We start from the raw sequence: 110,038 nt of genomic DNA, 5'->3' as shown, positions 1-110,038 counted from the left end.
GACGGCAACGCGTGCAGCTACTACGTCGCCAAGGGCGAGGACGTCATCACCTGGTCGATCCAGACCATCAACCCGGCCTCGCTGCCCGACCTGTGCGCGATCACCGAACAACTCGCGGAACTCAGCCAGGAGCGCGTCAACTGAGTCCCGGGAACTAGAGGTGTTAGTTTTTCTCCGGGACACATTTGCATCGATGACACGGCAGGGGGGCGCGCGCATGGCTCAGCCGTCGACCCCCCGCAAGGCCCCCCGGCTCAGCCGCGACTCGATCGTCAACGCGGCGCTGACGTTCCTGGACCGCGACGGCTGGGACGCGCTGACCATCAACGCCCTGGCCACCCAGCTCGGCACCAAGGGGCCGTCGCTGTACAACCACGTCCACAGCCTCGATGACCTGCGCCGCACCGTGCGGATGCGGGTCGTCGGCGACATCATCGGGATGCTCACCAACGTGGCCGAGGGCCGCACCCGAGACGACGCGGTGACCGCGATGGCCAGTGCCTACCGCAGCTACGCCCACCACCACCCGGGCCGGTACTCGGCGTTCACCCGGATGCCGCTGGGCGGCGACGATCCCGACTTCACCGAGGCCACCCGGGCGGCCGCCGAACCGGTGATCGCGGTGCTGGCGTCCTACGGGCTCGAAGGTGAGAACGCGTTCTATGCGGCGCTGGAGTTCTGGTCGGCGATGCACGGCTTCGTGCTGCTCGAGATGACCGGCGCGATGGAGGGTATCGACAGCGATGCGGTCTACAGCGATATGGTGATGCGACTGGCATCAGGAATGGAACGTCGGTAGAACGTTCGTTGACCTGCGGTTAGAGCGCGTACGACGGGTTTGGAGCGCTGCCCCGGTGCTGGTATTGTGGACGATCGTGCCTGGCAGATAAGGCGCTGGCGGCTGTTTCGGAGCGCAAGCGTGCCTGCACGCCGGGTTATTCGCATGTCGCCATGCCCTTGAGAACTTGAGGCAATGCCGAGTTGTCTCGGGCGGACGCGTGCGACACACCCGATCGCGGGGTACGTGACCGGGACAAAACAGCAGTACAGAGACTTTGAACGACGAACGACTTAGCAACAACGCAGGAACGCAACACAGGAAGCCGGTAGATGCCAACCATCCAGCAGCTGGTCCGCAAGGGTCGCCACGACAAGCCCGCCAAGGCGAAGACCGCGGCCCTCAAGGGCAGCCCGCAGCGCCGCGGAGTGTGCACACGCGTGTACACCACCACCCCGAAGAAGCCGAACTCGGCGCTTCGTAAGGTCGCTCGCGTCAAGCTGACCAGCGCCGTCGAGGTCACCGCCTACATCCCGGGCGAGGGCCACAACCTGCAGGAGCACTCGATGGTGCTCGTGCGCGGCGGCCGTGTGAAGGACCTGCCGGGTGTGCGCTACAAGATCATCCGCGGTTCGCTCGACACCCAGGGCGTCAAGAACCGCAAGCAGGCCCGGAGCCGCTACGGCGCGAAGAAGGAGAAGAGCTGATGCCGCGCAAGGGACCCGCGCCCAAGCGTCCGTTGGTCAACGACCCGGTCTACGGGTCGCAGCTGGTCACCCAGCTGGTCAACAAGGTTCTGCTGGACGGGAAGAAATCTCTGGCCGAGCGCATTGTTTATGGAGCGCTCGAACAGGCTCGTGAGAAGACCGGCACCGATCCGGTGGTCACCCTCAAGCGCGCTCTGGACAACGTCAAGCCGGCCCTCGAGGTCCGCAGCCGCCGCGTCGGTGGTGCGACCTACCAGGTTCCCGTCGAGGTGCGTCCGGATCGTTCGGTCACCCTGGCGCTGCGCTGGTTGGTCAGCTTCTCCAAGGCCCGCCGCGAAAAGACCATGATCGAGCGCCTGGCGAACGAGATCCTCGACGCCAGCAACGGCCTGGGTGCCGCCGTGAAGCGGCGTGAGGACACCCACAAGATGGCCGAGGCGAACCGCGCGTTCGCGCACTACCGCTGGTGAGCGTCGAAGCTCGCTTCGGCGCGTGAGCGTAGCGAGCTCGGCGATCCAGACCAGCCTTTAGACCGTTTACTTCCCGAAGGGAATGCTGTGGCACAGAAGGACGTGCTTACCGACCTGAACAAGGTCCGCAACATCGGCATCATGGCGCACATCGATGCCGGTAAGACCACGACGACCGAACGCATCCTGTACTACACCGGCGTCAACTACAAGATCGGTGAGACGCACGACGGCGCTTCGACCACCGACTGGATGGAACAGGAGCAGGAGCGGGGGATCACCATCACCTCCGCGGCCGTGACGTGCTTCTGGAACGACAACCAGATCAACATCATCGACACCCCGGGCCACGTCGACTTCACCGTCGAGGTGGAGCGCAGCCTGCGCGTGCTCGACGGTGCGGTGGCCGTCTTCGACGGCAAGGAAGGTGTCGAGCCGCAGTCCGAGCAGGTGTGGCGCCAGGCCGACAAGTACGACGTGCCGCGCATCTGCTTCGTCAACAAGATGGACAAGCTCGGCGCGGACTTCTACTTCACCGTGCGCACCATCGAGGAGCGCCTGGGCGCCACCCCGCTGGTGATCCAGCTGCCGATCGGCGCGGAGAACGACTTCATCGGCGTCGTCGACCTGGTCGAGATGCGCGCCAAGGTGTGGCGCGGCGAGACCGCCCTCGGCGAGAAGTACGAGGTCGAGGAGATCCCCGCCGACCTGGCCGAGAAGGCCGAGGAGTACCGCACCAAGCTGATCGAGGCGGTCGCCGAGACCGACGAGGATCTGCTGGACAAGTACGCGGGCGGCGAGGAGATCTCGGTCGACGAGATCAAGGCCGCGATCCGCAAGCTGACCGTCAACTCGGAGCTGTACCCGGTGCTGTGCGGCAGCGCGTTCAAGAACAAGGGCGTGCAGCCCATGCTCGACGCGGTCATCGACTACCTGCCGTCGCCGCTGGACGTGGAGTCCGTGCAGGGTCACGTGCCCGGCAAGGAGGACGAGGCGATCAGCCGCAAGCCGTCGGTCGACGAGCCGTTCTCGGCGCTGGCGTTCAAGATCGCGGTGCACCCGTTCTTCGGCAAGCTGACCTACGTCCGCGTGTACTCCGGCACCGTCGAGTCCGGTTCGCAGGTCATCAACTCCACCAAGGGCAAGAAGGAGCGGCTGGGCAAGCTGTTCCAGATGCACGCCAACAAGGAGAACCCGGTTGAGCGGGCGTCGGCGGGGCACATCTACGCGGTGATCGGCCTCAAGGACACCACCACCGGTGACACGCTGTCCGACGCCAACGAGCAGATCGTGCTCGAGTCGATGACGTTCCCGGACCCGGTGATCGAGGTGGCCATCGAGCCCAAGACCAAGAGCGACCAGGAGAAGCTCGGCACGGCGATCCAGAAGCTGGCCGAAGAGGATCCGACGTTCAAGGTTCACCTCGACCAGGAGACCGGCCAGACCGTCATCGGCGGTATGGGCGAGCTTCACCTCGACATCCTCGTCGACCGCATGAAGCGCGAGTTCAAGGTCGAGGCCAATGTCGGCAAGCCGCAGGTGGCTTACCGCGAGACCATCAAGCGCAAGGTCGAGAAGGTCGAGTTCACCCACAAGAAGCAGACGGGTGGGTCCGGTCAGTTCGCGAAGGTGCTCATCGACCTCGAGCCGTTCACCGGCGAGGACGGAGCGACCTACGAGTTCGAGAACAAGGTCACCGGCGGTCGTATCCCGCGCGAGTACATCCCGTCGGTCGATGCCGGCGCCCAGGACGCCATGCAGTACGGCGTGCTGGCCGGCTACCCGCTGGTCAACCTCAAGGTGACGCTGCTCGACGGCGCCTACCACGAGGTGGACTCGTCGGAAATGGCCTTCAAAGTCGCGGGTTCACAGGTGCTGAAGAAGGCCGCGCAAGCGGCTCAGCCGGTGATCCTCGAGCCGATCATGGCGGTCGAAGTGACCACGCCCGAGGACTACATGGGTGAAGTGATCGGTGACCTGAACTCCCGCCGTGGTCAGATCCAGGCCATGGAGGAGCGGGCCGGTGCCCGCGTCGTCAAGGCGCTGGTGCCGCTGTCGGAGATGTTCGGCTACGTCGGCGACCTGCGGTCGAAGACCCAGGGCCGGGCGAACTACTCCATGGTGTTCGACTCGTACGCCGAGGTTCCGGCGACGGTGTCGAAGGAGATCATCGCGAAGGCGACGGGTCAGTAAACTGGCCCGCCGGTTTGGCGGGACCGCACAACTGCAAAGATCAACACTGCTTTTAGAAGAAGCACCAACACAGTCCAGGAGGACCACACAGTGGCGAAGGCGAAGTTCGAGCGGACGAAGCCGCACGTCAACATCGGGACCATTGGTCACGTTGACCACGGCAAGACGACGCTGACCGCAGCAATCACCAAGGTGCTGCACGACAAGTTCCCCGAGTTGAACGAGTCGCGCGCATTCGACCAGATCGACAATGCGCCTGAGGAGCGTCAGCGCGGCATCACGATCAACATCTCCCACGTGGAGTACCAGACCGACAAGCGCCACTACGCGCACGTCGACGCCCCCGGTCACGCGGACTACATCAAGAACATGATCACCGGTGCCGCCCAGATGGACGGCGCGATCCTGGTGGTCGCCGCGACCGACGGCCCGATGCCGCAGACGCGTGAGCACGTTCTGCTGGCCCGTCAGGTGGGCGTGCCCTACATCCTGGTGGCGCTGAACAAGTCCGACGCCGTCGACGACGAGGAGCTCATCGAGCTCGTCGAGATGGAGGTCCGCGAACTGCTGGCCGCCCAGGAGTTCGACGAGGACGCCCCGGTCATCCGTGTCTCGGCGCTGCGGGCGCTCGAGGGTGACGAGAAGTGGGTCAAGAGCATCGAAGAGCTCATGGAGGCCGTCGACGAGTCCATCCCGGACCCCGTCCGCGAGACCGACAAGCCGTTCCTGATGCCCGTCGAGGACGTCTTCACGATCACCGGCCGCGGCACCGTGGTCACCGGTCGTGTGGAGCGCGGCGTGGTCAACGTGAACGAGGAAGTCGAGATCGTCGGCATCCGCGAGGGCACCACCAAGACCACCGTCACCGGTGTCGAGATGTTCCGCAAGCTGCTCGACCAGGGCCAGGCCGGCGACAACGTCGGTCTGCTGCTGCGCGGCATCAAGCGTGAGGACGTCGAGCGCGGCCAGGTCGTCGTGAAGCCCGGCACCACCACGCCGCACACCGAGTTCGACGGCCAGGTCTACATCCTGTCCAAGGACGAGGGCGGCCGCCACACGCCGTTCTTCAACAATTACCGTCCGCAGTTCTACTTCCGGACCACGGACGTGACCGGCGTGGTGACTCTGCCCGAGGGCACCGAGATGGTGATGCCCGGTGACAACACCGACATCTCCGTCAAGCTGATCCAGCCCGTCGCCATGGACGAGGGCCTGCGGTTCGCCATCCGCGAGGGTGGCCGCACCGTCGGCGCCGGCCGGGTGACCAAGATCCACAAGTAAGACCAGTACGCGATTGCGGCGCTCACCTTCGGGTGGGCGCCGCTTTCGTGTGTTTGGCGCGGCTGTTCTTGTGCGCCGATTTCTGCGTGAGGGTCGCGATTGTCGACGAGTAACGACCCTGGCGTCGAAGTCGGCGGCTCGAGGGCAAGCGGGCGCCTCAGCTGTAACGCCGACACCTGCGCGACCGATGTACTTCGCGTATGCCCTGGTCGGGCCAGGAAGGTAAGGGTTTCATGTTCGGTCGTCTCACTGCGTTCGCCAGCGCCGCAGCGGTCGCGGGTGCCGCGTTCGCAGGAATGTCGGGCATGTCCCTGGCTTCGGCCGACCCGGGCTGCCCCGACGTGCACTGGTTCGGCGCGGCCGGCTCCGGCCAGCGCGACGGCAACCTGACCGCCAACGCGGGCATGGGCGACGACGTCTACCAGTCGTTCCTCGATCTGCAGCAACTGGTCGCCGCCGACGGGCGCACGATGACCGCCGAAGCCGTCGAGTATCCCGCGGTCGCGGTTCCCGACGACGACGGCGGAGTCGGCGACTGGCTCGGTTTCATGGGCAGCGTCGACACCGGTGCGACCGCGCTCAACGCCCAGTATGCGGCGTTCTCGGCGAAGTGCCCGGCATCGAAGGTCATCTTCGCGGGTTACTCGCAGGGCGCGATGGTCGTGCACCGCAACCTGCACGCGCTCGGGGCCAACCCGAACGTCGCGGGTGCGCTGCTGATCGCCGATGGTGACCGGCTGCCGACCGACACGACGTTCAACATCGGCTCGGTCACCGCGGTCCCCGGCGCCGGCAAGGGCGTCGCGCAGGACTGGCCGATCCTGGCCCGCGCCCCGCAGGGCCTTCCGCCGGAGATCGGCGCCCGCACGATCAGCGTGTGCGAACTCGGCGACGCCGTCTGCGACTACGACCCCGAAGCCGAAGAGGTGTCGAAGGTCGCCACCATGATCCACACCAGCTACACCACCGCCAGCGGCGGCTACCGCTGGACGCAGCCGCTGTATCAGCTCCTCGGCGGCGCGCCCGTCGCACCCGAAGCCCAGCCGGTCACGCCGCTGGGCGCGACGGTACCGGCCGAGTAGTCCACAACACCGCGGCACCCGCGGCGAGCAACAGCGCGGCCAGCACCGTCAGCACGGTTTGTGAGGCGTCGGCCGCCGGAAAACCGTTGCTCTGCAACACTTCCAGCGCGGTGCCCGCGACGGCCACCCCCACGCCGGCCACCGACACCAGTACCGTCAGCGTGATTCCCGCCGCCTCCCCGGCGCGCTCGGGCCGGACGACGGCCTGCGTCGCGACCGTGGTGAACGCGTACACCAAACCCAGCGTCGCGCCGCCGGCCGTCAGTGCCGCCAGATAGGCGATCCACCCACCCGAGAGCGCCAACGCGGCCACGCTGAACGCGGCCAGCACGATCGTCGTGCCCATCACCAGCGCCGGTGAACGACGCGCCGCGAGCCGCCCGGCCAACCATCCGCCCGCCGCGGCGCCGACCGACGGGCCCAGGAACGCCAACCCCGCGGCCAACGGGTCGAGCCCCAGGACCTGCTGCATGAACAACGTGGACACGAAGATCGTGACGACGTAAGCGACGTTGGCGACGGTGCCGGCGACGACGAGCAGCGTGAACCGCGGGTTGCCCAGCAGCGCGAGGTCGACCAGCGGCCACCGTGCCCGCCGCTCCACGACGACGAAAGCTGCCAGCGTCGCCACCGAGACCGCGAACGCGCCCAACGTCCAGCCCGACACCCAACCCCATTCCGGAGCCCGGTCGAAAGTCAGTGTGAACAGGCCGATTCCGGTGCTGATCAACGCCAGCCCAGTCACGTCGAGGTGACGCGGCGCCGTCTCGTCGAACGACTCGGTGACCGTCCGTGCCGCGATCGCCAGAGACACCAGCGTGAGCGGGACGTTCAACCAGAAGATCCACCGCCAGCCGACGGAGTCGGTGAGCAGACCCCCGACCAGCGGGCCGGCGGCGTTGCCCAAAGCGGCTATGCCGTAGGCGGTTCCGATCGACTTGCCTGCGCGTGCGGAACCGTAGGCGTTGGTCAGCACGCTGACCGACACCGGGAAGATGAACGCCGCGCCGATACCCTGCAGCACCCGAAACGCGATGAGCAGCAGCGCCGACGGCGCCAGCGCACACGCCACCGACGCCACACCGAACAGCGCGATCCCGCACAGCAGCGCGCGGCGGCGCCCGAAGATGTCACCGATGCGGCCCGCGGGGACCATGAATGCGCCCAACGCCAGCATGTACGCGCTGACCAGCCACTGCAGATCCGTCGCGCTGCGGTCGAACTCCGCGGCAATCCGCGGCAGCGCCAGGTTCATCGCGAAGTAGTCGATCTGTACGCAGAACAAGGCCAGCGCCACGGCCGCGAGAATCCACCGCGACCTGGTGTCCGCCTCCGACGTCATCGGGTGACGATACGGCTCGCAGGCCACCGTTTGGCGGTAATCTGACGCGGGAAAAACGCGACCGACAGGAGCCGGGGCCAGTGTCGACATTCTGGCGTTACCTCAAAATCCAGGCGTTCATGCTGCTGTGCGGCATCGTCGGCCCGATCTTCCTGGTCATCTACTTCTCCGCCGGTGACCCGTCGCTGCAGTGGATGTTCTGGACAGGTCTGCTGGTCACCGCGCTCGATGTGCTGATCGCGCTGGCGATCACCGCTGTGGGCGTGCGCAAGTCGGCCAGGACCGCCGCGCTCGAACATACCGGGGTGCTGGCGCTGGCCCTGGTCACGCGCATCAACGAGACCAACACCCGGATCAACGAGCAGCCGCTGGTCAAACTCGACCTGCAGATCAGCGGCCCGGGCATCGCCCCGTTCGCCAGCCAGGACAAGGTGATCGCGTCGATCTCCCGGCTGCCGATGATCACCAACCGCAAGCTGGTGGCGCTCGTCGACCCCACCACCCTGGAGTATCAGATCGACTGGGAGCGAAGCGCTCTGATCGGCGGGATGATGCCGGCCAGCTTCACGATCGCCGAGGACAACCGCACCTACGACCTGACCGGGCAGACCGAGTCGCTGATGGAGATCCTGCAGATCCTCAAGGCACACAACATCCGCTTCGACAGCATGATCGACCTGCGATCCAATCCTGCTGCCCGCCAACAGGTTCAGGCCGTCGTACAACGGGCCGCGCAGCAGACGGCGACGCCGGCGCCGCAACCGGCGGCATCGGCACCGGGAGTTCCCTATCCGGCGCCGCCGGAACCGTCGACCGCCCAGCGACTGCAGGAACTCGAGACGCTGCGTGCCACCGGGGCGATCTCCGATGACGAGTACACCGCCAAACGGCAGCAGATCATCGCTGAACTGTAGTTTTTCCGGCATGCGATCCGCCGCGGGCTGATACGGTCGGTCCGTGCCGCGTAGCGGGACCCGGGGGGTGCTGCGATGACGGACTCGCTGGAGCATCAGGCGATTCGGAGTCCGTCGCTGGCTGACGCGGTTGTTCCGCTAATTGCGCTCGCACTTCTGATCGGTAGCTCGATCACGTTGTTCGGGCTCGACGCCCTCGACGGTCCCATCCAGGTCGCGCTGGTGATGTGTTGCGCGGTCGCGGCATTGATCGCCCTGAAGAACGGGCACCGCTGGACCGCCGTGCAGGAGGCCGGCCAGGGTGCGATGTCGTCGATCACCAGCGCGTTGTTCATCCTGCTCGCCGTCGGCGCGTTGATCGGCACCTGGAACCTGTCCGGCACCATCCCGACGTTGGTGTACTACGGGATTCAGGTGCTCTCGCCGGGTTACTTCTACGTTGCTACCGCCATCATCTGCGGCATCGTGGCAATGTCGATCGGTAGTTCCTGGACGACCGCGGGCACCGTCGGTGTCGGACTTGTCGGGATTGCCACCATGCTCGGGGTGTCGTCGGCCATCACCGCCGGAGCGGTGATCTCCGGGGCCTATCTGGGTGACAAGCTCTCACCGTTGTCGGAGACGACGATCCTCACCGCGCAGATGGTCAAGGTCGACATCTACACCCATATCCGCAGCCAGGCGTGGACCTCGGTGCCGGCGTTCGTCATCGCGGCGGTGTTCTTCACCCTCCTTGGCATCGTCGGTCCGCCGGTCCGCGACACCGTCGGCGAAGACGTCGAGCTGGCCAAGCTCGGCGAGATCTTCGCGATCACCCCGGTCAATCTGTTGCCGATGGCTGTTCTGGTGATTTTGTCGATCCGGAAGGCGCCGGCCTCGCTGGCGCTGTTGGCGGCCTCGCTGTGGGCCGGGGTGCAGGCGGTGTTCCTGCAACGCGACGTGGTGGCGGGCTTCGTCGCCGAAATCCACGGCAGCACCGACACGATCGCCGGACCGGTACAGGCCGTCTGGCGCGCGATGGCCAACGGCTTCACGATGAACTCCGGGATCGCCGACATCGACCGTCTGCTCTCGCGCGGCGGTATGGACAGCATGCTGCTCACCATCTGGCTGATCATCGGTGCAGTCACGTTCGGCGCGTTGCTCGAGCAGTTCGGGTTGATCGACCGCCTTGTGCGACCGCTGATTGCCTCCGCGAAAACAACAGGGCAGCTTTATCTTTCGGTGTTCGCCAGTGGCATCGGCCTCAATATCGTCGCAGGAGACCAGTACATCGCGCTCGTGCTGCCGAGCCGCGTCTTCCGGATGGAGTTCGAGAAGCGTGGCCTCGCGGCGCAGAACCTGTCGCGGCTGGCGGCTGACAGCGGAACGGTGACCTCGGCGCTTGTGCCGTGGAACTCGTGCGGTGCATTCATGAGCGCGGTGCTCGGCGTCTCGACACTTTCCTACCTGCCGTTCGCGATGTTCAACATCGCCAGCCCTCTGCTCAGCGTGGTATACGGGTTCACCGGCTTCCGGGTCGTCAGGACCACACCGACGGAGGGGGAGATCACATGACGACGACGGAGACCGCGCACGAACAGAAGGTGAGCCTGCCGACCCTGACCGCGATGGTCGTCGGGTCGATGATCGGCTCCGGGGTCTTCCTGCTCCCGCGACGATTCGGCACCGAAACCGGCGTTGCGGGCGCGCTGATCGCCTGGACCATCGCGGGCTCCGGAATGCTGATGCTGGCGTTCGTCTTTCAACGGCTCGCGATCCGCAAACCCGATCTCAACGCGGGCATCTTCACCTACGCCAAGGCCGGTTTCGGCGATTACATCGGCTTCAACTCGGCGATCGGTTACTGGGCGTCCGCGTGTGCGGGCAATGTGTCGTACTGGGTGCTGATCACCACGACGCTGAGCGCGGTGGTACCGGCGTTCGGGGCGGGTGACACCGTGCTGGCGGTCGTCGTGTCGGCGATCGGGGTGTGGCTGTTCGTGTCGCTGGTGCTGCGCGGTGTCCGGGACGCGGCGGTCATCAACTACATCGTCACGGTCGCCAAGGTGTTGCCGATCCTGATGTTCATCGTGATCGCGATCATCGCGTTCGAAGCCGGCGTGTTCGCCGACAACTTCTGGGGCGACGGCGGCGGGTACTCTCTCGCGTCGCTGTGGGAGCAGGCCACCGGCACGATGCTGATCACCGTGTTCGTCTTCCTGGGCATCGAAGGCGCCGCCGTGTACTCCCGGATGGCGCGCAGGCGCGAAGACGTCGGCCGCGCCACGGTCTTCGGATTCCTCAGCGTGCTGAGCGTTTTCGCGCTCGTCACCCTGGTGTCCTACGGTGTGATGCCGCAGAGTGAACTCGCCGAAGTCAGCCAGCCGTCGATGGCCGCGGTCCTCGAGTCGATCGTCGGCCCCTGGGGGTCGGTCTTCATCCGGGTCGGGGTCATCGTGTCGGTACTCGGGGCGTACCTGGCGTGGACACTGATGGCCGCCGAGGTGCTGTTCATCCCCGCGAAGTCCGACGACATGCCGCGCTTCCTGAGCCGCACCAACCGGCACGACGCACCGGTCGCCGCGTTGGTGATGGCCGCCGGGTTGACGACGCTGCTGCTGGTCGCGTTGCTGTTCGCCGCGGACGCACTCGATTTCATGCTCGATCTCACCGCGGCGCTGTCGTTGATCCCCTATCTGCTGGCCGCGGCGTACGCGCTCAAGCTGACGCTCACCCGCGAAACCTACGAGGACCGGCGGGCGCTGGGCGCCGACATGGCGATATCGGCGGTCGCCACGCTGTACACCCTGTTCCTGGTCTACGCCGCCGGCATGGACAAGCTGCTGCTGTCGTGCATTCTCTACGCACCGGCGGCGGCACTGTATTTCAAGGCGCGGCGTGAACGCGGACTGCGGGTGTTCCGGCCCGCCGAGGCCGTCCTGTTCGGCGTGATCGTGCTGGGCGCCGTCGTCGCCGTGTTCTCGCTGGCCACCGGCGCGATCGAAATCTGAGGTAGGGGAGAGGAACTGACATGTCTACTGGTTTCGGGGTGCACTCGGAGGTGGGCAAGCTGCGCAAGGTGCTGGTGTGCTCGCCGGGTCTCGCGCACGAGCGGCTGACCCCCACCAACTGCGACAGCCTGCTCTTCGACGACGTGCTGTGGGTGCAGAACGCGCGTCGCGACCACTTCGACTTCGTCGACAAGATGCGCGACCACGACGTCGACGTCGTGGAACTGCACGAACTCCTGGCGCAGACGATGAGCGACCCGGACGCCAAGACGTGGCTGCTGGACCGCAAGATCGTGCCCAACGAGGTGGGCCTCGGCCTGGTCGACGACACCCGCGGGTTCCTGGATTCGCTGCCGCCGCAACGACTCGCCGAACTGCTCATCGGCGGTATGTCGATCCGGGATCTGCCCAAGGACACACAGTCGGGCTACCGCGGGCTGGCGCGCGAGAACAGCGGCGTCACCGAATATCTGATGCCGCCGCTGCCCAACACGCTCTACACCCGCGACACCACCTGCTGGATCTACGGGGGCGTGACGCTCAACCCGCTGTTCTGGCCGGCGCGCCACGACGAAACCCTGCTGATGAAGGCCATCTACCAGTTCCATCCCGACTTCGCCGGTTCGCGGGTGTGGTGGGGGGATCCCGAACTGTCCTGGGGGCTGGCGTCATTCGAGGGCGGCGACGTGCTGATCCCGGGCCAGGGTGTGGTGATCATCGGGATGAGCGAACGCACGTCGCGCCAGGCCATCACACAGGTCGCCGCGACGCTGTTCGCCGAGGGGGCCGCCACGCAGGTGATCGTCGCCGGCATGCCGAAGCTGCGCTCGGCGATGCACCTCGACACGATCTTCACGTTCGCCGACCGCGACGTCGTGACGATCTATCCCGAGATCGTCGACGCCATACAGACGTTCGTGCTGCACCCCAGCGACACCGACCCGGGGGTGGAGGTCGAAGAGGCGACGAAACCGTTCATCGAAGTGGTGGCGTCGGCGCTGGGCCTGGGCGAGCTGCGGGTCGTCGAGACCGGCGGCAACGCCTACGACGCCGAACGCCAGCAGTGGGACAGCGGCAACAACCTCGTCGCCGTCGCACCCGGTGTGGTGTTCGCCTACGACCGCAACACCCACACCAACACGCTGCTGCGCCGGGCCGGGGTAGAGGTGATCACGATCGTCGGCGCCGAACTGGGCCGCGGCCGCGGCGGCGGGCACTGCATGACCTGCCCGATCATCCGCGACCCGCTCGACTGAAGCCTCTACTAGAACACGTTCCAGTTCGGCTGTTAGCCTGTCCGCAGCATCCCCGGAAGGAGCAGCGGTGACGGCGACGAAACCCCTGGAAGGCCGCGTGGCGCTGATCACCGGCGCCGCGCGCGGGCAGGGCCGCTCGCACGCGGTCCGGCTGGCCGAGGAGGGCGCCGACATCATCGCGATCGACGTCTGCGCGCCGATCTCGGAGACCATCACCTACCCGATGGCCACCTCCGACGAACTCGCCGAGACCGTGCGCGCGGTGGAGGCGACGGGACGCAAGGTGCTGTCCCGCGAGATCGACATCCGTGATCTGCCCGCGCTGCAGCAGGTGGTCGCCGACGGCGTCGAGCAGTTCGGCCGACTCGACATCCTCGTCGCGAACGCCGGTGTGCTGAGCTGGGGCCGCATCTGGGAGATGTCCGAGGAGCAGTGGGACACGGTCGTCGACGTCAACCTCAACGGGACCTGGCGCACCGTGCGCGCGGCGGTGCCCGCGATGATCGAGGCGGGCAACGGCGGGTCGATCATCATCGTCAGCTCGTCGGCCGGCCTGAAGGCCACCCCGGGCAACGCGCATTACGCCGCGTCCAAGCACGGGCTGACCGCGCTGACCAACTCGCTGGCGATCGAGGCGGGCGAATTCGGTATCCGCGTCAACTCGATTCACCCGTACTCGATCGAGACGCCGATGGTCGAGAAGGACGCCATGATCCAGCTGTTCGGCAAGCACCCCAACTTCATCCACAGCTTCTCGCCGATGCCGTACCACCCGGTCGACTCCGACGGCAACAAGGGTCTGCAGGAGTTCATGACGGCCGAAGAGGTGTCCGATGTCGTCGCGTGGCTGGCCGGTGACGGGTCGCGAACGATCTCCGGCAGCCAGATCGCCGTCGACCGCGGCACGATGAAGTACTGATTTTTCTCGCCGAGCAGACGCAAAGTGCCCTACTTCGGCGGGTTTTCAGGGCAGTTTGCGTCTGCTCGCGGGGATCGCGGCCTCGAACTGGTCGACGGCCCAGTCGATCTCGTCGGCGGTGATCACCAGCGGCGGTGCGAATCGCAGCGTGGCGCCGTGAGTGTCCTTGACCAGCACCCCGCGGCGCGCGAGCCGGTGGCACATGTCCTTCCCGCTGCCCAGCGACGGGTCGAGGTCGACGCCGGCCCACAGTCCCTTCCCGCGGACCGCGACGACGCCGTGACCGATCAGCGCGCGCAGCCGCCGGTGCAGGTGCTCGCCGAGTTCGGTTGAGCGGCGTTGGTATTCACCGCGGTTGAGGATCTCGACGACGGTCGTGCCGATCGCGGCGGCCAGCGGATTACCGCCGAACGTCGACCCGTGTTCGCCGGGATGCAGCACGCCGAGAACGTCGCGGTCGGCCACCACCGCCGACACCGGCAGCACACCTCCGCCGAGCGCCTTGCCGAGCAGGTAGACGTCGGGGACGACGCCCCAGTGCTCACAGGCGAACGTGCGCCCGGTGCGGGCCAGGCCGGACTGGATCTCGTCGGCGATCAGCAGCACGTTGCGCTCGGTGCACAGCGCCCGCAGTCGGGGCAGGAAGTCGTCGGGCGGGACGATGACGCCGGCCTCGCCCTGGATCGGTTCCACCAGTACCGCGACGGTGTGTTCGTCGATCGCGTCGGCGAACGCGTCGGCGTCACCGAACGGCGCCATGCGGAATCCCGGCGTGTAGGGCCCGAAGCCGCGGCGCGCGGTCTCGTCGTCGGAGAAGCTGATGATCGTCGTAGTGCGCCCGTGGAAGTTGTTGTGTGCCACCACGATGTTGGCCTCACCGGCCGGCACGCCCTTGACGTCGACGCCCCACTTGCGGGCCACCTTGAGCCCGCTTTCGACGGCCTCGGCGCCGCTGTTCATCGGCAGCACCATGTCCTTGCCGCAGAGGTCGGCCAGCGCGGCGCAGAACGGGCCCAGCCGGTCGGAGTGGAACGCCCGGCTGACCAGGGTGACGGCGTCGAGTTGGGCGTGCGCGACTGCGATGATCTCCGGATTGCGGTGACCGAAGTTGACCGCGGAATAGGCGGCCAGGCAGTCGAGGTAGCGGCGCCCGTCGACGTCGGTGATCCACACGCCTTCAGCGGCGGCCGCCACCACCGGCAGCGGCGAGTAGTTGTGCGCGGTGTGGCGCGCATCCAGCGCGATCGCCGTTTCGGTCCGGCTCGACTCGAGGGTGGTCATGGATGTACCTCCAGCGTGCAGCACTTGACGGAACCGCCGCCCTTGAGCAGCTCGGACAGGTCGACGCCGACCGGCCGGAAGCCTCCGGCGCGCAGTTGCTCGGCGAAACCCGTTGCCGCGGCCGGGAGTACGACGTGGTAGCCGTCGGAGACCGCGTTGAGGCCCAGGACGTAGGCGTCGGCGCTGGCGACCTCGATCGCGTCGGGGAACAGAGTCGACAGCGTGGTGCGCGACGCGTCGCTGAACGCGGGCGGGTAGTAGGCGATCGTCGTGTCGTCGAGCACGGCGAGCGCGGTGTCGAGGTGGTAGAACCGCGGGTCGACCAGTTCGAGGCTGACGATGGGGCAGTCGAGGCGCGCAGCGATCTCGTCGTGTGCGCGTCGATCCGTGCGGAAACCGTATCCCGCCAACACCGTTGCGCCGACGACCAGCAGGTCCCCCTGCCCCTCGTTGACGTGGCGGGTCTCGACGGGGCGCAGGCCGCGGGCGGTCATCCACGCGGCGTAGGCGTGGGCCTCGGCGGCGCGCTGCGGATAGGCGAACCGCGCGACGACCGCGGTGTCGCCGACGATGAGGCCGCCGTTGGCGGCGTAGACCATGTCGGGCAGGCCGGGGACCGGGTCGATCACGTCGACGGTGTGCCCGAGGTCGGTGTAGGTGCGGCGCAGCGTCTCCCACTGAGCCAGCGCCAGTGCGGTGTCGACGACGGTCGTCGGGTCCATCCACGGGTTGATCGCGTACTCGACAGTGAAGAAGGTCGGTGGGGTCATCGCGTAGTGCCGGGTGCGGCGGCGAGACGCTCGGTCGGGGCGGTGGTCATATCGGGGGGCGGCCACAGTCATAGATCAACGGTAGGCCGGGCCGATTTTGCAATCAATCGTCTTTCATTGCGTATATAGCCGTGTTCCGTTGTGTCAAACTGGTCCAGACGACAATTCATTGCGTGGAGGTGTGTGTGGACCGGTTGGACGAGACCGACGAGCAGATCCTGGCGGCGCTGGCCAACGACGCGCGGGCCACCTACGCCGAGATCGGCGAGCGGGTCAATTTGTCCGCGCCCGCGGTGAAGCGGCGCGTCGACCGGTTACTCGACAACGGCGTCATCCGCGGATTCACCACAGTCGTCGACCGCAGCGCCCTCGGCTGGACCACCGAGGCCTACGTCCAGGTGTTCCGGCACGGCACGATCGCACCAGAACGGTTGCGGCAGGCCTGGATCGACATACCGGAGGTGATCAGCGCGGCCACCGTCACCGGCACCGCCGATGCGATGCTGCACGTGGTGGCCCGCGACATGCGTCATCTCGAGGAGGCGCTCGAGCGGATCCGCTCGGCGGCCGACGTCGAGCGCAGCGAGAGCATCGTGGTGCTGACCAACATCATCGACCGCGACCGCGCCGGCCCGCCGGCCAACTGAGCACGTGAGGCCGGGGTGGCGGACAGATGCCCGCGCGCATCGTGTAAGAAACTGCCCATGACCTCTACAGGCGGCATTGTCATCGTCGGCGGCGGACTGGCGGCGGCCCGCACCGCCGAACAGCTGCGACGCTCCGAATACGCCGGCCCGGTCACCATCGTCAGCGACGAGGACCACCTGCCGTACGACCGGCCGCCGCTGTCGAAGGAAGTGCTGCGCGCCGAAGTCGACGACGTGACGCTCAAGCCCGCGGAGTTCTACGAGGAGAACGACATCACCGTGCGGCTCGGCAGCGGCGCGCAGTCGCTGGACACCGCGGCGAAGACGATCACGCTGCGCGACGGCTCCGAACTCGGCTACGACGAGCTGATCATCGCGACCGGTCTGGTGCCCAAGCGGATTCCGTCGTTTCCGGACCTGGCCGGCATCCACGTGCTGCGCAACCTTGACGAGGCGGTGGCGCTGCGCAAGGAGGCCGGATCGGCGCGGCGGGCCGTCGTGGTCGGGGCCGGCTTCATCGGCTGCGAGGTGGCCGCGAGCCTGCGCAAGCTCGGCGCCGAGGTGGCACTGGTGGAGCCGCAGCCCGCGCCGCTGGCCTCGGTGCTCGGCGAGCAGATCGGCGAACTCGTCGCGCGGCTGCACCGCGCCGAAGGGGTCGACGTCCGCTGCGGTGTCGGCGTCGCCGAGGTGCGCGGTACGGACCGGGTGGAGACGGTGGTGCTCGGCGACGGCAGCGAGCTGGCCGCCGACATCGTCGTGGTGGGCATCGGGTCGCGGCCGGGCACCGACTGGCTGGAGGGCAGCGGGCTCGAACTCGACAACGGCGTGGTGTGCGACGGCCGCGGGCGCTCCAGCGCGCCGCACGTGTGGGCGATCGGCGACGTCGCGTCGTGGCGGCACACCCTGGGACACCAAGTGCGCGTTGAACATTGGAGCAACGTCGCCGACCAGGCCCGGGTGCTGGTGCCCGCGATGCTCGGGCAGGAGCCGCCGTCGGCGGTCTCGGTGCCGTACTTCTGGAGCGATCAGTACGACGTCAAGATCCAGTGCCTCGGCGAGCCCGAGCCCGGCGACACCGTGCACGTCGTCGAGGACGACGGCCGCAAGTTCCTGGCCTACTACGAACGCGACGGCGTGGTCGCCGGCGTGGTCGGCGGCGGCATGCCGGGCAAGGTGATGAAGGCCCGCGGCAAGATCGCCGCGGGCGCTCCGATCGCCGACGTCCTCGGCTGAGCGGTTTCGGCGTAGTTAGCGGCGCTCAGCCCGACCAACTACGCCGAAATCACTAGAACTCGCCGAGGTAGAAGCGGGTGTTCTGGTCGTCGGTGCACAGCGCCGACCGGCCGTACGACTGCTGCGACGGCTCCTCGATCACGGTCCCGCCGGCCTCGCGCACCCGCGCCACCGCGGCGTCGATGTCGGCGACGGTCCACATCGGCACGACCGCCGCGTCGGTGTTGCCGCCGGCGATACCCGTCATCGGCTGGGCCTCGCGCACTCCCCAGCCGTCGTCGATGCGCCCGGGCTCGAACGTCCAGAACAGCACCCTGCTGTAGAACGCCTTGAACACCGCGGAGTCCGGCACAAACTGCGTGATGTACGAAAGTTCACCCGGCCCAGTGCCGTTGAGCGCCGGCCGCGAGGTGCCCGGCTTCGGGCGGAACACCGCGAACGCCATCCCGTTCGGGTCGGTCGCGTCCAGCACGGTGCCGAAGTCGAACTCGGTGACCTCGCCGACGGTGCCGCCGGCATCGACGATCGACTGCCGGGCGCCGTCGAGGTCGGTGACCGCGTAGCAGCACAGCATGCCCTGGGCGTTGTCGACGCTGTAGATGTTGATGGGCTGGTCGGTGTTGGTCACCCGGCGGGTCGCCGGGTCGTAGGCCCACCCGAGCACGTGGCCGTAGAACGTCGCGGCCCGGTCCGCGTCGGGCACCCACACCGAGACGTAGCCGACGTCGCCGTGCTGGATCTGCACCTGCGTGCCGGTCACCGGGCCGCTGAGCATCCACCGGTGGCCGAACGGGTCGACGATCGCGGCGCTGCGGGACCCGTAGTTCTCGTACGGTTCACGCTGCACCTCGGCACCGCGTTCGCGGGCCCGCTGCAACGTGGCGTCGGTGTCGTCGACGTGCAGCATCAGGCTCACCGAAACCGACTGCGGTGACGGTGCTTTCAGACCGATCTCCGGATACTCGTCGGCCAGGTACAGGACACCGGCGCCGATGGCCAGCTCAGCGTGGCCGATGCGGCCGTCGTCCATCTCGACGGGTTCGCCGACGACGGTCGCGCCGAATGCGGCGGTGTACCACGCGATCGCCTCGCGTGCATCGGCGACGGTCAGGTACGGCACCGCGGCGGGACGCGGCGGCGTGTGAACCTCGGGCGTGCTCTCGGACAGTTCGGCGATCGCGGTATCGGTACCACTCATGACAACCTCCTCGGTTCGATTGGGCAGAGATAACGCCGATTCCAGCCGGGCGCGCAGCCGGGCGGCGAACGCCGGGTCCGGTTGCACCGGAAGGTCGTCACCGCGCAGCACTGACAGCGGGTCGTTCATGACTTACCTCCTTCCGGTCCCGGGTAGTTGGCGCGGAAAGCGCGGCGGGCCCGCACCAGCAGCGCCTCGGTGGCGTGCACGGTGCGCCCGATCAGCTCGGCGCACTCGGGCACCGAGCAGTCGTCCATGTAGCGCAGCGTCAACACCGTGCGGTGCTGCTCGGAGAGCTTGGCCAGCACGCTCTCGGCCACGATGCGGTCCAGTTCGGCGTCCCAGTCGTCGGACACGTCGAGCGGTTCGGGCATCTCGTCGACCGGAACGCTGAACCGGTCGTGGCGTCGGCGGTAGTGGTCGGCCAGTTTGTGGCGGGCCACCCCGATCAGCCACGGCACCGTGATCGGCGGTGGAGCGTCCTTCCTGGCAGCGTCCATCGCCGCCAGGAAGGTTTCCGACGTCAGGTCTTCGGCCGTCCCGCGGTCACCGCAGCGCCGGACGAAGTACCCGTACACGCGCGGTAGCGCGTCGTCGTACAACTCCAGCAGTGCCCGCGGAGCGTCGGGGCCGTTCGGTTCGGCGCTCACACCCATATCGTCGCCGCGGGGCCCCGAACTCCGACGGGTCAATGCGAAATTTTTTGGCGCAAGGATTCAGAGGCGGTAGGCCGGCGTCCAGCGGACCTCGTCGATGCGCTGGCGCAACTGGTCGGGGTTGCGGTCGGGGGCGACGCCGTCGGCGACGGCCTGCACCGCGACGGCGTGGGCGATCCGCAGCGCGACGCCGGGCACGTCGGACCACGCCGGCAGCAGCGCGGCATCCGGGTCGGCGAGCGCGGGGGAGGCCTCGCCGAGGGCGGCGGCCGCGGCGCGCATCATCTCGTCGGTCACGCGGGTGGCCTGCGCGGCGGTCACGGCCAGGCCCATCGCGGGGAAAATGTAGACGTTGTTGCACTGGGCGATCGGGTGCTCGCGGCCGTTGCGCTGCAGCGGCGCGAACGGCGAACCGGTTGCGATCAATGCCCGCCCGTCGGTCCACTCGTCGAGTTCGGCGGGGTGCGCCTCGGCGCGGCTGGTCGGATTGGACAGCGGGAAGATGATCGGCCGCTCCACCTTGGCCGCCATCTCCCGGACGATCTCCTCGGTGAAAGCACCTGCAGCGGTGGACAACCCGAGCAGAACGCCGACCTCGACATGGTGTACGACGTCCGCCAGGTGGGCGGGCCCGGTCACCCCCCAGCCGGCGACCCGGTCGGCGGGTTGGGCGAACTTGCGCTGGCTGGGGGACAGGTCGGCGCGGTCGTCGGTGAGCAGTCCGTTGATGTCGACGACCCAGATCTGCGAGGTCGCCTGCTGCTCGCTGAGCCCCTCGCTGACCATCTGGCGGTGCACCATGTCGAGCACGCCGATACCCGCCGAACCGGCGCCCAGCATCACCACCTGCTGGTCCGACAGCGGCCGGGCGGCCACCCGGGCGGCACCGTGCAGCGCGCCGAGCGTCACCGCGGCCGTGCCCTGGATGTCGTCGTTGAACGTCAACAGCTTGTCGCGGTAGCGCTGCAGGATCGGCAGCGCGTGCGCGGTCGCGAAATCCTCCCACTGCAGCAGCACATCGGGCAGTTCCTCGTGCACGACGGTGACGAAATCGTCGATGAACGCGTAATACTCGTCGTCGCCGATGCGTCGGTGTCGCCAGCCGAGGTACTGCGGATCCTCGAGCAGTTCGACGTTGTCGGTGCCGACGTCGAGCACGATCGGCAGCGTGCGCGCCGGGTCGATGCCGCCGATGAGCGTGTACAGCGACAGCTTGCCGATCGGGATGCCCATCCCGCCGATGCCCTGGTCGCCGAGGCCGAGGATGCGCTGGCCGTCGGTGACGACGATGACGTCGACCTCGCGCTGCGGCCGGTTGCGCAGCACCTCGCGCAGCGAGTCGCGGTCGGGATAGGACACGAACAGCCCGCGCGGGCGCTGGTAGATCTCGCTGAACCGCTGGCACGCCTCGCCGACGGTGGGGGTGTAGACGATCGGCATGGTCTCGGCGATGTGATCGCGCAGCAGCCGGTAGAACAGCGTCTCGTTGCGGTCCTGCAGGTTGCGCAGATAGATGTGCTTGTCCAGCGGTTCGCGGTAACGGCTGAACTCCAGCCAGGAGTGCTCGGTTTGCTGCTCGAGCGTCTTGACCGCCGTGGGAAGCAAACCGAGCAAACGGAATTCGTGGCGTTCCTCGTCGGTGAACGCGGTGCCCTTGGTCCACAGCCCGTCGAACAGCAGGGTCTGGCCCGTCTTCTTCTAAGACATCGGGCCAAGCTATCGCGGCACCGCGACCGTGGCCGGACGAATCAGCGATCCAGCGCGCGCAGGCCGTCGGCGACGGTGCCGAACGCCGCGTCCAGCGCCTCGGCCAGCGGCACCGCTTCGTCGGCCAGCCAGTACTCGTAGGCCGACAGCGCCACCCCGAGCATTGTCCAGGCCACCGTCTGCGGCGCCAGGTCGCCGGGGGTGACGCCGAGGCGCTTGGCGACGAAGTCCGCGATCACCGCGCGCCAGCCGGCGTACATTGTCATCGAATATGCCTGCAGCGCAGCGGTTTCAAGGATGAGACGCATGCGTTGCCGGTGCCGCGCCGTCTCGGTGTCGTCGAACGTGTTGAACGTCAGCAGGGCCTCGCGCAAGGCCTCGCCGATCGGCACCTCGGCGCCGACGTCGCCCAGCAGGTCGCGCAGATGGTCCAGGTGCGCGTCGAAGTCGCCCCACGGCAGCGCGTTCTTCGACGGGTAGTAGCGGAACAGCGTGCGCCGGGCGATGCCGGCCGCCTCCGCGACGTCGTCGACGCTGACGTCGTCGAAGCCACGGGCGGTGAACAGGTCGATCGCCACGTTGCTGATGTGGTCCCACGTCGTCGAGCGCCGCCGACCCACCCGGTGCTGGTCCGGCCCCATCGGGGGTCCCCTTTCCATTTAGGCACTCGATGCCATATTATTGCGATCTCGGTCACAGATGTCGAGAACCGGTCAACTGAAAGGCGGCGCCCGATGGATGCGAATCAGCAGGTGAACGACGACGAGCTGGTCACCGAGATCCTCGTCGAAGAGGTCTCGATCGACGGGATGTGCGGGGTCTACTGACCGTGACCCCGACGTCGACGGGGGAACAAGACACTGTCTTCGACCCCGAGCGCGGCTGGCGGCTGCACCACCAGGTGGCGGTGCGGCCCGAGCCGTTCGGTGCGCTGCTCTACCACTTCGGTACGCGCAAACTGTCGTTCCTGAAGAACCGCACCATCGTCGACGTCGTCAACGCGCTCTCCGATCACCCCGACGTCCGATCCGCCTGCCGGGCCGCCGGTGTCGCCGACGGCCAGCAGGCTCCTTATCTGCATGCACTCGGTGTGCTTGCTCAATCGAAAATGCTGGTACCGCAATGACAACCATGCTGCCCCCACCACCTGCGCCGGTACCCCGGCTGGTCGACCAGTTCGAGCGGGGCCTCGACGCGCCGATCTGTCTGACCTGGGAGCTGACCTACGCGTGCAACCTCGCGTGCGTGCACTGCCTGTCCTCGTCGGGCAAACGCGACCCGCGCGAGCTGAGCACCCAGCAGTGCAAGGACATCATCGACGAGCTCGAGCGGATGCAGGTGTTCTACGTCAACATCGGCGGCGGTGAGCCGACGGTGCGCTCGGACTTCTGGGAACTCGTCGACTACGCCACCGCCCACCACGTCGGCGTGAAGTTCTCCACCAACGGCGTGCGCATCACCCCCGAGGTGGCGGCACGGCTGGCGGCCAGCGACTACGTCGACGTGCAGATCTCGCTCGACGGCGCGACCGCCGAGGTCAACGACGCCGTGCGGGGCGCCGGTTCGTTCGACATGGCCACCAGGGCGCTGCAGAACCTGGCCGACGCCGGGTTCAAGGACGCCAAGATCTCGGTCGTGGTGACCCGCCACAATGTCGGTCAGCTCGACGAATTCGTCGCGCTGGCAGACCGTTTCGGCGCCACGCTGCGGATCACCCGGCTGCGCCCGTCGGGCCGCGGCGCCGACGTCTGGGACGACCTGCACCCGACCGCCGAACAGCAGGTGCAGCTGTACAACTGGCTGGTCGCCAAGGGTGAGCGGGTGCTGACCGGCGACTCGTTCTTCCACCTGTCCGGCCTCGGCGCCCCCGGCGCGCTGGCCGGACTGAACCTGTGCGGCGCCGGCCGCGTGGTCTGCCTGATCGACCCGGTCGGCGACGTGTACGCCTGCCCGTTCGCGATCCACGACCGCTTCCTGGCCGGAAACGTGGTGTCCGACGGCGGTTTCGACAACGTGTGGAAGAACGCGCCGCTGTTCCGTGAACTGCGCGAGCCGCAGTCGGCGGGCGCCTGCAGCAGCTGTGACCACTACGACAGCTGCCGCGGCGGTTGCATGGCCGCCAAGTTCTTCACCGGGCTGCCGATGGACGGCCCGGACCCCGAGTGCGTGGAGGGCTACGGCGCTCCCGCGCTGGCCCGCGAGCGGGTCAAGCCCAAGTCCAGCGTCGACCACTCGCGTTCCGGGCCGGTGATGCTCAAGCTGCTCACCACCCCGCGCCGCTCTGATGTCGGCGCCGGGGCGCCTCCGAAACGTCTCTGCAACGAAAGTCCGGTTTAACCGATGGCAGACACCTGGTTCGAGACCGTCGCCGCCGCCCAGGAGCGGGCCAAGCGACGGCTGCCCAAGCCGGTGTACTCGGCGCTGCTGGCCGCCAGCGAAAAAGGCGTCACGGTCTCCGACAACGTCGACGCGTTCGCCGAGTTGGGCTTCGCGCCCCACGTCATCGGCGCCACCGAGAAGCGTGATCTGGCAACCACCGTGATGGGGCAGGAGATTTCGCTGCCCGTGCTGATCTCGCCGACCGGTGTGCAGGCCGTGCACCCCGAAGGCGAGACCGCGGTCGCGCGCGCAGCCGCCGCCCGGGGCACCGCGATGGGTCTGTCATCGTTCGCCAGCAAGCCGATCGAAGAGGTCATCGCGGCGAACCCCAAGCTGTTCTTCCAGGTGTACTGGCTGGGCGGCCGCGACGCGATCGCGGCCCGCGTCGAGCGCGCCCGCGCGGCCGGCGCCGTCGGGCTGATCGTGACCACCGACTGGAGCTTCTCGCACGGCCGCGACTGGGGCAGCCCGAAGATCCCCGAGCAGATGGATCTGCGCACCACCGTGCGCATGCTGCCCACCGGTCTGACCCGTCCGAGCTGGATGTGGCAGTGGGGCAAGACATTCCGTCCGCCGAACCTGCGGGTGCCGAACCAGGCCGCCCGCGGCGAAGCGGGTCCGCCGTTCTTCCACGCCTACGGCGAGTGGATGGGCACCCCGCCTCCGACCTGGGAAGACATCGCATGGCTGCGCGAACTGTGGGGCGGCCCGTTCATGCTCAAGGGCGTGATGCGTGTCGACGACGCCAAACGCGCTGTGGACGCGGGTGTTTCGGCGATCTCGGTGTCCAACCATGGCGGCAACAACCTGGACGGGACCCCGGCGTCGATCCGGGCGCTGCCCGCGATCGCCGACGCTGTCGGCGACCAGATCGAGGTGCTGCTCGACGGCGGCATCCGGCGCGGCAGCGACGTCGTCAAGGCCGTTGCCCTCGGCGCCCGCGCGGTCATGATCGGCCGGGCGTACCTGTGGGGTCTGGCCGCCAACGGACAGGCCGGTGTGGAGAACGTGCTCGACGTGTTGCGCGGCGGCATCGACTCTGCGTTGATGGGCCTGGGTCGCGCTTCGGTGCACGACCTCGGTGCCGACGACATCCTCGTGCCCCCCGGCTTCGCGCGCCCACTCGGGGTGCCCGCCGGATCGGACGCCTGAGCGACCGACGCTCCCGTCGAATTTGCGAAGTCCGTGGTACAGGCGTGGCGCAGGGGGCTGACGAGACGGCGCCGGGGCGGTGGCTCTAATTTTCGGCGAATCAATTGCTGCGCATGCGCGAACAATTGGCGCACACAAGGTGAATTCGGCTTACCATCGGCGGGTGCCTTCCGTCAGCGAGCTCGCGAGCGCGACTTCGAAGCAGCTGCAAGGCACACGCTCGGCGCTGCTCGTGCCGGTCGGCTCGACCGAACAGCACGGTCCGCACCTGCCGCTGGACACCGACACCAGGATCGCGTCCGCGGTGACGCGCGCGGTTGCTGACCGACTGGCCGGGACAGATGAATCGATCTGGCGCATCGCGCCGTCGATCGGATACGGCGCGAGCGGTGAGCACGAGGCCTTCGACGGGACCGTCTCGGTCGGGACCTCGGCGCTGAGATCGTTGCTGGTGGAGTTCGGGCGGTCAGCGTCGCGGTGGGCGTCGCGGCTGGTCTTCGTCAATGGGCATGGGGGGAACGTGGAGGCGTTGGCCGCCGCGACGGCTTTGCTTCGGTTCGAGGGGCGGGACGCGGCGTGGTGCTCGTGCACGGTCGCCGGGGCCGACGCGCACGCCGGCCATACCGAAACGTCTGTATTGCTACATATTTCGCCGCGCGATGTCATGATCGACGAACGCGTGCCCGGCAACTGCGCGCCGCTTCGGGAACTGATGCCCGAGCTGCGCCGCGGTGGCGTCGCCGCCGTCAGCGAGATCGGCGTGCTCGGCGACCCGACCACGGCCACCGCGGACGAGGGCGAGCGGATCTTCGGCGATATGGTCGAGTCGTGTTTGCGGCGGATCGAGCGTTGGGTACCCGACCGCGACGGGATGTTGACATGACGGGTCCAAGGCTTCCGGACGGCTTCGCCGTCCAGGTTGATCGTCGGGTCAAAGTGCTCGGCGAGGGCTCGGCGCTGCTCGGCGGATCGCCCACCCGGCTGCTGCGTCTGGCACCCGCCGCGCAGACCATGCTCAGTGGCGGCCGGCTCGAGGTCCACGACGCGGTCAGCGCGCAACTGGCACGCACGCTGCTCGACGCCACCGTCGCCCATCCGCGCCCGGCGAGCGGTCCGTCGCACCGCGACGTCACGCTCGTGATTCCGGTGCGCGACAACCTCTCTGGGGTTCGCCGTCTGCTCACCGCGACGCGCGGGCTGCGCGTCGTCGTCGTCGACGACGGCTCACAGACCCCCATCGAGCAGGCCGACCTGGCCGACGTCCACACCGATGTGCAGGTGCTGCGGCACGCACACTGCCGGGGACCGGCGGCCGCTCGCAACACCGGCATGGCCGCCTGCAACACCGACTACGTGGCGTTCCTCGACAGCGATGTGGTGCCGCGCCGAGGATGGCTCGAAGCCCTGCTCGGCCACTTCTGCGATCCCGCGGTGGCCCTGGTGGCCCCCCGTATCGTCGGCTTGCGCGAACCCGACAGCCTGGTCGGCCGATACGAGGCGGTGCGCTCGTCGCTGGACCTGGGCGTGCGCGAGGCCCCTGTGGTGCCCTACGGAACCGTCTCCTATGTCCCGAGCGCCGCGATCATCGGGCGTCGTTCGGTGCTCAAGGAGATCGGCGGCTTCGACGAGACGCTGCGCTCCGGCGAAGACGTCGACCTGTGCTGGCGGCTCATCGAGTCGGGCGCGCGGTTGCGCTACGAGCCGATCGCGCTGGTGGCCCACGACCACCGCACGCAGATGCGGGAATGGTTTGCGCGCAAGGCATTCTACGGCAGCTCGGCAGCGCCGCTGTCGGTCAGGCATCCCGGTAAGACGGCACCTCTGGTCATCTCGGGTTGGACGCTGGTCGCGTGGGTCCTGCTGGCGATGGGGTCGACGATCGGACGCCTGGCGTCACTGGTCGTGGCTGCCATGACCGGCCGGCGCATCGCCAGGTCGCTGTCGAGCGTGGAGACCGAACCCAAGGACGTGGCCGTGGTCGCCGCGCACGGCCTGTGGTCGGCGGCGCTGCAGCTGGCGTCGGCGATCTGTCGGCATTACTGGCCGGTGGCGCTGATCGCGGCGCTGCTTTCGCAGCGATGCCGAAGGGTTGTGCTGGTGGCCGCCGTGGTCGACGGCGTGGTCGACTGGCTGGCCCGCAACGGCCACGCCGAGGACGACACCAAACGCGTCGGACTGCTGACCTACGTCCTGCTCAAACGGCTCGACGACCTGGCCTACGGCGTCGGCCTGTGGACGGGCGTGGTCCGCGAGCGCCACGTCGGCGCACTGAAACCCCAGATCCGGACGTGAAACGACCACGATCACGTGGCTGACGTCCTGATTGTCGGCGCCGGCAGCGCCGGTTCCGTTCTCGCCGAACGACTCTCCGCCGATCCGTCATGCCAGGTCACGCTCGTCGAGGCCGGTCCGGCACCGTCGGACCCGCGGGTGCACGATCAGATCAGCAACGGGCTGCGGCTGCCGATCGGCGAGGCCAGTTCGGTGGTGCACCGGTACCCGACGACGCTGACCGTCGACCCGCCCCGCCCGGCGCAGATCATGCGCGGCGCCGTCGTCGGCGGGTCCGGCGCGGTCAACGGCGGGTACTTCTGCCGCGGGCTGCCCGCCGACTTCGACGGCTGGGCGCTGCCCGGCTGGACCTGGGACGACGTTCTGCCGCACTTCCGCGCCATCGAGACCGACCTGGACTTCACCAGCCCACTGCACGGCTCGAACGGGCCCATCACTGTCCGACGGGTATCCGAATTCGACGGGTGCACAGCCTCATTCGTCCATGCCGCGACCGCGGCGGGGCATCGGTGGATTCCGGACCTGAACGGCTCGACCCCCGAGCATCCGCTCGGTCCCGGGGTGGGGGCGGTGCCGCTCAACATCGCCGCTGGCACCCGGGTCGGACCCGGCGGGGCGTACCTGCAGCCGGCCATGGACCGCCCGAACCTCACCCTGGTACCCGACACCCGGGTCGTGCAGATCCTGTTCGCCGACGGTCGTGCGGTCGGTGCCCGGACGGCTCACGGTGAACTGCACGCAGATCGAATCGTTCTGTGCGCCGGGGCGATCGGGTCCGCACACCTGCTCATGCTGTCGGGGATCGGGCCCGCGCCGGTGCTGGAGCCGGCCGGAATCCCGGTGGCGGCAGACCTGCCCGTGGGCGTGACACTCTCGGATCATCCGGAGTGGGTGCTGCCGGTGCACTGGCCCGAGACCCACGGCGTGCCGCCGCTGGAGGCCGTGCTGACCACCGCGGAGGGGCTGGAGATCCGGCCCTACACGGCGGGCTTCGGCGCGATGGTCAGCGGCCGACGCGACGATCCGGGGGACCATCCCCACATCGGGGTGACGCTGATGCGGCCGAGCTCCCGCGGCCGGCTGACGGTGCGCACCGCCGACCCGGACACGCCGCCGATCATCGAACACCGCTACGACACCGCCGCCGGCGATGTCGACCTGCTGCGTTCCGGCGTCGCCATGGTGCGCGAGTTGATCGGCGCGACAACGGGGTTCGGACCGGTGTCCTGGTCAACCTCCCAGCACCTGTCGGGAACCGCGCCGATGGGCCGCGACGGCGACGCGGTCGTGGACCCGCAGTGCCGGGTGCGCGGGGTCGACGGGCTGTGGGTGGTCGACGGGTCAGTGCTCCCGACGATCACCAGCCGCGGCCCGCACGCCACCATCTGCATGCTCGGGCACCGCGCCGCCGAGTTCATCGCCTGAGCGCCTGCGCAGGAAACCGAACTGCTTGCCATCACGGCCCGGCGCCCACAGCGCGACGAACGCCGCGGCGACCACCAGCACCACCGCGAGCACCACCAGCGACAGGCTCATGGCTTCGGCGAACGCCGCCGTGGCCGCTTCCGCCAGGCCGGCGCCCGCGGGGCCGATCCGCTGCGCCACCTCCAACGCGTTGGCCAGCGAATCCGAAGCGGCTGTGCGGAGCTGCTCGGGGACCGCGGACAACGCCGGACCCAACGCCGAACTATATTGTGCCGCAAGGACGGAACCGGCGACCGCGATACCGACCGCGGCGCCGACCTCCCGGGTGGTGTCGTTGACGGCCGATGCGACACCCTGCTTGTCCGTCGGCACCGCGTTCATGATCGCCGAGGTCGTCGGCGCGACACACAGGCCGATACCGACCGCGGCGACCAGAAGCGGGCCGACCAGGTCGAGATAGACCGCGTCGGCGCCGAGCCGGCTCATCCAGAACAGCCCGGCCGCCAACAACAGCAGTCCCGCGGCGACCGTGGTGCGCAGCCCTACCCTCGGCAGGTACAGGTGCATGGTGGCGCCGAGCACCATGATCGGAAGCGCCAGCGGGGACAGCGCGAACGCGGTCTGCAGCGCGCTATAGCCGAGCAGCAACTGCAGGTACTGCATCTCGACGAAAAAGAACCCGAAGTTGGCGAAGAACAGGAACGTGATCCCGATCGAGCCGGTGGCGAAGTCAGGCCGGGCGAACAACCGCACATCGAGCAGCGGGTGGCGCTTGCGCAGTTCCACCGCGGTGAACACGCCCGCGAGCACCACCCCGGCGGCCATGCACCCCCAGACCATCGGGTGGCTCCAGCCGCGAATCGGCGCCTCGATGACGCCGTAGACGAAGACCGCGACGGCACCGCCGATCGTGACCGCGCCGACCCAGTCCAGCGGGGCGGCCGTCTCGTCGCGCGAGGACCGGATTGTGAATGTGCACAACAACAACGCGAGAGAGGAACCGGCGAATGCCCAGAAGATCGACTGCCACGAGAAGAAGTGCAGCAGGACCCCGGTGCCCAGAAAGCCCACGATCGCGCCCGAACTCGCGACGCCCGCCCAGATCCCGACGGCCTTGTTGCGTTCGCTCTTCGGGAACGCCGCGGTCAGCAACGACAACGTCGCGGGCATGACGAACGCGGCGCCGACACCCGCGACGGCCCGCGCCACGATGATCTGCGTCGGGCTGTCGAAGAACACCGGCGCCAACGACGCCGCCCCGAAGACGGCCAACCCGAGCAGCAGCGCGCCGCGCCGGCCGTACCGGTCGCCCAATGCGCCCGCCGGCAACAGCAGGCACGCCAGCACCAGCGTGTACCCGTCGACGATCCAGGTCAGCTGGGTCTGGCTGGCCGAGGTCTCCACCGCGAGATCGGGCATTGCGGCGTTCAGAGCGACCATCGACGAAATCACCAGCAGGACATCCAGGGAGGCGATCGTCAGCAACCAGACGCGGCGGGACTTGGTCAGGGTGCCCATGTTCGCGTCGATATCCTGATCAGACCGTTCGAGGGTGTTGACCATGAACTGTCGCTCTCTTTCGGCAAAAGGAGACTTTTGAGACTAACAGTCTCGTAGCAAGACCGATAGTCTTGTTCCCGGTCTGGAGGTGAGGTAAACGATGAGCGGCGGTACCGATCCGCGGCCCGCCCGGTCCCGGGCCCGCCTGCTTGAGGCGGCCACCACGCTGCTGCGGACCGGTGGGCCGAACGCGGTGACCATCGACGCCGTCACCCGCACCGCCAACGTCGCGCGCGCCACGCTCTACCGGCACTTCTCCAGCGCCAACGACCTGATGGCCGCGGCATTCATGGGTCTGCTCAGCCCCGCGCCGATGCCGCCGGCCGAGGGCAGCCTGCGAGACCGGCTGATCGCGGTGGTGGAGGGCTGGGCGGAGTCGATCGCCGAGGTGCCCGCGATGCTCACCGCGATGACGTGGATGGCATCAGGCCCCGACGTCGGCTCCTATCCTGAAGTACGCGAAGAGGATTCGGATGCGGTCGGCACGCTGCGGTCGCGGATCGTGCAGCTCTACTCGGTGCCGTTCGACGCGATCCTCGACAGCCCGCAGGCGGCCGAGGAGCTCGACGAGGTCGACCGCATCCAGACCATCGCGCTGCTCATCGGACCGCTGATCCTCGGCAGGCTCTCCACCGTCGCCGACTTCGACTACCGAGCCTGCGCGGTAGCCGCCGTCGACGGCTTCCTTGCCACCCACGCCCGCAAGTCGGGCGAAATCACTTCAGCGAGTAGCGAATCGGCAGGTGCTTGAGGCCGCCGACGAATGTGGTGGCGGTCAGCTCCGGGGTGCCGGCCAGTTCGATCGATTCCAGCCGCGGGATCAGTTCGGTGAAGAAGCTGTTCATCTCCATGCGGGCCAGTGCGGCCCCGAGGCAGAAGTGCACGCCGTATCCGAACGACACGTGCCGGTTGGGATCGCGGCCGACGTCGAAGCGGAACGGCTCGTCGAAGACCTCCTCGTCACGGTTGCCGGACACGTAAGCCAGGTAGACGGATTCGCCCTTGGCGATCGGCACACCGCGCACCGAGGTGTCCTCGGCCGCGGTGCGCATGAACTCCTTGACCGGCGTCGACCAGCGGATCATCTCCTCGACGGCCAGCGGCATCAGGCCGGGGTCGGTGCGCAACCGGTCCAGTTCCCCGGGGTTCTCGATCAGTGCGTGCAGTCCGCCGGAGATGGCGTCCTTGGTGGTGTCGTGGCCGGCGCTGGCGACGATGACGTAGTACGACGCGGTGTCCATGTCCGACAGGGGCTCACCGTCGATGCGGCCGTTGGCGATCGCCGAGGCCAGGTCGTCGGTCGGATTGGCCCGCCGTGAGGCGGTCAGCGTGGCGAAGTAGTTGAAGAAGTCCGCCAGCACCGCGAGCATGTCCTCGGGCGTCTTCCCGCGTTGGAACTCCTCGTCGTTGCCCCCGAACATCTCCTGGGTGAGCATGTGCATGCGCGGAAAGTCCTCCTCCGGCAAGCCCAGCAGCGACATGATCACGTACAGCGGGAAGTTCACCGCGATCTCGGTGACGAAGTCGCATTCGGGCCCCACCTCTCGCATCCGATCGACATAACGCTTGGCCAGCTCGTCGACGCGAACCTTCAAGTCGCGCATGGCCTTCGGGCGGAACCAGTCGGCACCGATGGCACGCACCTTGCGGTGGTGCGGGTCGTCCATGTGGATGAGGGTGCGCAGCCCGATGCCTGCCTCGAGTTGAGCCTTGAGGACGTCGTCGACCTCGGCTGCGGCGAGCAGTGGCCGCGGTTCGGACAGCCACAGGTTGTTGTCCCGTTCGATGGCCATGATGTCGGCGTGCTTGGTGATCGCCCAGAACGGCCGGTAGGGCGGGTTGTCGACGTAGGCCACCGGATTGTTCGCCCGAAGATGGGTCAGTGCCGCGTGCAGGCGTGCGTCGTCTGCGTAGCCCTCCGGATCGGCGAGGACCTTGGCGGCGTCATCCATCGTCGGCGTGCTCATGCGGGCTCCTTCACTTTCGGGAAACGTTTACATCCGGTATTACGAACTTGACGGGTGTCAAGCACAGTGTATGTGACTGCCGCCACTCGCCGCGGTGAGGATGCGCTGAGTCACGTCCGGGTCAGCGCAGCGGGTACCGATCAGCAGGTTCCGTAGCCCGCCGACGAAGATCGTCGCGATGAATTCGGGGTCGGCGGTCAGCTCGACAGCGTCCCGTCGCGGCACGAGTTCGTCGACTGTGGGCGATGGCGGGACCGCGGGCCCGGTGGACGTCAGTAGGCTCGCGGAGTGCTGACGGGAACGGTTGGCCGGCGCTGCCGCAAGGTGGCCGCGGCGCTGACGGCCAGCGCGATGTTGATCGCCGGTTGCGGGCACGGTGAGACCGCCGCGATCAAGGTCCCCGTCGATCCGGCCGTTGCCCACGTCACCGGCGGCGCCGTGCGCGGGACGGTCTCCATCGACCACCGCTACTTCGCCGGAATCCCTTACGCCGCACCGCCGCTCGGCCCACTGCGATGGCAGCCGCCCGCGCCGGTCGCGGAGTGGGCCGGGTTCCGCGACGCGACGCAGCCGGGGCGGCGCTGCACGCAGGACACAAGCACCGACCTCGACCCGAGCCCGACCGGCGAGGACTGCCTGACGCTCAACGTCTGGACTCCGCCGCCGTCGAACGAGCCCAAACCGGTGCTGGTGTGGTTCCACGGCGGCAGCTTCCTCAACGGCAGCGGCGACATCTACGACTCGCGCCGCCTGACCACCCGCGGCGTCGTCGTGCTCACCGTCAACTACCGCCTCGGCGCGCTCGGGTTCCTCGCGCATCCGGGGCTGGGACCCGAGTCGGGCAACTTCGGGCTCGCCGATCAGCAGTTCGCGCTGCGCTGGGTGCGCGACAACATCGCCGCGTTCGGCGGCGACCCCGAACGGGTCACCATCGCCGGGGAGTCCGCGGGCGGGATGGCGGTGTGCGACCACCTCGTCGCGCCCGGCTCGGCGGGGCTGTTCAGCGGCGCGATCATCCAGAGCGGGCCGTGCCACGCCCAGCCCGACCTGCCCGCCGCGCAGCGGGCCAGCCGGGAGTACGCGGCCGAACTCGGCTGCGCCGCCGCCGTCGTGCAGTGCCTGCGTTCACTGCCCGCGGACCGGTTTCGAAAGCCGTTGCTGTACGGCCACTTCGGCACCGAGCGGCTCAGCGGGCCGGTCACCGGCACCGCGGTGCTGCCGCAGAACCCGGTCACCGCGATGCTCGAAGGACGCGCCGCGCGGGTGCCGGTGATGATCAACACCACCGCCGATGAGTTCAACCTGTTCGCGGCGCTGCAGTTCCTGCGGGGACGCGCGCTGGACGCCGCGGCGTACCCGGAACTGCTGGCCGAGGCGTTCGGGCCCAACGCCGCTGCGGTGGCCGCGCAGTACCCGCCGCAGCGCTACGGCGGCAACGTCGCGCTGGCGTACTCGGCGGCGGTCACCGCCGCCGACTTCGCATGCGTGGCCGACCGGATGGCCGACGCGCTCGACGATCAGCCCGTCTACGCGTCGGAGTTCGGCGACCGCGACGCCCCCGCGCCGGAGCCGCTGCGGGCAGCGCCGTTCCCGATCGGGGCCGCGCACTCGCTGGAACTGCGGTACCTCTTCGACGTGGGCGGCGCACCGCCGCCGAATCCGGCCCAACAGCGGTTGGCCGACGAGATGATCGGCCACTGGGTGCGGTTCGCCGAGACCGGCTCACCCGGCGCGGGATGGCCGCGGCGAGGCGAGCAGGGGGAGTGGCTGTGGCTGGCACCCGGCGACAACCACGTCATCACCGACTTCGCGCAGAAACATCAGTGCGCGTTCTGGGCCGGGCTACCGCGCTGACGGGGTCACCCAGCAGGTGATGTCGGCGTGCACCACCTCGGTGCCCGCCCGGTCGACCACGCTGACCGGCACTGTGACCTCGGCGCCCTCGGTGATCACCGTGAAGTCCGGCGGGGTCAGCCGCGCCTGGGCCCGCAGCGAGGTGGTGGCCTTGTCCAGGTACTCGACACTCATGGCCTTGGGGATCCACCGGTGGCTTGCCGGCACGGTGGCCTCCATCAGCATGCCCATCGCCATCTCGGCGGCGTTGCACGACGCGATCGCGTGCACGGTGTGCAGATGGTTGTGCACGAAGAACCACTTCGGCACCGTGACTTCGGCGAATCCGGGCTTCATGGACACCACGTGCGGGGTGATCGAGGCGAAGTAGGGCACCCGCGCGATCGCCGCGGCCGAAAAGGCCCAGGTGCCGCCGGGGATGCCGGCGAGGCGCTTCCACGCGCGATAGGTGGAGGTCGGAGCGGACATGGCGAGTCACCTTACTGGCCGGTAAGATGGGCCGTCCGCGCAGCTGCCCGGGCGGCCCGGTTTCGCTCCGGTTTGCGATGGCCAGGGATTTGGAGCGTGCCGTTTTCTAGGGCATACTGTTCGGGTTGCCTTGAGCCGGGCCGGTGCCAGTTCGGACCGCGTGGCCGGGGCATCCGACCGACGCCCACCCGGGCGCATCCGGTGCCAATCTCGATCGTGACGAATTTTCGCCGCGAATGAGTGTGCGTGCGGGCGACACACCCGACCGCGGGGACCGGTGGACCACAGACAGAAGAACAGCGGCGGCTAGCAGCGCGAGCTGCGCCGGTGAGAGCGGCCCCGAAACGGGCCCAGTATGAGTGAGGTAGGAGAAGCGTGGCGGGACAGAAGATCCGCATCAGGCTCAAGGCCTACGACCACGAGGCGATCGACGCCTCGGCGCGCAAGATCGTGGAAACGGTCACCAGAACCGGCGCCAGCGTGGTCGGCCCTGTGCCGCTGCCGACCGAGAAGAACGTGTACTGCGTCATCCGGTCCCCGCACAAGTACAAGGACTCGAGGGAGCACTTCGAGATGCGTACTCACAAGCGGCTGATCGACATCCTCGACCCGACGCCGAAGACCGTTGACGCTCTCATGCGCATCGATCTGCCGGCCAGCGTCGACGTCAACATTCAATAGGCATCCCAGTAGGAGACTTCCAGAACCATGGCTAGAAAAGGCATTCTGGGCACCAAGCTGGGCATGACGCAGGTGTTCGACGAGAACAACCGGGTCGTGCCGGTGACGGTCGTCAAGGCCGGCCCCAACGTGGTGACGCGGATCCGCACGCCGGAACGCGACGGCTACAGCGCTGTGCAGCTGGCCTACGGCGAGATCAGCCCGCGCAAGGTCAACAAGCCTGTCACAGGCCAGTTCTCGGCCGCCGGGGTCAACCCGCGCCGTCACCTGGCCGAGTTCCGGCTCGATGACGAGACGGCCGCCGCCGAATACGAGGTCGGCCAGGAGCTGACCGCCGAGATCTTCGCCGACGGCACCTACGTCGACGTGACCGGCACCAGCAAGGGCAAGGGATTCGCCGGCACCATGAAGCGGCACGGTTTCCGCGGCCAGGGCGCCAGCCACGGCGCGCAGGCCGTGCACCGTCGGCCCGGTTCCATCGGAGGCTGCGCCACCCCGGGCCGGGTGTTCAAGGGCACGCGGATGTCGGGCCGGATGGGCAACGACCGCGTGACGACGCAGAACCTGGTGGTGCACAAGGTCGACGCCGAGAACGGCGTGCTGTTGATCAAGGGCGCCATCCCCGGCCGCAACGGCGGGCTCGTGATGGTCCGCAGCGCAATCAAGCGAGGCGAAAAGTAATGGCTCTCAAAGTTGATGTCCACACCCCGGCGGGAACCAAAGACGGCTCCGTGGAGCTGCCCGCCGAGCTGTTCGACGTCGAGACGAACATCGCGCTCATGCACCAGGTGGTGACGGCGCAGCTGGCCGCGGCGCGGCAGGGCACGCACTCGACCAAGACGCGTGGCGAGGTCCGTGGCGGCGGCAAGAAGCCGTACCGGCAGAAGGGCACCGGCCGCGCCCGTCAGGGTTCGACGCGGGCGCCGCAGTTCACCGGCGGCGGCACCGTGCACGGCCCGAAGCCGCGCGACTACAGCGAGCGCACCCCGAAGAAGATGATCCGCGCCGCGCTGCGCAGCGCGCTGTCGGACCGGGCACGCAACGACCGGATCCACGCGATCACCGAGATCGTCGAGGGGCAGACCCCGTCGACCAAGAGCGCCAAGGCGTTCCTGGGCACGCTGACCGACCGCACCAAGGTGCTGCTGGTCATCGGCCGCACCGACGAGGTCAGCCTCAAGAGCGTGCGCAACCTGCCTGGCGTGCACGTGATCTCGCCCGACCAGCTCAACACCTACGACGTGCTCAACGCCGACGACGTGGTGTTCAGCGTGGAGGCGTTGAACGCCTACATCGCGGCCAACACAGCGGGCGCGAACGACGAAAAAGAAGGAGCGTCGGTCTGATGGCAACAATTGCAGACCCCCGCGACATCATCCTGGCTCCGGTCATCTCGGAGAAGTCGTACGGGTTGATCGAGGACAACGTGTACACGTTCGTCGTGCACCCGGACTCGAACAAGACGCAGATCAAGATCGCGATCGAGAAGATCTTCAACGTGAAGGTCGACTCGGTGAACACCGCTAATCGGCAGGGCAAGCGCAAGCGCACCCGTACCGGGTACGGACAGCGCAAGAGCACCAAGCGCGCGATCGTCACGCTGGCCGCGGGCAGCAAGCCCATCGACCTGTTCGGAGCGCCGGCCTAGCCGGCAGGGAGAACCTGAAGAATCATGGCAATTCGCAAGTACAAGCCGACGACCCCCGGTCGTCGCGGTGCCAGCGTCTCCGATTTCGCTGAGATCACCCGCGACCACCCGGAGAAGTCGCTGGTTCGTCCGCTGCACGGTAAGGGTGGGCGAAACGCTCACGGCCGCATCACGACTCGGCACAAGGGCGGCGGGCACAAGCGCGCCTATCGGGTGATCGACTTCCGGCGACACGACAAAGACGGCGTGAACGCCAAGGTCGCGCACATCGAGTACGACCCGAACCGCACCGCGAACATCGCGCTGCTGCACTACCTGGACGGCGAGAAGCGCTACATCATCGCGCCGCAGGGCATCAAGCAGGGCGACGTGATCGAATCGGGCGCCAACGCCGACATCAAGCCCGGTAACAACCTGCCGCTGCGCAACATCCCCGCGGGCACGCTGATCCACGCCGTGGAGCTGCGACCCGGTGGTGGCGCCAAGCTGGCCCGCTCGGCCGGTTCGAGCATCCAGCTGCTCGGCAAGGAAGGCACCTACGCCTCGCTGCGTATGCCCTCCGGTGAGATCCGCCGCGTCGACGTGCGCTGCCGCGCCACCGTCGGCGAGGTCGGCAACGCCGAGCAGGCCAACATCAACTGGGGCAAAGCCGGCCGGATGCGGTGGAAGGGCAAGCGTCCCACCGTTCGTGGTGTCGTGATGAACCCGGTCGACCACCCGCACGGTGGTGGTGAGGGTAAGACCTCCGGCGGTCGTCACCCGGTCAGCCCGTGGGGTAAGCCCGAGGGCCGCACCCGCAAACCCAACAAAGCGAGCAACAAGCTCATCGTCCGTCGCCGGCGCACCGGCAAGAAGCGCTGAGAGTAGGCAGGGACAAGGAATATGCCACGCAGCCTGAAAAAAGGTCCGTTCGTCGACGACCATCTTCTCAAGAAGGTCGACACGCAGAACGAGAAGAACACCAAGCAGGTCATCAAGACCTGGTCACGTCGGTCGACCATCATCCCCGACTTCATCGGACACACCTTCGCGGTGCACGACGGGCGCAAGCACGTCCCGGTGTTCGTCACCGAGTCGATGGTCGGGCACAAGCTCGGCGAGTTCGCGCCGACGCGCACCTTCAAGGGTCACATCAAGGACGACCGGAAGGCGAAGAGGCGCTAATGACTACAGCGATTGAATATCCGTCCGCGACCGCCAAGGCGCGCTTCGTGCGGGTGTCGCCGACCAAGGCGCGCCGGGTCATCGACCTGGTGCGCGGCAAGTCGGTCACCGAGGCGCTCGACATCCTGCGGTGGGCGCCACAGGCCGCCAGCGAGCCGGTCGCCAAGGTGATCGCCAGCGCTGCGGCCAACGCGCAGAACAACGAGGGACTCGATCCCTCGACGCTGGTTGTCGCGACCATCCACGCCGACGAGGGCCCGACCGCCAAGCGCATCCGGCCGCGGGCCCAGGGCCGCGCGTTCCGGATCCGCAAGCGCACCAGCCACATCACGGTGATCGTCGAGAGCAGGGCAACCAAGGCAGAGCGCGGGAGCCGTTCGCCGTCGGCCGACACCGCCCGCGCCCGTCGCGCGCAGGGCAGCAAGGCCGCCGCCGCGAAGAAGGCGCCTGCGAAGAAGGCAGCTGCCGCCGACACCAAGGCCGCCGACACCAAGGCCGCTGAAACGAAGAGCAAGGCTTCTGAAGAGGCGAAGGAGGGCTCGGAGTAGTGGGCCAGAAAATTAATCCCCACGGCTTCCGGCTCGGTATCACCACCGACTGGAAGTCCCGGTGGTACGCCGACAAGCAGTACAAGGACTACGTCAAGGAAGACGTGGCGATCCGCCGGCTGCTGGCCACCGGTCTCGAGCGCGCCGGCATCGCCGACGTCGAGATCGAGCGCACCCGTGACCGCGTCCGGGTGGACATCCACACCGCGCGCCCCGGCATCGTGATCGGCCGCCGCGGCACCGAGGCCGACCGCATCCGGGCCGACCTGGAGAAGCTGACCAAGAAGCAGGTGCAGCTCAACATCCTCGAGGTCAAGAACCCCGAGTCGGTGGCCCAGCTGGTGGCCCAGGGCGTGGCCGAGCAGCTCTCCAATCGTGTGGCGTTCCGTCGCGCGATGCGCAAGGCCATCCAGTCGGCGATGCGCCAGCCCAACGTCAAGGGCATCCGGGTGCAGTGCTCGGGTCGCCTGGGCGGCGCCGAGATGAGCCGCTCGGAGTTCTACCGCGAAGGTCGGGTCCCGCTGCACACGCTGCGCGCCGACATCGACTACGGCCTCTACGAGGCCAAGACCACCTTCGGTCGGATCGGCGTGAAGGTGTGGATCTACAAGGGCGACATCGTCGGTGGCAAGCGTGAGCTGGCCGCCGCGGCGCCCGCGGCGGACCGTCCGCGCCGGGAGCGGCCGTCGGGCACCCGCCCGCGTCGCAGCGGCGCGTCGGGTACCACCGCGACGAGCACCGATGCGGGTCGCGCCGCGACCGGTACCGAAGAGGCACCCGCCGTCGCCGAGGCGACGGGCGGAACCGAGGCTGCTGCCGGGCAGGCCCCGGAGAACACGGAGAGCTGATCATGCTGATTCCTCGAAAGGTCAAGCACCGCAAGCAGCACCACCCCCAGCAGCGCGGCATTGCCAGCGGCGGGACGTCGGTGAGCTTCGGTGACTACGGTATCCAGGCACTCGAGCACGCCTACATCACCAACAGGCAGATCGAGTCGGCGCGTATCGCGATCAACCGCCACATCAAGCGTGGCGGCAAGGTCTGGATCAACATCTTCCCGGACCGCCCGCTGACCAAGAAGCCCGCCGAAACCCGCATGGGTTCCGGTAAGGGTTCGCCGGAGTGGTGGGTGGCCAACGTCAAGCCGGGTCGGGTGCTGTTCGAGCTGAGCTACCCCGACGAGGCGACCGCGCGGGCCGCGCTGACCCGTGCCATTCACAAGCTGCCGATCAAGGCACGCATCGTTACCCGAGAGGAGCACTTCTGATGGCAGTGGGAGTGACGCCGGGCGAACTGCGCGAGCTGACCGACGACGAATTGACCGATCGGCTGCGCGAGTCCAAGGAAGAGCTGTTCAACCTGCGCTTCCAAATGGCCACCGGCCAGTTGTCCAATAACCGCCGGCTTCGCACGGTGCGTCAGGAAATCGCGCGGGTGTACACCGTGCTGCGCGAACGTGAGTTGGGTCTGGCCTCCGGACCCGTGGGTGAGGGATCGTAATGGCAGAGGGTAAAGGCCCCAAGTACACGCCGCGCAAGGAAGAGCAGCGCGGCCGCCGCAAGACGGCGATCGGATACGTGGTGTCCGACAAGATGCAGAAGACCATCGTGGTCGAGCTGGAAGATCGTAAGAGCCATCCGCTCTACGGCAAGATCATCCGCACCACCAAGAAGGTCAAGGCGCACGACGAGAACGACACCGCCGGTGTCGGCGACCGTGTCTCGCTGATGGAGACCCGTCCGCTGTCGGCCACCAAGCGCTGGCGGCTCGTCGAGATCCTCGAGAAGGCCAAGTAGCCCGCACGAGTTTCGGGCACACAAAAAGGCCCCCGTACGCGCACGTACGGGGGCCTTTTTGTGCTCAGCTCGGCGCGGCATATCCGCAAAAGCGTTTGCTTTGGCACACTTTGGGCTAATCTCGCCGGATGGGGGACCTGCAACGACGCACAGCCGCCCTGGTTGCACTCGTATTCTTCTTTGCCGCAACGACGTTGGTCGACGCGCCGGTTTCGTCGGCTGCTCCCGGTGACGGGGGAGCGGTCGCGGACGCACCCACGCTGGGGCTTCCGACGCTCGGTGTCGTCGCCGACCTTGCGCTCTACGGGCTGCAGGGTACGCAGACGCTGTCGTTCCCGGTACCGGCCGGGCTCACGCCGGCCGCGCTGAACGCGACCGTCGAGCTGCCGCCGAACGTCACGGCCGGCAGCATCGCGGTCACCCAGGACAACCGCACGGTCTCCCGCGTCGACCTGCCGCCGGACCGCGCCCCGATCTCGATCCCGCTCGAGGGGGTCGAGGTGGTGGACAACGCGGTCACCGTGCTGCTGCGCAGCCAGCTGCTGCCACCGGCAGGATACTGCCTCTACGACACCGCGATTCCGCTGCGGTTGGCCGGCGCGGCCGTCGCCTACACCGGCCGCGAGCTGCCGCCCGACGTCGTTGCCGACTTCCTGCCGCCGGTACTGGAGCGTTTGACGATCTTCGTGCCCGACACCCCCTCGCGCGCGGAATCGGATGCTGCGGTGCGGCTGACCACCGCCGTCGTCGCCCGCTACGGTGACCAGCGCACCGACGTCGACGTCGAACCGCTCACCAGCGACGCGGCCGAAGCGCCCTCGGGGCCGTTCGAACGCCACATCGTGGTCCGCGAGGGCCCGACCGCGGCGGTCGAACTGCAGGGCCGTGACGGGGTGCCTGCGCTGCTGATCACCGGACCCGCCAACGAACTGCTCAACCAGGCCCGGTTGCTCAGCAGCAACCTGTCGCAACTCGCGCTCGCCTCGAAAGCTGTAGCGGGACCGATAAAATCGGTGCCGCAACTGCCCGGCGACACGACCACCATCCGCGACCTCGGCCAGCCCGGCGTCAACGCCACCGCGCTCAAACCGCAGGTCACCGTCGGCCTGGACCAGACGCGGCTGGGCAGGCCGGTCAAAAACGTGCGGGTACACCTGAAGGGGTCCTACACCCCGCTGCCCGCAAGCGTCGGAGGTCAGATAGTGGCATCGGTCAACGGCCAAGCCGTGGACCGGTGGCCGATCGATGCCGGCGGCGCCATCGACCGATGGGTCGACATCCCCGACGAACTGCTGCAGCGCTACACCAATCTCGGTGTGGCCGTGGACCTCAGCGGCAACACCGGAGAGTGCGGCGAGTTCCAGCCGGTCACGCTGACCATCGACGGTGCGACGACCGTCGAGACCACCCGGGCCGATCCACCGGTGCCCGCCGGGTTCCAGTCGCTGCCGCAGGCGCTGATGCCGCGGGTGCTGGTCGGCGTCGGCACCGGTTTCGACGACGTCCGCCGCGCAGTGACCATCACCGAAGGCCTGCAACGGCTCAGCGCGCTGCCCATCGACACCGAGGTGGTTTCGGTCGACGACGCGCTGGCCGCGCAGACGCCCGCGGTGGTCATCGCCGCCGACGGTTGGGCCGGTGACCGCCCGGAGCTGCCCGTCAGCAGCGCCGCCGACGGTGAACTCGACGTGGACCGCCTCGACGGCGAGCGCACCACCTTGCGGCTGGATCCGGGACTGCGGTTCGGCTCGCTGCAGACCGTGTACGACGGCCGCACCGTCCTGGTGGCCACGTCGAACGGCGATGCAGCCGAACTCGATTCGCTGCTGGCCTGGTTGGACGACAGCTCACGGCGCTGGTCGCGGCTCAGCGGCGTGGCCGTGATCGCACCGCCCGGCGGGGAACCGGTGACCGTTGCCGGCGAGGCGCCCGCCGCCGACGAACCGGCTGAAGAGTCCACACCGGTTGCCACGCTGTTGTTGGCGGCCGGCGCCACGGCCGCCGCTGCGATCGCGCTGCTGGGCTGGCTGGTGCTGCGGCGCCGACGGCGCGCGTAGGCGGGAGTGACGATGGCGGTGCCCACCCAGGCCGAGCCCGAGCCCCCCGCCGCGGCCGCACCCGAGCGGGACCGCACCTACACCGTCGCGCGCATCGTGTTCCGGTGGATGTTCATCGGTGTCCTGACGGTGTTCGCGTTCTGGGACAGCTTCGCCAGCCTGGTCGAGACCACCAGGGGCAGCGGACTCAACGGCTACATCTGGATCATCCCGACCGCCGCGATCCTGGCCGCGCAGGGTGTCGCGCGCCGGCCGCGCAACGAGTTACCGATCCACGACCGCCAGACCGACATCATCCTCGGCACGATGGGGCTGGTGTTCGCGCTGCTGCTGCACGGGGTGCTGCTGCAGCGCTACGGGATGTACTTCCATCTGCTGCGGCTCGACTTCCTGGCGCTGTGGGTGTTCGTGCTCAGCTCGGCGATCATCCTGTTCGGGCTGCGCCCGGTCAGCAGGTTCGTGCTGGTGTGGATGCTGGCGGGGATGATCTTCGCCCTGCCGTACCACATCATGGTGATCCTGTTGGGCGGCAACCGGATCGCGGCCGGCGCCGCGACGCTGCTGATCGCCGCGACCGCCACGGGCATCGCCGTGAGCCGCACCCACCGCCGCGGCTGGACCGGCTACTTCTCGGCCTATGCGGTCGGCGGTGTGCTGCTGGCGATCATGGCGTGGTGGACACCGCAGGCGCCCGTGTGGGTGTACCAGGCCGCGCCCGCACTGCTTGCCACCGCGATCGTCGGGTTCGTGATGTTCCTGCTCGCGCGCCGCGGAGAACCCAAGCGGCCGATGAACCGCAAGGTCGAACCGCTGGCGGCCGGGCAGGTCGCCCGGTCACTGCCGCTGGTGCTCGGTGTGGCCGTGCTGCTTTCGCTCGTCGACCTGCCCGCCCCGCAGAGTCCGCCGGTGCGACAGTTCGACGCGATGCCGATCACCGGACCGCTGAAGCCGCCCGCCGGTTTCCACATCGCCGAGACCGAGGACTATCCCTGGGTGACGCGCCTGCACGGCCGGGTGGCCCACCTGACCCGGCAGCGGATGGTCGCCGACGTCGGAAACCCGGACTGGGACAAGGAAGCCAAGCCCAGGACCGTGATGGTCGACAACGTGATGACCGACCGGCCGTTCTCGTTCAACGTCTACCCCGCCAAGGTGCTCTACGACGCGGCCGCCACCCGGTTGAGCGCCCCGCGCCGGATCGACCTCGGCTACGGCGTCACCGGTGAACTGGTGTCCGTCGTCGACGACCACCTGATGGTCACCTGGAACATGCTGCAGTTCACGTGGCGCAACGACGACCGAGCCCAACGCGTGCTGATGATCACCGTGGACAACCACGACGACAACGCCCCATTCCCGCACCCGAACGGTGCGCTGCTGCCCACGCTGAACACCCTGCTCACCGTGCTGTTCCGCGGAAACTCCGCCGTCGACGACACCAACCCGAAGTTCAAGGACATCGATCTGCTGACCACATTCGGGCGCGGCCTGGTCGCCGCCCAACTGCAACCGCTGGGCCTGCGGCCGTGACCTACACCATCGACACCCTGACCGACGCGCAGCGCGACCACGCGCTGGACCGCTCGATCAACGGCCTGCGCGACGACGATCCGCTGCGGTCGGCGGCCATTCCCGTAATGGGTTGGCAGAAGGTCGTTCTGGCGATCGCGCTGGTCGCGCTGGTCGGGTTCGGGATCTGGCGCCCGATGCAGACCGGTGTCGCGCTGATCGGGATGTGCACGTTCGGCTACGTGCTCACCATGACCGACCGCGTGTTGATCTTCCGGCGCGGCCTGGCGGCGCGGCCGATCACTGTCACCGACGAGCAGGCCCGCGCCATCCCCGACGACCAGCTGCCGCCCTACACGATCCTGGTGCCCGCCTACAACGAACCGGAGGTGGTGGACGACCTGATCGGCGCCATGGCGCGCCTCGAGTACCCGAAAGACAAGCTGCAGGTGCTGCTGCTGCTCGAGGCCGACGACGACGTGACGATCGAAGCTGCCCGCCGCTGCAAGGAATCCGAGGCCATCACCATCCTGCTCGTCCCGCCCGCCGAACCGCGCACCAAACCCAAGGCGTGCAACTACGGGCTGCACTTCGCCACCGGCGACATCGTGACGATCTACGACGCCGAGGACCTGCCCGAGCCGCTGCAACTGCGCCGGGTGGTCGTCGCGTTCGCGCGGCTACCCGACGACATCGCCTGTGTGCAGGCCAAACTCGCCTACCACAACGGCAGGCAGAACATGCTCACCGGATGGTTCACCGCCGAATACGGGCTGTGGTTCGGCTATCTGCTGCCCGGCATGATGCGCACCGGCACACCGATCCCGCTGGGCGGCACGTCCAACCACCTCAAGCGTTCGGTGCTCGACCGCATCGGCTCGTGGGATCCGCACAACGTCACCGAGGACGCCGATCTGGGCCTGCGCATCGCGGCCTCGGGCTATCACACCGCGGTGCTCGATTCGCAGACCCTCGAGGAGGCCAACAGCGACCCGATCAACTGGATCCGGCAACGCTCACGTTGGTACAAGGGTTATCTGCAGACCTGGCTGGTGCACATCCGCCGCCCGATGAGGCTGCTGCGCACCATCGGGTTCCGCAGCTTCGTGCGGTTCAACCTGGTGCTGGCCGGCACCCCGATCATCGCGGTGCTCAACCTGCTGTTCTGGTTGATCACGATCCTGTGGTTCCTCGGTCAGCCCGCCGCGATCGGCGCGGTGTTCCCGTGGTACATCTACTTCCCGGCGCTGATCGCGCTGGTGCTCGGGAACTTCGCGACGCTGTACATGAACCTGATCGCGCTGCGCGAGGACGACCGCCCCGACCTGTTGGTGCCCGCGCTGACGGTGCCGTTGTTCTGGCTGATGATGAGCGTCGCGGCGGCCAAGGGCACTTATCAGTTGATCCGTAATCCGTCGTACTGGGAGAAGACGTTTCACGGCCTGGCGAGCCAACCCGACACCGACCTGGACGAGACGGTATGACGCGGATCTCCGACCACCGCCTGAAGTGGGTGGCGTTCGCGTCGTCGATGCTGGTCTACATCGTGGTCGGCTACTGGCTGCAGGTCGACAACGGGTTCATCCTCGGTGACGCGCTGTCGCGGGTGTCGGCCGCGCAGAGCGTGTTGTTCAGCCGCGACCCGCACCTGGCGGCGATCGGGTTCATCTTCACCCCGCTAACCGCGATGCTGCAGATCCCCGCCGTGCTGCTCAGCCCGCTGTGGCCGGATCTGACCGCGCGCGCGTTCGCCGGTTCGGTGATGTCGGCGGTGTTCATGGCCGGGTGCGTGGTGCAGGTGCTGAGCATGGGCACCGATCGAAAACTGCCGCGCGCCTACATCATTGCGATCACCGTGCTGTTCGCGCTGAACCCGATGATCGTGTTCTACGGGTCCAACGGGATGAGCGAGGCGCCGTTCCTGTTCTTCATCACCTGGGCGGTGCGACGGCTGACCATGTGGATGATCGACGACGACGTGCACCATCTGATCGCCGCGGGCGGGGTGGCGATGGCGTTGTCCTATCTGACCCGGTACGACGCCGTGGCCTGCATCGCCGCGGCCGGGGTGATCGTCGGCGTCACCACCTACCGGCGGGCCCGCAAGGGGCCGCGACTGCGCCGTGCGCTGCTGGACCTTCTGCTGGTCAGCGGGCCGGGCCTGGCGTCGTTTTTCGGCTGGGCGGTGGCGAGTTGGCTGATCACCGGTGAACCGTTCGCGCAGTTCACCTCCCAGTACGGCAACGCGGCGATCCTGCAGCAGTCGGGCACGCCCACAGTCGATTTCGGAGGTGGGGTGCTGTTCGGTCTCACGTGCGTGATGCTGCTGGCGCCCACGCTGATCCCGCTGGCGGTGTGGGCCGGGGTGCTTCGGCTGCGCCGGCCCTACTGGCCGACGCTGATCGTCCCGCTGGCGCTCTACGGTGGTGTGCTGGCGTTCCAGGTGTACAGCTACGCGTCGGGGTCGACGTTCCCGTTCCTGCGGTTCTACATCGCGGCGATCCCGTTCGCCGCGTGCCTGGCGATGATGGCGGTGCCCGAACGGGGGTTCGCCCGCTTCAAACGGCCGGGTCGGTACGCGCCGCCGATGCCGGCGCAGCCGCCGAAGCACCGCGGATGGGTGGCTTATGCGCCGGTCGCGCTGGTGTTCGCGGTCACGGTTCCGGTCTCGGCGTGGGGGATGAGCCTGCCGAAGTACGCGCCGCAGGAGTACGCGCTGGCCGCGGTGCTGGCGCCCGATCCCGGCGATGTCACCGAACGCGGGGCCGTCGAACGGCGGGTCGCGGCAACGTTTTCCACCGAACGCGACATCGCGCGCTACCTCGACGGCCTGGACCTGCCGGAGAGTTCGGTGATCACCGACACGGTGTACGGCTTCGCGGTGGTGGCGGCCTCGAAGCGGCCGAAGACGTTCGTGGTGCCGTCGGACCCGGACTTCACCGAGCTGCTCAACGACCCGGTCAGCCTGGGTGTGGAGTATCTGCTCGCCGTGCCGCCGACCGGGCGCGGGGTGTCCGACGCGCTCAACGTGCGGTACCCGACCCTGTACGACACCGGCGCCGACATCGCGACGCTGGAACTCGAGATCCCCAACGACGGTGACAGCCAACCGACCTGGCGGCTGTACCGGGTCAATGAGCCCGCCCCGGAGAGCTAGTGTCCTGAGTCATTAAATCGGGTGCAGTACATCGTCATGGGTCATTTCGGCCGCGAGATCTGCATGAGGGTCGTTACCAGCGCGGTTTCACAGCCCTCGTGCAGATCTCGAAGAACGTCGACACCATGTGGCCGGTCCGAAGCCCGCGCACTGCTGTGTCTGAACTTTCGACTCAGGACACTAGACCCGCGCGGCGATACCGTCGAGCAGTTGGTTCAGCCCCGACCGGAAGTCGGCTCGCGGATCGGCCTTGGCGGCGTCGAACACGCCGCCGTCGAGTGCGGCGGCGACCGCGGGAAACCGGTCGCGGTCGATGAGCGTCCGCAGCAGCGCCGGGTACTCAGGCCAGTCCGTGTTGGCGGCCTCGATGTCGAGGGCGGCCGCTCCGCGGGTGAAGTGCAGGATCGCCATCACCGCGGCGAACTTGTCGCGTTCGGACAGCCCGGTGGTCGCCAGGGTGCTCAACCCGGCGTCCAGCCACGCCAACTGCCCCGGATCCGCCGGAGGGCCCACCGCTGTGGCCCGCAGGATCCACGGGTGGCGGTGATAGACCTCCCACAGCCCGAACGCCCAATCGGTCAACGCCGCAGTCCAATCCGCGGGCTTGCCCGGTGGTGGCGAACCCACCGCCGCGGACAGCATGAACGTGAGCAGCTCGTCCTTGTTGGCGACGTGCCGATACAGCGACATGGTGCCGCAGCCGAGGCGTTCGGCCAGCCTGGCCATCGACAGCGCGGACAGGCCGGCGTCGTCGGCCAACGCGATCGCGGCCTCGACGATGCTCTGCCGCGTCAGCCCGGCGCGCCGGCCGGGCGGCGGCGTTTCGCGCCAGAGAATCTCCAGCGGGCGGGGCAGCGGTTCGGTCATCGCCGCCGAGCCTAACCCACTGCGCAGAGCGGTGCGTATGCCGTACGCTCTGTGCGTATGACATACGCACAACTGTCTCGATGGTGGCCCCCGGCGCTCGCGGTCCTGGTCGTCGCTTTCCTGACCTACTCGCTGCCCCCCTATTTCGTCGGCAGCACCCGGGTGCCCGCGACGTTCCCGCTGTACTACCCGCTGCTCGTCGGACACGTGCTGCTCGGCGGGGTCGCGATGGCCGCCGTCGTCGTCCAGCTCTGGCCCCGGCTGCGCGCGCGCCGGCCCACGCTGCACCGGCACGCGGGGCGCATCTACGTCGCGACGACGATTCCGGCTGCACTTTCGGCGCTGGTCATCGGTGCGGCGACGCCGTTCGGTCCCGCGCTCGCGGTCAGCAATGTTCTCCTTGCGGCATTGTGGCTCTGGTTCACCGCGGCGGGTTTCTGTGCCGGCCGACAGGGCCGGGTGGCCGACCACCGTCGGCACATGCTGCGCAGCGCGACGCTGGCGTTGTCGATCATCACCAACCGGATCTGGGGGCCGGTGCTGTTTAGGGTGGGTGACCCGTTGTACCACAACCTATTTGACGGCAACGGCCAGCACTATCTGTGGTTCGTTGCGGGGCTGGGCGGCTGGCTGGGATGGACCGTGCCGCTGGCACTTGTGCAGTGGTGGCTCTACCGCAGGGCGTTTACTACGTCGTCGTCAATTCGTCAACTCACCGAGACCCGACCGGGTAGATTGCGGACCAGGATTGGTCAGCGACGACGAGGACGGTATGACAACGGAATTCAACGGCAGAATCGAACTGGACATCCGTGACTCGGAACCGGACTGGGGGCCGTACGCCGCACCGACCGCGCCCGAAGGCGCCCCGAACGTGCTGTACGTGGTGTGGGACGACGTGGGCATCGCCACCTGGGACTGCTTCGGCGGGCTGGTCGAGATGCCGACGATGAGCCGGATCGCCGACCGGGGTGTGCGCCTGTCGCAGTTCCACACCACCGCGCTGTGCTCGCCGACGCGCGCGTCGCTGCTGACCGGACGCAACCCGACGACGGTGGGGATGGCGACCATCGAGGAGTTCACCGACGGCTTCCCCGGCTTCAACGGCCGCATCCCGTTCGACACCGCGCTGCTCTCGGAGGTGCTGGCCGAAAGCGGCTACAACACCTACTGCGTCGGCAAGTGGCACCTGACGCCGATCGAAGAGTCCAATCTCGCGTCAACCAAACGACATTGGCCGCTCTCCCGCGGGTTCGAGCGGTTCTACGGGTTCATGGGCGGCGAGACCGACCAGTGGTATCCCGAACTGGTCTACGACAACCATCCCGTCGCCCCGCCGGCGTCACCGGAAGACGGCTACCACCTGTCGCACGACCTGGCCGACAAGACCATCGAGTTCATCCGCGACGCCAAGGTGATCGCGCCGGACAAGCCGTGGTTCTCCTACGTCTGCCCGGGTGCCGGACACGCCCCGCACCACGTCTTCAAGGAGTGGGCCGACCGCTACGCCGGCAAGTTCGACATGGGCTACGAGCGGTACCGCGAGATCGTGCTCGAGAACCAGAAGAAGCTCGGCATCGTTCCGCCCGACACCGAGCTCTCACCCGTCAACCCGTATCAGGACATCAAGGGGCCCAACGGCGAACCGTGGCCCGAGCAGGACACGGTGCGGCCGTGGGATTCGCTGAGCGACGAGGAGAAGCGGCTGTTCACCCGGATGGCCGAGGTGTTCGCCGGGTTCCTGAGCTACACCGACGCCGAACTCGGGCGCATCATTGACTACCTCGATGAGTCGGGCCAACTCGACAACACGATCATCGTGGTGATCTCCGACAACGGCGCCAGCGGTGAGGGCGGGCCGAACGGTTCGGTCAACGAGGTGAAGTTCTTCAACGGATACATCGACACCGTCGAGGACGGACTCAAGCTGATCGACAACCTCGGCGGGCCGGAAACCTACAACCACTATCCGATCGGCTGGGCGATGGCGTTCAACACGCCCTACAAGCTCTACAAGCGCTACGCCTCCCACGAGGGTGGCATCGCCGATCCCGCGATCATCAGCTGGCCCAACGGAATCGCCGCGCACGGCGAAGTCCGCGACACCTACGTCAACGTCTGCGACATCACGCCGACGGTGTACGACCTGCTGGGCATCGCCCCGCCCGAGACCGTCCGCGGCGTCGCGCAGAAACCGCTCGACGGGGTGAGTTTCAAAGCGGCCCTCGATGATCCGTCGGCGCAGACCGACAAGCACACGCAGTTCTACACGATGCTGGGCACACGCGGGATCTGGCACGACGGGTGGTTCGCCAGCGCCGTGCACGCCGCATCGCCGGCCGGGTGGTCGCATTTCGACAAGGACCGCTGGGAGCTGTTCCGCATCGAGGCCGACCGCAGCCAGTGCCACGACTTGGCGGCCGAAAACCCGGAGAAACTCGACGAACTCGTCAAGCTGTGGTTCGCCGAGGCCGAACGCTACAACGGGCTGCCGCTCGGCGACCTGAACATCCTCGAGACGCTGGGCCGGTGGCGTCCGCACCTGGCGGGTGCGCGGACGTCGTACTCGTACTACCCGGGCACCGCCGACGTCGGTGCGGGCGCCTCGGTGGAACTGCAGGGCCGCTCGTTCGCGCTGATCGCCGACGTGACCGTCGACGACCCCGGCGTCGAGGGCGTGGTGATCAAACACGGCGGCGCGCACGGCGGCCATGTGCTTTTCTGTCAGGACGGTCGACTGCACTACGTGTACAACTTCCTCGGTGAAGAGGAGCAGACGCTGTCGTCGCCCGACCCAGTTACGTTGGGCCGCCACACCTTCGGCGTCGCGTTCACGCGCACCGGGACCGCCGAGGGCAGTCACACGCCCATCGGCGACACCGCGCTCTACATCGACGACCGGCAGGTCGCGGCGCTGTCGGGGATGCGGGTGCATCCCGGCACGTTCGGGCTGGCGTCGGCGGCGCTCAGCGTGGGGCGCAACACCGGATCCCCGGTCTCTCGCGCATACGCCCCACCGTTCCCGTTCACCGGTGGCACGATCGCACAGGTGAACGTCGACGTCTCCGGCAAACCGTTCGTGGACCTGGAGAAGGAGTTCGCGCGGGCGTTCGCGAGGGACTGAGCACCGGAGGGCAGACCGATTGCCGGGATGAAGCGGGCGGTGATCGCTTCGGCGGGCCTGCTGCTGTGCGCGTGCGCGAGCACCGTGACCGGATCGCCCGTCGTCGATCAGCCCGGTGCCGCGCCGTCGTCGAGCGGGCGCCCCATCCCGGGCCCGCCGCCCGGCGCCCCCGCCGATGAGCAGCCCGGCGTCGTCCCCACCACCGGCGCCACCCCGGCCGCGTGCGAGGTCGAAGACCCGCCGCCGGTCGGCGTCACCGCGTCGGTCGACGACCCCGAGGCGCCGACGGTCACCGTCGCGCTGCCGAATGGATGGTCGACCAGCGCGGGCGACGACGACGTCGGCGCCCGGCTGGCCGGACCCGACGGCGAGTCGGCCACCGTGACGATCGAGCGGACGTCGCTGGACCCGGGCGAGGCGTTCCAGCGGTACGCAGACGACGCGCTCGAGGCGTCGGCGGTCAGCAGCATCAGCGTGCTGCCGGGCGCGCTGTGCGGGTTCAGCGGACAGAAACTGCTCGGCTCGTGGGCGGAGCCACCGCAGCAGGCGGTCACGTTCGGCGACCGGATCGCGCACATCCCGGCGCGGGCGTCCAACTATCTGGTGGCGGTGCACGTCGAGGCGCCGGCGCGCGGGGCGTTCGACCCGCTGACCTCGCCACTGCTGGCCGACTTCGCCATCGTCATCCCCTGACCAGTGCTTATCGTGGCGAGCGGGCGCGTTTGCCTCTCGACACGCCGCGAATTGGGCAGCCGTTGCGCACGCTCACCGCGCCGCGAGCGTGCACAGATGAAGGAAAATGGGCGGCGTGTCGTGTGCAGGCGCGCACGCTCGCCGCAACGAGGGGCGCCTGATCAGCGGCGATTTGGTTTCCTGCAGGTCCTCCCATAGAATCAGGCGGTTGCCTTGGGCAGACCTCGGCCAGTCGCGTGCGGCAGGCCCCGCGTGCTCTTCGGCAACAGCAAGACCGCGTACGACCAGGTCGGTATCTGGCGTGCATACGAAAATCCAGGTCAGGAGATCGAGTGATTCAGCAGGAATCGCGGGTGAAGGTCGCCGATAACACGGGCGCCAGGGAGATCCTGTGCATCCGCGTGCTCGGCGGATCGTCGCGGCGCTATGCCGGCATCGGCGACGTCATCGTGGCGACCGTCAAGGAAGCCATCCCCGGCGGCAACGTCAAGCGTGGCGAGATCGTCAAGGCCGTCATCGTGCGCACCGTCAAGGAGCGCCGCCGCGCCGACGGCAGCTACATCAAGTTCGACGAGAACGCCGCCGTCATCATCAAGGCCGACAACGACCCGCGCGGCACGCGCATCTTCGGGCCGGTCGGTCGCGAACTGCGCGAGAAGCGCTTCATGAAGATCGTCTCGCTGGCTCCGGAGGTGTTGTAGATGAAGGTTCACAAGGGCGACACGGTTCTGGTCATCTCCGGTAAGGACAAGGGCGCCAAGGGCAAGGTGCTGGTCGCCTACCCGACCCGCAACAAGGTCCTCGTCGAGGGCGTGAACCGGATCAAGAAGCACACCGCGGTGTCGAGCAACGAGCGCGGCGCACAGTCCGGCGGCATCGTCACCCAGGAGGCGCCGATCGACGCCTCCAACGTGATGGTCGTGGACTCCGACGGCAAGCCCACCCGCATCGGCTTCCGTATCGACGACGAGACGGGCAAGAAGGTCCGCATCGCCAAGACCAACGGCAAGGACATCTAGAGTGACTTCGGCAACCAGCACGGAAAAGACGCTGCCCCGGTTGAAGCAGCGCTACCGCGAAGAGATCCGCGAGACCCTGCTCAAAGAGTTCGGCTACGCCAACGTCATGCAGATCCCCGGCGTGGTCAAGGTCGTCGTCAACATGGGCGTCGGCGACGCCGCGCGCGACGCCAAGCTGATCAACGGCGCGGTCAACGACCTCGCGCTGATCACCGGCCAGAAGCCCGAGATCCGCCGGGCCCGTAAGTCCATCGCGCAGTTCAAGCTTCGCGAGGGCATGCCGATCGGCGCCCGGGTGACCCTGCGCGGCGACCGCATGTGGGAGTTCCTCGACCGGCTGATCTCGATCGCACTGCCGCGTATCCGCGACTTCCGCGGCCTGTCGCCCAAGCAGTTCGACGGCACCGGCAACTACACCTTCGGGCTGACCGAGCAGTCGGTGTTCCACGAGATCGACGTGGACTCCATCGACCGCCCCCGTGGCATGGACATCACCGTCGTCACCACGGCGACGACCGACGACGAAGGACGAGCGCTGCTGCGGGCGCTGGGCTTTCCGTTCAAGGAGAACTGAGTAATGGCAAAGAAGGCACTGGTCAACAAGGCCAACAAGAAGCCGAAGTTCAAGGTGCGCGCCTACACCCGCTGCCAGCGCTGCGGGCGTCCGCACGCGGTTTTCCGCAAGTTCGGCCTGTGCCGGATCTGCCTGCGCGAGATGGCGCACGCCGGCGAACTGCCCGGCGTGCAGAAGAGCAGCTGGTAACCCAGCCCTACCCGACCAGACCAACCAAACAGGTTGCGGCAGGCCCACTCCAGGCTTTGGAGCTGGGTACCACCGCGAGAAAGGTGAGCCGGCTGTCATGACCATGACGGACCCGATCGCAGACTTCTTGACACGTCTGCGCAACGCCAATTCGGCGTACCACGATGAGGTGACCCTGCCCCACTCCAAGATCAAGGCCAACATCGCCGAGATCCTGAAGAAAGAGGGCTACATCGCCGACTACCGCACCGAGGACGCGCGGGTCGGCAAGTCGCTGATCGTGCAACTGAAGTACGGCCCCAGCCGGGAGCGAAGCATCGCCGGCCTGCGTCGCGTGTCCAAGCCCGGTCTGCGGGTGTACGCGAAGTCCACCAATCTGCCGCGGGTTCTCGGCGGCCTCGGCGTGGCGATCATCTCCACGTCGTCGGGCCTCCGGACCGACCGCCAGGCAGCCCAAGAGGGCGTGGGCGGCGAAGTCCTCGCGTACGTGTGGTAGGCGAGAGGGAGTAGAGCTGAAATGTCGCGTATTGGAAAGCAGCCGGTCCCGGTTCCCAGCGGGGTCGACGTCTCGATCAACGGTCAGAACGTCTCGGTCAAGGGGCCCAAGGGCGCCCTGGAACTGGCGGTGGCCGAGCCGATCCGGGTCGCGCGTGACGACGACGGCGCCATCGTGGTGACACGTCCCAACGACGAGCGGCGCAGCCGTTCGCTGCACGGGCTGTCGCGCACGCTGGTGGCCAACCTCATCACCGGCGTCACCGAGGGCTACACCACCAAGATGGAGATCTTCGGCGTGGGTTACCGCGTGCAGCTCAAGGGTTCGAACCTCGAGTTCGCGCTGGGCTTCAGCCACCCCGTCGTCATCACCGCGCCCGAGGGCGTGACCTTCGCGGTGGAGACGCCGACGAAGTTCTCGATCTCCGGCATCGACAAGCAGAAGGTCGGCCAGGTCGCGGCGAACATCCGCCGCCTGCGTAAGAGCGATCCCTACAAGGGCAAGGGAATTCGCTACGAGGGCGAGCAGATCCGCCGCAAGGTCGGAAAGACAGGTAAGTAGTAATGGCTGCAACCACAAAGAACACCGAAGCCCCAGCCCGGAAGGCCGTGGGCCAGAACATCTCCGAGACCCGTCGGGTTTCGCGGTTGCGCAGGCACGCCCGGCTCCGCAAGAAGGTCTCCGGCACGGCCGAGGTGCCGCGCCTGGTGGTCAACCGCTCGTCGCGGCACATCCACGTGCAGTTGGTCAACGACCTCAACGGAACGACGCTGGCCGCTGCCTCCTCGATCGAGGCCGACGTGCGGGCCGTCGACGGCGACAAGAAAGCCCACAGCGTGCGGGTCGGTCAGCTGATCGCCGAGCGCGCCAAGGCCGCAGGCATCGACACCGTCGTGTTCGACCGCGGTGGGTACACCTACGGCGGACGGATCGCGGCGCTGGCCGACGCGGCGCGCGAAGGCGGGTTGAAGTTCTGATGACTAGCACGAACAACGGAAGGACTGCATGATGGCCGAACAGGCAACTGCCGGCGGCCCCTCGGACGGCCGTGGCTCGCGGGATGACCGTGGCGGCCGTGGCCGGCGCGACGACCGTGGCGGCCGTGGCCGCGACGGCGGCGACAAGAGCAACTACCTCGAGCGCGTCGTCTCGATCAACCGCGTCTCCAAGGTGGTCAAGGGTGGCCGCCGGTTCAGCTTCACCGCGCTGGTGATCGTCGGCGACGGCAACGGCATGGTCGGCGTCGGTTACGGCAAGGCCAAGGAAGTTCCGGCCGCCATCGCCAAGGGCGTCGAGGAAGCACGCAAGAACTTCTTCCGGGTCCCGCTGATCGGCGGCACCATCACCCACCCGGTGCAGGGCGAAGCCGCCGCCGGTGTCGTGATGCTGCGTCCGGCCAGCCCCGGTACCGGTGTGATCGCCGGTGGCGCGGCCCGCGCGGTGCTGGAATGCGCCGGCGTGCACGACATCCTGGCCAAGTCGCTGGGCAGTGACAACGCGATCAACGTGGTGCACGCCACCGTCGCCGCGCTGAAGCTGCTGCAGCGTCCCGAAGAGGTCGCGGCCCGGCGTGGGCTGCCCATCGAGGACGTCGCCCCCGCGGGCATGCTGCGGGCGCGGCGTGAGGCCGAGGCGCTCGCCGCGTCGGCCGCGCGTGAAGGGTCGTCGTAATGGCAGAGCTGAAGATCACCCAGGTCCGCAGCACCATCGGTGCGCGCTGGAAGCAGCGTGAGAGCCTGCGGTCGCTGGGACTGCGCAAGATCCGCCAGTCCGTCGTCCGCGAGGACAATGCGCAGACGCGCGGGCTGATCAAGACCGTGCATCACCTCGTAGAGGTGGAGGAAGTCAAATGAGCGTCATCAAACTGCACGACCTGAAGCCGGCCCCCGGCTCGAAGACCGCCAAGACCCGCGTCGGCCGCGGTGAGGGGTCCAAGGGTAAGACCGCGGGTCGCGGCACGAAGGGCACCAAGGCCCGCAAGAACGTCCCGGTGACGTTCGAGGGCGGCCAGATGCCGATCCACATGCGCCTGCCGAAGCTCAAGGGCTTCCGTAACCGGTTCCGTACCGAGTACGAGGTGGTCAACGTCGGCGACATCAACAAGCTGTTCCCCAACGGCGGCGACGTCGGTGTCGACGAACTGGTGGCCGCCGGCGCGGTGCGTAAGAACGCGCTGGTGAAGGTTCTCGGCGACGGCAAGATCGCCGTCAAGGTGAACGTCACCGCGCACAAGTTCAGCGGCAGCGCCCGCGACAAGATCACCGCTGCGGGCGGTTCGGCGACCGAGCTGTAACCTCCGTGCACCGGAAGCCCCTGCCGTGACGGCGGGGGCTTTCCTGTTCGGCGGCGGTAACGCCAGCCGTCGCGCACCCGATTCACGGTGCGCAGGGGCAAAACTTCAGGAGCAGACATGACCTTCCTCCGCCGGCTCACCGTCGCCGCCGCGGCCGCCGCCCTGGCCGTGTCCGTCGCGGCGCCCGCGAATGCGCAGGACGACGACGCGAAGTTCGCCGATCAGGTCGCCGCCATGCAGATCCCCGTCGGCGATGTCGACCTGCCCGCGCTGGGCCACGGCATCTGCGACATGCTCAGCACCGGCCTGGCCGGCAGCGTCAACCCGGTGCCGGTCGTGCGCGGTGTCGTCAACCGCCTCGCCGGCAGCGGGATCAGCCGCGGCGAGGCCGCCGGACTGATGCGCGCCGCGGTCGCGGTGTACTGCCCGCAGCACGCCCGCTTCATGGGCCGCTGACCGGGCTACGGCCTCGATCGGGTCAGCCGACCTCCGCCAGGGCGAGCAGCGCCGCCACGATCGTGGCGACAGCCAACACGCCGTGCGCCACCACCACGGGCACGGGGAACGAGTGCTCAGGTGGAGCGGCCTCGGACCGCGGTGTGGTTCCGGTGCGCTCCCGGCGGCCTGCCAGCCAGCGGGCGAGCATGATGAATCCCAGGATCGCCACCGGTACGAGCAGTGCCAGTCCGATCCAGCCGACCGGATGGTTGTCGGTGACCACGTAGACGATCCACAGCACCAAGCCGACGGCGGCCAGCACGAAGTGTCCGAACACCACCGGGGGCGGCAACTGCGACGTCGTTGACCCGCGGTGGCCGCCGCCGCTGACCCATTTTGCGAGCATGAATGCACCCCCACCAGCGGTGAGGATCCACAGAATCAGGGATGCGATGGCCATAGCTGTCCTCCTGTCATCGGTCCTTCCGATACCCCTCCGCCTGCACTGACTCGTTGGCGACCCGAACCCCGTAGCGGTACGCCAGCATGCCGCCGAGATAGCCGGAAAGTCCCAGCGTCGCCACCGAAATCAACGACAGCACAAGCGGTCCGGGGCTCACGGCGGTGTCATCGCCGGCAGTGTTGTGCCGCCAGACGAAACCGGCCACATAAGCCGCGGTCACCGCGAGATTGAGCGTCATGTGCAGAAGCCCGACCCGGAAAGCGCGGGTGCCCGAAGGTATGGCGACCAGGTCCAGCAGGCCGATCACCGCAGCCGCACCGGCGCCGATCACCCCGATGCCGATCAGCCATTGCGAACCCTGTGTGAGAAAGCCCGGACGGTCGACGACAAGAGAGGCGAGGTCGAAGACAAGGCTGCACACCCACGCGCCGATCGGAACGGTGACGAGGATCGGATGGAACGGATGCCCGTAGGGCCCCGCGAGCAGTCGACTGACCGGTTCCTTGGCTTGTTCGAGTTGCTCGCTCATCGTGACCCCCTGGGTCGTTTTAGATAATCTATATTGGTCTTAATACCCGGTTGCAGTCAAGGGTCCATATCAACCAATGTTCATTGGCGATATCGTGGTGAGGTGACAGAAGGGTTGTCCTCGTCCACGGATGCGATCAACGCGATAGCGACGCTCAGCGACGGCACCAGGCGCCGACTGTACGAAGTCGTGCGAGCGGCGCGGCGGCCCGTCAGCCGCGATGACGCGGCGTCTGCGGTCGGCATTTCACGCAAGCTCGCGGCTTTCCATCTGGATAAGCTCGTCGACGCGGGGCTGCTCGATTTCGGGTTCGATGGACAGGCGGTTCGGGGCCGTCCACCGAAGGTCTACCTACCCACCCGGTGTGGCGTCGCGGTCAGCGTGCCGCCCCGTCGCTACGAACTCCTGGCCGAGATCCTGGCTCGTGCGATGGAAGAGGGGGATCACGATTCGGCGCTGGCGGCGGCCACGCAGGCCGCATACGAGCGCGGCCAGGCGTTGGCGCTGCAGATGCCGACCGCGGTGAAGCGTGGTCGGATGGGCGCCGAACGGGCCTTGGCGGCGGCCGAACGGGCGCTCGAGGAGCTCGGATTCGAGCCATACCGGAACACGCCCCGCTGTGTGCGGCTGAGCAACTGCCCGTTCCATGAACTCGCGGCCACGATGCCGGCGTTGGTCTGTCAGCTCAACCACGCACTCACCTCGGGTGTTCTCGCCGGTTTGCACGCCGAGGCAGTCGAGGCGGTGCTGGCGCCGACGGCCGGCGAATGTTGTGTGGAGCTACGGGCCCGACCGTCGGGCGCATAGGTTCACCGTGGCGCGCACCCCGGGAGGGGTGCGGCGGCGTCGGTAGGCTCGCTTCATGTTCGCATTCCTGCCCGACATCCCCGGTCCCGACGACCTGCGCGCGCTGGCCCGGCGCATCGACACCGCCCGGCACCACGGGATTCCGGACGGGTGTGTGCTCGAACTCGACCTGCAGGCGGTGCCCAACGAGACCGGCGGCTTCGACCCCTTCGCGCTGCTGACCGGAACGGGCCGGCCGATGCTGCTGCGCGAAGCGGTCGCAGCCATTCACCGCGCGGCCGAGGACCCCAGGGTCGCCGGGATGATCGCGCGGGTGCAGATCCCCGCCGCGGCAGCCGGACCGGTCCAGGAACTGCGCGAGGCGATCGCGGCGTTCAGCGACGCCAAACCGTCGCTGGCGTGGGCCGAGACCTACCCGGGCACGCTGTCCTACTACCTGGCCTCGGCGTTCCGCGAGGTGTGGATGCAGCCGTCGGGCACCGTCGGGCTGGTCGGGTTCGCCACCAGCGCGCTGTTCCTGCGCGACGCGCTCGACAAGGCCGGTATCGAGGCGCAGTTCATCGCGCGCGGTGAATACAAGTCGGCGGCAAACCTTTTCACCCAGGACCGCTACACCGACGCGCACCGCGAAGCCGACGAACGGTTGATCTCGAGCCTGCACGCGCAGGTACTCGAGGCGGTCGCCGAGGCCCGCCACATCGCGCCCGAGGAGATCGACGCGCTCGCCGACCGGGCGCCGCTGCTGCGCGGCGCCGCCCTCGCCGGGCGCCTGATCGACCGGGTCGGGTTCCGCGACGAGGCGTACGCGCGGATCGCCGAACTCGCCGGCGCCGCCGACGCGGTGGACGCGGACGCCGAGGACGCGCCGCCGCGGCTGTACCTGTCGCGCTACGCGAAAGCCTCCGCCGAACGGCAGGCGCCGTCGATGCCCGCGCTGCCCGGGCGCAAGGGCAAGCCGACGATCGCGGTGGTGACGCTGCACGGGCCGATCGTCAGCGGGCGGGGCGGGCCGGCGCCGCTGCCGATGGGCAGTTCGAGCGCGGGTGGAGACACGATCGCCGCTGCGCTGCGCGAGGCCGCCGCCGACGACGACGTCGCCGCGATCGTGCTGCGCGTCGACAGCCCCGGCGGGTCGGTCACCGGGTCGGAGACCGTCTGGCGCGAGGTCGACCGGATCCGCGGCAAGGGCAAGCCGGTGATCGCGTCGATGGGTGCGGTCGCCGCCTCCGGTGGCTACTACGTGTCGATGGCCGCCGACGAGATCGTCGCCAACCCCGGCACCATCACCGGGTCGATCGGCGTGGTGACCGGCAAGCTGGTCGCCCGCGAACTCAAGGACCGCCTCGGCGTCGGCTCGGATTCGGTGCGCACCAACGCCAATGCCGACGCCTGGTCGGTCAACGCGCCGTTCACCGAGGAGCAGCACGCGCACGTCGAGGCCGAAGCGGACCTGTTCTACACCGATTTCATCGAGCGGGTGGCCGAGGGCCGCAAGATGAGCGTCGCCGACGTCGACGCGATCGCCCGCGGCCGGGTGTGGACGGGCGCCGACGCCCGCGAGCGCGGGCTCGTCGACCATCTCGGCGGTCTGCGCACCGCGGTGGAACGGGCGAAGGTGCGGGCCGGTCTGGCGCCCGACGCCGAGGTCCGTATCGCGAACCTCCCGGGGTCGTCGCTGATGGACCGGCTGCGGCCCAAACCGTCGTCGCAGCCGGCGGCCGCGTCGCTGCCGGAGGCGGTCGGTGCGCTGTTCGGCCGGTCGGTGGCGCAGATGCTCGGGCACGCCGAGCGGTCACTGACCGGAGTGAGCGCGCTGTGGCTGGGGGACTACCGCTTCTGACGTTTGGTCGCGTTCGTCAGGGTGCGGGCGTGCGCAAAGTGCTGAAATTGCGCGGCGTGTCGGGTGCAAACACGCGCGCTCGCCGAAATCAGGGCTTGACGGCCGACAGGTAGGCCATGTCGGTGAAGAAGCCGATCGTGGATTCCTCGTCGAACGTGAAACCGTTGGCCTCGTAGGCATCCCGCATCCGCTGAGTCGTGACGTCCCAGCCGCGATCGGACAGATAGTCGACGACGTCGTTGCGGTCACCGTGGTAGATCAGTTCACCCATCTCGATGGAGTGGCCGTAGGCCTTCAGCCGCTCGGCGATCTCCAACGCCCGCTCGTCGGCGAACATGCTGACGTCGGGAATGTGCTCGCAAGCCAGCCGGCTGCCCGGCGCGCTGAGCTCGTCGATCCGGTCGAACAGCAGATCCTGCGCCTCGGGCGGCAGATAGATCAGCAGCCCTTCGGCGATCCAGGCGGTCGGCTGCGACGGGTTGAACCCGTTGTCGGACAGCGCTTTCGGCCAGTCGTCGCGCAGATCGACCGCCAGTGCCCGCCGCTCCGCGGTCGGCTCGACGCCCAGCTCGGCCAGCGTCCGGCCCTTGAACGCGATGACCTCGGGCTGGTCCAGCTCGAACACCGTCGTGCCGGTCGGCCACGGCAGCCGGTAGGCCCGCGCGTCCAGCCCCGCGGCCAGGATCACCGCCTGGCGCACCCCGGCCCGCGCGGCGTCGGTGAACAGCCCGTCGAAGTGCCGCGTGCGCACCGCCATTCCCTCGGCGGCGCGGCGCGTATTGAACCGCGGGTCGATCTCGTCGAGGTTGATCTCGCCGTCGAGCGCCCGGACGAAGAAGTCCAGGCCGACCGCGCGCACCAGCGGCTCGGCGTAGGGGTCGTCGATCAGCCCCTCGCGCGTGCTGAGCACCCGCTGCGCGGCGACCATCGTCGCCGTCGAGCCGACGCTGGAGGCCAGATCCCAGGTGTCGTTGTCAGTGCGGGCCATCCTGATCCTTCTGTCGGGTCGCGATGATCGCGAGCGAATCACGCATCGGGGCAAGCAGTTCGGTGTCGGGGAACTCGCGGCCGTAGTCGGCGTGCACCTGCGGGCGGGTCTTGGAACAGACCTGCCAGCCGCGTTCGGCCAGGTAGCCCACCACATGCCGGCGTTCGCCCGGGTAGAACAGGTCGCTGATGTCGAGGTGCGCGCCGTCCTCGCCGAACTGCTCGCTGATCGCCTTGGTGCGCGACCCGATGGTGGCCGCCGCGTCCGGGTGGAACTCGGTGGCCACCCGACTGGCCGCGGCGCTGAGCGCGGTGATGTCGTCGAACAGCCGGTCCTGCGCGTCGGGCGGCAGATAACCGAGCAGACCCTCCACACTCCACGCCGTCGGCTGGGTCGGGTCGAACCCGCTGTCGCGCAACGCCTTCGGCCAGTCCCGGCGCAGGTCGATGCCGACGGTGCGCAGTTCGGCCCTGGGCGTGGCGCCCAGCGACGACATCGTCGTGGTCTTGAAGTCGATGACCTGCGGCTGGTCGATCTCGTAGACGACGGTTCCGTCCGGCCACGGCAGCCGGTAGGAGCGTGAGTCCAGACCCGACGCCAGGATCACCGCCTGCCGGATGCCACTTCCGGTGGCGTCGCGGAAGAAGTCGTCGAAGAACCGCGTGCGCACCGCGATGTGCTGGGCCATGAAATCCCGGGCGGCGCCGTCGATGTTCTTCACGTCGACGTCACCGTCGACCAGTCGGGTGAAGAAGTCGACGCCGACCGCACGCACCAGTGGGGCGGCGAACGGGTCGTCGAACAACGGGTCGTCGTCGCGGCTGGCCAGGGCGCGGGCCGCAGCGACCATCGTCGCCGTCGAGCCCACGCTGCTGGCGGGGTCCCAACTGTCAGAGTCGGTACGGGTCATGTCCCGAGTATCCCGGTGATGTACTGCATCTCGGCGAAGTTGCCGATCTCGTCGTCCTCGGGCAGTTTCGGGCGGCCGTTGGCGACCAGCAGTTCCTGCACGGTGCGCCGGGTCAGCGACCATCCGCGCTGCTCGAGGTAGGCGCCCGCCTCGTTGCGCTCACCGAGATACACCAGCTCGCCGAAGTCCAGTTCGAAGCCGTGGTCGCGCCAGCGCGCGGCGGCCTCCTGCATCCGCGCCAGCGCCTTCTCGCGGTCGGCCTCGTCGACCGACGGCCCGCTCTCCACGGCGACCCGGCTGCCGGGGGCACTCAGCTCGGTGATGGTGTCGAGAAGTTTGTCCTGCGCATCGGGCGGCAGGTAGCCCAGCAGGCCCTCGGCGCTCCACGCCGTCGGCTGGGCCGGGTCGAACCCGGCGGCCGTCAACGCGGCCGGCCAGTCGTGGCGCAGGTCGATCGCGACGGTGCGCAGTTCCGCGGTCGGCTCGGCGGCCAGCCCGGCCAGCGTCGTGGCCTTGAACGCGAGAACCTCGGGCTGGTCGATCTCGTAGACGGTGGTGCCGTCCGGCCAGCCCAGCCGGTAGGAGCGCGAGTCCAGACCCGATGCCAGGATCACCGCCTGCCGGATGCCGTCACGCACCGCGTTGAGGAAGAAGTCGTCGAAGAACCGTGTCCGTACCGCCATGTTGTCGGTCATCCGGCCCATGCCGGTCGCGGAGTCGGGCCCGTCGAGTTCCTCGATCGTGAGCTCACCGGAGGCCAGCCGGGTGAAGAAGTCCACCCCGACCGCGCGGACCAACGGTTCGGCGAACGGATCGGAGATCAGCGCGTCCTCGCCGCTGCTCGCCACCGCCCTGGCCGCCGCGACCATCGTCGCGGTGGCCCCCACACTGGTCGCGAGATCCCAGGTGTCGTTGTCCGTGCGTGTCATCCGAGCTCCTGTCGACTATTACTTAGGGCATATAACGAGACGGGTGCCACGGTATGTTCCCGGGCTGAGAAGGCCCTGTGAATGCAGTTCCGTTCGGCGGGATGCGGGGCAACGGGGCCCCAACTGTTACTCTCGTAGACTGTTTGGCGGGTAACTCTGCAGGCTGCGCGCTTGACGGGGGTCCGCACACGACTTAACCACGACGCTGGTCGAATCCAGCCCCATTCGCACGCCGATCGACACCCCGGCTGCGCAGGAGGAAGAGTGCTCTCGGCTTTCATCTCTTCACTCAGGACTGTCGACCTGAGAAAGAAGATCCTGTTCACGTTGGGGATCGTGATCCTCTATCGGCTCGGGGCCTCGATCCCGTCGCCGGGCGTCAACTACCCGAACGTGCAGGAATGCATCGCCGAGGTCACCGGCGGCGAATCAGGACAGCTCTATTCACTGATCAACCTGTTCTCCGGCGGAGCGCTGCTGCAGCTGTCGGTGTTCGCGGTGGGCGTGATGCCCTACATCACCGCGAGCATCATCGTGCAGCTGCTGACCGTGGTGATCCCGCGCTTCGAACAGCTGCGGAAGGAGGGCCAGGCCGGTCAGGCGAAGATGACGCAGTACACGCGTTATCTGGCGATCGCGCTGGCCATCCTGCAGAGCACCAGCATCGTGGCGCTGGCCGCCAACGGCGGGCTGTTGCAGGGCTGCTCGCTGGAGATCATCCAGGGCCAGGACGCCGGGCTGAACATCTTCACGCTCGTCGTCATGGTGCTGGTGATGACCGCGGGCGCGGCGCTGGTGATGTGGATGGGCGAGCTGGTCACCGAGCGCGGCATCGGCAACGGTATGTCGCTGATCATCTTCGCCAGCATCGCCTCGGCGATGCCCGGTGAGGGTCAGGCCATCCTGGAGAGCCGCGGCGGCCTGGTGTTCGCGCTGGTCTGCGCGGGCGCGCTGGCCATCATCATCGGCGTGGTCTTCGTCGAACAGGGGCAGCGCCGCATCCCGGTGCAGTACGCCAAGCGGATGGTGGGCCGCAAGATGTACGGCGGCACGTCGACGTACCTGCCGCTGAAGGTCAACCAGGCCGGCGTCATCCCGGTGATCTTCGCGTCGTCGCTGATCTACATCCCGCACCTGATCACCCAGCTGATCCAGAGCGGCAGCTCCAACCCCACCGAGACGAACTGGTGGACCAGGTTCGTCGCGGAATACCTGACCGACCCCAGCAGCCCGGTCTACATCGGCGTGTACTTCGCCCTGATCGTGTTCTTCACCTACTTCTATGTGTCGATCACGTTCAACCCCGACGAGCGCGCCGACGAGATGAAGAAGTTCGGCGGCTTCATCCCGGGCATCCGGCCGGGTAAGCCGACCGCCGACTATCTGCGTTACGTGTTGAGCCGCATCACCCTGCCGGGCTCCATCTACCTGGGTGTGATCGCGGTGCTGCCCAACCTGTTCCTGACGGTCGGCAGCGGCGGCCCGGTGCAGAACCTGCCGTTCGGCGGCGTCGGCGTGCTGATCATGGTCGGCGTGGGCTTGGATACGGTCAAGCAGATCGAGAGCCAGCTGATGCAACGCAACTACGAAGGATTCCTGAAGTGAGACTCGTTCTGCTCGGACCGCCTGGAGCCGGAAAAGGTACGCAGGCCCAGAGGCTCTCCGAGAAGCTCGGGATCCCGCAGATCTCCACCGGCGACCTGTTCAGGCAGAACATCGGCGACGGCACCCCGCTGGGGGTGGAGGCCAAGCGTTACCTCGACGCCGGCGATCTGGTGCCGTCGGATCTCACCAACAAGCTCGTCGAGGACCGCATCGCCCAGGCCGACGCCGTCGGCGGGTTCATCCTCGACGGCTACCCGCGTTCGGTGGAGCAGGCCAAGGCGCTCGACGAGATGCTCAAGGGCCACTCCACCAAGCTCGACGCAGTGCTGGAGTTCAAGGTCTCCGAGGACGAACTGTTCAAGCGGCTGCAGGCACGCGGCCGCGAAGACGACACCGAAGACGTGATCCGCAACCGGATGCAGGTCTACCGCGACGAGACCTATCCGCTGCTCGAGTACTACAGCCACAACAACCTGCAGCAGGTTGACGCCGTCGGCACCATGGACGAGGTGTTCGCGCGCGCGCTGCAGGCGCTCGGCAAGTAATTCATGATCGGGCTGCCCGGTCTGCGGGGCCGCAAGGTGGTGCCGCAGCGCACCGCCGGTGAACTCGACGCGATGGCGGTGGCGGGCGCGCTGGTGGCCAGGGCGCTGGCCGCGGTGCGCAGCGCGGCGGCTCCCGGCGTCTCCACGCAGGAACTCGACGAGATCGCCGAGTCGGTGATCCGCGACGGCGGCGGTGTGCCGTCGTTCCTCGGCTATCACGGATATCCCGCCAGCATCTGCTCGTCGGTCAATGACCGTGTGGTGCACGGCATTCCGTCGTCGACGGAGGTGCTGGCCCCCGGCGATCTGGTGTCGATCGACTGCGGCGCGATCGTCGACGGCTGGCACGGTGATTCGGCGATCACGTTCGGGGTGGGGGAGTTGATCCCCGTCGACGAGGCGCTGTCGACGGCGACCAGGCAGGCGATGGAGGCCGGCGCGGCCGCGATGGTGCCCGGTAACCGGCTCACCGACGTCTCGCATGCCATCGAGACCGCGACGCGGGACGCCGAACGGCAGTTCGACCGCAAGTTCGGCATCGTCGACGGCTACGGCGGGCACGGCATCGGCAGGCAGATGCACATGGACCCGTTCCTGCCCAACGAGGGCTCACCGGGCCGCGGGCCCTACCTCGAGGTCGGGTCGGTGCTGGCGATCGAGCCGATGCTGACGCTGGGCACCACCAAGACCGTGGTGCTCGAGGACGAGTGGACCGTCGTGACCGCAGACGGATCGCGGGCGGCCCACTGGGAGCACACCGTGGCCGTCACCGAAGACGGGCCGCGGATCCTCACTCAGTAGACCGCCCGCGTTCAATCCGGGGGTCACCCGGGGCGGTTAGCCCTGACCCATTCCCTGCGCCGGTTCGGGCGCGGTGTCCTGGCGGACCGCCTTCTCGATCCGGGCGCCCAGATCGTCGTCGACGTTGCGCCAGTACTCCAGCGACCGGTCGAGCACCTCACCGGTCACCCCGTCGAGGCTGCCGGCGATCGTCTCGACCGCCGCGGCGCGCTGTTCGTCGTTCCACACCTTGCGCACCATCGTGCCGGGCTGGCCGAAGTCGTCGTCCTCGGAGTGCAGCGCATAGGCCGAGCGCACCAGTTCGGCGTCCGCCTCCCAGCCGTCCTCGGCCGGGCCGGTGGTGTCCGCCCACGGGCGGCCGCCGCTGTTGGGGGCGTAGACCGGCGCGGCACCGGAATGGTGGTAGGTCATCTGGCCGTCGAACATGTAGGTGTTGCTCTGCACCCCGTCGAGCGGCTGGTTGACCGGCAGCTGGTGGAAGTTGGTGCCGATGCGGTTGCGCTGCGCGTCGTTGTAGGCGAACGCGCGGCCGAGCAGCATCTTGTCCGGCGACAGGCCGATGCCCGGCACCGTGTTGCCCGGGGAGAACGCCGCCTGTTCGATCTGGGCGAAGAAGTTCTCCGGGTTGCGGTTGAGGGTGAAGCTGCCGACCGGGATCAGCGGGTAGTCCTCGTGCGGCCAGACCTTGGTCAGGTCGAACGGGTTGAACCGGTAGTCGGCCGCCTCGGCGTACGGCATCACCTGCACGGACAGCTTCCAGCTGGGATGCTCGCCGCGCTTGATCGCCTCGAACAGGTCCTTGCGGTGGAAGTCGGCGTCCTCGCCGGCCAGCGCGGCGGCCTCGTCGTTGGTGAGGAACTCCATGCCCTGGTCGGTGTGGAAGTGGTACTTCACCCAGAACTTCTCGCCCGCGGCGTTGACCCACATGTAGGTGTGGGAGCCGTAGCCGTTCATGTGACGCCAGGTCCGCGGCAGACCGCGCTCACCCATCAGGTAGGTCACCTGGTGGGCCGACTCGGGGTTCAAACTCCAGAAATCCCACTGCATCTGCGAGGACCGCAGGCCGGAGTCCGGCATGCGCTTCTGGCTGCGGATGAAGTGCGGGAACTTCATCGGGTCGCGGACGAAGAAGACCGGGGTGTTGTTGCCGACCAGGTCGTAGTTGCCCTCGGTGGTGTAGAACTTCATCGAGAAACCGCGCACGTCGCGCCAGGTGTCCGGGCTGCCCTGCTCACCGGCAACGGTCGAAAACCGGATCAGCAGATCGGTTTTCGCGCCCTTCTGGAACAGCGCGGCCTTGGTGAACTGCGAGACGTCCTCGGTGGTGGTGAACACCCCGAACGCGCCGGAGCCCTTGGCGTGCGGGTTGCGCTCCGGTACGCGTTCACGGTTGAAGTGCGCCATCTGCTCGAGGAAGTGCACGTCGTGCAGGACCAGCGGCCCGTTGGAGCCGACGCTGAGCGTGTTGCGGTCGCTGGCGGCCGGCGCGCCGGTGCCCGTCGTCGACCCGAATTTCGATGTGGTCATGGGAATCTCCGTTTCACTTGAGTTGTGTACTGCCTTGGCAGCCGGGGCAGACACCCCAGAACGTCACTTCGGCTTCGTCGATTGCGTAACCGGTGTCACCACTGGTGTGCAGGCAAGGCGCCCGGCCGATTTCGCAGTCGACGTCGTCGAGGGCGCCGCATATCCGGCACACCACGTGGTGGTGGTTGTCGCCGGTCTGCAGCTCGAAGCGGGCGCGCGAGCCGGCGGGTTCGACGCGCCGCAGCAGTCCGGCGTCGGTCAGCGCGTAGAGGACGTCGTAAACCGCCTGTGTCGACAGGGATCCGATGCGGCGGCGCGCTCCGGCGGCGATCTGCTCGACGTCGGCGTGCGGATTGGCCTGCACTTCGGTGAGGACTGCGAGGCGGGGTCTGGTGACGCGTAACCCGGCAGCCCGCAGATCGTCGTCCCAACGATGCACGGCCATACGCGTCCTTCCAAAACTTGATCAAGTCCAGATTCCAGTCTGGACCATTCTCTTGCAAAAAGCAAGGGTTGCGTGGTGCAAAAGATATGTGCCTGCGCCGCTGCGGCAGTGAGGTGGCGTGCGATACTCTCCGGCATGTCCGCATCCGGAGACGCGACGTGAGCAAGACGCCCGTAGACGAGCTGACGGCATTCGAGGTCGCGGCCCGCGACCTCGTCGGGCTGGCGCTGCGCAGCGTGGACGAGGTCGACGTGTCGCTGCCCCAGTTCCGGCTGCTGTCGGTGCTGCAGCAGCGGGGCTGCTCGACGTCGACCGAGTGCGCCAAAGCGCTCGGGGTGGTGGGGTCGACGGTGACCCGGCTGGCCGACCGCCTGCACGCGTCCGGGCACCTGGTCCGCGGCTCGGACCCGTCGAACCGCAGCGTCGTCACCCTCGAGCTGACCGCGCAGGGCCGCAAAGTGGTGAAGCGGGTGACCGCACACCGTCGTCGCGAACTGGGCCGGGTGCTCGACCAGATCGATCCGGCCGAGCGGGCCGCATGCGCGGCGGTGCTGCGCACCCTGCACGAGCGCTTCACCGGCGCCCAGGCCGCTACCCGCAACTCCGTCCCGCTCTGAAGGTGCAGCGCGCAGACTGAACCGGAGGACCGGCAACCTCGTATTCATAACGGAGGTTGGATTTGGACGACCCGGAGGCGACCGTGATGCGGGTGCTCTATGCCGAGCACGCCGCCGCCATCTGGCGCTATGCGGTGCGGCTGACGGGTGATCGAGCGAGGGCGGAGGATGTGGTGCAGGAGACGCTGCTGCGTGCATGGCGCCATCCCGAGGTGACGGCGGACAGCTCGCGCTCGGCACGGGCGTGGCTGTTCACCGTCGCCCGCAACCTCATCATCGACGAGCGGCGCAGCGCCCGGTTCCGTAGCGAATCGGGCACGCCGGACATGGAGGCCGTCGCGGACCGTGCCGGCCCCGACGAGGTGGAGTCTGCCTTGGACAGAATGCTGCTCGCCGAAGCCGTCCGGGAACTGTCCGACGAGCACCGCGCGGTCATCAGCCGGGCCTACTACCGGGGGTGGACGACCGCACAGATCGCCGCCGACCTGCACATCGCCGAGGGGACGGTGAAGTCGCGTCTGCACTACGGGGTGCGCGCACTCAAGCTCAAGCTCGACGAGATGGGGGTGACACGGTGACCGGACCCGCTCCCTCCCAAACCGACGGCGACCGCTACGTCACCTGGGACGCGGCCTACGTGCTGGGTGCGCTGCCCGGCGACGAGCGTCGCGACTACGAAAAGCACCTGAAGACCTGCCCGGCCTGTCAGGCCCGGGTCGCCGAGCTGAGCGGAATTCCGCCGCTGCTGAGCAGGATCGGGCCTGACGAGTTAGCCGAACCGGACCCCGAGCACGACGGACCGCCCGCCGAACTTCTCGACACCCTGCTGGCGGCGGTCAGCGCGCGGCGGCGACGCCGCTTCATCGCCGCGGCCGCGATGAGCATGGCCGCCGCGGTGCTCGCCTTCGGCTTGGCGATCGCGCTGCGCCCGGACGCCTTCGGTCTGGGTTCCGATGCGCCGGCACAGGCCTCCGGTCAGCAACTGGAGATGAACAAGGTGGCCGAGACGCCGATCAACGCAACCGTCGCCATGACCGGCTACGGGTGGGGCACCCGCATCGACATGACCTGCTCCTACGGGGATTGGGGTCAAAGCGGCGGTGAGCCGCAGAACCTGGCCATGGTTGTCGTCGGCCACGACGGCAGCCGCAGCCAGGTCGCGACGTGGCTCGGGCTGTCCGGTGCGACCGCGCTGCCCAGCGCCAACACACCGCTGCAGACGCACGAAATCGCCGCGGTGCAACTGGTTTCGCCCGAGTCGGGCACCGTGCTGCTGGAGCGCCCGCTGTAATTCACCCGCCCCGGTTGAACCGGAGCGTGCTGTGCGCCGTGTCACTGCTGAAGCGCGCGAAGGCAGGTGGACACATGCGGGTGGTCGATCACATCGTCGAGTTCCTCTCGGCGATCGGCGTCAGCCACATCTTCGGCGTCGACGGCGCCAACATCGAGGACCTCTACGACGCCGCGCACTTCCACGCCGACATGACCGCCGTGCTGGCCAAGCACGAGTTCTCCGCAGCCACCATGGCCGACGGGTACAGCCGCGGCGGCGGCGGGCTCGGAGTGCTCGCCGCGACGTCCGGCGGCGGCGCGTTGAACACCGTGCCCGGGCTGGCCGAAGCACTCGCCAGCCGGGTGCCGGTGCTGGCGGTGATCGGACAGCCGCCGACCACGCTGGAGGGCCGGGGTGCGTTTCAGGACACCAGCGGCCGCAACGGCGCGATGGACGCGCGGGATCTCTTCGCCTCGGTGTCGGTGTTCTGCCATCGGGTGACGACGCCTGCCGACATCGTCGCGGCGCTGCGGTCCGCTGTCGCGGCGGCGCGCGAGCTGCGCGGCCCTGCGGTGCTGTTGTTGCCGAAAGACATTCAGCAGAGCAGTATTCCGGCGACCGACCGGGACCGGGGCGACGGTGCCGCGGCCCCCCGGTCCGCCGACCCGCATCCGATCGCTCACGCACTGCGGCGCGCCGCAGGACCCGTCACGATCATCGCCGGTGAGCAGGTCGCCCGCGACGACGCCCGCGACGAACTCGAGGAGCTGCGGGCGCTGCTGCGGGCGCGGGTGGCGACCGTACCGGACGCCAAGGACGTGGCAGGCACACCGGGGCGCGGCTCGTCGTCGGCGCTGGGCGTCACCGGGGTGATGGGTCACCCCGGGGTCGCGTCGGCACTCACCGGCAGCGCGCTGTGCCTGCTGATCGGCACACGCATGAACGTCACCGCGAGCGCCGGGCTCGACGATGCGCTGGCCTCGGTGCCGGTGTTCTCGCTCGGGTGCGCCTCACCCTACCGCCCGTGCGCGCATGTGCACACCGACGACCTCCGCCGCTCGCTGGCCACACTGGTGGTCGCGCTCTCCGGCGAAGGACGACCCGAGCGGCTGCGGGTACCAGCGACGCTGCCGCACACCGAATTACAGACACCGGTCCATACCGGGCCCGGGGTGCGCTACCGCGACGCGATGCTGGCGTTCGACGACCTGCTGCCGGCCGGTGTCGACATCGTCGTCGACGCCGGCAACACCGGCGCGGCCGCGATCCACCACCTGCCCGCGCGCCGGGACGGACGGTTCGTCGTCGCGCTCGGCATGGGCGGGATGGGTTACAGCTTCGGCGCCGCGATCGGCGTCGCGCTCGCGCGCGGCTCACACGTCGTCGTCATCGCCGGGGACGGCAGCTTCTACATGCACGGCATGGAGATCCACACCGCCCGGCAGTACCGCCTGCCGATCACGTTCTGCCTCTTCGACAATCACGCACACGCGATGTGTGTGACCCGCGAGCAGATCTTCTACGGCGCGCGCTACAGCTACAACCGGTTCGGCGAGAGCCGTCTCGGCGCCGGGCTGCAGGCGATGTTCCCCGGCCTGCCCGCGACCGACGTCACCGACATCGCCGGTCTGCGCGCCGCGTTGTCGGCAGCACTCGAAACCGACGGACCCGCGGTCATCAGCATCGACTGCTCGGCCGACGAAATCCCGCCGTTCACCGCGTTTCTCGCCCATCCACCCCGCCCCGAAGGAACCCACCGCCATGACACTTGACGACATCGACGGCCTGATCCGCATCGAGACCTCCCCGCGGGAGCGGGCGACCCCGATCATCATGCAGATGATGCGGTCGGTATACCCGCACGACGAGGTCTTCGGCGACTACTGCACGGTCAACAGCTACGTCGACTGCCCGCCCGGCGAGTTGTTCGACTACCTCGCCGACACCCGATGTCTGCAGGAGTGGACCTACAGCCTGCGCGGCTTCACGCCCACCGAGGAACCGGGGCTGTGGCTGGCCTACGACCGGTTGGGTTCGGAGACAAAGATTTTCACCCGAACCGTGGCGAACCGGCAGGCCGGCACCGTCGACTACCACTGCGCCTGGGACCAGGGAACGCACCTGTGGATGATCTACCTGATGCGGATCGTCGACGCGCAGGTCGTGCTCGACCGGCCCGGTTCGGTGGTGCTGTGGACCAACTGCCACCACCCGTTCTACGACCGCAACCCCTATCCGCAGACCGCGCCGCCGCAGCGCCCGGTATGGGTCGGCGACTTCTGGGACATGTTCGGCGCCGGGCATCTGCTCGAGTTGCGCAACCTCAAGGCGATCGCCGAATACCGCCATCGCCAAGGGCTTTCCGTAACCCCGTCCTGGATGAGGTGAACACCGATGACCGTGAGCCTGCTCGACGTCTCGACCTACCTGCCCGGTGAGCCGATCGGCGCCGACTACTACGCGCAGTTCGCCGGATCCGACGAGTTGCGCGAGAGCCTGATGTTCCGCGCGCCCAAGTACCGCCACCACGTCGCACCGGACGAGACCGCCGTCGACATGGTCGAACGCGCGGCCGCCGGACTGGTGCAGCGTTACGGACACGACGTCATCGCCAACGCCGACGTGCTGATCACCCACACCCAGATGCCCGATGTGCCGTTCTACGGCGGCGGGGGCGCGATGGCCCATCGCCTCGGCATGAAACCGGCGTGCGTGCTCGATCTGCACAACGGCGGCTGCGCGGCGTTCGTGCTCGCGCTGCAGACGGCCGGACAACTGTTGTCCGGCGGCGCCGGACGCACCGCGGTGATCGCCGTCGCACAGAACGCCGCAGGCCAGGTGTTCGACCAACCGGGTGTGCGGCGCAAAGCGCAGGCGGCGGTACCCGGTGACGGCGCCGCGGTCGGCCTGGTCGCGGTGTCGGACCATTCGCCGGTGCTGGCCGTCGAATGCCGCACCTACGGCGAGTACGCCGGCGAGATGACGATCGCCGCCGACCCGCCGCGCAAGTGGTGGCAACCGGGTCCGGGGGAGGGCTACATCGGGTTCACCGACAGCAAGATCACCAAGGTGCTGGCGCGGGGCAACCGGCAGGTGCCCGAGGTGGCGTACGCGGTGTGCGACCGGATCGGGATCAAACCCGCCGACCTGGATCTGTTCGTGTCCAACCAGCCCAACCGGGTGTTCCTGAGGAACTGGCGCGAGGCGCTCGAACTGCCGCCCGAACGGCACGTCGACACGTTCGAGCAGTGCGGCAACCTGTTCGGCGCCGCCATCCCCGTCAACCTCGACCGCGCGATCGGCGACGCCAGGCTGACCGCCGGCGACGTCGTGCTGATGGCGGCGTTCGCGCACGCCGGTGACTTCGCCGGTGCCGCGGCGGTGCGGTGGGGCGGGCGGGGATGACCGCCGCGACGGACCCGACCGCCCTGTCGCTCAACGAGAACCCGTTCCCTCCGTTGGCGTCGGTGCAGGCCGCGTTGAGCACCTCGATCGAGGCGGCCAACCGCTATCCCGAGTACCTTCCCGAGCGGTTGCGTGCCCTGATCGCCGACCGCATCGGTGTGGCCGGTGAGCAGGTGGTGATCGGGGTCGGAGCCAGCGGCGTGATCATGCAGTTGCTGCACGCCGTGACCGACCCCGGTGACACGGTCGTGACGGCGACGCCGACGTTCGACGGGTATCCGATCTTCGCCCGGATGGCCCGGTTGCGGTCGGTCACCGTCGCCTTGGACGGACACGGCAGAAACGATCTGGACGCGATGGCCTCGGCGGCGGCCGGGGCGCGGGTCGCGGTGGTGTGCCGCCCGCACAATCCGACCGGCACCGTCGAATCCGCCGTTGACCTCGAGTGGTTCCTGGACCGGGTGCCGTCGGAGACGGTGGTGCTACTCGACGAGGCGTACGCGGAGTTCCTGCCGCCGGGTCTGCGTCTGGACACCGCGTCGTTGATCGTCCGGTACCCGAACCTCGTTGTGGCGCGGACGTTCTCCAAGGCCTACGGGCTGGCCGGCCTGCGGATCGGCTACGGGTTCTGCGCGCCCGACCTGGCGCGCCGACTGTGGAGCATGCAGCTGCCGTTCGGTATGGCGATCACCGCGCTGGTGGCGGTGGCGGCCTCGTTCGCGGCCGAACCCGAACTGCAGCAACGGATCCGCATGATCGCCGCTGAACGCCGGTACCTGCAGACGCGGCTGCGCGCCGCAGGCGTGGACTGCACCGACAGCCACGCGAACTTCGTCTACCTGCCCGGTGACTGGCGAGGAGTGTTCGGTGGGACGGGTCTGCGGGTGCGCCACTACGCCGACGGTGTGCGGATCACCGTCGGCGACCGCGCGTCGACCCGCGCGGTGTTGGCCGCGGCCGCCAGCGCCGCAAATCCGCGGGAGGCTTCGGTCGATGCGGTATGAAGAGGCGTGCCCCCGCAACCGTCACAACCGCCGCGGCAGGACCACCGCGACCCGATCGCGCTCGCGCGCAGCAACTGGGAACGGTCCGGGTGGTCCGATGTGGCCGACGGGATGGTGGCGGTGACCTCGGTGATGCGGGCGCATCAGATCCTGCTCGCCCGGGTGGAGAGCGCGCTGCGGCCCTATGACCTGAGCTTCTCGCGGTTCGAGTTGCTGCGGCTGCTCGCGTTCACCCGCGACGGCGCGCTGCCGATCACCAAGGCCTCCGACCGGCTGCAGGTCCATGTCACCAGCGTCACCCACGCGATCCGCCGGCTGGAGGCCGCCGGTCTGGTCGAGCGGATCCCGCACCCGACCGACGGCCGCACCACGCTGGTGCGGATCACCGACCTGGGCCGGTCGACCGTCGAGGACGCCACGGTGACGCTCAACAACGAGGTGTTCGCCGACATCGGCATGTCCGATGCCGAGTCGCGGGCGCTGGCGGCCTCGATCCAGACCCTGCGGCGCAACTCGGGAGACTTTTAGCGGGGCCACGCCGCCGGCGAGCAGACGCAAAGTGCCCTATTTTCGACGGTTTTCCGGTCACTTTGCGTTCCCCTGCCTACGGCGTGGCCCCAGCTCGCGGCTGTTGGTGACCCTGTTGGTGCACCCATTCGTGGAACGAGAGCAGGCCCGGGTTCAGCGTCCGCACGAAGTCCAGATCGCGGGCGCCGACGAACCGCTCGGAGTCCTCGGCGTAGAACTGGAACATGTTGCCCATCTCGACGGCGACAGGGAACGGCAGGGACCGGAACTCATCCCAGCTCTGCGGCCGGTAGGCGACCGGTTCGCCGTACAGCGTCGCGAGTTCGGCCGCGATCTGCTCGCCGGTCAGGTGGTCGCCGGCGATACTGACCGTCGCGCCGATGAACTCCGCGCCGCGCTTGAAGATGCCCAGCGCGGTGCGTCCGATGTCGTCGACCGCGATTGCGGCCATCGTCCGGTCGGCCATCGGCAGGGTCAGCACCAGCTCGCCGTTCTGGTCGCGTACCGGTGCCAGGTCGCGGGTGAAGCCCTCGAAGAAGCCGGTGGTGCGCAGAAACGTCGCCGGCACACCGTGTTTGGTGAACAGGCTGTCGGCTTCGGCCTTTGCGTCGAAGTGCGGAACCTTGTACCGGCCCTCGACAGTGGGCACCCGCTCGTCGTCGCCGAAGTGGTCGCGGGTGTCCTCCAGCGTCGACCAGATCACATGGGGCACGCCGGCGGTCTTGGCGGCGCGCGCTGCGGTCTCGGCCTGCTGCAGTTCGGCGTCGGCGCGGGTGCGGGCGGCTTCCTCCTCTGGCGTGCGCGGCGCCCAGTAGTTGGTGACGACGAATGCGCCCGCCACCCCGGCGAAGGCACGCGTCATGCTGTCGAGGTCGTCGAGATCGGCGGCGACGACCTCCGCGCCCGCTTCGGCCAGTTGGCGGGCCCGCTCCGAATCCGGGTCGCGGGTCAGGGCACGCGCGCGGAAGCCGGCGGCGGGGTCGTCGAGGATCGCGCGGACCAGGCCGCCGCCCTGCTTACCGGTGGCACCCACGACGGCGATCACATTGGTAGTCATCAGTCACTCCTTTAGGTTGATATGTCAACTCGATCCGACGGTACTCCGGTGAGTTGATATGTCAACCCGAACGGGTATGGTCGAGGTCATGGCGAAAAAGCGAGCCCTGACCGGTGACGAACTGGCCGCCTGGCGCGCGTTCGTCGACATGCGCCACCGCCTGGAACGGCATTTGGTGCAGCACCTGCAGCGCGAGTTCGGGCTCTCGGACTCCGACTTCGAGATCCTGGTCAATCTCTCGGAGGCGCCGCAGCAGCGGATGCGGGCCTTCGAACTCGCCGAGGCCACACACTGGGAGAAGACCCGGCTCTCGCATCACCTCGGCCGGATGGAGAAGCGCGGGTTGATCGGCCGGGACGGCTCCGGCGGCCGGTACCCGGACATCGTGCTGACCGATGCCGGACGCGACGCGATCCGCACCGCGGCGCCCGCCAACGCCGCCCGCGTGCACGAATTGTTCGTCGACGTGCTCGGCGCGGACCGGCTGGCGGCGCTGCGGGAGATGTCCGACGACGTGCTCAGCGCCATCGAGCGGCACCGCGCGACGGATTGCACCCTCGATCTACCCTCGCGAGCAGACGCAAAGTGACTCCAGAAGTGCGAAATTGAGGGCATTTTGCGACTGCTCGCCGGGGAAAGCGCCCCCTCGGCTAGAGGGCTGCCGGCACCGGGATGGTGGCCGTCACCGCCGTCCCGGCGCCGGGGCGTGACCTGATGTTGAGCCGGCCGCCGACGATCTCGGCGCGTTCGGCCATCGACAGCAGCCCGTAGCCGCCCATCTCGTCACCGCCGAGCGGATGCTCGAAGGTGTCGAAACCGACGCCGTCGTCGACGATTTCGAGCCGGGCGACGGTGCCGGTGTCGCCGCGCTCGACGCTGAACGTCAACCGCGCCGACGTGGCCCGGGCGTGTTTGACGACGTTCTGCAGGCACTCCTGGGCGATCCGGTACAGCGCGAGCTCGATGTGGTCGGGCAGCCGCTTCTCGGCCAGGTCGACGTCGATGCCGATCTGCGGGATCGACCGCGCGAGGCTGGCCAGCCCGCCGGCCAGGCCGAGGTCGTCGAGCACCGGCGGGCGCAGCCCGCTGATCGCCGCGCGCGCCTCCTGCAGCGTCAGCTCGACCAACTCGCGCGCCTTGCCCAGCTGCTCGGCGACCACGCCGGTGTCGTCGGAGTTGGCGGCCGCGTCCAGCCGGTAGGACAGCGTGACCAGCCGCTGGCTGATCCCGTCGTGGATATCGCCTGCCAGGCGGCGCCTTTCGAGCTCCTGCGCCTCGATCACCTGCTCGACGAAGTTCTCGTGCGCGCGTTCACGGGCCACCAACTGCCGGTGCAGCCGCGCCTGGTGCATGGCGCCGGCGATCAGGCGGCCGATCACCACCAGCAACTCCACGTCGCGTTCGGTGAACTCGCGGCGCTCGACGGTGTGCACGTTGAGCACGCCGACCAGCCCGCCGGGATCGTTTTCCATCGGCACCGACACCATCGAGGTGAAGTCGGAGCCGCGCAGCGCCGGGAACGGCATGTAGCGGGGGTCTGACTCCTTGTCCTCGGTGATCACCACCGGTTCGCGGTTGCTCGCCACCCAACCCGAAATGCCTTGTCCGAGCGGCAGTCTGATCTTGCCGATCTCGGCGTCGAACGGCGGTGTCGCCCCGGCCAGCGTCAACGACCGGTCGGAGTCGTCGAGCACGTGCACGAAGCACACGTCGCTGGCGGTGGCCGCGGTGATCATCCGCGCGGCCGCGGCGGCCAGCGGCTCCACACCGGGTCCCTTGGACGCGGCCTGGATCAGCTCGCGCAGCAGCGCCAGTTCGCGGTCGGCGGCCAGCGCGTACTGGCTGAGCTCGCGCACCGCGTTCGACGGGCGATCCGGCGCGCTCATTTGTAGATGCCTTCGCGCAGCGCGGTCGCCACCGCTCCGGTGCGGTCGCTGACGCCGAGCTTGCGGTAGATCGAGCTGAGGTGGGTCTTGACGGTCTCGTCGCCGATCACCAGCTTGGTCGCGATCGCCCGGTTGGACAGCCCGCTGACGACGAACGAGAGGATCTCGCTCTCGCGCTGGGTCAGGCCCTGGCGCGCGCCCGGCCAGAACTCGTCGCGCTGCAGCCGCGCGGCGGTGTCGACGGCGCGCGCCGCCATGCCCGGGTCGATCGCCGTCTCACCGCGGTGCACGAACTCCAGCTGGCGGACCAGCTCGTCGCTGCTGATGCTCTTGAGCAGATACCCCGATGCGCCGACGCGCAGCGCCTGGAACAGGTACTGCTCGTCGTCGTAGACCGACAGCATCACGACCTTGCGCTCGGGGTCGTGTTCGCGCAGTTCCAGGCACAGATCCAGGCCGCTGGCGCCCTGCATCCGCACGTCGCACAGCACGATGTCGGGGTTGAGGTCGTCGATCACCGCCCGGGCGCGTTCGGCGCCGACGGCCTGACCGACCACCTGCACCCGGTCGGAGAACGCCGCGAGCATGGCCTTGAGGCCCTCGATGACCATTTCGTGGTCGTCGACCAGCACAAGACGCACCGGTGAGCTGGTCGGCATGGCACCACCTTAGTGCTGGGCAATTGCCGGCTCACCGAACTTCGCGGGGCAATTGGCGCGCACGATCCCCCGATTGGGGGAGGTCTGATCTTGTGACGTGGGCCACTGTGGATCCATGCCGACAACGCAGGAGACGACATGGCGCGCGGGCCGCTTCTGGTGGGACTGCGCCTCGACGAGTTCGATATGCGAGCTGCGGGCCGTGGTGTTCGACCTCGACGCCCTGACCGACATCGAGTGCGACGGGCACCGGGTGGCCTACAACGCGGCGTTCGCGGCGCACGGATTGGACTTCCAGTGGTCGGTGACGCGGTACCGGCAACTGCTGGCGCTCAGCGACGAGCGCCAGCGGGTCGCCGCCGAGTTGCGCAAGCGAGGGGTGGCCACTGAAGTCGACGTGTTGACCAAACTGTTGGCCGACGAGATCTACGCGACGAAGACGATGCTGTTCGACGAGCTCATCCTCGAACGCGACCTCACCCCGCGGCCCGGGCTGGTCGACTTCGTGATGGACGCCGTCGGCGCCGGGATACAGATCGCGGTCGTCACCAATGGGCAACGCGGCTGGGCCGAGCCGCTGGTGCGCCAGCTCGTGGGGGAGGGGATGGTCGAAAGCGTCGTAACGGCCGAGGACGTCGTCAAACCCAGTCCCGACCCCGAGGCGCACCGCCACGCGCTGTGGGAGCTCGGCGTGTGCCCGGACGACGCGCTCGCGGTCACCGGGTCCGCGTCCGGGCTGCGCGCGGCCACCGGCGCCGGCATGCCGACCCTGGTGATCACCGGAGAGGGCACCCCCGATATTCCCGCCGCGCTCGCGGTGCGCCCGTCCTTCGACGGGGAGAACCCGCTGCGGATCGCCGACTGTCAGCGGCTGCACGCCGCCTGGTCGAAGTCGCACAAGTCTTCGGCTGCCTAGCGCCTTTTCCACCGGGCCGGAGCGGTAGCTTCATGAGATGAGCAACGTTCCCACCACCGACGAAGCACTTGCCGACCTGTCCATGCCGCTGGTCGACGCGATGATGACCCAGCGGGCGGTGCGCCGCGTCCTTCCGGACCCGGTCGACGACGCGGTGGTCCGCAAGTGCATCGAGTTGGCGCTGCGCGCCCCGACCGGATCCAACGGGCAGAACTGGGAATTCGTCGTCGTCAAGGACCAGGCCGTCAAGGACCAACTCGGGAAGCGCTACCGGCAGGCCTGGTCGCTCTACGGCGGGCTCGGCAAGCGGCTGGCCGCCGGCGACGAGTCGATGCAGAAGATCCTGCGGGCCGTGCAGTGGCAGGTCGACCACTTCAGCGAGATCCCGGTGCTCGTCGTGCCGTGCCTGCGCGGCGGGATGCGGATGCCGTACGTGCCGTCGCCGTTCGTGGGCGAGTCGTCGTACTTCGGGTCGATCTACCCGAGCGTGCAGAACCTGCTGCTCGCCGCGCGGGCGATGGGCCTGGGCGCGTCGCTGATCACGCTGCCGCTGTGGAGCGTGACGTCCGCGCGCCGGACCCTGGGGCTGCCGCTCACGGTGACCCCGGTGTGCGTGGTGCCGCTGGGTTGGCCGCGCGGACGCTACGGGCCGACGACCCGCAAGCCGGTCGAGAAGGTGGTCCACCTCGACCGGTACGGCAACCGCGCGTGGGCCTGAAGGTCAGCTCTGGCGCAGCAGTTCGATGACCGCGCTGAAGTCCTTGTCGGCGTGGTCGGCGGCGAAGTCGGCGTAAATCTGCGCGGCGTGGCTGCCCAGCGGGGCGTTGGCACCGGTGGACTTGACCGCGTTCATCGCCAGCCCGAGGTCCTTGTTCATCAGCGCGGTGGCGAAACCCGGCTTGAAGTCGTTGTTGGCCGGCGACGTCGGAACCGGGCCGGGCACCGGGCAATTCGTGTGCACCGACCAGCAGTTGCCGGTCGCGCCGGTGATCACGTCGAACAGCGACTGCGCTGACAACCCGAGCTTCTCGGCCAGCACGAACGCCTCGCCGATCGCGATCTGCTGAACGGCCAGCACCATGTTGTTGCACAGCTTGGCGGCCTGTCCGGTGCCCGAAGCGCCGCAGTGAATGATCTTGCCCGCCATCGGATCCAGGATCGGTCGGGCCCGCTCGACGGCGGCTTCGTCGCCGCCCACCATGAATGCCAGCGTGCCCGCCGTCGCACCCTTGACCCCGCCGGAGACCGGCGCGTCGAGCTGGGCGAAACCGCGGTCGGCGGCCTGGCCGTTGATGGTGCGCGCGTCGTCGACCGAGATCGTCGAGGTGTCGATGAACAGCGTGTCGGGTTTGGCGGCGGGCAGCACCTCGGCGTAGCAGGCCTTGACGATGTCGCCGTTGGGTAGCGAGGTGATCACGACGTCGGCCTCGGCGACGGCTTCGGCGCCGGTGTCGAACGTCGTCGCGCCCTTACCGGCGGCCGTCTCCCGCAGCGCGGGCACGATGTCGAAGGCCCGCACCGACTGCCCGGCAGCCACCAGGTTGGCCGCCATCGGGCCGCCCATGTTGCCGAGCCCCAGAAACGCGATCGTCGTCATTGATGACCTCTCCTAAGCCGTTGAGCCTTAAGCCGACGCACGGACCTTGGCGGCCTGTGACCGCCCGATGACCACGCGCATGATTTCGTTGGTCCCCTCGAGGATCCGGTGCACCCGCAGATCGCGGACGATCTTCTCCACGCCGTACTCGTTGAGGTAGCCGTAGCCACCGTGCAGCTGCAGCGCCTGGTCGGCGACGGTGTAGCAGGCGTCGGTGACGTAGCGCTTGGCCATCGCGCACAGTTCGACCTTGTCCGGATGATTGTCGTCGAGCGCACGGGCGGCCCGCCACAACAGGTTTCGCGACGTCTCCAGTGCGGTGGCCATATCGGCGAGGGTGAACCGGATGGTGGGTTCGTCGAGCAGCGAACCCCCGAATGCCTCCCGGTCGCGCACGTAGGCGGCGGCCTGCTCGTACGCCGCCTGCGCTCCGCCCAGCGAGCACGCGGCGATGTTGATCCGACCGCCGTTGAGCCCGTTCATCGCGATCGCGAAGCCGGTGCCCTCGCCGTCGGCGCCGCCGAGCATCGCGTCGGCGGGCACCCGCACGTTCTCGAAGATCACCTGCGCGGTGGGTTGCGCGCGCCACCCCATCTTCGCTTCGTCGGCTCCGAAACTCAGCCCCGGCGTGTCCTTTTCGACGATGAACGTCGAGATCCCCCGCGGCCCCTCGGCTCCGGTGCGGGCCATCACGACGTAGACGTCGGACTCCCCGGCGCCGGAGATGAACTGCTTGACGCCGTCGAGGACGTACTGGTCACCGTCACGCACCGCCCTGGTGCGCAGGGCGCTGGCGTCGGAGCCGGCGCCCGGTTCGGTGAGGCAGTAGCTGGCGATCAGCTCCATCGAGGCCAGCCGCGGAACCAGGCTCTTGCGCTGTTCGGGGGTGCCGTACGTGTCGACCATCCACGTGCACATGTTGTGGATCGACAGGAACGCAGCGACCGTGGGGTCGGCGGTGGCGAGCTGCTCGAAGATCCGCACCCCGTCGAGCCGGCGCAGCCCGCTGCCGCCGACGTCCTCGTTGCAGTACACCGCGGCCATCCCGAGTTCGGCGGCCTCACGCAACACGTCGGTGGGGAAGTGGTGGGAGGCATCCCACTCCAACGCGTAAGGCGCCAGGCGTTTCTCGGCGAACGCGGCCGCCGTCTCGGCGATCACACGTTCGTCGTCGTCGAACCCGAAATAGTCCATGGTGCTTGTGTTCTCGCTAGTTCATGGTGGGGATGACGAACTCCGCGCCATCCTTGATGCCCGACGGCCAGCGCTGCGTGACGGTCTTGGTCTTGGTGTAGAACAGGATCGAGTGCGGGCCGTGCTGGTTGAGGTCACCGAAGCCGGACCGCTTCCAGCCGCCGAAGGTGTGGTAGGCCACCGGCACCGGGATCGGCACGTTCACGCCGACCATGCCGACCTGCACGCGCGACACGAAGTCGCGGGCGGCGTCGCCGTCGCGGGTGAAGATCGCCACGCCGTTGCCGTACTCGTGCTCGGTGGGCAGCGCGAGCGCCTCTTCGTAGTCCTTGGCCCGCACGATGCACAGCACCGGCCCGAAGATCTCGTCGGTGTAGATCGACATGTCGGTGGTGACATGGTCGAACAGCGTCGGCCCGATGAAGAAGCCCTTCTCCAGGCTGGCATCGCCGAATTGCATGTCGTCGCTGGCGCGTTCGCGGCCGTCGACCACAGCTTCGGCGCCGGCCTCGACACCCTGGCGGATGTAGTCGCGGACCCGCTCGAGCGCCGCGCCGGTGACCAGCGGGCCGTAGTCGGCCTTCGGGTCCAGGCTGTGCCCGACGCGCAGGCCGTTGACCCGCTCGACGAGGCGGGCGCGCAGGCGGTCCGCGGTCTCCTCGCCGACCGGCACCGCGACGCTGATCGCCATGCAGCGCTCACCGGCGCTGCCATAACCGGCGCCGATCAGGGCGTCGACGGCCTGGTCGAGGTCGGCGTCGGGCATCACGATCATGTGGTTCTTGGCGCCGCCGAAGCACTGGGCCCGCTTACCGTTGGCGGTCGCGTTGGCGTAGATGTACTGCGCGATGTCCGAGCTGCCGACGAAGCCGACCGCCTGGATGTCCGGGTGCTGCAGGATCGCGTCGACGGCTTCCTTGTCGCCCTGCACGACCTGGAAAACACCGGGCGGCAGGCCTGCCTCGATGAACAGCTCGGCCAGCCGCAGCGGCACCGAGGGGTCGCGCTCGGAAGGCTTGAGGATGAACGCGTTTCCGCACGCCAGCGCCGGGCCGGCCTTCCACAGCGGGATCATCGCCGGGAAGTTGAACGGGGTGATACCGGCGACCACGCCGAGCGGCTGGCGCAGCGAGAACACGTCGATGCCCGGGCCCGCGCCCTCGGTGTACTCGCCCTTGAGCAGGTGCGGGATCCCGACGCTGAACTCGATGACCTCGAGGCCGCGCTGGATGTCGCCGAGCGAGTCGGCGTGGGTCTTGCCGTGCTCGAGGGACAGCAGTTCGGCGAGTTCGTTCGCGTTCTGGTTGACCAGGCCGATGAACTTCATCAACACGCGGGCGCGGCGCTGCGGGTTCCAGGCCGCCCACTGCTTCTGCGCCTCCACCGCGCCGGCGACGGCGGTGTCGACGTCGGCGGCCGAGCCCAGCAGAACCTGGGCCTGCGCCTCGCCGGTGTTGGGATTGAGAACGTCAGCAGTGCGCGTGGACGATCCGGTGCTGCGCTGCCCGTTGATGAAGTGCGGAATCTGTGTGCTCATGATCGTGGCCCCTTGCCGAACGGCTAAATACTAGGACATCCTAGTATTCATCGGCGGCCGAACGCAAGACCCGTCGGCTACGCGGCTCGGCTAACGGCGCAGCGACTCGACGAACGCCCGCGTCTGGTCCCAACCCGGTAGCAGGCCCTGCTGCTGTGCCTGCGCCAGCGAGGGCGCGGCGCGGTCGCGGTCCGACAAGATCAACGTGTTGGCGTCGAGAGGCCACTCGATCCCGATCGCCGGGTCCAGTGGATCGACGGTGTGCTCACGCTGCGGGTCGTAGCCCGCCGAGCACAGGTACATGACCGTGGAGTGGTCCTCCAGCGCCAGGAACGCGTGGCCCAGCCCCTCCGACAGATAGATGGTGCGCCGGTCACGGTCGTCCAGTCGCACGGCGTCCCAGCGGCCGAAGGTCGGTGAGCCGACGCGGATGTCGACGACGACGTCGTACACCGCGCCGCGCACGCACGTGACGTACTTGGCCTGGCTCGGCGGTACCTGCGCGAAGTGCAGACCGCGCAGCACGCCCGCCGCCGACACCGAACAGTTGGCCTGTCGCAGATCGAGTCGGTGGCCGGCGAACTCGCGAAACGCCGCATCGGTGAACCACTCGAAGAACACGCCGCGGTCGTCGGCGTGCAGCCTCGGCGTGATCTCCCACGCCCCGGGCACCGCCAGCTCGCGGACGTTCACTGGCCGCGCTCCTGATAGGTGGCCTCCACCGTGTCCTTCAACGGGGCCCACCACGATTCGTTCGCCCGATACCAGTCGATCGTGGCGCGCAACCCCTCCTCGAAGTCGGTATGCTCTGGGCGCCAACCCAATTCGTCGGTGAGCGCCGAGGCGTCGATGGCGTAGCGCAGGTCGTGACCGGCGCGGTCGGTGACGTGGTCGAAGTCGTCGGGGTCGCGGTCCATCAGCCGCAGGATCGTGCGCAGCACCGACAGGTTGTCGCGCTCACCGCCGGCTCCGATCAGATACGTGCGGCCCAGTTGCCCGTCGGCGAGGATCCGTCGCACGGCGCTGTTGTGGTCGTCGACGTGGATCCAGTCGCGCACGTTGGCGCCGCTGCCGTAGAGCTTGGGCCGCCGCCCGGTCAGCACGTTGGTGATCTGGCGCGGGATGAACTTCTCGACGTGCTGATAGGGCCCGTAGTTGTTGGAGCAGTTCGAAATCGTCGCGCGTACACCGTAAGAGCGCACCCAGGCCCGCACCAGCATGTCGGCGGCGGCCTTGGTCGACGAGTACGGGCTCGACGGGTTGTACGGCGTCGACTCGGTGAAGCGCTGCGCACCGTCGAGCGGCAGGTCGCCGTAGACCTCGTCGGTCGACACGTGGTGCAGCCGCACCCCGTGCCGGCGCACCGCCTCGAGGATCGTGAACGTGCCGATCACGTTGGAGCGCAGGAACGGCTCGGGGTCGGCCAGCGCGTTGTCGACGTGGGTCTCGGCGGCGAAGTGCACGACGGCGTCGGACTCGGCGACCAGCCTGTCGACCAGCGCGGCGTCGGTGATATCGCCACCGACCAGACGGATCCGATCCCGGACCGGCGCCAGCGACTCCCGGCTACCCGCGTAGGTCAGCGCGTCGAGCACCGTGACGTCGTCGGCGCCGTCGCGCACCACCGCGTGCACGAAGTTGGCGCCGATGAACCCCGCCCCGCCGGTGACCAGCAACCGCATGGTCACCGACAGTAGCGGGTACCGCCCGCCCGGCCCGCCGTGGCTCGGGGCCGATCTAGCAGCACTCGCGGTCCTGCGCTGGTCGGTGAACCGATTCTGTCGGTGCCCGCTCCTAGCGTGGGTTCATGAAACGGATCGCAGACGTCGTTCCCACACTGGACCTGGTCGAACCGATGATCAGGGACAAACCGGTGTGCTGGTCGTGGGCGGCGTTCGCGTCGGTGGTGTTCCATCGGTGGGCGGCGCTGGAGGAGCGCAAGATCAGGCAGGTACTGGGCTCGCCCGTGATGCCGGAGGGCGTGCTGCTGTCGGACCCTGATGTCGCGTGGTTCGTATCGGAGCGTCTGTGCGATGCGGAGAACGCGCTTGCCAAGTTCGTCAGCCTGCTCGCCGACCCCGCGTTCGCGGGAGTTTTCGGTGCGCCCAACAACGAGGACGGGGCGGACGGCCCGGCCATCGTCGCGGCGGCCCACGTCTTCGGTGACTGCTACCAGCAGATGCTCTCGAACGCCGAGGAGTGCCGAATCTGGTTGCCGCCAAAGGATTCCGCCGACCTCATGGCGGACACAATCCGGCTGCTCAACGGCCTCGTCCGGGACATGGCCGGCTTCGTCAACGATGTGCTGCTGCGGTTGGAGAACCTGCAGAGGCTGGCACTGCAAGACCGACTTCCCGCCGCGTTCGAGCCCGTCTACCTCGAACTCACCGTCGACGAACGACTGGCCACGTCCATCGATGAGCGGTTGCAGCAGCTGGGGTGAGCCGCGGCGAAACGGCGACCGCTAGCCCTTCAGGCCCAGCGGGCCGGCCAGCTCCTTCAGCGTCGGCAGCAGCACGTCCCACCCGCCGAGCACCTGAATCGTCACATGGTCGGCCCCGGCCTCGTGATGCTCCTCGAGCCGCGCGGCGATCGCCTCGGGGGTGCCGTGGGCGACGACCGCGTCGACGAACCGGTCACTGCCCGGCTTGGCGAGGTCGTCGTCGGTGAACCCCAGCCGCTTCCAGCTGTTCCGGTAGTTCGACAGGTTCAGGTAGAAGTCGACCGCCTTACGGCCGATCTCGCGGGACGCCTCGGCGTCGCGGGCCAGCACCACTTTGTGTTCGGGGGCGATGAACACGGTCGGTCCGAGCAGGTTTCGGGCCTCGCCGGTGTGCTGCGGCGTGGTCAGATACGGGTGCGCGCCCGCGCTGCGCCTGGCGGCCAGCTGCAACACCTTGGGCCCCAGCGCCGCCAACACCCGCCGGCTGGTCGGCACCTTCTTCGCGTCGAGCGCGTCGAGGTACTCGACCAGCACGTCGTAGGGCTTGCGGTACTCCTCGGTGTGTTCGGGGTGACCGATCCCGACGCCGAGCAGGAACCGTCCCGGGTAGGCGTCCTCGACACGGTGATACGCCTCGGCGACCTCCTCGGCCGGGGCGGTCCACACGTTGACGATGCCGGTGGCGACCGAAAGGTTCTCGGTGGCCTCCAGAATCGGTTCGACGTAGTTGAGGTCGCCGGCCGGTGATCCGCCGATCCACACTGCGCCGTAGCCGAGCTTCTCGATCTCGACGGCCTGCTCGGGGGTGGGGGTGCCGAACGTCCAGACGCCGTAGCGGCCGAGGTCGGGCTTGAGCTCAGTCATGCGATCCCTTCGGTGGTGAAGTCACTTGAGGCCGAGCGGACCCGCCAGCGCGGCCAGCGCGTCCAAGAGCTTGTCCGGTGCGGTGAGCACCTGAACGGGCACGTGGTCGGCGCCCGCGTCGAGGTGCTGCTTGAGTCGTGCGGCGATGTCGTCGACGGTGCCATATGCGACGACGGCGTCGACGAGGCGGTCACCGCCCGGCTTGGCGATCTCGTCGTCGGTGAAACCGAGCCGCTTCCAGTTGTTCAGGTAGTTGGTGAGGTTCAGGTAGATCCCGAGCGCCTTGCGGCCGACCGCGCGGGCGGCCTCGGCGTCGGTGGTCGGCACCACCTTGTGCTCGGGCGCGAGGAACGCGTCGGGCCCGATCAGCTCGCGCGCTTCGGCGGTGTGCTCGGGTGTGGTCAGGTACGGGTGCGGGCCCGCGGCGCGGTCGGCCGAGAGTTTGAGCACCCGCGGCCCCAACGCGGCGACCACCCGTCGGTCCTGCGGGACGCCGTACTCGTCGAGCTTGTCGAGGTACTCGGTGAGCGCGTCGTAGGGCTTCTTGTACTCGGTCTGCGCCTCGGGGTGGCCGACGCCGATACCGAGCAGGAAGCGGCCCGGGAAGGCCTTGTCGATGCGGTGAAAGGACTCGCTGACCGGTCCGGCGGCGGCGGTCCAGATGTTGACGATGCCGGTCGCCAGCTTGATGGTCGACGTCGCGTCCAGGATCGGCTCGACCCACGACAGGTCCGCGGGCGGGGAGCCGCCGGCCCAGATCGCGCCGTAGCCGAGGTCCTCGATCGCGCGCAGCTGGTCGGCCGGCAGCTGCTGCCACATCGAGTAGTGGCCGAAGGTGCCGTAGGTGCCGAGCTGGGGCTTGGTCATGACCTGCTCAACCCTATGCGTTGACCCGGCTATTCCGTACCGGCGGCGGACAGTTCGCCGGGGGTCGGGACCACCGGTGCAGGCGCCATCAGCGGCAGGCACACGACGAAGCGGGTGTCGCCGGGCTGCGACTGCACCGTCAGCGTGCCACCGTGCTTCTCCACGACGATCCGCCACGCCAGATCCAGGCCCAGGCCGGTGCCCTGACCGAACGGTTTGGTGGTGAAGAACGGCGTGAAGATCCGGTCGATGATGTCCTCGGGGATACCGGGTCCGTCGTCGCAGATCTCGACGCGGATCATCTGGTCGTTCTCGCGCGCCGTGCGGATCGTCAGCGTGCCGTTGCCGTCCATCGCCTGGATCGCGTTGTCGATGAGGTTGGTCCACACCTGGTTCAGATCGCCCGGATAGCAATGCAATTCGGGCAGTGTCTTGTCCATCTCCTTGACCACGGTGACCGGCCGGCCCTTGCCTTCGATGCCGATCTGGTCGCCGAACATCATGATCGTGCTGCGCAGCAGCTCGTGGACATCGGCGCTCTGGTAGGCGCCGCGGTCCATCTGCGAGTACTGCTTGGCGCCCGCGAGCAACGCGGAGATCCGCTTGCTGGCCTCGGCGATCTCGTTCATCCGCAGTTCGTTGTCGATGGTGTACTTCAGCCACCCGACCGCCGCCTGCAGCGACGCCGTCGCATCCACCTCCTCGACGGAGGCCAGAACCCGCTCGAGCCAGTCGGTGTCGAGCCCGGCCTCCACGAACGTCGGGGCGTAGTCCCAGGCGCCGGTGATGTCGTGCGCCTCGAGCCAGTCGCCGATCGCGTCCTCACGGTCGGAGGCCTCCAGCGCCGACAGTTCGACGTCGCGGTTCTTGGCGACCTGCTCGGCCACGTCGTCCTGGATGCGCACCAGCACGCACAGAGCCTGGGGGCTGAACTGCCCGTCGGCCAGCATCGAAAGCTTGTGCCGCATCTTGCCGACGGTCTCGCGCAGATCGGCGACCGCGCGGGCGGTGGCCGCCGCCGGGTTGTTCAGCTGATGGGTCAGGCCGGCGGTGATGGTGCCCAGCGCCAGCAGCTTCTCGCGCTGGCCGATGATCTGGTTCTGCCGGCGCCCGCCGACGCGGTGTCCCTCAAGCAGATGCACCGCCATCGGGAACTCGGTCTGCATGAACCGGGCGAACGCGGCCGAGTCGAGCACGAAGCACCGCGACGGTTTGGTCAGCCGCACCGAGGCCTCGTAGATGTGCTCCTCGCCGGGCACGTACGCCGACCAGGCGCCGAAGTAGACGCCGCGCTGCGAGGTGCGGTTGGTCTGGATGTCGACGCCACCGGAGCGCTTCGACATGATCAGCTCGCCGTCGATCAGCACGTAGAAACACGACGCCGGCTCACCCTCGACGACGACCGGCCCGGCCGGGAACCTCTCGATGCTGCCGGCCGCGCAGAGCGTGTCGAGTTGCTCGTCGCTGAGCTTCTCGAACAGGAACAGCGTCCGGAGTTCGTCGCGCACGCACTGCTCGCCCATGAGGGGCTCCCTTCCTAGGCTGCTGTCGGCATCAAGCTTCCGCGAGGTACCGGTGCACCAGCATCACGGCCATCGACCCTTCGCCGACGGCGGCCGCGACCCGCTTGGCCGACGCCGACCGCACGTCTCCGGCGACGAACACGCCCGGGACGCTGGTCTCCAGGTGATGCGGCGGACGGTCCAGGGTCCATCCCACCTTCTCGCGCAGATCCGGTCCCGACAGGATGAAACCGTGGTCGTCGCGGGCTATTCCCGCGTCTTCGAGCCAGTCGGTGCGCGGGGTCGCGCCGATGAAGCAGCACATCCGGTCGCAGCAGACCTCCTCCTCGGCGCCGGTCTGCTTGTCGACGATGACCAGCCCTGACAGGTGGTCGCCGTCGGCGATGGTGTCGACGACCTCGGTGCAGGTGCGGACCGTGATGTTGGGGGTGCGGCGGATTCGGTCGACGAGGTACTGCGACATGCCCGCTTCGATGGACGGGCCGCGGATCAGCATGGTCACCGACTTGGCGGTCTGCGACATGTACATCGCGGCCTGGCCGGCAGAGTTCGCGCCGCCGACGATGTAGACGTCCTCGCCGGCGCACTCGCTGTTGTCCGAGACCGAGGCGCCGTAGTAGACGCCGCGGCCGACGAAGTTGGCTTCGTCGGGGTCGGTCGGGGTCTGCCGGCACCCGGTCACCTCGAGTTCGCGGTAGTCCACGCCGGTGGCCAGGATGACCGCGCGCGCCCCGATGGCGACGTTCTTGTTCAGGTAGATGGTGTGCGCGGCGCCGATGCCGCCGACCTTGAGCCGACCGGCCTCGCGGGTGGTGATCACCTCGGCGCCGAAACGCTCGGCCTGCCGGCGCGCGGTCGTGGTGAGCGCGGAGCCGCTGACCCCGTTCTCGAAGCCGAGATAGTTCTCGATCTTCGAGCTGCGGCCCGCCTGCCCTCCGGTGGTGGCCTTCTCGATCAGCACGGTCTTGAGGCCCTCGGACGCGCCGTACACCGCTGCGGCCAGACCCGCCGGACCTCCGCCGATCACCGCCAGGTCGTACATCTCCAGTTGCGGTGCGGTGGACAGGCCGAGCAGCGAGGCCAACTCGGCGTCCTCGGGCTCGACCAGCGTCTCGCCCTTTTCGGTGATGACGACCGGGAGCTTGCTGCCGTCGAGGCCCGCCGCGTCCAGCAGCTGACGGCCCTTCTGGCTCTCGGCGTCGATGGACCGGAAGGAGTACTCGTTGCGGGCGAGGAACTGCCGCACCTCCCACGACCGGTCGCTGTAGCGGTGGCCGATCACCTTCGTGTACGGCATCGCGCGGTCGCCCACCGCGCGCCACTCCTCGAGCAGCCCGTCGAGCACCGGGTAGAGCTTCTCCTCGGGTGGGTCCCACGGCTTGAGCAGGTAGTGGTCGAGGTCGACGACGTTGATGGCGTCGATCGCCGCGTGGGTGTCGGCGTAGGCGGTCAGCAGCACCCGGCGGGCGAGCGGGAAGAAGTCCATCGCCTTCTCGAGGAACTCGATACCGCTCATCTGCGGCATCCGGTAGTCGGCGACGAACACCGCGACGGTGTCGCCGCGCAGCTTCAGTTCCTTGAGGGTGGCCAGCGCGTCGGCGCCCGATTCGGCGCGCACGATGCGGTAGCGCTCCCCGTAGTGGCGGCGCAGGTCGCGCGCGACGGCGCGCGAAACCGCAGGATCGTCGTCGACGGTGAACACGGCAGGTCTGCGAGTCTGGGTTTGGGGCGCGGTCATCGAGATCAAGTATGCGCCGGTTGTCCACCGAATACGGGGTCAGACCGCGGCGCCGGCCCGCGCTGGTACGGGTCCGGCGCTCCGGCCGCACTAGCTGCATGTTCGGCGATTTTGGGGACGACGCGCGAGCGGGTAACATGGACCAACGGTGCGGTCGTCGCGCCGACTCTTGCGTGCCCTTGTCTGGAATTTCTGGCTACTGGCTCACGTTTTGTAGTCGGAGCGATTCTGCGCCAGAAGGCGCCAACTATCTAGACGGACACGGAGGATCTCCGAAACCAATGGCCAAGAAAGACGGTGCCATCGAGGTAGAGGGCCGCGTGGTCGAACCCCTGCCCAATGCGATGTTCCGCATTGAGCTGGAGAACGGACACAAGGTGCTCGCCCACATCAGCGGCAAGATGCGGCAGCACTACATCCGCATCCTGCCCGAGGACCGCGTCGTCGTGGAGCTGTCTCCCTACGACCTGTCCCGGGGCCGCATTGTGTATCGGTACAAGTAAGCAGCAAGAAGACAGAGACCAAGAAGACAGAGGACAGGATCGAACAGCCGTGAAGGTGAACCCGAGCGTCAAGCCCATCTGCGACAAGTGCAGGGTGATCCGCCGGCATGGGCGGGTCATGGTGATCTGCTCAGATCCGCGCCACAAGCAGCGTCAGGGATGAGCGCCTGCGCGAAGACCAGACAACTGGGCTAGACCCCAGCGCGCTGCTGCCGACAACTGAATGACGAAATCCCAGCACCACTGATCGGATACGCCGATCATCACGTCCGGCACGGAGGCCGGACCCCGCAGGACGGGAACGGACTGGGACCAAGACCTCCGCATAGAAGAAGGAACACCGCCTGATGGCACGTCTCGTGGGCGTGGATCTGCCGCGCGATAAGCGCATGGAGATCGCCCTGACCTACATCTACGGCATCGGCCGTACCCGCTCCCAGGAGATCCTGGAAGCCACCGGCATCAGCCGGGACCTGCGCACCAAGGACCTGACCGACGACCAGGTCACCCAGCTGCGCGACTACATCGAAGCCAACCTCAAGGTGGAGGGCGACCTGCGCCGCGAGGTGCAGGCAGACATCCGCCGCAAGATCGAGATCGGCTGCTACCAGGGGCTGCGGCACCGCCGCGGACTGCCGGTGCGCGGCCAGCGGACCAAGACCAATGCGCGCACCCGCAAGGGCCCCAAGCGCACCATCGCCGGCAAGAAGAAGGCCAGGTAACCCCGGATGGCACAGGCTAAGAAGGGCGGCACGTCCGCCAAGAAGGGTCAGAAGACCCGGCGCAGGGAAAAGAAGAACGTCCCGCACGGCGCCGCTCACATCAAGAGCACGTTCAACAACACGATCGTGTCGATCACCGACCCGCAGGGCAACGTCATCGCCTGGGCGTCGTCGGGACACGTCGGGTTCAAGGGCTCGCGTAAGTCGACCCCGTTCGCCGCGCAGCTGGCCGCCGAGAACGCCGCGCGCAAGGCGCAGGAGCACGGCGTCAAGAAGGTCGACGTCTTCGTCAAGGGCCCGGGTTCGGGCCGCGAGACCGCCATCCGCTCGCTGCAGGCCGCCGGCCTCGAGGTCGGCGCGATCGCCGACGTCACGCCGCAGCCGCACAACGGTTGCCGTCCGCCGAAGCGACGCAGGGTCTAGGGAGGAACAGAAGAATGGCTCGTTACACCGGACCCGCGACCCGCAAGTCGCGCCGCCTCGGCGTCGACCTGGTCGGCGGCGATCAGTCGTTCGAGAAGCGTCCGTATCCGCCCGGCCAGCACGGCCGCGCGCGGATCAAGGAGAGCGAATACCGGCTGCAGCTGCAGGAGAAGCAGAAGGCGCGGTTCTCGTACGGCGTGATGGAAAAGCAGTTCCGCCGCTACTACGAAGAGGCCAACCGGCTGCCCGGCAAGACCGGTGACAACCTGCTGCGCATCCTCGAGAGCCGGCTGGACAACGTCGTGTACCGCGCGGGCCTGGCCCGCACCCGGCGGATGGCCCGCCAGCTCGTCAGCCACGGCCACTTCCTGGTCAACGGTGTCAAGGTCGACATCCCCAGCTACCGGGTGTCGCAGTACGACATCATCGACGTCAAAGAGAAGTCGCTGAACACGCTGCCGTTCGAGGTGGCCCGGCAGACCGCCGGCGAGCGCCCGATCCCGTCGTGGCTGCAGGTCGTCGGCGAGCGTCAGCGCATCCTGGTGCACCAGCTTCCGGAGCGCGCGCAGATCGACATCCCGCTCAGCGAGCAGCTGATCGTCGAGCTCTACTCGAAGTAGTACCACCCTCGGGGGCTCCGCCCCCGAGAACCCCCGAAAAGAACCACCCTCGGGGGCTCCCGCCCCCGAGCACCCCCGAAGTAGAACTCGGGGGCTCCCGCCCCCGAGCACCCCCCGACGACGTCATATAGCGGACGTCAAAAGGAGAGAAGAAGAAATGCTGATTTCTCAGCGCCCCACCCTGTCCGAAGAGGTCAAGGCAGAGAACCGGTCGCAGTTCGTCATCGAACCGCTGGAGCCGGGTTTCGGTTACACCCTTGGCAATTCGCTTCGGCGCACGCTGCTGTCGTCCATCCCGGGCGCGGCGGTCACCAGCATCCGCATCGACGGTGTGCTGCACGAGTTCACGACTGTGCCGGGCGTCAAGGAAGACGTCACCGACATCATCTTGAACCTCAAGGGTCTGGTCGTGTCGTCCGAGGAGGACGAGCCGGTCACCATGTACCTGCGCAAGCAGGGCCCCGGCGAGGTCACCGCGGGTGACATCGTTCCGCCCGCCGGCGTGACGGTGCACAACCCCGAGATGCACATCGCCACCCTCAACGACAAGGGCAAGCTCGAGGTCGAGCTCGTCGTCGAGCGCGGCCGCGGCTACGTGCCGGCCGTGCAGAACAAGGCGTCGGGCGCCGAGATCGGCCGCATCCCGGTCGACTCGATCTACTCGCCGGTGCTCAAGGTCACCTACAAGGTGGAGGCGACCCGCGTCGAGCAGCGCACCGACTTCGACAAGCTGATCCTCGACGTCGAGACCAAGAACTCGATCACCCCGCGCGACGCCTTGGCGTCGGCCGGTAAGACCCTGGTCGAATTGTTCGGTCTGGCACGCGAACTCAACGTCGAAGCCGAGGGCATCGAGATCGGCCCGTCGCCGGCCGAGGCCGATCACATCGCCAGCTTCGCGCTGCCGATCGACGATCTGGACCTGACGGTGCGGTCGTACAACTGCCTCAAGCGCGAGGGTGTGCACACGGTGGGCGAGCTCGTCGCCCGCACGGAGTCCGATCTGCTGGACATCCGCAACTTCGGCCAGAAGTCCATCGATGAGGTCAAGATCAAGCTGCATCAGCTCGGTCTGTCGCTCAAGGACAGCCCGGCCACGTTCGATCCGTCAGAGGTCGCCGGCTACGACGTCGCGACCGGCACGTGGAACAGCGACGCCGGTTACGACTCGGGCTACGAGGCCGACGACAACCAGGACTACGCCGAAACCGAACAGCTCTAACGGGAACTTTCCCAACCGTCCGTCCCGGCCCTACCTGATACGGGGGTCGGCCCCACATAGGAGATAGTCGCAATGCCCAAGCCCACCAAGGGTCCTCGCCTCGGCGGCGGGTCCGCTCATCAGAAGGCGCTGCTGGCCAACCTGGCCACCGCGCTCTTCGAGCACGGCCGCATCAAGACCACCGAGCCGAAGGCGCGGGCGTTGCGGCCCTATGCGGAAAAGCTCATCACGCACGCCAAGAAGGGCACGCTGCACAACCGGCGTGAGGTGATGAAGAAGATCCGCGACAAGGACATCGTGCACACGCTGTTCGCCGAGATCGGTCCGTTCTTCGCCGACCGCGAGGGCGGCTACACCCGCATCATCAAGGTCGAGAACCGCAAGGGCGACAACGCCCCGATGGCTGTCATCGAGCTGGTGCGGGAGAAGACGGTGACCTCGGAGGCCAACCGCGCAAGGCGTGCCGCCGGTGCGCAGAAGACCGAGCGGCCGGTGGCTGCGGCGTCCGCGCCGCAGGCGGCGGTCGAGCCCGAGGCGGCCGAGGGGCCGACCGAGGAGGAGTCGGTCGAGGAGGCCAAGGCCGAATCGAGCGAGGCCCAGGAGGCTTCGGCTGACGAGGCCCCGGCCCAGGAGGCTTCGGCTGACGAGGCCGACAAGGATGACGACAAGTCCTGACACGTCGATGAACATGCCCGCCATCGGATCCGGTGGCGGGCATGTTCGTCTTCGGCTCGACATCGCCTACGACGGCACCGAATTCGCCGGTTGGGCCACCCAGACCGGGCAGCGCACGGTGGCCGGGTTGATCGACGAGGCGCTGACGACCGTGTTCCGCACGCCGGTGCAGGTGCGCGGGGCGGGCCGCACCGATTCGGGCGTGCACGCGACAGGACAGGTCGCGCACGTCGACGTTCCGGCCGACGCCTTGCCGAACGCGTATCCGCGAACCGTGCGCGCCGGGGACACCGAATTCCTGCCGCTGGTGCGACGACTTGGACGGTTCCTGCCGCAGGATGTGCGCGTGCTGAGCATCGCGCGTGCGGCGGCGGGTTTCGACGCCCGGTTCTCGGCGCTGCGACGGCACTACGTGTACCGGCTGTCGACGGCGCCGTACGGCGTCGAACCGCAGGAGGCCCGGTACGTCACGCCGTGGCCGCGTCCGCTCGACGTGGACGCCATGGCCGCCGCGTCGCGGGAGTTGTTGGGGCTGCACAATTTCGCCGCGTTCTGTCGGCATCGTGAGGGCGCAACCACCATCCGCGAACTGCAGCGGCTGGACTGGTCGCGAGACGGTGACCGGGTCACCGCGTCGGTGAGCGCCGACGCGTTCTGCTGGGCGATGGTGCGCTCGCTGGTGGGCGCGCTGCTGGCGGTCGGCGAGCACCGCCGCGACCCGGCCTGGTGCGCGGGACTATTGCAGGCGCAGCGGCGTTCCAGTGAATTCGCCGCCGCCCCGCCGCAGGGCCTGACGCTCGTCGGCGTGGACTATCCGGCCGACGACCAGTTGCAGGCCCGGACGCTGGTGACGCGCGATCTGCGGATCGTCGAGAAGTGATTCGGGTGCGCTACCAGTCGGCCAGCGATCGGAAGCGCACCGAAACCGCAGTGGGTCAGATGCGGCCGACGATGAAGTCTGCGGCCTGATTGACCATACCGGCGTTGATGTACGCCCGCGCCGCGTGGTCGCCCCAGTTGCCCTCCCACGTTTTGGGGTCGGCGGGGCTGCAGATCGGGTCGGCGCCATGGCAGAGCTCGAGGGTGCGCTCGCTGTAGAGCGGGTTGAAGTTCGTGATCGGACCGACCCACGCGATGCCGTTGCCGAACAGCGTGACCGCGGCGATGTGCCGGTCCATGCCCGGCGGCAGCGGCCTGTCGAAGCCGAACGCCGCGATCGGCGCGGCCAGCACGACGTCGGTGACCGCGGCGCCCAGCGAGTACCCGCCGAGCACCAAGCGGGTGTCGGGGCAGCGGCCGGCCATGTCCTGGATGCGGCCGCTCATGTCGTTGGCGCCGATGTCGATCTCGTAGTCGGCCGGATAGGACACCGAGTAGAGGCTGACGTTCTTGTCGGTCTTGCTGCGGACCGCGCTGATCAGCGCGTTGCCGATGACCCCTGCGCCGGGCGCTTCGGTGCGGCCGCGGGCGAAGATGAGCTCGGCCTGCGGGCAGGACTGCGCGGCGGCGACGGGTAACGCGCCGGGACCGGTTGCCACGGCCGGTGTGACCAGTCCCGCGACCGCGAGCACCACCGCACCGGCGAGCAGCATCCCCCGACGGACCCAACAGCGAACAAGATCGGTTTGCACCCCGCCGATCTTAACGGAACTAATCAACGCGGCGGCAGGATAATTCGCTATGCGCGAACGTCGCTACCGTGTGTTCGGCCACTGAACCCGGCGGGCAGCGGCGCAGTTCACACCAGGCCGGCGACGAAACTCGCCGCCTGCTGTACCAAACCGGAGGTCACATAGTCGTTGTGCGCGAACGGGTTACGGCCCCGCGAGCAGATCGGGTCACCGTCCTTGCACAGATCGATGGCCCGGCCGGCGAAGACCGAGCGGGTAATCGGGTTGCTGAACTTTGCTGCGGGGTTGCCGAACACCGCTACGGCCGCGACGTTGGGAACCAGGCTGCCAGGCAGCGGCGGCGCCGACCCGATCGATCCGATCTTGTTGCCCAGCGGCGGGACGCCGGCGAGCATGTCCATCACCGCGGCGCCCTGCGAGTACCCGCCGAGAACCAGACGCGTCGACGGACACTGCTGCGCCATCATCGCGATGCGGTTGGTGGCGTCGGCGGCACCGTCGGCCGCGGCGAGGAAGTCGTAGGACGCGGGGTAGTTCACCGCATAGGAGGTGAGGCTGCGTCCGCCGACCATGCCGCGCAGCGCGTTGACGAACGCGGTACCTGGGGTGCCGAGGCCGGGGGTGTCGTCGGTGCCGCGGGCGAAGATCACCTCGATGTCCGAGCACGACGACGACTGGGGCGCCTGCACCGGCGCCGCCACCGGGCCGGGGTCATAGCCCGGACCGATGGGCCCGGGCGGGGGACCGGGCTGGGCGCCGGCCGTCGGTGCACCGCCGAGAAGGACGGCGGCGGCGGCGGCCACGACGGCCACCCGCCGGGCGGTCTCACGCAGCAAAGTCACGCGCACATATTCACATACCGGGGCGGCTGTCGGCTAACAGCTGGCTTTTTCCGGTTCCGGGTCCGCTTCGGGATCGACGACCGGAGCGTCCGGCCAGGTGGCCTCGCCGACGGCCTCGGACCGGTCACCGGCCCGCGCCAACGCGAGACCGGCCAGCACCACCAGCCCGCCGACCGCCTGGGTCGCGGTGATGGCCTCGCCCACCAGCAGCCAGGCCGCCAGCACCGCGAACATCACTTCCGACAGCCCGACCAGCGACGCGAACCGGGGGCGCAGCCGCGCGATGCCCATGATTCCGAGCGTGTAGGCGATCGCGGTGGCGATGACGCCGAGCGCGATCACCGGGACGATCCACGACACCGTACGGCCGGCGACGACGGTGTCGTTGGCGGTGAAGGTCAGCGGCATCACGCCGGAGACGCCGAGCAGCGCGACCACCCCGGAGCCGACGATCAGGCCGGCCGCCGACAGCGTGATCGGATCGACCCCGTCGCTGCCGGAGTGGCTGCCCGCCTTGGCCGACATCACGAAGTAGCAGGCCGCGCACACCGCGGCGGCCAGACCCCACGCGACGCCGACGAGGTTGATGTGCGCACCGGCGAACACGTCGAGCACCAGCATCATCCCGGCGATCGCGGCGGCCACGCCGGCCAGCGTCAGCGTGGTCGGGCGCCGGCGGCTGGTGGCCCACACCCACCCGACGACCAGGATCGGCGCGGTGTACTCCAGCAGCAGAGCCACGCCGACCGACAGGTGCGCGACGGCGTTGTAGTAGAACAGCTGCGCTCCCGCGATCGGGATCGCGCCGTAGGCCACCACGGTGCCGGGGTGGCGCAGCGCGTGGCGGATCCAGTCCCGCCGGATGGCGGTCGCGACGACGGCCATCACCAGCGCGCCGCCGGCCAACCGGGCGAGGACCGCCGCGGTGGGGCTCCACCCCGCGCCCATCAGCGCCTTGGCGAACGGCCCCGAGCAGCCGAACGCCAGCGCCGAGGCCAGCGCGAGCGCCAGCCCGAGCCGGAAGTGGTCGGCCGCCGCCCGCGTACCGGCATCCTGAACGGCCATGAACTGCACCTCCGGACGATGTAATGAGTAAAATGGGATTTGATCCTGACAGTAGCGACGAGAGGCGTCATGAGTCAAATGCTTTTCAGTCATGACACCGAGCTCACGTTGCGGGCCGCCTGTGTGCTGATCAACAGCAACCGGGTCGACGGCGAACGCCTCGGCGACATGCCGTCGCTGAACACCTACCTCGACGGTTTCGGCTGGACCGGCCGCCGCGACCGCGACGACGCCGAGCTCGAGTCGGTGCACCGGTTGCGGGCGCGGCTGGGCAAGATCTGGGCGGTCGCCGACGACGAGGAACGCGCCGTCGAACAGGTCAACGCGTTGCTCAGCGACACCAAGGCATCGCCGTGGTTGACGCGGCACCCGGAGATGCCCGAGTGGCACCTGCACCTCGCGTCGGTGCACGACCCGCTGTGGCAGCGGATGGGCGCGGAGATGGCGATGGCGCTGGCCGACCTGATCCGCATCGGAGAACTGCGCCGGCTCAAGACGTGCGCGGCCGCCGACTGCGAGGCGGTGCTGGTGGACCTGTCGCGCAACCGGTCCGGCAAATTCTGCGACACCGGCAACTGCGGCAACCGCCAGCATGTGGCGGCCTACCGCGAACGCCGGGCGCAGGGCGGTTAGGGCAGCCAGAAGCCGCGGATGCGGTGGAACCGGCTGCGCCCGAGCAGCGCGTTGGCCGCTTCCAGGCCCGACATCACCGCAGCTTCGATACAGCCGGCGTTGATGCCGCAGTCCGTCCAGTCGCCGGCGAGCACCAGGTTGTCGTAACCGCTCTCGTCGGGGCGCAGCCGGTAGCGGTCGGTCCCGGGCAACGACTGCACGTAGCGGTCCGACGGGTCGATGTTCGCGGTGAGATGTTGGGTGGCAAGGGCTTCGGCGCCGCGGTGACCGTCGACCCCGCACAGCAGCCCCCAGTCGAAGCCGGCTTCGGTCACCGCGCCGGGCAGGAACAGCCCGACGTTGCGGTCGAGGTGCTCGACGGCGGCGGCGGTCACGCGCTCGCGGCACCGGCGCACATAGTCGTCGTGGGTTGCGGTGGTCGGCCACTCGGCGTCGAACGGCCCGCAGAAGTAGCCGACGGCGCCGGGTTGCTCGGCGGCGGGCCAGTTCTCGGACCACAGGGTCTGCTGCATCGAGGCCCAGGTGTCGAACGGCGGGCGGTAGCCGCTGGTGGTGACGGCGGGGTGGTGCCAGCCCAGCGCCGGTTCGTCGGGGCGCAGCCAGATCTGGAACGCCTGGGTGGCGACGGTGCCGATCTGCCCGGTCATCTCGCGCCACTCCGCCCGGTCCTCGACCAGTTCGCGAGCCACGACATCGACCATGCCGAGCGACACGGCCAGCACGATGTCGTCGAAGTCGACGCCGCGGCGCAGGATTCGGCGTTCGGCGTCGTCGCGGTCACCGAAGTGGGACTCCAGCGTGTCCAGGCCGGACCGGGGTACGACCTGCTCGGCCAACGGTCGGTCCGGGAACACGGGCAGGCCGCCGACCCTGGTCAGGGGTTCGTAGGTGGTGCGTCCGTCGGCGAGGTCGACCTGGCGGCCCATCGTGACGCTTTCGACGGCGTGGTGGTGCTCGTCGAGGTGCAGTGCGTCGAGGCGGTGGAAGAACTCGAAGGTCACTCCCCGCCGCTGCAGCGCCTGATACATCGGCGCGATCACGACGTCGCCCATGCCCGCGGTCATCTTCCAGAACACCGCGCCCCGGTACTGGAAAAGCATGACGCCGGTGAGGAATACGGCGAGCCCGGCGCTGAACGCCGGCCGGTGGCGGTCACCGTCGCGGTATCCGAAGACCATGTCGTACATGCCCCGCACGAGTGGGAAGTCGACGACGTCGGGGTGTGCGCCGTGACGCAGGATCCACTCGCGGAAGTCCTCGTCGTTGATGGCGCGGAACCCGGTGGGATCGGTCAGCAGGCAGTCGGTGAGCAGGCCGCGGGTCGTCGCGGTCAGCAAGGAGAGCAGTTGCCAGATGCGGCGGCGCTCGGGGCTGCGCTCGTGATCGAGGGCGCGGCGCACCGCCGCCAGGACGGCCTCGACGGGCCCGGTCGCGGAAGTACCCTGTCGCGGGCCGGTGAGCGCGGCGAGCGCAGCCACGGCGGCGCTGCGCAGCCCGTCGGCCACCGGTGACGGTGGTCGCGGCGACGTGCTCAGCACCAGGGCCGGTTCCTGCAGGGAGGCGGCGTAGTCGAGCACGAGTTGCAGTGCCCGCCGGGCGAATCCGACGACGGTGACCTCTCGGCCCGTCGTGTCGGGCGCCCCGGGGGAGTCGTCGTTGCGGGTGAACCGGCCGAACCAGAGCCGCCAGTCGTCGCCCCACCGCTCGGCCATCGCGAGGTTGTCCGCCGGGATCAGGGCCTGATCCCACTGCTGGACGGGCGCGGACGGGTCGGTCCTCGCGCGGTCGAGTTCGGCGTAGCACTCCCGCAGGACCGCGAACGCGTTGTCGTAGGAGCCGAGCCAGACGTGCAGGCCGTGTTCCTCGATGCGGCCGCTGCGGCCCCTGCTGGACGCGGCCTTGCCGCCCAGGCGCCAGCCCCGCTGATAGACCGTGATCGACTCGAAACGGTCGTGCCAGCCGGGTTCGCTCAAGCGCCACGCCGCGCTGAGCCCGGCCATCCCTCCGCCGAGGATCGCGACCCGGCGTCGACGGCGGCTCACGCGAGCAGGTTCCGCGCCCGCTCGACCTCGGGCCAGGTCTGATCGGGCGGGACATGCTTGAGTGCTGCGCTGAGTTCAGCGCGGGCGGCCGGCCCGCCTGTCAGCGCGAACTGCTCTGCGGCGATACGGATCTCGAAGATGTGGGCACACTGCCCTCGAGCGCGCTCGGCGGCCTCCCGCAATCCGGTCCTGCGCGTGCCGGCGGTGTCGGAGACGACGGCCCGCACCCGCAGCAGTTCGGCGTCGTAGAAGTGCATGCCGGTGTCCTCGGCCAGGCACAGCGCGGTGCCGATGCGGCGACGGGCGTCGTCGGCCCGGCCCAGCGCGTGCAGCACCCGCGCCAGCACGGCGTCGTAGCACATCAGGAACACCCTCAGTTCGGCGGCGCGCCAACCCTCGACGAACGCGGTCATGGTCTTGGCGTGGACGCCCAACACGGCTGCGTCCGCCCCCTCGGCGAGCGCGGTGAGCGCGGCAACGGTGGCCTGCTGGGTGGCCGCCACCATCACCCATTCGTCGAATCCGTACTTGCGGCCGAGCGCCCCCAGTTCGACGGCGAGTTCGGCGGCGCGGTCGAGTTGGCCCGCCTCTGTGCGGATCCAGGTCTCCAGCGACCGGCCGTAGCAGAGGCTGAACGGTCCGTGCGGGAAACTCAGCTCAGCGCAACGGTTCTCGGTGTGGTCGAGCGCGGCCTCGGCGCCCACCAGATCACCCTGCACGAACCGGGTCAACGCCACGTAGGTGTGGGTCGAGGCGATGGGGTCGTTGGGCGCGAACGAGCGCGCCTCGATGTCGGGGGCGGCCAGATCGAGCAGTTTGGCGGCCGTCTCCTCCAAGACGTTGCGGGCCTCGACGAAATCGCCGCGCAGCCAGGCCAACGTCCCGAAGCTGGCCTCGTTGACCGGATGGCCGGAGGCCCGCATCCGGTCGATGCGCTTGCGCAGGGAGTCGGCCAATTGGGTTGCGCGGGTGAGGTCGCCGCGCGCCGTGTAGTAGCTCCACAGGGCGCTGAGCGTGGCGTACAGCGGCAGGCTCACGTCGGTGCCGATCAGTTCGAGGCAGCGCTCGAAGTCGGCGGCCGCTTCGATGCTGGTGTGACCGGTGGCCGCCGCGGCGAGGAAGCCGCGGTACAGCCGGACGTTGACCTCCTGGTGGTTGCGCGTCGAACCGGCAGGCAGCCGGTCGAGCTGCTCGAGGGCCAGCGTGAGATGGGTGCGCGCCTCGGTGAGGGCACCGCGACGACGGGCGTCGGCGGCGGCGTGCTGGGCGGCGGTCGCCGCCTCGCCGTGTCGCTGCGCTTCGGCGTAGTGCATGGCCACCACGCCCCAGTCCGGGATGCCGACGCGTGAGGCTTCGACCAGCGCATCGGCGACGCGTCCGTGCAGGGCGCGGCGGACGCTCGGAGGTGCCAGTTCGTAGGCGACCTCGCGCAGCAGTTCGTGGCGGAAGCGCCAGTGCCCGTCGTCGACGGCGTGGAGGACCTGGGCCTCCTCGAGCTCGGCCACCACGTGGTCGAGGTCGTCGGCGCGCAGGTCGAGGACGGCGTGCAGCAGGCCGCGATCGACGTCGCGACCGATGACGGCGGCGGCCTGCGCGACGGGTACCGCGTTGGCGCTGGCCCGCAGCCGGGCGAACAGGGGCTCGTACAACGCATCCGGGACGTGCCTGGCCGGCGGTCCGGTCACCGGGTCGCGGCCCGCGCCCGCGACGACCTCTTCGAGGTACAGCGGGATCCCGTCGCAGCGGCGCCGGATATCGGCGCGGTCGGCCGGGTTTAGGTCGGGCCGCAGGCCGCCGATCAACTCGTCGGCCTGCGCCGCGGTGAGCGCGTCGAGTTCGAACACCTCGGTATTGCCGTTGCCGGGGAGTTTCGCCTGCGGGCGTGCCGTCATCACGACGAGCAGGGTGGGCACGCCCGCACCGAGCAGCGTGTCGAGCAGATCGAGGCTGGACGGGTCGAACCAGTGCACGTCCTCGGCGAGCAGCAGGCCCGGGCGCTGACCGAGGCAGGCCAGCAGGTAGTCGCGGATACCGTCGGAGATCTGGTCGTAGAGGCGGGTGCCCGACGCCGGGAGGCGTTGGTAGCCATGCTCTTCGGCGATGCCGAGCACCGGCGCCAGCAGCGGGACCATGACGTCGCTGTGCAGGCCGAGGTCCTGCAGTTCGGCTTCCAGCAGCCGCAGCCGTTCGGTCTGTGGTGTGAGACGGGTGATGCCGCAGCGTGATTCGAGCAGCGTTCGGATCGGGTGCAGCCCGACGGTGGTGTGGAACGGCGACCCGAACAGCGACAGGACCACCCCGCCGGAGCGTTCGGCCTGTTCGGCCGCGGCGCTGGCGAGCCGGCTCTTCCCGATGCCGGGTTCCCCGGTGAACGCGAGCCCGGAGACGGGTAGGGTGCCTGCGACCGCCTGATCCCAGCGCACACGCAGCGAACGCAGTTCGTGTTCGCGTCCGACCAGCGGACCGGTGTAGGTGTGGGTGGGGACCGGGCGTTCGTCCACGACGGTGAAGTGTTCGACGGGCGCGTCGATTCCTTTGACGCTCTGCGGCGGACGTGAGGCCAGCTCGAACCGGTTGTGCAGCAGAGGCTCGAGAACACCGGACACCGCAACGGTGTTCGGCGGGGCCAGCCCGGACACCCGCGCCGTCAGGTTCGCGCCGAGGCCGTAGACGTCGTCCTGAGCCAGATCGAGATACACGATGCCGCGGTGAATCCCGACCCGCACGGCGATGTCGAAATCGAAGCGGCGACGCACCTGTTGGCTCAGTTTGGCGGTGACGCGGGTGATGTCGAGCCCGGCCAGCACGGCCCGGTGCACGTCGTTCTCGTGCGGCTTCGGGTGCCCGAACACCGCGAGCAGCCCGTCGCCCTTGGTGGAGCACAGGTGACCTTCGTAGGAGTCGATGATCCGCGTGACCTGCTGGCGATAGCTGCCGACCACGGTGCGGTACACCTCGGGTTCGACACGGGTGGACAGCGCGGTCGAGTCGACGAGGTCGGCGAACATGATTGTCAGGCGCCGCATCTCGCCGCCGTCGGCTGGGGCGGCCAGCAGGTCCTCGGCGTCCTGATTGCCGCGGTCGACCGCGAGGACCTGGCCGGCGAGTGCGGTCGCGGTCTCGCGGTCACCCTGGTTGACCGCCTGCAGAGCCCGGTCCAGAAGTTCGTCGATCGCCGGGCGCGGGGCCGGGTTCACAGCTCGGTGATCACCTTGACGAGGTCTTCACCCGCGCCGGCCGCCGTGCCTTTGAGCCGTACGACACCTTCGAAGACCGAGCCGCTGAAGTTCGAGTCGAGCAGACCGATCTGGAACTGGCCGGCGTTGGCGGGCAGCGTCACGGGCGTGAAGCGCAGCAGGAAGTGCGGTATCACCACGGTGGGATCGGAGGTCTGCCGAAACGACGTGGCCACCGAGATGGTGCGGTCGTAGGGTCGTTTGGCGATCTCGATCGGGTCCGACGGCTCGGGCAGCGCCTGGCCCGTCGCGCAGGCGATCGGGCCGGCGAGCGCGGACTGGGCGAGCGCCGCCCCGCCCAACACCCACAGTTCGAACATCCGGTGCGCGACCTTGATCCGGTCGTCGAGCGAGAACTCGCCGGCGTCGATCTTGCTTGCGGCGTCGCGGGCCAGCGCACCGGCCTGGTCGACCAGACCCTGCGCGATCGCGAGACTCTGCCCGAGGTGGGCGTGCGGGTCGGTCATGATGCGCTGCTCCCGTCGCCGGGGGGCTCGGGCGGAGTTCCCGGCACCGGTACCTGGCTGAGCGCCTTGAGGTAGCGCCAGGGCGCGCTGGCGAGGTCGGCGCCGACGTACTGGGTGTAGCCGATCAGGTCCTCGACGGTCAGCTTGTTGGCCAGCCACTTCGAGGACAGTTCGGTGTTCTTCGCCGTCATGTCCTTGGCGCACTTCTCCCACATGTCGACCGTGATCGACACGAGTCCCGGCTGCGGTGGTGTCGGTGAATCGGTTGCCGGAGATTCGGTTTGGCCGGACCCGGGCTTGGACGGCTTCCATTTCACGGCGTCGGCCGGTGTGTCGTCGGCGTTGCCGAACATCATCTCGTCGGCCATCGCGGCGTATCCGGAGGCGCAGACCAGCACCACCTGCGCTTCCGGGCTCAGCGGCGTGATGTGCACGATCTTCTTGGTGCGCACCCGCACCCCGGGTTTGAGCGCCTCCATCTTGATGAAGCCCTGGTCGACCTTCACGCGCCCGTCACCGTCTTTGGGGCCCTTGTCGAGTTCGTACACGACGAAGGACTTCGTCGCGCTCACATCGCTGTTGTAGTACTTCAGCGGGGTGACGAGCCGTTCGAGTCCCAGCGAGCAGCCCAGGCTCACGGACTCCAGCACCCGTCGCCAGCCGTTCACTTCGAACGGTTTCTGTTTGTCCATGCCGCAGAACAACTCCGGGGAGTTCATCGGCCAGTTCAGTGGATCGATGACGTTCTTCAGGTTGGTCAGCGTGATGTCCGGCCGGACCGAGACCGTGTCGATCACGGCGCACCGGTAGCCGCGGACGGTCTGCACGCTCGCCCGGCACGGCGACACGGCAGCGATCTTCGCCTCGAGCAGCCCCATCCGGACCGCGGTGCGGGTGACGTGGGCCCAGTCGGCGAAGCCGTCGAATTCGTCGAACAGGTGCTGCTGCAGCCCGTAACCGACCTCGACCGGCGTCTCGCGCCCCTCCGGCCCGGCCAGCGCCAGCACGCGGGCGAACAGGCCCTCGCGTTCCTCGACCCGCGGCGCGTAGTCAGGGTGATGGCTCAGCGCGCCGAGGACGTAGACCAGCCGCGCGGTCTGCGGGATGGTCAGCGCGTCTGCGCCCTCGTCGGTGCTGTCCGCGATGGACTCCAGCGCCCTGTCGACGTCGGGGAACACCGCCTCGTTGCGGGGTGCGAAGAAGTCGACGATGCTGCGGTACCAGCCGCCGCGGCCTTCGGTGGCAGGCAGATATCGGGCGGCCACCTCGGCCGCTTCAGGCTCGTTGGACGTCGACTCCGCCGGGTCGAGCGCGCCGTAGAGCGCCAGCAGGTTGGGAAGCGTCGCCATAGTGCCCCCTTTTAGGCGTCTGCGCAGCTAGCATACGGTGCTGCGCGGGTGGGTGCGCGTTATTCGCGCGCTGAACGAGGGGGGAACAGGTCGGTGAGCGATGGCTACCTGGGCGACGTGCCGTGGGCGTCGGTTTTCGATCCGGCGGCCAATGCGCGGGCGCTGAGCGCGATCCAGGCGGAGGGTTTCCGGGCGGCGAGCCAGCTCATGGACCGGTTCGTCGGCGCCACGGGCACTGCCGGCACCGGCGACGGGACCGTCGATTACGAGTCGCTGGTCCGGTCCTGGTGGACGCTGATCGGTCAGCTGGTTCCGGTGCCGCCGAACGGGACCGGCGCGCGTGCGGACCTGGACTTAGCCGGCGGGGATGCCGGCGGGGACGCCACGGACGTGGTGCGCCTGAGCGCCGGCAGTCCCGGCGTGGCCAGCACCGAGGTGTGGCTGCACAACCGGACCGACACCGACCGGGGCGAGATCCGGCTGCTCTGCGGTGATCTCGTCAGCCACACCGGCGCGGTGCTCGCCGGAGAGCAAGTGAGCTTCGACCCGCCGGCGGTGCCGATGCCGCCGCGCTGCAGCCGCGGTGTCGTCGTCACCATCGCTGTCGCCGAGGGGTATTCGCCGGGCCCGTACCGCGGCGTGGTGTTGGCGCAGGATCATCCGGATCTGTGGCTGCCCGCGGCGCTGACGGTTTCGGCGCCCGCGTCATGACGGCCACCGCTGACCGCGCGGAACTCATTGCGACGGTCGAGGACCGGCTCCGGGGTGTCGGCAAGGTGATCCGGCGGTCGATGCTCGACGCGCTGCCCGACGGGGAACCGGTGCAGTGGTTGTACGGGCCGATGCGGGAGTACCCGTCGCGGCCGGGTAAAGCTCTGCGCCCGGCACTGTGTCTGTCCGCGGGGCGCGCATTCGGCGCCGGACCCGACGAATTGTTGGGCGTCGCGGTGGCCATCGAGTTGTTGCACAACGCTTTCCTCGTGCACGACGACGTCGCCGACGGCAGCGAAATGCGCCGCGGCAGACCGACTCTGGCCGCCAGCCACGGTTTGGCAGCGGCGTTGAACGCCGGCGACGGGCTGGCGATCGTGGCCGGGCAGGTGCTGCGGCGCGCCACCAGGGGGATGGACAGCGACCTCGCCGAGTCGGTGTGGGTCGAGTTCGACACCATGGCGCTGCGCACCCTGGAGGGGCAGGCCACCGAGGTCGGGTGGCAACTCGACAACGTCGACGGGCTGGGCCCCGGTGACTACCTCGACCTGATCCTGCACAAGACCTGCTGGTACACCACGATTCACCCGCTGCGGGTGGGGGCGCTGGTCGGTTCGCGCGGCGCCGCCGAGCTGGGGCCGCTCGTGCGGTTCGGGTTCCATTTCGGCGCGGCGTTCCAGATCCGCGACGACCTGTTGAACCTCGTCGGCGACGAACGGACCTACGGCAAGGAGATCCTCGGGGATCTTTACGAAGGCAAGCGGACGCTGCCGCTCGTGCACCTGCTCTCGGAGGCCGACACCGCCGACCGCGAGTTTGTCCTCGACTATCTGCACCAGACGCGGGCGCAACGCACGCCCGAGACCGTGGCCACCGTCCGCGCGCTGCTGGACCGCTACGGCAGCATCCGGTTCACCAGCGAATACGCCGAGGGCATTCTGTCGGTCGCCCAGGAGTACTTCGAGCAGGCGTTCGCCGACGCCCGGCCCGGGCCGGACCTGGATTTCCTGCGTGCCCTCGTGCCGTACGTGTGGGCACGCTGGCGCTGACCTCAAGCGGATTTGGTGACCAGACGCTGCCGCCCGGCGTTCTAGGCTTGCCGTGGGGGAGCGATGGCCGAGAACTCAAGCAAACTGCAGATCAGCGGGCAGCGGTTTCTGATCCGGCGGATGACGCACGCGCTGGTACGCGGGGACGTCCGCATGCACGACGATCCGCTGCGCGCACAGTCGATCTCGCTGACTGTCGGATGTGTGCTCGCGGCGATCGCGATCGGCGTGTGCGCGGTGCTGGCGTACCTGAAGCCGCGCGGTGCGCTCGGCGACGCGCCGGTCGTCATGGTGCGTGACTCCGGAGCGCTGTACGTGCGCGTCGACGACACCCTGCACCCGGTGCCGAACCTGGCCTCGGCCCGGCTGATCGTCGGGACGCCCGCGGTGCCGCGACTGGTCAGCAGGCAGGCCGTCGAGACCGCGTCCCGCGGCCCCGCGGTCGGCATACCCGGCGCCCCGGACGTGTCTGCCGCGCCGTTGTCCGCGGGCGAATCCAGTTGGCAGATCTGCGAAGACGCCGCGTCGACGACCGTCTTCGTGGGGGCGGCGGAAGCGACATCCGCGGGGAGCGTCCTGGTCGCGCCGCGCGATGCGGGCGCGGCCGAAACCTACCTGCTGTACGACGGCCGCCGGGCCCGGGTGGACCTGCGCAGCCCCGCCGTGGTGCGGGCGCTCAAACTCGACGGCGTCGAACCGCGGCCGGTGTCGCGGACGCTGCTCGACACCGTGCCCGAGGCCGCGCAGATCACCGCGCCGGCCGTCCCCGACGCCGGCACCGCGGGGCCGGCAACGCTGCACGGGTTCGCGGTCGGCACGGTGCTGCGGGTCCCCCGCGCGGGTGCCGTCGACCTGTACGTGGTGCTCGCCTCCGGTGTTCAGCGGGTCGGGGAGGTGGCCGCCGACCTGATCCGGTTCACCCGATCGCACGGCGAGCGCGACATCGTGACGGTCGAACCCGCGGCGATCGGCGCGGTGCCGGTCGTCGACGATCTCGCCGTCGCCGGCTTCCCGCAGTCCGCGGGGCTGGACGAGGGCGCGGTGATCTGCGTGCGGTGGCGGTCGTCGGGGTCAGCGTCCGTCGAGCACGCGGTCAGCGTCGCTGACGCGCTGCCGACCCGTGACGTCACCCGTCTGGCGCAGGCCGACGCGGAGGGGCCGGCGGTCGACGCGTTCGCACTTACCCACGGACGCAACGCTTTCGTGCGGGCCGCCGGTGTCACCGGTGACGGCGCCCACGGCGGGCCGCTGTACCTCGTCAGCGACGCCGGTGTGGTGTACGGGCTGCGCGACCCGGACGCCGCCACGCGTCTCGGGCTGACCGGTGACCCGGTGCCCGCCCCGTGGCCGCTGCTCGCGCGGTTGCCCCGCGGGCCCGAGTTGAGCGTGCAGGAGGCGTCAGTCGCCCGCGACAGCCTTCCGTCCTGACCGGCGCGCGGTCAGCCCGATCCCCAGGACCGCCAGGATCACGCAGGCCGCCGCGCCGCGGATCGCCACCTCCGCGGGTCGGCGGTCGATCGGCGCCGCCGGAGGGGGCGACACCGTGGTCAGAGGTCCGGTATCCGCAGCGGGCT

The 110,038-nt window shown here is 68.5% G+C and carries 117 protein-coding genes and 1 pseudogene (1 of these 118 cut by a window edge); 81 read left to right on the top strand and 37 right to left on the bottom strand.

The window, feature by feature from the left end:
• The 7 genes from BHQ18_RS08490 to BHQ18_RS08460 all read left to right on the top strand — a co-directional run.
• A protein-coding gene (locus BHQ18_RS08490; RefSeq protein WP_069413155.1) for a DUF3558 domain-containing protein crosses the window boundary here: on the top strand, positions 1-144 show its final stretch. It extends 378 nt beyond the left edge of the window; 144 of the gene's 522 nt are visible here — the last part of the coding sequence; its start codon lies beyond the left edge, outside the window; the stop codon is at positions 142-144.
• Positions 145-193: 49 nt separating this feature from the next.
• On the top strand, positions 194-799 hold the full coding sequence (locus tag BHQ18_RS08485; RefSeq protein ID WP_069413154.1) for a TetR/AcrR family transcriptional regulator: 606 nt from the start codon (positions 194-196) through the stop codon (positions 797-799).
• Between the two features lie 311 nt (positions 800-1,110).
• Positions 1,111-1,485 (top strand): 30S ribosomal protein S12, encoded by a 375-nt coding sequence (rpsL, locus tag BHQ18_RS08480; protein WP_064345572.1) that lies wholly within the window; start codon positions 1,111-1,113, stop codon positions 1,483-1,485.
• Positions 1,485-1,955: a 30S ribosomal protein S7 gene (gene rpsG / locus BHQ18_RS08475; RefSeq protein ID WP_067090928.1), complete on the top strand. Its 471-nt coding sequence runs from the start codon at positions 1,485-1,487 to the stop codon at positions 1,953-1,955. The genes rpsL and rpsG overlap by 1 nt, the downstream gene beginning before the upstream one ends.
• Positions 1,956-2,042: 87 nt before the next feature.
• Positions 2,043-4,148 (top strand): elongation factor G, encoded by a 2,106-nt coding sequence (gene fusA / locus BHQ18_RS08470; RefSeq protein WP_084293953.1) that lies wholly within the window; start codon positions 2,043-2,045, stop codon positions 4,146-4,148.
• A gap of 90 nt (positions 4,149-4,238) precedes the next feature.
• The gene (gene tuf / locus BHQ18_RS08465; protein ID WP_069413153.1) at positions 4,239-5,429 is read left to right on the top strand and encodes an elongation factor Tu; all 1,191 of its coding nucleotides are present in this window, start codon (positions 4,239-4,241) and stop codon (positions 5,427-5,429) included.
• Positions 5,430-5,662: 233 nt separating this feature from the next.
• Positions 5,663-6,511, top strand: coding sequence for a cutinase family protein (locus tag BHQ18_RS08460; protein WP_084293977.1), 849 nt, complete (start codon positions 5,663-5,665; stop codon positions 6,509-6,511).
• Here the strand turns inward: BHQ18_RS08460 and BHQ18_RS08455 are convergent.
• The gene (locus BHQ18_RS08455; RefSeq protein WP_069413151.1) at positions 6,477-7,853 is read right to left on the bottom strand and encodes an MFS transporter; all 1,377 of its coding nucleotides are present in this window, start codon (positions 7,851-7,853) and stop codon (positions 6,477-6,479) included. The two genes, BHQ18_RS08460 and BHQ18_RS08455, sit on opposite strands and share 35 nt — an antisense overlap.
• An 80-nt stretch (positions 7,854-7,933) precedes the next feature.
• Between BHQ18_RS08455 and BHQ18_RS08450 the strand changes: the two genes are divergently transcribed.
• From BHQ18_RS08450 to BHQ18_RS08430, 5 genes are all read left to right on the top strand, one after another.
• Positions 7,934-8,767 carry an SHOCT domain-containing protein gene (locus BHQ18_RS08450; protein WP_069413150.1) on the top strand — a complete coding sequence of 278 codons (834 nt, stop codon included), beginning with the start codon at positions 7,934-7,936 and terminating at the stop codon, positions 8,765-8,767.
• A gap of 75 nt (positions 8,768-8,842) precedes the next feature.
• Positions 8,843-10,324 carry a Na+/H+ antiporter NhaC gene (nhaC, locus tag BHQ18_RS08445; RefSeq protein ID WP_069413149.1) on the top strand — a complete coding sequence of 494 codons (1,482 nt, stop codon included), beginning with the start codon at positions 8,843-8,845 and terminating at the stop codon, positions 10,322-10,324.
• Positions 10,321-11,760, top strand: coding sequence for a basic amino acid/polyamine antiporter (locus BHQ18_RS08440; protein WP_069413148.1), 1,440 nt, complete (start codon positions 10,321-10,323; stop codon positions 11,758-11,760). Before nhaC ends, BHQ18_RS08440 begins: the two co-directional genes overlap by 4 nt.
• A 20-nt stretch (positions 11,761-11,780) precedes the next feature.
• Positions 11,781-13,016: an arginine deiminase gene (locus BHQ18_RS08435; RefSeq protein ID WP_069413147.1), complete on the top strand. Its 1,236-nt coding sequence runs from the start codon at positions 11,781-11,783 to the stop codon at positions 13,014-13,016.
• 67 nt (positions 13,017-13,083) lie between these two features.
• Complete coding sequence (locus tag BHQ18_RS08430; protein WP_205866066.1) at positions 13,084-13,935, top strand: mycofactocin-coupled SDR family oxidoreductase; 852 nt, start codon at positions 13,084-13,086, stop codon at positions 13,933-13,935.
• A gap of 45 nt (positions 13,936-13,980) precedes the next feature.
• Here the strand turns inward: BHQ18_RS08430 and rocD are convergent, their stop codons facing one another.
• Positions 13,981-15,216: an ornithine--oxo-acid transaminase gene (gene rocD, locus BHQ18_RS08425; protein ID WP_069413146.1), complete on the bottom strand. Its 1,236-nt coding sequence runs from the start codon at positions 15,214-15,216 to the stop codon at positions 13,981-13,983.
• Entirely contained in the window at positions 15,213-16,058 is an 846-nt protein-coding gene (gene ddaH / locus BHQ18_RS08420) for a dimethylargininase (RefSeq protein WP_069413145.1), read from the bottom strand. The genes rocD and ddaH overlap by 4 nt, the downstream gene beginning before the upstream one ends.
• A gap of 113 nt (positions 16,059-16,171) precedes the next feature.
• Between ddaH and BHQ18_RS08415 the strand changes: the two genes are divergently transcribed.
• Together BHQ18_RS08415 and BHQ18_RS08410 are read left to right on the top strand one after the other, a co-directional pair.
• Positions 16,172-16,633, top strand: a complete 462-nt coding sequence (locus tag BHQ18_RS08415) for an Rv2324 family transcriptional regulator (protein WP_069413326.1) — start codon at positions 16,172-16,174, stop codon at positions 16,631-16,633.
• Positions 16,634-16,690: 57 nt separating this feature from the next.
• Positions 16,691-17,866 (top strand): NAD(P)/FAD-dependent oxidoreductase, encoded by a 1,176-nt coding sequence (locus tag BHQ18_RS08410; RefSeq protein WP_069413144.1) that lies wholly within the window; start codon positions 16,691-16,693, stop codon positions 17,864-17,866.
• Between the two features lie 52 nt (positions 17,867-17,918).
• On the opposite strand, the gene BHQ18_RS08405 is transcribed toward BHQ18_RS08410, so the two are convergent.
• The 4 genes and pseudogenes from BHQ18_RS08405 to mftR all read right to left on the bottom strand — a co-directional run bounded on the left by BHQ18_RS08405 (position 17,919) and on the right by mftR (position 22,086).
• Positions 17,919-19,193, bottom strand: a complete 1,275-nt coding sequence (locus tag BHQ18_RS08405; RefSeq protein ID WP_069413143.1) for a VOC family protein — start codon at positions 19,191-19,193, stop codon at positions 17,919-17,921.
• A complete protein-coding gene (locus tag BHQ18_RS08400) occupies positions 19,190-19,714 on the bottom strand; it encodes an RNA polymerase sigma factor (protein WP_069413325.1) in 525 nt (174 codons plus the stop codon). The genes BHQ18_RS08405 and BHQ18_RS08400 overlap by 4 nt, the downstream gene beginning before the upstream one ends.
• 66 nt (positions 19,715-19,780) lie before the next feature.
• Positions 19,781-21,409, bottom strand: a pseudogene (locus BHQ18_RS08395) (NAD-dependent malic enzyme); the annotation flags it as partial.
• Positions 21,410-21,468: 59 nt separating this feature from the next.
• Positions 21,469-22,086, bottom strand: coding sequence for a mycofactocin system transcriptional regulator MftR (gene mftR, locus BHQ18_RS08390; protein WP_234794113.1), 618 nt, complete (start codon positions 22,084-22,086; stop codon positions 21,469-21,471).
• Between the two features lie 75 nt (positions 22,087-22,161).
• On the opposite strand from mftR, the gene mftA reads away from it, so the two are divergent.
• From mftA to mftG, 7 genes are all read left to right on the top strand, one after another.
• Positions 22,162-22,254, top strand: coding sequence for a mycofactocin precursor MftA (mftA, locus tag BHQ18_RS08385; RefSeq protein WP_069413140.1), 93 nt, complete (start codon positions 22,162-22,164; stop codon positions 22,252-22,254).
• Positions 22,239-22,553 (top strand): mycofactocin biosynthesis chaperone MftB, encoded by a 315-nt coding sequence (mftB, locus tag BHQ18_RS08380; protein WP_069413139.1) that lies wholly within the window; start codon positions 22,239-22,241, stop codon positions 22,551-22,553. Before mftA ends, mftB begins: the two co-directional genes overlap by 16 nt.
• A 5-nt stretch (positions 22,554-22,558) precedes the next feature.
• A complete protein-coding gene (mftC, locus tag BHQ18_RS08375) occupies positions 22,559-23,764 on the top strand; it encodes a mycofactocin radical SAM maturase (protein WP_372516656.1) in 1,206 nt (401 codons plus the stop codon).
• Between the two features lie 3 nt (positions 23,765-23,767).
• Positions 23,768-24,958 carry a pre-mycofactocin synthase MftD gene (gene mftD / locus BHQ18_RS08370; RefSeq protein WP_069413137.1) on the top strand — a complete coding sequence of 397 codons (1,191 nt, stop codon included), beginning with the start codon at positions 23,768-23,770 and terminating at the stop codon, positions 24,956-24,958.
• Between the two features lie 139 nt (positions 24,959-25,097).
• On the top strand, positions 25,098-25,841 hold the full coding sequence (mftE, locus tag BHQ18_RS08365) for a mycofactocin biosynthesis peptidyl-dipeptidase MftE (RefSeq protein ID WP_069413136.1): 744 nt from the start codon (positions 25,098-25,100) through the stop codon (positions 25,839-25,841).
• The gene (gene mftF, locus BHQ18_RS08360; protein WP_069413135.1) at positions 25,838-27,250 is read left to right on the top strand and encodes a mycofactocin biosynthesis glycosyltransferase MftF; all 1,413 of its coding nucleotides are present in this window, start codon (positions 25,838-25,840) and stop codon (positions 27,248-27,250) included. The genes mftE and mftF overlap by 4 nt, the downstream gene beginning before the upstream one ends.
• 15 nt (positions 27,251-27,265) lie before the next feature.
• Entirely contained in the window at positions 27,266-28,675 is a 1,410-nt protein-coding gene (mftG, locus tag BHQ18_RS29015; RefSeq protein WP_084293952.1) for a mycofactocin dehydrogenase MftG, read from the top strand.
• Here the strand turns inward: mftG and BHQ18_RS08340 are convergent.
• A complete protein-coding gene (locus BHQ18_RS08340) occupies positions 28,592-30,238 on the bottom strand; it encodes an MFS transporter (RefSeq protein WP_069413131.1) in 1,647 nt (548 codons plus the stop codon). The genes mftG and BHQ18_RS08340 overlap by 84 nt on opposite strands.
• 97 nt (positions 30,239-30,335) lie before the next feature.
• Between BHQ18_RS08340 and BHQ18_RS08335 the strand changes: the two genes are divergently transcribed.
• Entirely contained in the window at positions 30,336-30,986 is a 651-nt protein-coding gene (locus BHQ18_RS08335) for a TetR/AcrR family transcriptional regulator (RefSeq protein ID WP_069413130.1), read from the top strand.
• On the opposite strand, the gene BHQ18_RS08330 is transcribed toward BHQ18_RS08335, so the two are convergent.
• A complete protein-coding gene (locus BHQ18_RS08330; RefSeq protein ID WP_069413129.1) occupies positions 30,952-32,202 on the bottom strand; it encodes a cytochrome P450 in 1,251 nt (416 codons plus the stop codon). The two genes, BHQ18_RS08335 and BHQ18_RS08330, sit on opposite strands and share 35 nt — an antisense overlap.
• Positions 32,203-32,553: 351 nt before the next feature.
• Between BHQ18_RS08330 and BHQ18_RS08325 the strand changes: the two genes are divergently transcribed.
• Positions 32,554-34,056 (top strand): carboxylesterase/lipase family protein, encoded by a 1,503-nt coding sequence (locus tag BHQ18_RS08325; protein WP_084293976.1) that lies wholly within the window; start codon positions 32,554-32,556, stop codon positions 34,054-34,056.
• Here the strand turns inward: BHQ18_RS08325 and BHQ18_RS08320 are convergent.
• Positions 34,045-34,524 carry a hotdog fold domain-containing protein gene (locus tag BHQ18_RS08320; protein WP_069413127.1) on the bottom strand — a complete coding sequence of 160 codons (480 nt, stop codon included), beginning with the start codon at positions 34,522-34,524 and terminating at the stop codon, positions 34,045-34,047. The genes BHQ18_RS08325 and BHQ18_RS08320 overlap by 12 nt on opposite strands.
• A gap of 375 nt (positions 34,525-34,899) precedes the next feature.
• Between BHQ18_RS08320 and rpsJ the strand changes: the two genes are divergently transcribed.
• The 15 genes from rpsJ (at position 34,900) to BHQ18_RS08245 (ending at position 47,084) form a co-directional block, all read left to right on the top strand.
• Complete coding sequence (gene rpsJ / locus BHQ18_RS08315) at positions 34,900-35,205, top strand: 30S ribosomal protein S10 (protein WP_003883485.1); 306 nt, start codon at positions 34,900-34,902, stop codon at positions 35,203-35,205.
• A gap of 27 nt (positions 35,206-35,232) precedes the next feature.
• Positions 35,233-35,886: a 50S ribosomal protein L3 gene (gene rplC / locus BHQ18_RS08310; RefSeq protein ID WP_069413126.1), complete on the top strand. Its 654-nt coding sequence runs from the start codon at positions 35,233-35,235 to the stop codon at positions 35,884-35,886.
• Positions 35,886-36,551 carry a 50S ribosomal protein L4 gene (gene rplD / locus BHQ18_RS08305; protein WP_069413125.1) on the top strand — a complete coding sequence of 222 codons (666 nt, stop codon included), beginning with the start codon at positions 35,886-35,888 and terminating at the stop codon, positions 36,549-36,551. The genes rplC and rplD overlap by 1 nt, the downstream gene beginning before the upstream one ends.
• Positions 36,551-36,853 (top strand): 50S ribosomal protein L23, encoded by a 303-nt coding sequence (gene rplW / locus BHQ18_RS08300; protein WP_069413124.1) that lies wholly within the window; start codon positions 36,551-36,553, stop codon positions 36,851-36,853. Before rplD ends, rplW begins: the two co-directional genes overlap by 1 nt.
• Before the next feature lie 24 nt (positions 36,854-36,877).
• Positions 36,878-37,714, top strand: a complete 837-nt coding sequence (gene rplB, locus BHQ18_RS08295; protein WP_069413123.1) for a 50S ribosomal protein L2 — start codon at positions 36,878-36,880, stop codon at positions 37,712-37,714.
• A 21-nt stretch (positions 37,715-37,735) separates the two neighbouring features.
• Positions 37,736-38,017 carry a 30S ribosomal protein S19 gene (gene rpsS, locus BHQ18_RS08290; protein ID WP_067340300.1) on the top strand — a complete coding sequence of 94 codons (282 nt, stop codon included), beginning with the start codon at positions 37,736-37,738 and terminating at the stop codon, positions 38,015-38,017.
• The gene (gene rplV / locus BHQ18_RS08285; protein ID WP_069413122.1) at positions 38,017-38,565 is read left to right on the top strand and encodes a 50S ribosomal protein L22; all 549 of its coding nucleotides are present in this window, start codon (positions 38,017-38,019) and stop codon (positions 38,563-38,565) included. The genes rpsS and rplV overlap by 1 nt, the downstream gene beginning before the upstream one ends.
• Entirely contained in the window at positions 38,565-39,413 is an 849-nt protein-coding gene (gene rpsC, locus BHQ18_RS08280) for a 30S ribosomal protein S3 (protein WP_069413121.1), read from the top strand. Before rplV ends, rpsC begins: the two co-directional genes overlap by 1 nt.
• A gap of 2 nt (positions 39,414-39,415) precedes the next feature.
• Positions 39,416-39,832 (top strand): 50S ribosomal protein L16, encoded by a 417-nt coding sequence (gene rplP, locus BHQ18_RS08275; protein ID WP_069413120.1) that lies wholly within the window; start codon positions 39,416-39,418, stop codon positions 39,830-39,832.
• Entirely contained in the window at positions 39,832-40,065 is a 234-nt protein-coding gene (gene rpmC, locus BHQ18_RS08270; RefSeq protein ID WP_069413119.1) for a 50S ribosomal protein L29, read from the top strand. Before rplP ends, rpmC begins: the two co-directional genes overlap by 1 nt.
• On the top strand, positions 40,065-40,361 hold the full coding sequence (rpsQ, locus tag BHQ18_RS08265; RefSeq protein WP_069413118.1) for a 30S ribosomal protein S17: 297 nt from the start codon (positions 40,065-40,067) through the stop codon (positions 40,359-40,361). Before rpmC ends, rpsQ begins: the two co-directional genes overlap by 1 nt.
• 128 nt (positions 40,362-40,489) lie before the next feature.
• Complete coding sequence (locus tag BHQ18_RS08260) at positions 40,490-42,418, top strand: cellulose biosynthesis cyclic di-GMP-binding regulatory protein BcsB (RefSeq protein ID WP_109789227.1); 1,929 nt, start codon at positions 40,490-40,492, stop codon at positions 42,416-42,418.
• A gap of 12 nt (positions 42,419-42,430) precedes the next feature.
• Entirely contained in the window at positions 42,431-43,948 is a 1,518-nt protein-coding gene (locus BHQ18_RS08255; RefSeq protein ID WP_084293975.1) for a hypothetical protein, read from the top strand.
• Positions 43,945-45,411, top strand: a complete 1,467-nt coding sequence (locus BHQ18_RS08250) for a glycosyltransferase (RefSeq protein WP_069413117.1) — start codon at positions 43,945-43,947, stop codon at positions 45,409-45,411. The genes BHQ18_RS08255 and BHQ18_RS08250 overlap by 4 nt, the downstream gene beginning before the upstream one ends.
• Positions 45,408-47,084, top strand: coding sequence for an ArnT family glycosyltransferase (locus BHQ18_RS08245; RefSeq protein WP_069413116.1), 1,677 nt, complete (start codon positions 45,408-45,410; stop codon positions 47,082-47,084). The genes BHQ18_RS08250 and BHQ18_RS08245 overlap by 4 nt, the downstream gene beginning before the upstream one ends.
• Positions 47,085-47,264: 180 nt before the next feature.
• Here BHQ18_RS08245 and BHQ18_RS08240 read toward each other — a convergent pair whose 3' ends face one another.
• A complete protein-coding gene (locus BHQ18_RS08240) occupies positions 47,265-47,951 on the bottom strand; it encodes a TetR/AcrR family transcriptional regulator (protein WP_069413115.1) in 687 nt (228 codons plus the stop codon).
• A gap of 57 nt (positions 47,952-48,008) precedes the next feature.
• On the opposite strand from BHQ18_RS08240, the gene BHQ18_RS08235 reads away from it, so the two are divergent.
• From BHQ18_RS08235 to BHQ18_RS08170, 14 genes are all read left to right on the top strand, one after another.
• Entirely contained in the window at positions 48,009-48,767 is a 759-nt protein-coding gene (locus tag BHQ18_RS08235; protein WP_069413114.1) for a DUF2306 domain-containing protein, read from the top strand.
• Complete coding sequence (locus BHQ18_RS08230) at positions 48,724-51,075, top strand: arylsulfatase (RefSeq protein ID WP_069413113.1); 2,352 nt, start codon at positions 48,724-48,726, stop codon at positions 51,073-51,075. The genes BHQ18_RS08235 and BHQ18_RS08230 overlap by 44 nt, the downstream gene beginning before the upstream one ends.
• 39 nt (positions 51,076-51,114) lie before the next feature.
• Positions 51,115-51,768, top strand: coding sequence for a hypothetical protein (locus tag BHQ18_RS08225; protein WP_234794112.1), 654 nt, complete (start codon positions 51,115-51,117; stop codon positions 51,766-51,768).
• 332 nt (positions 51,769-52,100) lie between these two features.
• Positions 52,101-52,469, top strand: a complete 369-nt coding sequence (gene rplN / locus BHQ18_RS08220; protein ID WP_069413111.1) for a 50S ribosomal protein L14 — start codon at positions 52,101-52,103, stop codon at positions 52,467-52,469.
• On the top strand, positions 52,470-52,787 hold the full coding sequence (gene rplX, locus BHQ18_RS08215) for a 50S ribosomal protein L24 (RefSeq protein WP_069413110.1): 318 nt from the start codon (positions 52,470-52,472) through the stop codon (positions 52,785-52,787).
• 1 nt (position 52,788) lies between these two features.
• Positions 52,789-53,361, top strand: coding sequence for a 50S ribosomal protein L5 (rplE, locus tag BHQ18_RS08210; RefSeq protein WP_069413109.1), 573 nt, complete (start codon positions 52,789-52,791; stop codon positions 53,359-53,361).
• 3 nt (positions 53,362-53,364) lie between these two features.
• The gene (locus BHQ18_RS08205) at positions 53,365-53,550 is read left to right on the top strand and encodes a type Z 30S ribosomal protein S14 (RefSeq protein WP_059101363.1); all 186 of its coding nucleotides are present in this window, start codon (positions 53,365-53,367) and stop codon (positions 53,548-53,550) included.
• 97 nt (positions 53,551-53,647) lie between these two features.
• On the top strand, positions 53,648-54,046 hold the full coding sequence (gene rpsH, locus BHQ18_RS08200) for a 30S ribosomal protein S8 (RefSeq protein ID WP_069413108.1): 399 nt from the start codon (positions 53,648-53,650) through the stop codon (positions 54,044-54,046).
• A gap of 21 nt (positions 54,047-54,067) precedes the next feature.
• Positions 54,068-54,607 carry a 50S ribosomal protein L6 gene (gene rplF / locus BHQ18_RS08195; RefSeq protein ID WP_069413107.1) on the top strand — a complete coding sequence of 180 codons (540 nt, stop codon included), beginning with the start codon at positions 54,068-54,070 and terminating at the stop codon, positions 54,605-54,607.
• Positions 54,608-54,609: 2 nt separating this feature from the next.
• The gene (gene rplR / locus BHQ18_RS08190; RefSeq protein WP_069413106.1) at positions 54,610-55,023 is read left to right on the top strand and encodes a 50S ribosomal protein L18; all 414 of its coding nucleotides are present in this window, start codon (positions 54,610-54,612) and stop codon (positions 55,021-55,023) included.
• 31 nt (positions 55,024-55,054) lie between these two features.
• Entirely contained in the window at positions 55,055-55,717 is a 663-nt protein-coding gene (gene rpsE, locus BHQ18_RS08185) for a 30S ribosomal protein S5 (protein ID WP_109789234.1), read from the top strand.
• Complete coding sequence (rpmD, locus tag BHQ18_RS08180; protein ID WP_069413104.1) at positions 55,717-55,899, top strand: 50S ribosomal protein L30; 183 nt, start codon at positions 55,717-55,719, stop codon at positions 55,897-55,899. Before rpsE ends, rpmD begins: the two co-directional genes overlap by 1 nt.
• Positions 55,896-56,339 carry a 50S ribosomal protein L15 gene (gene rplO, locus BHQ18_RS08175; RefSeq protein WP_069413103.1) on the top strand — a complete coding sequence of 148 codons (444 nt, stop codon included), beginning with the start codon at positions 55,896-55,898 and terminating at the stop codon, positions 56,337-56,339. The genes rpmD and rplO overlap by 4 nt, the downstream gene beginning before the upstream one ends.
• 117 nt (positions 56,340-56,456) lie before the next feature.
• Positions 56,457-56,795: a DUF732 domain-containing protein gene (locus BHQ18_RS08170; RefSeq protein ID WP_069413102.1), complete on the top strand. Its 339-nt coding sequence runs from the start codon at positions 56,457-56,459 to the stop codon at positions 56,793-56,795.
• 22 nt (positions 56,796-56,817) lie between these two features.
• Here the strand turns inward: BHQ18_RS08170 and BHQ18_RS08165 are convergent, their stop codons facing one another.
• Positions 56,818-57,237: a hypothetical protein gene (locus BHQ18_RS08165; RefSeq protein ID WP_069413101.1), complete on the bottom strand. Its 420-nt coding sequence runs from the start codon at positions 57,235-57,237 to the stop codon at positions 56,818-56,820.
• A gap of 13 nt (positions 57,238-57,250) precedes the next feature.
• On the bottom strand, positions 57,251-57,769 hold the full coding sequence (locus BHQ18_RS08160) for a DUF2231 domain-containing protein (RefSeq protein ID WP_069413100.1): 519 nt from the start codon (positions 57,767-57,769) through the stop codon (positions 57,251-57,253).
• Positions 57,770-57,871: 102 nt separating this feature from the next.
• Here BHQ18_RS08160 and BHQ18_RS08155 point away from each other — a divergent pair, with 102 nt between their 5' ends.
• Together BHQ18_RS08155 and sppA are read left to right on the top strand one after the other, a co-directional pair.
• Positions 57,872-58,576 carry a helix-turn-helix transcriptional regulator gene (locus BHQ18_RS08155; RefSeq protein ID WP_069413099.1) on the top strand — a complete coding sequence of 235 codons (705 nt, stop codon included), beginning with the start codon at positions 57,872-57,874 and terminating at the stop codon, positions 58,574-58,576.
• A gap of 55 nt (positions 58,577-58,631) precedes the next feature.
• On the top strand, positions 58,632-60,416 hold the full coding sequence (gene sppA, locus BHQ18_RS08150) for a signal peptide peptidase SppA (RefSeq protein ID WP_069413098.1): 1,785 nt from the start codon (positions 58,632-58,634) through the stop codon (positions 60,414-60,416).
• Positions 60,417-60,504: 88 nt separating this feature from the next.
• On the opposite strand, the gene BHQ18_RS08145 is transcribed toward sppA, so the two are convergent.
• The 3 genes from BHQ18_RS08145 to BHQ18_RS08135 are packed head-to-tail and all read right to left on the bottom strand — an operon-like array spanning position 60,505 to position 63,243.
• Complete coding sequence (locus BHQ18_RS08145; protein ID WP_069413097.1) at positions 60,505-61,404, bottom strand: class I SAM-dependent methyltransferase; 900 nt, start codon at positions 61,402-61,404, stop codon at positions 60,505-60,507.
• On the bottom strand, positions 61,391-62,314 hold the full coding sequence (locus BHQ18_RS08140) for an SAM-dependent methyltransferase (protein ID WP_069413096.1): 924 nt from the start codon (positions 62,312-62,314) through the stop codon (positions 61,391-61,393). The genes BHQ18_RS08145 and BHQ18_RS08140 overlap by 14 nt, the downstream gene beginning before the upstream one ends.
• Positions 62,311-63,243, bottom strand: coding sequence for a class I SAM-dependent methyltransferase (locus tag BHQ18_RS08135; protein ID WP_069413095.1), 933 nt, complete (start codon positions 63,241-63,243; stop codon positions 62,311-62,313). Before BHQ18_RS08135 ends, BHQ18_RS08140 begins: the two co-directional genes overlap by 4 nt.
• Before the next feature lie 264 nt (positions 63,244-63,507).
• On the opposite strand from BHQ18_RS08135, the gene secY reads away from it, so the two are divergent.
• The 3 genes from secY to map are packed head-to-tail and all read left to right on the top strand — an operon-like array spanning position 63,508 to position 66,194.
• On the top strand, positions 63,508-64,848 hold the full coding sequence (secY, locus tag BHQ18_RS08130) for a preprotein translocase subunit SecY (RefSeq protein ID WP_069413094.1): 1,341 nt from the start codon (positions 63,508-63,510) through the stop codon (positions 64,846-64,848).
• The gene (locus tag BHQ18_RS08125) at positions 64,845-65,393 is read left to right on the top strand and encodes an adenylate kinase (RefSeq protein WP_069413093.1); all 549 of its coding nucleotides are present in this window, start codon (positions 64,845-64,847) and stop codon (positions 65,391-65,393) included. Before secY ends, BHQ18_RS08125 begins: the two co-directional genes overlap by 4 nt.
• Before the next feature lie 3 nt (positions 65,394-65,396).
• A complete protein-coding gene (gene map / locus BHQ18_RS08120) occupies positions 65,397-66,194 on the top strand; it encodes a type I methionyl aminopeptidase (RefSeq protein ID WP_069413092.1) in 798 nt (265 codons plus the stop codon).
• Positions 66,195-66,230: 36 nt separating this feature from the next.
• Here map and BHQ18_RS08115 read toward each other — a convergent pair whose 3' ends face one another.
• Both BHQ18_RS08115 and BHQ18_RS08110 read right to left on the bottom strand, forming a co-directional pair.
• Entirely contained in the window at positions 66,231-67,721 is a 1,491-nt protein-coding gene (locus tag BHQ18_RS08115) for a catalase (protein ID WP_069413091.1), read from the bottom strand.
• Positions 67,722-67,734: 13 nt separating this feature from the next.
• Positions 67,735-68,166 (bottom strand): Fur family transcriptional regulator, encoded by a 432-nt coding sequence (locus BHQ18_RS08110; protein WP_069413090.1) that lies wholly within the window; start codon positions 68,164-68,166, stop codon positions 67,735-67,737.
• A gap of 143 nt (positions 68,167-68,309) precedes the next feature.
• Here BHQ18_RS08110 and BHQ18_RS08105 point away from each other — a divergent pair, with 143 nt between their 5' ends.
• The 8 genes from BHQ18_RS08105 to BHQ18_RS08070 all read left to right on the top strand — a co-directional run bounded on the left by BHQ18_RS08105 (position 68,310) and on the right by BHQ18_RS08070 (position 74,993).
• Positions 68,310-68,783: a MarR family winged helix-turn-helix transcriptional regulator gene (locus BHQ18_RS08105; protein ID WP_372516657.1), complete on the top strand. Its 474-nt coding sequence runs from the start codon at positions 68,310-68,312 to the stop codon at positions 68,781-68,783.
• 62 nt (positions 68,784-68,845) lie between these two features.
• Positions 68,846-69,361 (top strand): sigma-70 family RNA polymerase sigma factor, encoded by a 516-nt coding sequence (locus BHQ18_RS08100; protein ID WP_069413089.1) that lies wholly within the window; start codon positions 68,846-68,848, stop codon positions 69,359-69,361.
• Positions 69,358-70,074 carry an anti-sigma factor family protein gene (locus tag BHQ18_RS08095; RefSeq protein WP_069413088.1) on the top strand — a complete coding sequence of 239 codons (717 nt, stop codon included), beginning with the start codon at positions 69,358-69,360 and terminating at the stop codon, positions 70,072-70,074. The genes BHQ18_RS08100 and BHQ18_RS08095 overlap by 4 nt, the downstream gene beginning before the upstream one ends.
• A gap of 74 nt (positions 70,075-70,148) precedes the next feature.
• A complete protein-coding gene (locus BHQ18_RS08090) occupies positions 70,149-71,828 on the top strand; it encodes a thiamine pyrophosphate-binding protein (RefSeq protein WP_069413322.1) in 1,680 nt (559 codons plus the stop codon).
• Complete coding sequence (locus tag BHQ18_RS08085; protein WP_069413087.1) at positions 71,818-72,444, top strand: hypothetical protein; 627 nt, start codon at positions 71,818-71,820, stop codon at positions 72,442-72,444. The genes BHQ18_RS08090 and BHQ18_RS08085 overlap by 11 nt, the downstream gene beginning before the upstream one ends.
• Before the next feature lie 6 nt (positions 72,445-72,450).
• Complete coding sequence (locus tag BHQ18_RS08080) at positions 72,451-73,461, top strand: 3-oxoacyl-ACP synthase III family protein (RefSeq protein WP_069413086.1); 1,011 nt, start codon at positions 72,451-72,453, stop codon at positions 73,459-73,461.
• Positions 73,458-74,465 carry a pyridoxal phosphate-dependent aminotransferase gene (locus BHQ18_RS08075; protein ID WP_069413321.1) on the top strand — a complete coding sequence of 336 codons (1,008 nt, stop codon included), beginning with the start codon at positions 73,458-73,460 and terminating at the stop codon, positions 74,463-74,465. Before BHQ18_RS08080 ends, BHQ18_RS08075 begins: the two co-directional genes overlap by 4 nt.
• A gap of 6 nt (positions 74,466-74,471) precedes the next feature.
• A complete protein-coding gene (locus BHQ18_RS08070) occupies positions 74,472-74,993 on the top strand; it encodes a MarR family winged helix-turn-helix transcriptional regulator (RefSeq protein ID WP_069413085.1) in 522 nt (173 codons plus the stop codon).
• Positions 74,994-75,069: 76 nt separating this feature from the next.
• Here BHQ18_RS08070 and BHQ18_RS08065 read toward each other — a convergent pair whose 3' ends face one another.
• The gene (locus BHQ18_RS08065) at positions 75,070-76,050 is read right to left on the bottom strand and encodes an NmrA/HSCARG family protein (protein ID WP_069413084.1); all 981 of its coding nucleotides are present in this window, start codon (positions 76,048-76,050) and stop codon (positions 75,070-75,072) included.
• An 88-nt stretch (positions 76,051-76,138) separates the two neighbouring features.
• On the opposite strand from BHQ18_RS08065, the gene BHQ18_RS08060 reads away from it, so the two are divergent.
• Complete coding sequence (locus BHQ18_RS08060) at positions 76,139-76,639, top strand: MarR family winged helix-turn-helix transcriptional regulator (protein WP_069413320.1); 501 nt, start codon at positions 76,139-76,141, stop codon at positions 76,637-76,639.
• Positions 76,640-76,700: 61 nt separating this feature from the next.
• Here BHQ18_RS08060 and BHQ18_RS08055 read toward each other — a convergent pair whose 3' ends face one another.
• Complete coding sequence (locus BHQ18_RS08055; RefSeq protein WP_069413083.1) at positions 76,701-77,936, bottom strand: GAF domain-containing sensor histidine kinase; 1,236 nt, start codon at positions 77,934-77,936, stop codon at positions 76,701-76,703.
• The gene (locus BHQ18_RS08050) at positions 77,933-78,595 is read right to left on the bottom strand and encodes a response regulator (protein ID WP_069413082.1); all 663 of its coding nucleotides are present in this window, start codon (positions 78,593-78,595) and stop codon (positions 77,933-77,935) included. Before BHQ18_RS08050 ends, BHQ18_RS08055 begins: the two co-directional genes overlap by 4 nt.
• A gap of 115 nt (positions 78,596-78,710) precedes the next feature.
• On the opposite strand from BHQ18_RS08050, the gene BHQ18_RS08045 reads away from it, so the two are divergent.
• Positions 78,711-79,511, top strand: coding sequence for an HAD family hydrolase (locus BHQ18_RS08045; protein WP_069413081.1), 801 nt, complete (start codon positions 78,711-78,713; stop codon positions 79,509-79,511).
• 37 nt (positions 79,512-79,548) lie between these two features.
• Positions 79,549-80,229, top strand: a complete 681-nt coding sequence (locus tag BHQ18_RS08040; RefSeq protein ID WP_069413080.1) for a nitroreductase family protein — start codon at positions 79,549-79,551, stop codon at positions 80,227-80,229.
• 3 nt (positions 80,230-80,232) lie between these two features.
• Here BHQ18_RS08040 and mmsB read toward each other — a convergent pair whose 3' ends face one another.
• From mmsB to rfbB, 5 genes are all read right to left on the bottom strand, one after another.
• Positions 80,233-81,108 (bottom strand): 3-hydroxyisobutyrate dehydrogenase, encoded by an 876-nt coding sequence (gene mmsB, locus BHQ18_RS08035; protein ID WP_069413079.1) that lies wholly within the window; start codon positions 81,106-81,108, stop codon positions 80,233-80,235.
• 27 nt (positions 81,109-81,135) lie between these two features.
• Complete coding sequence (locus tag BHQ18_RS08030; protein ID WP_069413078.1) at positions 81,136-82,302, bottom strand: acyl-CoA dehydrogenase family protein; 1,167 nt, start codon at positions 82,300-82,302, stop codon at positions 81,136-81,138.
• Between the two features lie 16 nt (positions 82,303-82,318).
• Positions 82,319-83,839: a CoA-acylating methylmalonate-semialdehyde dehydrogenase gene (locus BHQ18_RS08025; protein WP_069413077.1), complete on the bottom strand. Its 1,521-nt coding sequence runs from the start codon at positions 83,837-83,839 to the stop codon at positions 82,319-82,321.
• Between the two features lie 90 nt (positions 83,840-83,929).
• Entirely contained in the window at positions 83,930-84,532 is a 603-nt protein-coding gene (gene rfbC / locus BHQ18_RS08020; RefSeq protein ID WP_069413076.1) for a dTDP-4-dehydrorhamnose 3,5-epimerase, read from the bottom strand.
• Positions 84,529-85,521, bottom strand: coding sequence for a dTDP-glucose 4,6-dehydratase (gene rfbB, locus BHQ18_RS08015; protein ID WP_069413075.1), 993 nt, complete (start codon positions 85,519-85,521; stop codon positions 84,529-84,531). Before rfbB ends, rfbC begins: the two co-directional genes overlap by 4 nt.
• Before the next feature lie 125 nt (positions 85,522-85,646).
• On the opposite strand from rfbB, the gene BHQ18_RS08010 reads away from it, so the two are divergent.
• Complete coding sequence (locus BHQ18_RS08010) at positions 85,647-86,282, top strand: hypothetical protein (RefSeq protein WP_069413074.1); 636 nt, start codon at positions 85,647-85,649, stop codon at positions 86,280-86,282.
• A gap of 21 nt (positions 86,283-86,303) precedes the next feature.
• Here the strand turns inward: BHQ18_RS08010 and BHQ18_RS08005 are convergent, their stop codons facing one another.
• The 4 genes from BHQ18_RS08005 to BHQ18_RS07990 are packed head-to-tail and all read right to left on the bottom strand — an operon-like array spanning position 86,304 to position 91,274.
• Positions 86,304-87,146, bottom strand: coding sequence for an LLM class F420-dependent oxidoreductase (locus tag BHQ18_RS08005; protein ID WP_069413073.1), 843 nt, complete (start codon positions 87,144-87,146; stop codon positions 86,304-86,306).
• A 21-nt stretch (positions 87,147-87,167) separates the two neighbouring features.
• A complete protein-coding gene (locus tag BHQ18_RS08000) occupies positions 87,168-88,013 on the bottom strand; it encodes an LLM class F420-dependent oxidoreductase (protein WP_069413072.1) in 846 nt (281 codons plus the stop codon).
• Positions 88,014-88,042: 29 nt separating this feature from the next.
• Positions 88,043-89,536, bottom strand: a complete 1,494-nt coding sequence (locus BHQ18_RS07995) for an ATP-binding protein (protein WP_069413071.1) — start codon at positions 89,534-89,536, stop codon at positions 88,043-88,045.
• Positions 89,537-89,567: 31 nt separating this feature from the next.
• Positions 89,568-91,274, bottom strand: coding sequence for an NAD(P)/FAD-dependent oxidoreductase (locus BHQ18_RS07990; RefSeq protein WP_069413070.1), 1,707 nt, complete (start codon positions 91,272-91,274; stop codon positions 89,568-89,570).
• A 281-nt stretch (positions 91,275-91,555) separates the two neighbouring features.
• Here BHQ18_RS07990 and infA point away from each other — a divergent pair, with 281 nt between their 5' ends.
• From infA to truA, 8 genes are all read left to right on the top strand, one after another.
• Positions 91,556-91,777 (top strand): translation initiation factor IF-1, encoded by a 222-nt coding sequence (gene infA, locus BHQ18_RS07985; protein WP_003418601.1) that lies wholly within the window; start codon positions 91,556-91,558, stop codon positions 91,775-91,777.
• 49 nt (positions 91,778-91,826) lie between these two features.
• Positions 91,827-91,940 carry a 50S ribosomal protein L36 gene (rpmJ, locus tag BHQ18_RS29010; protein ID WP_003879483.1) on the top strand — a complete coding sequence of 38 codons (114 nt, stop codon included), beginning with the start codon at positions 91,827-91,829 and terminating at the stop codon, positions 91,938-91,940.
• A 184-nt stretch (positions 91,941-92,124) separates the two neighbouring features.
• On the top strand, positions 92,125-92,499 hold the full coding sequence (gene rpsM, locus BHQ18_RS07980; protein ID WP_069413069.1) for a 30S ribosomal protein S13: 375 nt from the start codon (positions 92,125-92,127) through the stop codon (positions 92,497-92,499).
• Between the two features lie 6 nt (positions 92,500-92,505).
• Positions 92,506-92,922, top strand: a complete 417-nt coding sequence (gene rpsK, locus BHQ18_RS07975; RefSeq protein WP_069413068.1) for a 30S ribosomal protein S11 — start codon at positions 92,506-92,508, stop codon at positions 92,920-92,922.
• A gap of 14 nt (positions 92,923-92,936) precedes the next feature.
• Entirely contained in the window at positions 92,937-93,542 is a 606-nt protein-coding gene (gene rpsD / locus BHQ18_RS07970; RefSeq protein ID WP_069413067.1) for a 30S ribosomal protein S4, read from the top strand.
• A 157-nt stretch (positions 93,543-93,699) separates the two neighbouring features.
• Positions 93,700-94,764: a DNA-directed RNA polymerase subunit alpha gene (locus BHQ18_RS07965; protein WP_069413066.1), complete on the top strand. Its 1,065-nt coding sequence runs from the start codon at positions 93,700-93,702 to the stop codon at positions 94,762-94,764.
• 72 nt (positions 94,765-94,836) lie between these two features.
• Positions 94,837-95,439 carry a 50S ribosomal protein L17 gene (rplQ, locus tag BHQ18_RS07960; protein WP_069413065.1) on the top strand — a complete coding sequence of 201 codons (603 nt, stop codon included), beginning with the start codon at positions 94,837-94,839 and terminating at the stop codon, positions 95,437-95,439.
• A complete protein-coding gene (gene truA / locus BHQ18_RS07955; RefSeq protein ID WP_069413064.1) occupies positions 95,423-96,319 on the top strand; it encodes a tRNA pseudouridine(38-40) synthase TruA in 897 nt (298 codons plus the stop codon). The genes rplQ and truA overlap by 17 nt, the downstream gene beginning before the upstream one ends.
• 55 nt (positions 96,320-96,374) lie before the next feature.
• On the opposite strand, the gene BHQ18_RS07950 is transcribed toward truA, so the two are convergent.
• From BHQ18_RS07950 to BHQ18_RS07940, 3 genes are all read right to left on the bottom strand, one after another.
• Positions 96,375-97,070, bottom strand: a complete 696-nt coding sequence (locus BHQ18_RS07950) for a cutinase family protein (RefSeq protein ID WP_372516648.1) — start codon at positions 97,068-97,070, stop codon at positions 96,375-96,377.
• Between the two features lie 107 nt (positions 97,071-97,177).
• Positions 97,178-97,912 carry a cutinase family protein gene (locus BHQ18_RS07945; protein ID WP_372516649.1) on the bottom strand — a complete coding sequence of 245 codons (735 nt, stop codon included), beginning with the start codon at positions 97,910-97,912 and terminating at the stop codon, positions 97,178-97,180.
• A gap of 33 nt (positions 97,913-97,945) precedes the next feature.
• On the bottom strand, positions 97,946-98,977 hold the full coding sequence (locus BHQ18_RS07940) for an EamA family transporter (protein WP_069413318.1): 1,032 nt from the start codon (positions 98,975-98,977) through the stop codon (positions 97,946-97,948).
• Between the two features lie 78 nt (positions 98,978-99,055).
• On the opposite strand from BHQ18_RS07940, the gene BHQ18_RS07935 reads away from it, so the two are divergent.
• Positions 99,056-99,610, top strand: coding sequence for a CGNR zinc finger domain-containing protein (locus tag BHQ18_RS07935; protein WP_069413062.1), 555 nt, complete (start codon positions 99,056-99,058; stop codon positions 99,608-99,610).
• On the opposite strand, the gene BHQ18_RS07930 is transcribed toward BHQ18_RS07935, so the two are convergent.
• The 4 genes from BHQ18_RS07930 to BHQ18_RS07915 are packed head-to-tail and all read right to left on the bottom strand — an operon-like array spanning position 99,607 to position 106,704.
• Positions 99,607-101,652, bottom strand: coding sequence for an FAD-dependent oxidoreductase (locus BHQ18_RS07930; protein ID WP_069413061.1), 2,046 nt, complete (start codon positions 101,650-101,652; stop codon positions 99,607-99,609). The genes BHQ18_RS07935 and BHQ18_RS07930 overlap by 4 nt on opposite strands.
• Positions 101,649-104,849, bottom strand: a complete 3,201-nt coding sequence (locus BHQ18_RS07925) for an ATP-binding protein (RefSeq protein WP_069413060.1) — start codon at positions 104,847-104,849, stop codon at positions 101,649-101,651. Before BHQ18_RS07925 ends, BHQ18_RS07930 begins: the two co-directional genes overlap by 4 nt.
• Entirely contained in the window at positions 104,846-105,355 is a 510-nt protein-coding gene (locus tag BHQ18_RS07920; RefSeq protein ID WP_069413059.1) for a hypothetical protein, read from the bottom strand. Before BHQ18_RS07920 ends, BHQ18_RS07925 begins: the two co-directional genes overlap by 4 nt.
• Positions 105,352-106,704 (bottom strand): hypothetical protein, encoded by a 1,353-nt coding sequence (locus tag BHQ18_RS07915; RefSeq protein ID WP_069413058.1) that lies wholly within the window; start codon positions 106,702-106,704, stop codon positions 105,352-105,354. Before BHQ18_RS07915 ends, BHQ18_RS07920 begins: the two co-directional genes overlap by 4 nt.
• 93 nt (positions 106,705-106,797) lie before the next feature.
• Here BHQ18_RS07915 and BHQ18_RS07910 point away from each other — a divergent pair, with 93 nt between their 5' ends.
• The 3 genes from BHQ18_RS07910 (at position 106,798) to eccB (ending at position 109,892) form a co-directional block, all read left to right on the top strand.
• Complete coding sequence (locus BHQ18_RS07910; protein WP_069413057.1) at positions 106,798-107,415, top strand: hypothetical protein; 618 nt, start codon at positions 106,798-106,800, stop codon at positions 107,413-107,415.
• Positions 107,412-108,464 carry a polyprenyl synthetase family protein gene (locus tag BHQ18_RS07905; RefSeq protein WP_069413317.1) on the top strand — a complete coding sequence of 351 codons (1,053 nt, stop codon included), beginning with the start codon at positions 107,412-107,414 and terminating at the stop codon, positions 108,462-108,464. Before BHQ18_RS07910 ends, BHQ18_RS07905 begins: the two co-directional genes overlap by 4 nt.
• A gap of 63 nt (positions 108,465-108,527) precedes the next feature.
• The gene (eccB, locus tag BHQ18_RS07900; RefSeq protein ID WP_069413056.1) at positions 108,528-109,892 is read left to right on the top strand and encodes a type VII secretion protein EccB; all 1,365 of its coding nucleotides are present in this window, start codon (positions 108,528-108,530) and stop codon (positions 109,890-109,892) included.
• Positions 109,893-110,038 lie beyond the last annotated feature (146 nt).

It is taken from the genome of Mycolicibacterium flavescens, assembly GCF_001722335.1.
Classification (GTDB): Bacteria; Actinomycetota; Actinomycetes; order Mycobacteriales; family Mycobacteriaceae; genus Mycobacterium; species Mycobacterium flavescens.
The sequence above is the reverse complement of the archived record's forward strand: the minus strand, read 5'-3'. Positions and strand labels throughout refer to the sequence as shown.

What these genes read in the sequence shown, in the direction of transcription:
- rpsM (WP_069413069.1), top strand. Translation starts at nt 92,125, where the DNA reads ATGGCACGTCTCGTGGGCGTGGATCTGCCGCGCGATAAGCGCATGGAG.
- rpsL (WP_064345572.1), top strand. Translation starts at nt 1,111, where the DNA reads ATGCCAACCATCCAGCAGCTGGTCCGCAAGGGTCGCCACGACAAGCCC.
- rplC (WP_069413126.1), top strand. Translation starts at nt 35,233, where the DNA reads ATGGCTAGAAAAGGCATTCTGGGCACCAAGCTGGGCATGACGCAGGTG.
- rpmC (WP_069413119.1), top strand. Translation starts at nt 39,832, where the DNA reads ATGGCAGTGGGAGTGACGCCGGGCGAACTGCGCGAGCTGACCGACGAC.
- truA (WP_069413064.1), top strand. Translation starts at nt 95,423, where the DNA reads ATGACGACAAGTCCTGACACGTCGATGAACATGCCCGCCATCGGATCC.
- BHQ18_RS08485 (WP_069413154.1), top strand. Translation starts at nt 194, where the DNA reads ATGACACGGCAGGGGGGCGCGCGCATGGCTCAGCCGTCGACCCCCCGC.
- BHQ18_RS07995 (WP_069413071.1), bottom strand. Translation starts at nt 89,536, where the DNA reads ATGGGCGAGCAGTGCGTGCGCGACGAACTCCGGACGCTGTTCCTGTTC.
- BHQ18_RS07935 (WP_069413062.1), top strand. Translation starts at nt 99,056, where the DNA reads ATGCTTTTCAGTCATGACACCGAGCTCACGTTGCGGGCCGCCTGTGTG.
- mmsB (WP_069413079.1), bottom strand. Translation starts at nt 81,108, where the DNA reads ATGACGACGATCGCGTTTCTGGGGCTCGGCAACATGGGCGGCCCGATG.
- BHQ18_RS08110 (WP_069413090.1), bottom strand. Translation starts at nt 68,166, where the DNA reads ATGGCCGTGCATCGTTGGGACGACGATCTGCGGGCTGCCGGGTTACGC.
- BHQ18_RS08040 (WP_069413080.1), top strand. Translation starts at nt 79,549, where the DNA reads ATGAGCAACGTTCCCACCACCGACGAAGCACTTGCCGACCTGTCCATG.
- BHQ18_RS08325 (WP_084293976.1), top strand. Translation starts at nt 32,554, where the DNA reads ATGTTGATCGCCGGTTGCGGGCACGGTGAGACCGCCGCGATCAAGGTC.
- rpsH (WP_069413108.1), top strand. Translation starts at nt 53,648, where the DNA reads ATGACCATGACGGACCCGATCGCAGACTTCTTGACACGTCTGCGCAAC.
- BHQ18_RS08410 (WP_069413144.1), top strand. Translation starts at nt 16,691, where the DNA reads ATGACCTCTACAGGCGGCATTGTCATCGTCGGCGGCGGACTGGCGGCG.
- BHQ18_RS08010 (WP_069413074.1), top strand. Translation starts at nt 85,647, where the DNA reads ATGAAACGGATCGCAGACGTCGTTCCCACACTGGACCTGGTCGAACCG.
- BHQ18_RS08080 (WP_069413086.1), top strand. Translation starts at nt 72,451, where the DNA reads ATGACCGTGAGCCTGCTCGACGTCTCGACCTACCTGCCCGGTGAGCCG.
- BHQ18_RS08330 (WP_069413129.1), bottom strand. Translation starts at nt 32,202, where the DNA reads ATGAGCACGCCGACGATGGATGACGCCGCCAAGGTCCTCGCCGATCCG.
- BHQ18_RS07905 (WP_069413317.1), top strand. Translation starts at nt 107,412, where the DNA reads ATGACGGCCACCGCTGACCGCGCGGAACTCATTGCGACGGTCGAGGAC.
- rpsD (WP_069413067.1), top strand. Translation starts at nt 92,937, where the DNA reads ATGGCTCGTTACACCGGACCCGCGACCCGCAAGTCGCGCCGCCTCGGC.
- eccB (WP_069413056.1), top strand. Translation starts at nt 108,528, where the DNA reads ATGGCCGAGAACTCAAGCAAACTGCAGATCAGCGGGCAGCGGTTTCTG.
- BHQ18_RS08115 (WP_069413091.1), bottom strand. Translation starts at nt 67,721, where the DNA reads ATGACCACATCGAAATTCGGGTCGACGACGGGCACCGGCGCGCCGGCC.
- BHQ18_RS07990 (WP_069413070.1), bottom strand. Translation starts at nt 91,274, where the DNA reads ATGACCGCGCCCCAAACCCAGACTCGCAGACCTGCCGTGTTCACCGTC.
- rpsE (WP_109789234.1), top strand. Translation starts at nt 55,055, where the DNA reads ATGGCCGAACAGGCAACTGCCGGCGGCCCCTCGGACGGCCGTGGCTCG.
- rplP (WP_069413120.1), top strand. Translation starts at nt 39,416, where the DNA reads ATGCTGATTCCTCGAAAGGTCAAGCACCGCAAGCAGCACCACCCCCAG.
- BHQ18_RS08060 (WP_069413320.1), top strand. Translation starts at nt 76,139, where the DNA reads ATGGCGAAAAAGCGAGCCCTGACCGGTGACGAACTGGCCGCCTGGCGC.
- BHQ18_RS08335 (WP_069413130.1), top strand. Translation starts at nt 30,336, where the DNA reads ATGAGCGGCGGTACCGATCCGCGGCCCGCCCGGTCCCGGGCCCGCCTG.
- BHQ18_RS08145 (WP_069413097.1), bottom strand. Translation starts at nt 61,404, where the DNA reads ATGGCCCGCACTGACAACGACACCTGGGATCTGGCCTCCAGCGTCGGC.
- mftC (WP_372516656.1), top strand. Translation starts at nt 22,559, where the DNA reads ATGCTGCCCCCACCACCTGCGCCGGTACCCCGGCTGGTCGACCAGTTC.
- rfbB (WP_069413075.1), bottom strand. Translation starts at nt 85,521, where the DNA reads ATGCGGTTGCTGGTCACCGGCGGGGCGGGGTTCATCGGCGCCAACTTC.
- BHQ18_RS08320 (WP_069413127.1), bottom strand. Translation starts at nt 34,524, where the DNA reads ATGTCCGCTCCGACCTCCACCTATCGCGCGTGGAAGCGCCTCGCCGGC.
- BHQ18_RS08435 (WP_069413147.1), top strand. Translation starts at nt 11,781, where the DNA reads ATGTCTACTGGTTTCGGGGTGCACTCGGAGGTGGGCAAGCTGCGCAAG.
- BHQ18_RS08140 (WP_069413096.1), bottom strand. Translation starts at nt 62,314, where the DNA reads ATGACCCGTACCGACTCTGACAGTTGGGACCCCGCCAGCAGCGTGGGC.
- rplD (WP_069413125.1), top strand. Translation starts at nt 35,886, where the DNA reads ATGGCTCTCAAAGTTGATGTCCACACCCCGGCGGGAACCAAAGACGGC.
- BHQ18_RS08000 (WP_069413072.1), bottom strand. Translation starts at nt 88,013, where the DNA reads ATGACCAAGCCCCAGCTCGGCACCTACGGCACCTTCGGCCACTACTCG.
- BHQ18_RS08065 (WP_069413084.1), bottom strand. Translation starts at nt 76,050, where the DNA reads ATGACTACCAATGTGATCGCCGTCGTGGGTGCCACCGGTAAGCAGGGC.
- BHQ18_RS08260 (WP_109789227.1), top strand. Translation starts at nt 40,490, where the DNA reads ATGGGGGACCTGCAACGACGCACAGCCGCCCTGGTTGCACTCGTATTC.
- rplX (WP_069413110.1), top strand. Translation starts at nt 52,470, where the DNA reads ATGAAGGTTCACAAGGGCGACACGGTTCTGGTCATCTCCGGTAAGGAC.
- BHQ18_RS07940 (WP_069413318.1), bottom strand. Translation starts at nt 98,977, where the DNA reads ATGGCCGTTCAGGATGCCGGTACGCGGGCGGCGGCCGACCACTTCCGG.
- rpsK (WP_069413068.1), top strand. Translation starts at nt 92,506, where the DNA reads ATGGCACAGGCTAAGAAGGGCGGCACGTCCGCCAAGAAGGGTCAGAAG.
- BHQ18_RS08030 (WP_069413078.1), bottom strand. Translation starts at nt 82,302, where the DNA reads ATGGACTATTTCGGGTTCGACGACGACGAACGTGTGATCGCCGAGACG.
- mftD (WP_069413137.1), top strand. Translation starts at nt 23,768, where the DNA reads ATGGCAGACACCTGGTTCGAGACCGTCGCCGCCGCCCAGGAGCGGGCC.
- BHQ18_RS08165 (WP_069413101.1), bottom strand. Translation starts at nt 57,237, where the DNA reads ATGGCCATCGCATCCCTGATTCTGTGGATCCTCACCGCTGGTGGGGGT.
- BHQ18_RS08045 (WP_069413081.1), top strand. Translation starts at nt 78,711, where the DNA reads ATGCCGACAACGCAGGAGACGACATGGCGCGCGGGCCGCTTCTGGTGG.
- BHQ18_RS07965 (WP_069413066.1), top strand. Translation starts at nt 93,700, where the DNA reads ATGCTGATTTCTCAGCGCCCCACCCTGTCCGAAGAGGTCAAGGCAGAG.
- infA (WP_003418601.1), top strand. Translation starts at nt 91,556, where the DNA reads ATGGCCAAGAAAGACGGTGCCATCGAGGTAGAGGGCCGCGTGGTCGAA.
- BHQ18_RS08245 (WP_069413116.1), top strand. Translation starts at nt 45,408, where the DNA reads ATGACGCGGATCTCCGACCACCGCCTGAAGTGGGTGGCGTTCGCGTCG.
- nhaC (WP_069413149.1), top strand. Translation starts at nt 8,843, where the DNA reads ATGACGGACTCGCTGGAGCATCAGGCGATTCGGAGTCCGTCGCTGGCT.
- BHQ18_RS08170 (WP_069413102.1), top strand. Translation starts at nt 56,457, where the DNA reads ATGACCTTCCTCCGCCGGCTCACCGTCGCCGCCGCGGCCGCCGCCCTG.
- BHQ18_RS08240 (WP_069413115.1), bottom strand. Translation starts at nt 47,951, where the DNA reads ATGACCGAACCGCTGCCCCGCCCGCTGGAGATTCTCTGGCGCGAAACG.
- BHQ18_RS08005 (WP_069413073.1), bottom strand. Translation starts at nt 87,146, where the DNA reads ATGACTGAGCTCAAGCCCGACCTCGGCCGCTACGGCGTCTGGACGTTC.
- BHQ18_RS07915 (WP_069413058.1), bottom strand. Translation starts at nt 106,704, where the DNA reads ATGGCGACGCTTCCCAACCTGCTGGCGCTCTACGGCGCGCTCGACCCG.
- rplO (WP_069413103.1), top strand. Translation starts at nt 55,896, where the DNA reads ATGAGCGTCATCAAACTGCACGACCTGAAGCCGGCCCCCGGCTCGAAG.
- BHQ18_RS08205 (WP_059101363.1), top strand. Translation starts at nt 53,365, where the DNA reads ATGGCAAAGAAGGCACTGGTCAACAAGGCCAACAAGAAGCCGAAGTTC.
- BHQ18_RS08230 (WP_069413113.1), top strand. Translation starts at nt 48,724, where the DNA reads ATGACAACGGAATTCAACGGCAGAATCGAACTGGACATCCGTGACTCG.
- BHQ18_RS08460 (WP_084293977.1), top strand. Translation starts at nt 5,663, where the DNA reads ATGTTCGGTCGTCTCACTGCGTTCGCCAGCGCCGCAGCGGTCGCGGGT.
- BHQ18_RS08235 (WP_069413114.1), top strand. Translation starts at nt 48,009, where the DNA reads ATGACATACGCACAACTGTCTCGATGGTGGCCCCCGGCGCTCGCGGTC.
- sppA (WP_069413098.1), top strand. Translation starts at nt 58,632, where the DNA reads ATGTTCGCATTCCTGCCCGACATCCCCGGTCCCGACGACCTGCGCGCG.
- mftR (WP_234794113.1), bottom strand. Translation starts at nt 22,086, where the DNA reads ATGGAAAGGGGACCCCCGATGGGGCCGGACCAGCACCGGGTGGGTCGG.
- rplB (WP_069413123.1), top strand. Translation starts at nt 36,878, where the DNA reads ATGGCAATTCGCAAGTACAAGCCGACGACCCCCGGTCGTCGCGGTGCC.
- map (WP_069413092.1), top strand. Translation starts at nt 65,397, where the DNA reads ATGATCGGGCTGCCCGGTCTGCGGGGCCGCAAGGTGGTGCCGCAGCGC.
- BHQ18_RS08340 (WP_069413131.1), bottom strand. Translation starts at nt 30,238, where the DNA reads ATGGTCAACACCCTCGAACGGTCTGATCAGGATATCGACGCGAACATG.
- BHQ18_RS08090 (WP_069413322.1), top strand. Translation starts at nt 70,149, where the DNA reads ATGCGGGTGGTCGATCACATCGTCGAGTTCCTCTCGGCGATCGGCGTC.
- BHQ18_RS08055 (WP_069413083.1), bottom strand. Translation starts at nt 77,936, where the DNA reads ATGAGCGCGCCGGATCGCCCGTCGAACGCGGTGCGCGAGCTCAGCCAG.
- rplR (WP_069413106.1), top strand. Translation starts at nt 54,610, where the DNA reads ATGGCTGCAACCACAAAGAACACCGAAGCCCCAGCCCGGAAGGCCGTG.
- rpsS (WP_067340300.1), top strand. Translation starts at nt 37,736, where the DNA reads ATGCCACGCAGCCTGAAAAAAGGTCCGTTCGTCGACGACCATCTTCTC.
- rplF (WP_069413107.1), top strand. Translation starts at nt 54,068, where the DNA reads ATGTCGCGTATTGGAAAGCAGCCGGTCCCGGTTCCCAGCGGGGTCGAC.
- rplW (WP_069413124.1), top strand. Translation starts at nt 36,551, where the DNA reads ATGGCAACAATTGCAGACCCCCGCGACATCATCCTGGCTCCGGTCATC.
- ddaH (WP_069413145.1), bottom strand. Translation starts at nt 16,058, where the DNA reads ATGACTGTGGCCGCCCCCCGATATGACCACCGCCCCGACCGAGCGTCT.
- BHQ18_RS08455 (WP_069413151.1), bottom strand. Translation starts at nt 7,853, where the DNA reads ATGACGTCGGAGGCGGACACCAGGTCGCGGTGGATTCTCGCGGCCGTG.
- BHQ18_RS08025 (WP_069413077.1), bottom strand. Translation starts at nt 83,839, where the DNA reads ATGAGCACACAGATTCCGCACTTCATCAACGGGCAGCGCAGCACCGGA.
- rpsQ (WP_069413118.1), top strand. Translation starts at nt 40,065, where the DNA reads ATGGCAGAGGGTAAAGGCCCCAAGTACACGCCGCGCAAGGAAGAGCAG.
- rplQ (WP_069413065.1), top strand. Translation starts at nt 94,837, where the DNA reads ATGCCCAAGCCCACCAAGGGTCCTCGCCTCGGCGGCGGGTCCGCTCAT.
- rplV (WP_069413122.1), top strand. Translation starts at nt 38,017, where the DNA reads ATGACTACAGCGATTGAATATCCGTCCGCGACCGCCAAGGCGCGCTTC.
- rpsG (WP_067090928.1), top strand. Translation starts at nt 1,485, where the DNA reads ATGCCGCGCAAGGGACCCGCGCCCAAGCGTCCGTTGGTCAACGACCCG.
- BHQ18_RS08440 (WP_069413148.1), top strand. Translation starts at nt 10,321, where the DNA reads ATGACGACGACGGAGACCGCGCACGAACAGAAGGTGAGCCTGCCGACC.
- BHQ18_RS08160 (WP_069413100.1), bottom strand. Translation starts at nt 57,769, where the DNA reads ATGAGCGAGCAACTCGAACAAGCCAAGGAACCGGTCAGTCGACTGCTC.
- mftA (WP_069413140.1), top strand. Translation starts at nt 22,162, where the DNA reads ATGGATGCGAATCAGCAGGTGAACGACGACGAGCTGGTCACCGAGATC.
- BHQ18_RS08050 (WP_069413082.1), bottom strand. Translation starts at nt 78,595, where the DNA reads ATGCCGACCAGCTCACCGGTGCGTCTTGTGCTGGTCGACGACCACGAA.
- BHQ18_RS08075 (WP_069413321.1), top strand. Translation starts at nt 73,458, where the DNA reads ATGACCGCCGCGACGGACCCGACCGCCCTGTCGCTCAACGAGAACCCG.
- BHQ18_RS07920 (WP_069413059.1), bottom strand. Translation starts at nt 105,355, where the DNA reads ATGACCGACCCGCACGCCCACCTCGGGCAGAGTCTCGCGATCGCGCAG.
- rocD (WP_069413146.1), bottom strand. Translation starts at nt 15,216, where the DNA reads ATGACCACCCTCGAGTCGAGCCGGACCGAAACGGCGATCGCGCTGGAT.
- BHQ18_RS08085 (WP_069413087.1), top strand. Translation starts at nt 71,818, where the DNA reads ATGACACTTGACGACATCGACGGCCTGATCCGCATCGAGACCTCCCCG.
- mftF (WP_069413135.1), top strand. Translation starts at nt 25,838, where the DNA reads ATGACGGGTCCAAGGCTTCCGGACGGCTTCGCCGTCCAGGTTGATCGT.
- BHQ18_RS08135 (WP_069413095.1), bottom strand. Translation starts at nt 63,243, where the DNA reads ATGACACGCACGGACAACGACACCTGGGATCTCGCGACCAGTGTGGGG.
- BHQ18_RS08255 (WP_084293975.1), top strand. Translation starts at nt 42,431, where the DNA reads ATGGCGGTGCCCACCCAGGCCGAGCCCGAGCCCCCCGCCGCGGCCGCA.
- BHQ18_RS08405 (WP_069413143.1), bottom strand. Translation starts at nt 19,193, where the DNA reads ATGAACGACCCGCTGTCAGTGCTGCGCGGTGACGACCTTCCGGTGCAA.
- rpmD (WP_069413104.1), top strand. Translation starts at nt 55,717, where the DNA reads ATGGCAGAGCTGAAGATCACCCAGGTCCGCAGCACCATCGGTGCGCGC.